This window comes from Mucilaginibacter sp. P2_A4, assembly GCF_056405015.1.
Genome location: NZ_JBFUCX010000002.1, coordinates 1 through 115343 on the forward strand (window position 1 = coordinate 1; position 115343 = coordinate 115343).

Here is a 115343-nt window from a genome sequence, read left to right on the forward strand (position 1 = left end):
TGGAGATTCCAGTGCAACTGACCATGGAGATTCCAGTGCAACTGACCACCCAATTCCGGTACAAGCTGACCATCGGTTCCGGCGCAAATTGACCAGGGCATTCCGGGGTAAACTGACCACCTGTAGCGCGTAGCAAATGCTGTAGAAGCAACCATCTTTTGGAGGTACATATATACCTTCTAAAGCATGGCCAACTCGATAATCAGCATGAGTAAGATAAGAAAGATACTAAGAATGTACAGCCAGGAGCGCAGCATAATGTCTATCGCTGCCCAGACCGATGCATCCAGGAATACAGTAAAAAGGTATCTCAATACCTTTAAAGCAAGCGGACTCACTTATGAAGAGGTAAACGCTTTGAACGATAAGGAGCTGGAAGATTTCTTTGGCAAGAGCAAGGAACACGCCCCTTCAGACCGCATGCAATCCATGTTACGGTGTTTCCCTCACGTAGATAAGGAACTTAAGAAAACAGGCATGAACCGGCACATGCTATGGGAAGCTTACCGTAAAGAGTTCACGGACGGCTATCAGTACAGCCAGTTTTGCTTTTACTATAACCAATGGAAAGCCAGGGTCAACCCGACCATGCACATGGATCATAAGGTTGGTGATAAGCTTTACGTTGACTTTGCAGGTGAAAAGCTGCACATTACCGATAAGGAGACCGGGGAGATCATTCCGGTAGAAGTGTTTGTAGCCATACTTGGTGCCAGTCAGCTTACTTATGTAGAGGCTGTTATGAGCCAACAGAAGGAAGACTTTATTGCTGCCTGTGAAAACACTTTACACTTTATCGGTGGCGTACCTGATGCCATTGTGCCCGATAACCTGAAGGCGGCAGTAACTAAAAGCAGCCGTTATGAGCCCACCCTGAATGAGACATTTGAGGACTTTGCAGACCACTACGGGACTACTATTCTGCCCGCAAGGGCTTACCGGCCCCGTGATAAAGCGTTGGTTGAAGGGGCTGTAAAGATCATGTACACCAAGATCTATGCGCCTCTAAACAAGCATATCTATCATTCCTTAACCGAACTCAATACCGTTATATGGGAAGCCCTGGAGGTTCACAATAACCAGTTGCTCAAAGGCCGTAACTATAGCAGGAGATTACAATTTGAGGAAATGGAGCGTCATATCCTTACGCCTTTACCTGTCTTGCGTTACCAGTTTAAAAAGCACTTCTATGCTAAAGTAATGAAGAACGGGCATGTTAACCTTGGCGCGGATAAGCATTATTACAGTGTGCCCTACAGGTATATCGGTAAGCGGGTGAAGCTTTTATACTCCCGTTCCATTGTCGAGATCTTTTCTAACTATGAGCGTATCGCTTTGCATAAGCGGGCTAAAAACCCTTATGGCTATACGACAGAGAACGACCACATGGCTACCACTCACCGCTTTGTAGCTGACTGGACACCGGATAAGTTTCTGGATTGGGCAGCTACCATTCATGAAGATGTAAGGCTGTATATACACCGGATACTGGACAGGAAACAGCATCCCGAACAGGCTTATAAGTCCTGCCTCGGGGTACTCAACTTTGCCAAGAAAGCAGGGAACGAAAGGTTAACCGTGGCCTGTCAACGTGCGCTTAGTTATGGCATTCATAACTATAAAACCATACAGCAGATACTTGAAAACAAGATGGATAACTACGAGGAAAGCTTATTTGCTGATGAGCTGCCAATGCCCAAGCACGATAATATCAGAGGGAAAGATTACTATAAATAACAACTTAAAACAACAATACAATGAACACGAACACATTAGACAAATTACGGAAGCTGAAGTTCTTCGGCATGTTTCATGCTTTTAAAAGTAGCTTGGAAACGGGCAAAACGAATGATTATACAGCGGATGAACTGTTAGGTTACCTGGTGGATGCTGAATGGGACGACCGACAAAACAGACGTATAGAACGGCAAATCCTGTATGCCAAGTTTCGCTATAAAGCCTCTGTAGAGGACGTTCATTACCATGCCGACCGGAGTATAGACCGCAACCAGATCATGCGCCTTGCAGACTGTGCATTCATTGACCGCAATGAAAACATCTTGGTTACCGGCAGTACCGGTATCGGCAAAAGCTATGTGGCTTCTGCTATCGGCCACCAGGCCTGTATGCTGGGCTACAGAGTATTCTATGCTAGTACGCCTAAGTTATTCGCTAAACTGAAGATGGCTAAAGCAGACGGCTCGTATATCAAAGAACTTGCTAAACTCGAAAGAACACAACTGCTCATACTGGATGACTTCGGTATTCAGCCTTTTGATGCACAGAGCAGGGCTGCATTAATGGAGGTCATCGAGGATCGGCATGGTAAAACATCGCTGATTATAACCTCTCAGTTGCCGGTCAGTAAATGGTATGAGGTTATTGGTGAAAAAACAATAGCTGATGCTATCCTGGACAGAATCGTGCATGATGCGCACCGGATCGAATTGAAGGGAGAATCTATGAGGAAGAAACGGAATACCGGAGCAGAAACAACCTCTCAGGAATATTAACTACTTTTGTTAACGCTTTTATAGCATTTGCTGCATACTCCACGTCAGCGAAACCCCTGGTCAGTTTGGCCCGGAATTACATGGTCATCATCCCCGGAACGCACAGCCAATAACCGGTATCTCTATAAATTGTACAGTAATGTGGCCGAACTTAACTTTTCAGCCAAATGGATTTCCGGGGTTACCCTGGGACAGGAATTGGATGCCTTATCGCTAAAGCTGAAACAATACGGACATGACTACCGGTATGAAGGTGATACGACGCTCGAACCGGCGTTTAAAATAACCGGTGACCGGGAAAAACCGTTCTCCGCCCTTAAATCATTTTACATTAAGGATACGCTGGTATTTCATGGCGAAAAGCTGGGCACCATCGGCCAGCCTAAAAATGGACAGGCTAAGTTTACCGAACTTGATCAGCGGGCTGACCTTGAATTTTACCGTGCCTATATTCCGCTCCGGGACACTTACCTCGATCTTTCAGGTTCTGAAAATGAACATTTGGCGCGGTTCCCCGAATTGCGGGAATCCCTAAACAAGCTATACGACGAGTTTGTCGCCAAACACGGGCAGTTAAACAAAAACATCAACCGTAACCGGGTTTTTAACGACATCGCCTACGGCTTTAAAATTATCTCTTCACTGGAACTGCGCGAAGGCGAATCCTATGTCAAATCCGACATATTCCATGGGCCGCTTTTTGCACAAAAGTCCGCGATAAAAACAGACGACCCTACGGAAGCGCTGGCCATCAGCCTGAATGACCTCGGCAGGGTTGACCTGCCGCTGATCAGCCAAATAACAGGCCTTACTGAAGAGGAAGTGATAATCGGGCTCGACGGTCAGATACTTTTAAATCCGGGAACAATGAACTGGGAAACCACGGATAATTATTTGTCGGGAAATGTTGTAGCCAAGCTGAAGAAAACCGATGAACAGGCGCGCAAAGAGCCCGGCAACCTTCAGTTTGCCCGGAGCCTTGCCGCTATCAGTCGCGTGCAGCCTGCACACATCCCTTTTGAACAGCTGGATTTCAATTTGGGGGAACGCTGGGTACCAGTGGAGTATTACTCCAGGTTTGCCAGCGACCTGTTTAATTTGAATACCACGGTTAGCTACTATAGCTCACTGGATACTTATAAGGTAAGCTATGGAAAAAAAGGCAATACGATAACGGACTCCGAATTTGCAGTTAATCCGAAGGATAGCCATCGGGTGACTGGAAGAGGACTTTTGGAATACGCTTTGCTCAACACCACCCCACAGTTTACTTACGCGGTTGAGAAGGACGGTAAAACAGTCAAAGTGCCGGATACGGAAGCCATCCAAACCGCCTATCGTAAGATCGACACGATCCGAAGTCGATATCTCCTTTGGCTGTTGGAATTACCCAATGAGGATAAGCAGTTACTCGAAAAGCTGTACAATGACACTTACAATTGTTATGTGCTCCGGGAATATGACGGCAGCCACCTTAAATTCCCCGGACTTGACCGAAAGGCGCTAAAGATCACCGATCTGTACCCATCACAACGGAACGCCGCCTGGCGGGTGATACAGAACCGCGGCGCACTCATCGACCATGAAGTTGGCCTGGGCAAAACCCTGACCATGATTATCGCTGCGATGGAAATGAAACGCCTGGGTATCGTCCATAAACCCATGATCATCGCTTTAAAAGCCAATATTCAGCAAATCACCGATACTTTCCGGTTGGCCTACCCAAATGCAAGATTGCTGGCACCCGGCCAAAATGATTTTGAGCCTGCTAAACGCAAACGCATCTTTCATGAGATCAAAAACAATAATTGGGATGCCATTATCCTTACGCATGACCAGTTCGGAAAAATCCCGCAATCCCCGGAAATTCAACGGCAGATTTTTGAAATAGAATTGGATAACACGGAACTCGACTTGCTGGCCGTGAAGAAATCCGGTGATGACATCACCCGTGAAATGCTAAAAGGGCTTGAAATACGCAAAGAGAACCTGCAAGCCAAACTCCATGGCGTGATACAGGCCATCGAAAACCGCAAGGATACCGGCGTCAACTTTCAGGAAATGAATGTTGACCACTTATTTATTGATGAGTCCCACAAGTTTAAGAACCTGACTTTTACCACCAGGCATAACCGGGTTGCCGGCTTAGGCAACATCAACGGTAGCCAAAAAGCGCTGAACATGCTTTTTGCTATCCGCTCCCTGCAGGACAGGTTCGGCAGCGACCTGAATGCCACCTTTCTTTCCGGTACGCCCATCAGCAACAGCCTGACGGAAATGTACCTCATCTTTAAATACCTCCGGCCAAACGAACTGGAAAGGCAGCGCATTTCCAACTTTGATTCCTGGGCAGCAGTTTATGCCCGGAAGTCGGTGGACTTTGAGTTTTCGGTCACCAACGAGATCCGTGCCAAAGAACGCTTCCGGCACTTTATCAAAGTACCCGAACTGGCCCTTTTCTATAACCAGATCACGGATTATAAAACCGCCAAGCACATCAACCTGGACAAGCCCCAAATTGATGAGGTATTGGTTAACATCAAACCTACGCCTGATCAGCAGGATTTTACCAAACGGCTGATGCAATTTGCCAAATCCGGCAATGCCACCCTGATCGGCAGAAGGCCCCTAAGTGCCGATGAGGACAAAGGCCGGATGCTGATCGCAACCAACTACGCCAAAAAAATGGCGGTGGATATGCGTATGATCAATCCGGTTAAATATGGCGACCATCCGGGCAATAAGGTCAGCGTAGCCGCCAGGAACATTGCCGCGATCTACGAGGAAAGCAAAGAGCATAAAGGCACCCAGATCGTTTTCAGCGATATCGGCACCCCAAAGCCCGATGAGTTTAACGTGTACGATGCCCTCCGGGATAAGTTGGTTGACGACTTTAACATTCCGGCTGCCCAGATCACCTACATACACCAGTGGGCCACCGATAAACAGCGCAAGGAACTATTCCGGAAAATGAATGCCGGGGAGATCCGCATTTTGATCGGCAGTACGGAAAAGGCCGGTACCGGCCTGAATGTGCAGGAACGCATAGTGGCTATGCACCACCTGGATATTCCGTGGAAACCCTCCGAACTGGAACAGCGAAACGGCCGTGGCGCACGCCAGGGCAACTGGCTGGCTAAAATGCACTTTGGCAACAAGGTCCGCAATTTTATTTATGCTGTGGAACAATCATTGGATAACTACAAGTTCAATTTGCTTAAAAACAAACAGGTATTCATCAGCCAGATGAAAACCAACGAACTGGCTAAACGCACGCTTGATGAAGGGGCTATCGATGAAGAAAGCGGTATGAACTTTTCTGAGTATATCGCTATCCTTTCCGGCGATACTTCCTTGCTGGAAAAAACCCGCCTCGAAAAAAAAGTGGCTGAACTGGAAAGCTACCGCTCGGCCCACTTTAAGGAAGTCGCCCGCAGCCGTTACCTGCTGGAAGACTTGCATAAAAAACGCACAGACACCAACCACACATTGCACCTGGTCAAAGAGGACGAAGCCAATTACCGGAAAGTGCTGAAACACGATACCGATGGAAGTAAATTAAATCCCATCAGGTTATCTAACTTACAGGAAGCAGATGCGGCGATCGTCGGTAAAAAGCTGATCGACCTGTATACCAACTGGTCGCCCTCGGATTTCAACAAACCGGAACTTCATCTCGGGGAACTTTATGGATTTGACCTGTATATCAGGCGGAAGGTATCAGCTTCGGAAGCGGTTTTTAGTAACCGTGTGGAGTTTGTTACCTCCCTTTATGCCGAAAGTCGCAAAACAGGGATCAAATACCTGCAAAACGGCGGCGCGCCCAACGTCGACAATCCCAAGATCGCAGCCCGCTATTTTTTAGATGCCATTCACCGGGTGGTAGGAATGGCCGAGCGTTATGAGAAAGACCTCGTGGATCTGGAGAAACAGATTCCTGAAATTCTGGAACTCACCCAGCGCCCGTTTGACCAGGAGCAGGACCTGCTCCGGATGAAAGCCCAGCTGGAAAAGCTGGAAGCCGAGATCAGCCAGCGCATCGCCCAAAAAGAAAGGGAATCGGCCGGTGCGGAAATTTTTGCCGAGGACCAGGAAAAAACAGCGGATATTTCCGTCTCTACGGAACTTACCCGCTGATTATCAAGCTTTAGAAGTATCTCTCAGGAAAACTTAAGCGCAAAAATTCAGACACAACAATTCAATTACTTAATGATCCTTTTTGAACATCTCAGGTGCCCGTTACACCGTTATACTTTTTCGGTAAAACCGGCAAGGGATTGGGTAGAGCAACGGTGCGAAGGGCGGGTCCTTAATCTTTTTGCAGGCCCAACCTTACTTGCGGTCAATGAAGTCCGAAATGACCTTGACCCATTGATGCCGGCCGATTACCACCTCGATGCGGTTACCTTCCTTAGAAAATGGGATGGCCCGCCTTTTCAAACGATTATACTCGATCCGCCCTACGCTCTCCGGAACAGCATGGAATTATACAACGGGATGATTTGCAGTCCTTTTCGGCAACTGAAAGATGAAATCCCCCGGTGCCTTTCGCCTGGTGGAAGTGTAATTACTTTTGGTTATCACTCTATTGTTATGGGGACAAGCCGACGATTCAACTTGGAACGGCTTGCCCTATTTAGTCACGGTGGCGCTATTCATGACACCATTGCCACCGTCGAACGCTACCAGCCCTGATTCCACTTGGCCGGGGCGGCACTCTTGCCGCAATCATATTTAAAAAACTCAGTTTATGGAAGAAACACGGGAGCAGCAAAAACTCCATGGGTTTTTGCAATGCGCGATCTATGTATCTGTTTTATTAGAAGCCTCCATATTTGTTTACTTGAATGCCCCTTTCTGGGGCATTTTCATTAACCCGCTCGCCAGGCTCGCGGGTATTTTTATTTATCAGAAACTGGTCTACTCCAAACTCACCACGTTTGGCCTGATTTGCCTCGTCTCCATCGGTACGCTGGCAAAAAAGGAAACGGAACTTGACCCCAAAAAGCATATTGTTTATCCGCTTTGCGCAGGGTTGCTGCTGTTCTTTGGCAGTATCATTTTTCAGGGCCGCGCCTCACCGCCAGCCTTTGCTTACACCTCCTGGTATAACCTTGCCTATTTATCCTGCTCCCTGATCGGTGCACTCATGGTCAGCCTTTCGATGGACAATATCTCCAAGATCATCAAGTCCGGCCTTGGCAAGGATAAATGGAATACAGAAGCGGAGAGTTTCATGCAGCCGGTAAAACGGATTGATACGCGTTACTCGGTTAACATCCCCATGCTGTTTTACCACCGCAAAAAAGTGCATAGCGGCTGGATCAATATCTGCAATGTTTTCAGAGGGACGATGGTTATCGGTACCCCTGGCAGTGGAAAAAGCTTTAGCATTGTCAACCCCTTTATCCGGCAGCTGATCGCCAAAGAGTTTGCGGTCTGCCTCTATGATTTCAAGTTTCCAGACCTCGGCCAGATCGCTTATTACCATTACCTGCTGGCGAAACAACAGGGCAAATTAAAAGGATTCGCTTTTCATGTCATTAACCTGAATGACATCGAAAAAAGCCAGCGAATTAATCCCTGGCGGGCGGATTATATTCGTTCGCTGGCCGATGCGGCTGAAACTGCCGAGGGGTTGGTAGAGGCACTGAAGAAAGGTGACCGCTCAGGTGGCAGCGATCAATTTTTTACACAATCAGCCATCAACTTCCTCGCATCCTGTATCTATTTCATGAGCAAATACCAGGGTGGTAAATTTTCCAGTTTTCCGCACGTGCTTGCTTTGCTCAACAGGTCTTACGAAGAGATTTTTGATACGCTAACGTCCGAGCCGGAGCTCAAAGCCCTCTTGTCGCCATTCATGACCGCCTACCATGCGAAGGCTTTTTCTCAACTGGAGGGGCAGGTCGGTACGCTCAAAATCTATATCAGCAGGCTGGCAACAAAGGAAACCTTTTGGGTTTTCAGCGGAGATGACTTCAACCTCAAAATTTCCGATAAAAGCCAGCCAGGAGTCCTTGTACTGGCGAACGATCCGAATACGCAAAATATCAATTCGGCCTGTTACTCCATCGTTATCAACCGCCTGACCAAACTCATCAATACCAAGGGTAATTTTCCTTCGGCCCTGATCGTCGATGAGGTGCCAACCTTATTCGTTCACCGGGTGGAAAACCTGATCGCCACCGCACGAAGTAATAAAGTGGCGGTGCTGATGGGGCTGCAGGAACTGCCCCAGTTCAATCAGCAATATGGTAAAGATACGGCAGCCACCATCACCGCCGTAGTGGGTAATGTGCTCTCCGGCTCGGTTCGCAACAAGGAAACACTGGACTGGCTGGAACGGCTTTTCGGCAAATCCAAACAGCTTGGGGAAGGCCTGTCTATTGATCGCAACAAAACATCCACCTCGCTCAACGAAAAACTGGAAGCGCTTATCCCCGCAGGGAAAATAGCCTCCCTCAATTCCGGGGAAATGGTCGGCGTGATCGCAGCGGAAGCACAGGAAAAGTACTCCGGGCAGTTTGAAACCTCTGCCGTGAATTGCCGCATTAATCTCGATATGGACCAGATTGCTAAAGAGGAAAAAGCATTTAAACCGCTGCCTGCTTACTATGATTTTGGCGGTAAGCGGGATGAACAGCTCTCTCAAAACTATTTCAGAATCAGCCAGGAGATCGAGCAAATGGTAATGCAGTTCAAACCACCCGAGCCACCGGCAGCTAAAACTAAATGATAACCAATAACAATTGCTAACAAATGACTTAAAAACATGAAAAATGAAACGATAACCGGCTCGCTCGTGCTCGTGCATCCGGAGGTGAAAAACGACCCGATAGGCAAGCAGGGACAGGTTGGTGTGCTAACCTACCCAAGGGATGCCAGCGAAAACTATGTCAGCTTCCCCAAAGGTGGTGAATCTGTTTACCAGGCCAAAGACTTGATGTTGCTTAAGCCTAAAGAGGAGATCCTGAAAGAACTGATGCAAAATGGTTCAAAACTGCCTTTAAATGATTTCAAGGCATTGTACAAGATCATGATAAGGCAGGACATGGGTACAAATTCAGACCTGACTAATGCGCTTGAAATAGCAAGGGATCATCCCGGCATCTGGGATAAAACTCTTGAAGCGGTTAATCGGTCCGAAAAAATAGAACTGGAAAATACCCTTTCCAGATGAAATGGCTGGTCGGCCTCTGCCTGATCTGCCTCCCCCTACAACACTTTAAAATCAATTCTTACTACGGTTACCGCATGCACCCGATCTCGGGGAAATATGCCATGCACTATGGTATCGACCTGAAAGCCCGTGACGATACCGTTTACGCCATTATGGATGGCCGCGTATCAGTGGAAAGCTTCGACAAGGTACTGGGCATCAACCTGCACATAAGCCATGGCCAGTTGGAATCCATCTACGGCCACCTAAGCCAACTATTAGTTGGCGAACAGGATTCCGTCTTTGCTGGCCAGCCCATAGCGATTACCGGTGCCACAGGCCGGGTGACCGGGGAGCATCTGCATTTCAGCCTGCGCTACGAGAAGCGATTTATCAACCCACTTAATTTTTTTTATGAACTACTAAATAATCAACAACATGAACGAAAATTTCAAACGACTGCCGGTACAGCTATCAGAAAAGCTGGCCGCTGAACTTAAAGCCGGAACTTCCCTGTTTCAAAAGCCGGTAAAAGACAATGGCATGCCCGCCTTTGTAACACCAATCAACCCCATCACCGGTAAGGGTTACAGTGCCATGAACCAGATCATCCTGGCCATGAAGGGGCATGACGACCCGCGCTGGATGTCGGCAGATGCCGCCAGCTTTAACGGTTACCTCGTTAAAAAGGGCTCAACCGGAACGCTAATCGAGTTCCCGAAAACCAACGATATCCAGGCGATCCGTACGCCGGATGGCGAAAAGGTAAAAGTGGATGGCGTAACCCAAACCAAAACTGTTGAGTTTGAAAAGCCGCAGCAAGGCAAGGCCTTCCTGTTTAACGGCTCTCAGATCAATGACCTGCCGCCATTGGAAGAATTTCTGAAAAAACAAGAGCAGGGCCAAACGCTGACACCGATTCAAAAAGCTGAAAAAATAATAGAAGACAGCAAGGCCGTGATCATCCACGGCGGTAACGAAGCTTATTACGATAAGCAGCGTGATGCCATCTTTTTGCCGGAAAAAGAGGCGTTTGAAAGTGAGGTAAAATACTACCAGGCGGCCATTCACCAGCTTGCACATTGGACGGGGCACGAAAGCCGTCAGAACCGCACGATGGAAGGTAAATTTGGTTCTTTGGAATACTCCCGCGAAGAAATGCGGGCGGCGGTAGCTTCCATGCTTATCGGAGGTGAAATTAAACTTGGTCACCAGTTCGGCCCTCATGCTGCCTACTCCAGCAACTTTCAGAAAATACTTCGCGATGAACCGTTTGAGATCACCAAGGTTGCCCGGGATGCCCAAAAGATCGCATCCAAATTATTGGGTACTGAACAAAAAAGGGAGCAAAAAGTGGGACCTGAGAAAAGCCTTACTTTCCAAATGGGCGACCAGATCGCCTACATGGATACCAGTTACAAGGTGCTTGAGGTTTACAAAAACAAGAGCATCAAGGTAGAAGACCTTGCCGGCGCGAGAAAAACCGTCAAAACATCGGATAACTTATATAACAACCTGCTTGAGGCACGCAATCATCCAAAGATCGGCGAAGAACAAGGCCAGGGCCGCGAAAAGGATGTAGTGGCCGAGGAACAGAATGCTTATCAAATGGAAAGGTAATATGAACTTGATCAGCTATAACGAAAACAAACTTCCGATTGAAGATCTGGAAACCATAGGACTGGCCGCGGGAGGCCAGCTCCTGCTGAATGTCGATGACCTGAAAGCGCTGCTTTCAGGTCGCCGCACCGGCTTTTTGCAGTTGCATAACCTGCAGGCCGAGAATGTGCATATCAAAACCCTTGATGCCAAAATTTCTCTTGCACCTGATGAGAACGGTAAATTGGATTTGCTCATTCACCCGGTTTACCGCAAAGCAGTAACACCGTCATTCCTCGAAGACAACGAGGCAGAGCTGCTGCAAAAAGGGGAGGTAGAAAACTTTCAGAAAATTACCATTGATGACAAGGGTAATAAAAAAGAATTACTGGTGGAATATGATGCAGACACCCGTGAGTTCATCGTTTCAGATACGGAAAAGATCCTGGCACCGGATATGGTTAACGGCGAATTTCTGACACCTGCCCAGAAAGAAAATTATCGCAAAGGCAAGCAGGTAGAGCTACCCGACCATACCGTATTTAATTACTCGGGAAAAGATACCCTCGGTATCCGATCTAATAAAATTGCCTTAATAGCATCTATCCTGATCGATGGCGGTTTATCTTATGTTCTTTACAAAGGATTGAATGCCTTATTTAATAAAAAACGTGATGCTAAAGAAGCCGGGAAATTAAGCCCCGGTTATCATAACGCGGTGAAGGATATGCAAAATCAGCAAAGGCAGGGAATTCCGCAGGTTGAACGAACCGACCGTGCGGAAGAACAATCGCGCTAATGTGCGAAACGCTAAATGCTCTCGGCGTTCCCTTAGAAGTGCAGCATCTTTTTAACCTGCATGATGCCGTGTTTGATTATGGGGATAGCGTAGAAACTTATACGCCTGCCTCATTTTTTATCCCTGCCAGCCGTAATCTCTGGATCGCAGGTAACGAATCTGCCACAGAAGTTTTAATCAGTCGTTCGGCCATGGACTGCATCGCCTTTCTTTCCCTTAACCTGGTCAAATACCGGCAACCGGAAAAACTTTGTTTTATCGCCCTTGGCAACAGGCCGGCAAATGGACAGTTTAACTGGATCAGGGACAACTTCAAAAAACGAAAATATACATTGCTTTTTGAGGGTGACCTGACCGGCAGGGCCACAGACATTGTGGTTGCTGCCGGTTTAAAATCCCACCCGGTCAAGCTGCAATGGTCGGGTGAAACAGTAGTGGTATTCTGCAAAAACAGGAGCGTTAAATTTTCCGCAGATCAGCTTTCACTGAATACCTTTGAACTGGCCTTCTCCATCCGCACCGGCATCCGTACCCGTAAACCAATTCATTATTCCACTTTTTTAGATCAATTAAGATATGACACCAGCTAACGATATCGAGTTAAAGCCCGCCTATATCTGGGCTTTCCTTAAATGTTTGCCATTAATCTTGCTGGCGGTCACCTTCCTGCTATTGGCATGGTGGCTGTCGCATTTTTTTATCCTTTTCAGTCTTGCCGTCACTGGTGCCGCCTGGTACCGCATGCTTTACCTGCGCAGCTACACTTTCCATGTAACCCCTGAACTCATCCGCTTGCAGCATGGTATATTCAGCAAACGTTCCGATCAGGTAGAAATGTTCCGCATCAAGGATTACGTTGTTACGCAGTCTTTCTTTCAGCAGCTTTTTAAATTGATGGATGTCACACTGAAAACGACCGACCCGGAAAACCATTCCGTTTACATGTTCGGCATCCCCGAATCGGACATCATTGATACCATTCGCGAGCGGGTACAACGGGCCAGGCAGGACAATCATATCTATGAAATAAATTAAATTTTGCTTGGAATATACTAACGTAATTAGTAAATTTAACTATTGAAACGATATGAAAAATTTCATCCACCTCATCTTTACCTGCATGGTTTCTTTCTTTGCTTTTTGCGGCGCATTAAGTATGAAAGACAACCCTTGGCCGGGTTTTGCGGTTGCGTTTGGGATCTGGGGCATATTCCTTTGGCGTTACAATGTGCGTGCTAAACGCCATGCCATGAAACGCGAGTACGAAGAATGGATGTTCCGCGAATACATGCGGTCAAGGTCAGACAGCCACCGATAATACAACAATAAAAATTTTAATGTAAATTGGCCACATTATTACAGTGCTCAACACTGTATGTGATAAGGTTTAGGTTGAAGAGTCCCGGCGGCGAGCGTTCGGGACTTTTCTTTTTTAGCCCGATTCTTTTCCTGGATAACATCCAAATCCAACTCACTATTTACTCTCCTTTAAATTTCTCATTATGAACTTACACCAGGTTTGGATAGCGCCTGTCAGGCCTTCTATCCGCTATGTTTTTATATGCACAGCGCCGTGGCTAATCCTATTTTTTCCACTGGCCTTTGCAGGATATTATTTCCATACATTATTCACCATAAGCAGCTGGATATGCCTGCTTGCCTTCTTTTACCATGTTTTTCTATTGAATTCGCATAGCTATCTGATCACTCCTGAATACTTTTTAATAAGTAAAGGCCTGCTGAATAAGAAAGTGGAATGGGTGGAACACCTACAGGTAAAGGACTACGATATTCACCAGAACTTTTACATGCGACTGGTTGATGTCGTTAGTATCACCATTACCGGTAATGAACAATCCGCTGCGCAATTCACATTAAAAGGGGTTAGCAAATCAAAAATGAAAATTGCATTCAGCGGCATCATTGATTTTTTGGAGGTACGCAAAAACTATTATCAAAATATGCTTGATACCGCAGAAGCTCTGGCCGGTAAGGCCAAAGCCGAAGGCTTACTGTAACAATTGCTTTGTTAATTTTGATCATCTCTTACCCTCAAAAAAGCAAATGGATAAACTAAGAACAAGCGTTCTATATTTTGAATATCAGTTCCTTCGCCAAATTCCATGCACAATGTCAGTTCCTACTGATCCTGATATAGGCTAAATATAAAGTCCCTGCATACCACGTGCAGGGACTTTTTTTTGCCGTGCAACCACTTGGATAAATCTTTTAAATAGATTATATTTGCAACCACTTGTTAATTACAACTGCTTGTAAAACAACAGAGCTGGGTTAATTTATTTAAAAGTTATTATTATGGAAAATCATAGGTCATTCTGCCCCCTGAACCTGATCGTTGAGGTCATTGGCGATAAGTGGAGCCTGCTTATACTTCGCGATATGATGTTTGAAAATAAGCGTAATTTCAGGCAGCTCCTGCAAATGGAGGAGCATATAGCTTCCAATATTTTAACGGATCGCATTAACGCGCTGGAACGGGAAGGCTTGTTAACCAAAGCAGCTGACCCCGATCATAAGCAAAAGATCACTTACAGCCTGACCGAAAAGAGTATTGATTTGATGCCCATGCTGATCGAAGCCATGAAGTGGAGCGTAAAGTACGAGGCCGTTGATCGTGAAAAATATAAGCCTGCTGTGGATTTGGTTTCCGCCAGTCCGGAATTTCAGCAGAAAGTTGCGCAAGATCTGTTGGAAAAACATGTTGCTGCGCAGCTCAGCAAATAAAAAAAACATGTAAGAAAAAAATGCCGGTTTCATGAGTAATGTCCCGGCATTTTTTGTAAAGAAGTTACGTGTGTTAAATATTGATCGCTCCCTGCCCTGATGCGATCAGGTAGGCATCTTTCAATGCTTCGGAATATGTTGGATGTGCGTAGCTGATGCGGTACATATCTTCTGCAGTAACTTCGTATTCCATACCCACTACAGATTGTGCGATCACATCTGCGGCTCTTGGCCCGATAATGTGAACACCCAGGACTTCGCCATACTGCGGTGATACCAGCACTTTTACAAAACCATCTGTATCATTTGCCGCCCTTGCACGACCGCTTGCTGAATACGGAAAACTACCCTTATTGTACGCGATGCCCTTTGCCTCCAGTTCCTCTTCAGTCGCACCTACCGCCGCAACTTCAGGCCAAGTGTAAACTACGCCGGGGATAAGGTTGTAATTGATATGCGGCTTTTGTCCGTTGATTACTTCTGCCACAAATACCGCTTCATCTTCTGCTTTGTGCGCCAGCATAGCGCCTGCGATCACATCACCGATTGCATAAATGTTCTCCACGTTAGTCCGCAATTGTCCATCCACTTTGATCTTGCCATTCTTCTCGGTTTCCACGCCGACCGCCTTTAGGTTCAGCCCATCGGTGTAAGCACGTCTGCCAACCGCTACGAGGCAGTATTCGGCCGTAATCTCCTGCTCTTTTCCTTCCCGATCCTCAAACTTTACAATGGTTCTATCCCCGGAATTGGAAGCTGACTTAACCTTGCTGCCCAATAAGGACTTAATACCCAGCTTCGATAGCGTTTTAAAGAGCGCTTTTCCCAGCTCATGATCCATAGTGGGTATAAGTGTATCTGTATACTCGATGATGGTCACTTCTGTACCAATCCTAGCAAAGACCGATGCCATTTCCACGCCAATGACGCCACCGCCGATAATGACCATGGATTTTGGCAGTCCCGGCAATGACAATGCTTCGGTGGATGTGATGATCCTGTTTTTGTCGATCGTTACTCCGGGAATTGAAGAGGGTTTGGATCCGGTAGCGATAATGAAATATCTGCTTTCCAGGAGAACTTCTTTGCCATCACTACTTATCATTATATGGGTGCTGTCGACAAAACTTCCTAATCCTGTATGCACATCGATCTTGTTTTTCTTCATCAGGTAGCTTAGGCCTGAAACATTCGATTTCACCACACCATCCTTACGCTTGATAAATTGCTCAAAATTCAGGTTTAATCCATTATTCAGTTCGATACCGTGTACCTCAAACTCTTCCTTGGCCTTATGAAAATGCTCCGTGCTATCCAATAATGCCTTAGCAGGGATACAGCCAACATTCGTACAGGTGCCGCCCAGGGTACTGTACTTTTCAACGATCGCAACCTTATAACCAAGTTGTGATGCCCGGATAGCCGCGGTATATCCGCCCGGCCCAGATCCTATTACGATGATATCATATCGATTTTCCATAGTTGTTTTAGAAGAGGCAATTCAAAAAATATACCAATCGGTACATTGTGACAAAATTACAGGATATTATTTAATTGCTATGAATGTTTGATTATTACTATGCTGGCTTCTATTCTAGAATAATGCCAGTTTTTAACCGCTTGATAATAAATATATTATAATAAATCACAGATATTTATTAGGCGATATATCGTAAATCAACATTCGGATTACGATAACAGGTTTTCGGCAGTTGGTCTGAATCGAGGGAGTGTCGTACAATTTTGCTTTGCAGTGACAAAGAAAGTGAATTTACATAAAAATATATAATACCAATTGGTATATTTGCACCATGGAAAGTAACCCGTCGAAAGCTGAGCGCACCAGGCAGTTTATCATCGAGACGACAGCGGACATCTTCAATATGAAGGGTTTCGCCGGAACATCTATGTCCGATATTACTGAAGCAACTAAGCTGACTAAAGGCAGCATCTACGGAAATTTTGAAAACAAAGAAGCTGTTGCCCTCGCTGTATTTGATTATAATTCGAGTAAAGTAAGCAAGGCTATACAAGACCGGGTTAACAAGGCGGCAAATTATCACGATAAGCTGATTGCCTATGTCGAAGTTTATGACCGCTTTACCAGAGGCGCGTTTCCAAGAGGCGGATGCCCGCTGCTGAATACTGCCGTAGAGGCCGATGATACCAATAAGTTATTAAAGGAAAGAGCTGCAAAGGCAGTAAATCGGTTGAAAAATGGAATTCAGGAATATATCAAGAAAGGTATTGCCGCTGGTGAATTTAAACCAGATACCGATTATAACAGGATTGCCCTTTCCATCATTGCGCTGATTGAGGGCGGGGTAATGATCTCCAAAGTTACCGATAGCCAGGCTAACCTCGATCAGGTGATGAATACCGCATCAATTATTATCGGGCAAATTAAAATTTAAATTTTTTAAGCAATAATATACCGAACGGTATATTATTAAAAACGCTGTAAGATATAATTAATAACAACCCATTTACTTTAAAATACCGATTGGTATAAAAATGACTCCATTTCAAAGAAAGCTCCTCATCTTTACCGTGATCCTCGCTGCGATCATGGAATTAATTGATACGTCCATTGTTAACGTTGCGCTCTCTTATATGAGCGGTAACCTGGGCGCAACGCTGGAAGATACTTCCTGGGTTATTACTTCCTATGCGATTGCCAATGTGATCATTATACCCATGACCAGTTTCCTGACAGCTAAACTTGGGCGGCGTAACTATTACATCGGTTCTATCATCATGTTCACTTTGTGTTCACTCATGTGCGGGCAGGCGGAGAGCCTTTGGACCCTGGTCTTGTTCCGCTTTTTGCAGGGTTTGGGAGGAGGTGCCTTATTATCAGTATCCCAGGCGGTTGTTTTTGAATTATTCCCTAAAGAGAAACAAGGTATAGCCAGCGCGTTATTTGGAGTAGGTGTATTTCTCGGCCCTACTATAGGTCCAACATTGGGTGGGTTTATTACGGAACATATTTCATGGCCATGGATATTTTACATCAACATCCCAATAGGAATTTTTGCAGCCATATCCTGTTATTTTTTATTAACAGAAGCATCCATTAAAGTTGTCGTCAAGAGAATCGACTGGACCGGAATCGCTTTACTTGCCATTGGGGTAAGTACTTTGCAAACGGTTTTGGAAAGAGGCGAAACCGAAGATTGGTTTGCAACTGGTTACATCGTCTGGTTCACTGTAATTGCCATTATATCATTAGTCGCATTTATTATTTGGGAGCTCAAAATTGATTATCCGGTAGTAAACCTGAGGGTGTTAAAAAGCAAAACGTTGAGCATCGCCGCAATCCTGACTTTTGTAACTGGAATCGGCCTTTTTACATCTGTTTTTTTAACGCCGGTTGTTGCTCAACGTTTATTAGGCTTTACACCATCCCAAACTGGTTTGTTGTTATTGCCCGGAGCCCTTTTAGCTATTGTTGGCCTGATCATGTCAGGAAAGTTACTTCAATCCGGTGTCCCGGCGGTAGCAATTATTGCAGTTGGTTTCTTTTGTTTTATTTACTTTAACTGGCGGATGGCCCAGATAACCCTCGAATCCCCGGCATCGGAAATAACTTTTACCCTCGTATTTCGCGCCCTCGGGCTCGCTTTTTTAACCGTGCCTTTAACGGCTTTGGCCATATCCTCACTGGAACCGAAAGATGTGCCCCAGGGTGCTGCATTAAATAATATGATGCGGCAATTGGGAGGATCATTCGGAATCTCTATCATCAATACCTACTCATTTCAACGTATAGCTTCACACAGGGTAGATTTGATCACAAACATTACCCAAACAAACCCAAGGGTAACCGAAAGGCTCAACGCTTACACTGCTAACTTTCTCAAACATGGAATAGGCTTGCAGGACGCGAAACTTAAAGCTATGAAGTTATTGGATTTGACAATTGTAAGGCAATCTACGCTAATGAGCTACCTGGACAGTTATATGTTGATTGGGTTGCTTTTCCTGCTGGCTTTACCGCTTTTATTGTTTGTACTGAAAGCTAAAAAACCTGTTCCCGGGCAAATAATATCAGATCACTGAGATTGACCGGCATGATTGTGCTTTGCACGAAAATGAAATAGCGTAACATGTCGGTTTAAATATGAAATAAAGTAATATTTCATGACAAATAAACATGTAAATATCTGAATATAAATAAAATACATACCGGCATCATCTTGGAGAAGTGTTGGTCGGAATCGAATTAAAATAATTATTTAATAAACTAAAAAATCATGAAGAACAAAGTTTTAGTAACCGGTGGTACAGGTAACACAGGTGGGCATGTCATAAAAAATCTGCTGGAAAAGGGCATTTCTGTTAGAGCCTTAGTTCGCAAGATTGACGACCGATCTGCTGCTTTGAGCAACCTGGGGGTGGAAATAGTTGAGGGCGATCTTACTGATCTGGATTCGCTCAGTCGCGCAATGAAAGATATAAAAAGTGCATTTTTTGTTTATACTATTCGCGAAGCCGGAATACTAGATGCGACGGCATACTTTGCACAGGCAGCTATCGAAAACGACGTAGAAGCCATCGTTAATCTTTCCCAATTTGGTGCCAACCGTAATGTAAAAAGTCACGGTGCACAAAATCATTGGATCGCCGAGCGTATTTTCGATCGTTCACCGGTGCCGGTTACCCACCTTCGTCCAACACTTTTTGCAGAATGGTTTATGTACCAGGCAATGATCATCAAATCTGAGAGCAAATATTACTTACCTTTTGGCGACGCTAAGTTCGCGCCGATTGCAACCGAGGATATCGGTCGTGTTGCTGCTGCCGTATTGGCAAATCCCGAACCACATGCAGGACAACGTTATGATCTTTTTGGCCCTAAAATAATAGGCATGGCCGAGGCGGCAGAGATTTTCACCAGTGTTTTGGAAAGGAAAATTACTTATGTTCCTATTGACACTGAAACCTTTGTTGGTATACTTAAGAAATTCCTCAATGCCAGCCCTTATTTCATTCAGCACGTCACTTCCCTTGGTCAGGACCTGAAGGATGGCCGAGAAGCGGGAATGAACAACCTTGTTGAAGAATTAACAGGGGAAAAACCACTGCAAATGGTGGATTATATCATTAAAAACAAAGCTGCATTCGCTTAAACATTTGTGGGGAATAAGTTGATGCCGCGCGAGTTACTTCGGAGCGGCGTCATTTTCACCAGGCTAAAAAACTCGTTAATTTCATCATGCTTCAATATCTTAACAAACTGGAAGAGAATAGAAAACTATTGCTGGACCGTACGGAATATTTAACTGAACATCAATACAATTTGGTACCCTCTGGTGATAGCAATAATATCATTTGGAATATGGGGCATTTACTTGTTGTCAGTGAAAATATTTTGTACAAAGATTCCCCATTTCAACGCCCTGCCCCGGAATGGATAAAGCCACGATTTCAAAGAGGAACAAAGCCTGAAGATGTTGTAGACGACGATGAAATCTTTCTTATTCGTCATTCCCTAATGCAAACAGCGCGATTTTATAAGAAAACAATGGGTATCGGGGAGGCAACTGAGGAAACGGGTACCAACTCAAACAGCATCGTTCCAATCATAAGCGAAGAACGTATGCAGTTCTTATTATTTCACGAGCAAATTCATTATTATAAGATAGAGCGACTCATCCAATTAGTAATATAAAATAGTTGATGAGTATCAAATAAAGCTCCCGAAATAGTGGGGCATAACTGAGCTGGCAATTGTCACCAGGCATTGCCGGCCTATTATCAAGAACAATAAAACAGAATTCATGAAAAAAAAAGTTTTAATAACCGGTGCCACTGGTGTTACCGGAAAACATGCAATTGCTAATCTTTTGAAAATGGACATTCCTGTAAGGGCTTTAGTTCATCGCCTGGACGAACGTTCAGAAGCGTTGGAAGCACAGGGAGTTGAAGTAGTTGAAGGCGACTTATCCGACTTTAACAAGTTAGGTGATGTATTAAAGGACATACGGGCAGCTTACTACCTTTTCCCAATTCAGGTTCCCGGTATTATTGAATCAACCGCTTATTTTGCGCAGGCCGCCATTGAGAATGGAGTCGAAGCCATCGTAAACATGTCACAAGTTCCTGCAAGGAGGACCTCGATAAGCCACGGCTCTCAAAACCACTGGGTAGCAGAGAGAGTATTTGACAAATTCGGTATTCCGGTAACACATTTGAAACCTACATTTTTCGCTGAGTGGCTTTTATATTCCATTCGTTCCATCAAAACTCAGGATGCATTGATATATCCTTTCGGCGATATCGCTTACGCTCCTATCACAGGTGAAGATCAGGGTCGTGTTATCGCTTCTATCCTGGCTAATCCGGCACCGCACGCCGGTAAAACCTATCCGCTGTATGGCCTGGAGGAACTGACTCAGTATGAAATAGCCGATATGGTATCAGAAGTGATCGGACGTAAAATCACCTATAAACCTGTGGAAATCCCTGAATTTGAACCGATCTTAAGAACTGCGATGAAAGGGAACGACTATTTTACGCAACATATCTTAGCCGTAGCCCAGGATTGTCGTGACGGTTATTTCTCGGGAACCAATTCTTACGTCGAGGACATTACCGGTCAAAAACCAATGAGCATGATGGATTTCATCGTGAAATATAAAGCGGCCTTGGTGTAACGAAAGGTCCGCAAATGATCTCGGGATCCCGGGCACTTTTTCAGGGGCGAAGCACTACAATGTGCTTCGCCCTTTTCGCTGATATAGCTGTACCAGGAGCAATTTAAAATATCAACCATTGCTTTGCTGTGATTGCCTACGCCATTTAAAAGCGGCCTATCAGATGCTAAACAGCTTCATTTCGATTTTTTTTAGTGGAATTACGATATTACATAAGGTTTTAGCGTTAAAAAGTATATAACTGTTTCATAATCAATATAATACAATTTGGCATTGTTGTGGCTACCGTATTCCCGTCTGAAATGAACACAGGCCACAACAACTAAAGTATGCTTCCATTTGACGTACCAACTTATAACGAAGTCCCATCAGCATTGAAAGATGTCTATCAACAATTTCAAAAAACGCTGGGATTTATTCCGAATCTTTATGCAACCATTGGCTATTCGCCAAATACGTTAAATTCCTACGCCCAATTTACAGCAGAGCAAAGCAGGGGCACTTTCCATGCCAAAGAAAGGGAAGCTATTTACCTCATTGTCTCTCAAATAAACGGCTGTCATTATTGCTTGGCTTCTCATACGCGGTCAGCAATTAAAGTTGGCTGGACTGAGGAAGATACGCTTCAAATTAGAAAGGGCACCTTTTCAGACATTAAATGGCAGGTGCTATACTTGGTCATTAAGTCGGTCATTGATAACAAAGGCGCCGTTTCAGAGGATTTGCTTGAAAGATTTTTCAATCTGGGTTACCAGGAAGCAGCTGTAATTGACCTGATCGCTTTAATCATGGTCATGAGTTTAACTAATTATGTTTACCGCTTAACGCAGATACCTATTGATTATCCGCCGGCGCAGGAAATCTGAAGATTGCCTACTCACTTAATAAATCGAATACTTAAACAACCTTAAAATCATGAAAATTACAGTTAAAGACGGAACTGAAATCTATTACAAAGACTGGGGATCAGGTCAACCCCTGTTTTTTCACCACGGCTGGCCATTGTCAAGCGACGATTGGGACGCGCAAATGATGTTTTTTATTGAAAAAGGTTTCCGTGTTATTGCTCATGACCGCAGGGGACATGGCAGATCCGCGCAAACGGCCTCAGGCAACGACATGGATACCTACGCGGCAGATGTGGCCGAACTGACCTCATTTCTTGATCTTAGAAATGCGATCCACATTGGCCACTCTACAGGAGGTGGAGAAGTGATCCGTTATGTCGCAAAATATGGAAAAGAAAGAGTCGCAAAAGCAGTACTGATCAGCTCGGTTACACCGATAATGCTGCAGACTGAAAGCAACCCTGTTGGTGCGCCACTGGCAATATTTGACGATATCCGCCTGAACACCGCTACACGCAGGCAGGAATATTTCCAGGATTTCTCGATTCCTTTCTTTGGGTACAACCGCGAAGGGGCAAAAATATCGCAGGGAGTTCGGGATAATTGGTGGCGGCAGGCTATGATGGGTGGTATAAAAGCGCAATATGATTGCATTGAAGCCTTTTCAGAGACCGATTTTTCGGACGACCTGAAAAGTGTAAATATTCCTGTACTGGTAATGCATGGTGAGGATGACCAAATCGTCCCTTTCCCGATATCCGGCCAAAAGGCAATTAAATTACTGGAAAATGGATCATTGATCACCTACCCTGGATTTCCTCATGGCATGCCGACCACTGAAGCGGCAACAATTAATGCTGACTTATTGAGCTTTATCAAAGCATAATAGCCACATCAAATCGCCAGAAAGATTGATCTAAAGAAATCTAAAATGCCTTATCCCCACGGATAAGGCATTTTAGCTAAAACAAGCTGTTTGATTTGTTGGATTGTCATTGAAATAACAAATAAATATTCTGATTTTGTTTTGCAACTGGTTTTTATTTAGCTTTGGTTTGTGAAAGCGGTTAAGACATCAACTAAAACAATTGGAGAAATGAAGGAACTTGAAAACGGCGACAATTTCGATCAAAGCAAAAGAATGTCATCAGCATTTACAGCATCGACCGAAAATAGCAGGCAGCGACATATCAGTATCGAAGCAGAAGACTGGCAAACACTGCACGACCAGTATGAGCTGGCCAAACAGCAAGGTCTTTCAGACAAATCGGGCTGGTCACTCAGCATATCAGAAGCAGCAATGCTTGATTTCAGCGCCTAAATTTTTATCGATATGAAAACCGGAAGTGAAATACGAGCAAAGAAATCGGATCTGAGACCAACCAGCAACGATGGTCGTATGCGCAGGAAAATAATTGATTCAGCGATGAATATCTGCTTAACGGATGGTTTGCAAGCGCTTAGCATGCGTAGAATAAGCATGATGATCCATGCGACTGCACCGGTCATTTATCAATATTTTCAAAATAAAAAAGCCATAATAGCGGAACTTTCCACTCTTGGTTTTCGACGTTTGGTTCAAACGATGATCATGGCCCAGTCAGATTTACTTTCCCCTGAGCAAGAACTAAAAAAGGTTTGGCTGGCTTACTGGACCTTCACGCAAAATTACACGTCACTATACCGGCTGATGCTTGGTGTTGGGGCAGAAACAGCTGCGATCAGTTCCCATCTTTCAGAAATCAAACCCGTCCTCGATCTTGTAGGTAAAATAATCGGACGCCTGCAGGTGAATTGTGATTTGGATGAGCAGACCATACACAAAAACGCTTATCTCCTTTGGGCATTTGTCCATGGATTAACTTCCTTGAGGTTAAACCATGCCGCCTTAACTGAGAATGAATATCTGTCGGTTTTAACAGATAACATCGGATTATTCTGCGGAATTGATAAGCCCACTAACACTGAATATTTGCAAATAGCGATTTAATATCATCACAAAAAAATAAAATTAATTCTTATGAAACAAGACGTCACAACATTTAATGGGTCAGTTCCTCAAAATTATGAGGATTACCTGGGACCGTTCCTATTTGAAGGCTATGCAGCAGAACTGGCAGGGAGAATCGGCGGTAATGAGATCCACAGGGTACTCGAATTAGCAAGCGGAACCGGGCGATTGACCCGCCATTTGCTGGATAAATTGCCAGTAACTACGCAGATAATTGCCAGCGACCTGAATCCCGACATGCTGCAGGTTGCCAAATCAAAAATACAAGGTGATAACATCGCCTGGCAAACCGTTGATATGTTGAACATTCCTTATGGGGATGAATCTTTTGATCTGGTCGTTTGCCAGTTTGGCCTTATGTTGGTGCCTGATCACGAGAGGGCTTTGCAGGAAATCAACAGAGTGCTTAAAAAAGGTGGAAAACTGATTTACAGTGTTTGGGGCGACCTTAATGAAAACGGTATCTGGAAAATTGGCGCTGATACACTTAAATCTTTTCTTGGAATTGATCCGATCAGGCAGACCCCTGGCCCTTTTTCCATGCAAGACGAGAAAAATATCTTAGAATTGATGAAAAGCACAGGTTTTGAAAATACCAAAGTTGATGGGGTTCACTTGATCGGAGAGATCGATCAGGCCTCGTTAGCGGCAAAAGGCTTTATCCAGGGATTACCTGTATTTATGATCATCAAACAGCAGGATCCATCTCTTATACCGAAGATAGAAGCTGCTTTAACCGATGAGCTGGTCAAACAATTGGGAGATAGGCCGACGCAATCACCACTTTATACGCTTGTCTTTGAAGCAACTAAGTAATATTTAAAACATAGCCAGACAGGACTTCGATTTTAAGTTCTGCTTGGCGTTTTATTGATAGGTTAGCCCCATTTTTTTAATATTTAATCTTCAATGACAAACCCGGCAAAAAATTGGGTTCAATCCCACTTATTTTTTAGACGGTATTTTGTTGACCTTCCAATCTGCCGGATCAAAACATATAGGTAATAGCAACAGAAAATATCTTCTATCTGCTTCTCAGTAATCTCCACTACGTATTATACTGTGGGGAAGTATAACCTGTTCGAATGAAAAATAGGCATTTAGCCGTTAACTAAAATTAAAGAAATGGAAAATCACAGATCGTTTTCACCGGTAAACCTCCTAGTAGAGGCTATTGGTGACAAGTGGGCATTGCTTATTTTGAGGGATCTTATATTTGAGAATAAACAATATTTCAAAGAACTACTTTTATCAGAAGAAAAGGTCGCGTCAAATATACTTTCAAAACGCCTACAAAAGCTGGAGATAGATGGTCTTATCACTAAACAGGCAGATCCGGCGAATAAACGGAAAACAAGGTACAGATTAACACACAAAAGCATTGATTTATTGCCGCTTATTGTTGAATCAATAGCATGGAGTTTAAAATATGAACCGGTAAACAAAGAACGCTATAAACCGGCGGTAGAGATCGCGCTTGATGATCAGGCGGGCGAAAGACTACGCCATCGGTTGATCAAAGATCATCTTACAGCCTAAAAATCTTACCTCTTCGCAATAAATACGCAGAGCAGTGTAAGGTAGCGAAAAACTACAATCTGAAATTTAACGCAATGTATGGATACCATCCTTCGCTTGAATGGCCAGCCAGGAGCTGCAAAACGGTTAAACCTGCCGGCGCGAAGTAGATACCGCCTCCGGTACCCTGGTGCCATGAATCTGAATGTTCCCCGCTTATCCACACCCGACCAGTATCGTAAAAACCTGTAAGTCCAATTTGCCCAGGAATGATATAACTGGCAATATCCGCAACTTTTACTCTAAGTTGCAGGTTATTATACAAGATACTCTGCCCGGCAAAACGATTTTGCAAGTAACCCAATAAGTTGCCTTGCCCTCCTAAAAATAAGGATTGATAATATGAGGGCTTTCCAACAGTCAGCCCACCACCTATTCGGTTATATAAAATTACTGTGCCTGCTCTATTTATCTTCTGGTAGTAAGTAAATTCAGGTAAAAACTGAAAAAACGATTTTGAATAAGAATTCAGTGCGGTAAATTCTTGAAGTTTTAAAGAGAACTGGTAGCCGCTGGTCGGTAACAGCTTATCATTCCTTTTGTCACCTTCTAATCTTATTGTAATACCAAGATGAGCTTTGTCCTGGTTAACCGAAACGCTGTCATAATTATGTATTAAAGCGGGTTGATTTATAAACCGGCCGACATTAGCATTCGGAGCGGTATGATAAAACTGAAAAGATGGGCCGGCAGTAATCGCTGTGTTTGCGCCGAGGTGCCAGCGCAAAGCAGCATCCAGTTGGTAAAGATCGAACCTGGCACGGTAAAATCTGTGAAAATCGCCCGCTTTATCCAAGGAGGTATTGTTTCCTTTGCCAAAGAAATTCATCGTATTATCAGGCGCCTGTAAATAGGCCTGGAGAAGCAGGTCGGCTTTGCCAGCCGCTTGCAACCATTCACCATTATATTTTAACCTAAATGCTTCCGTACTGAATGAATGAGTGATGAGAAGCGACTGACGTGTAGAATAGGGAACTTTTCGGAAACCGTCGACCCCCGTGTATCTAACACCTACACCCAGCAGAAAACCATCATCTGCATTACCGGCAGCAGTTGCCAGCGGCATCCAGATGTTATAAAGATTTGTCGGTACGAATTTTCCGGCTACGGTATCCTTTTTAGTTAAATTACGGACCCTGCGATCAGAATTTGCAAAGTTCTTATCTTCACGAAATCCATAGACAGGCAGACGTCCCGGTGAATTTCTGATGTCATAAGTCTTTCTGCCAGTACTGTCAACGAAACGCATTTTGACCGGAGAATTTTTGTTGTCAATTACAATATGGTCATTCCCGCCGGCAAGATATATTCGGAGTTCCCGAGTAGTATCAGGATCAAAAACGCGGTCCAGCAACGAACCGGCAATTTGCCCGGCTTCATCTATTTTTTGTATTCTTACCCGCAGTGCTTTAGCAGATACGCTGGTTACAGTTATCTGTTCACTATTGTCTGTAGTCCGGATATCTACGATACGATTGATGAACATGTAGTAGCGCGACATAGCATCGGGAATATTGTCACGGCGTTTTTTAAGCTTGGTAATAAGCATATCATGTCTTAAGCGGTAGTTTTCAACAGGAAGGCGTCTTAATGCTGCCTCTAAAACATCGTCGGTCTCAGCCAGTACGAACTCATTCACCAATCGCATCCATTCTTTATAGGAGAATTGAGGATCTGAAAAATTCTTTAAAAACCGGGTTTTAAATAGGGAATACTTAACACTTGGAATATTCCCATCAAAATTTTCTAAAGATGGGTCCAGCCAAGGAAGTGACGCGATTGATGGGAACAGCCCCTGGGTCACATGAAATACCTGGTCACGATCACGAGGTACTGCAGCGTATTCCTTGCCATTGCCTGTTTTATTCACTTTCCAACGCCATTGATCTTCATGCCTATCCCAATCCCCAATCAATAAGTCCAGCATGCGGGCGCGAAGAAAGAGTTCGGCATCTAAACGGTTGTTGTTGTTTTTGACCAGGTCATGCTCCATTTTTTGTGAATTCTCGGACGGGCCCGCAGGCTCGCGCTGTTCCAGTAAACAAACCATGCCGGTGAATAGCTTATTGTATTTGCCCAGCAGGGTATCTGCGGCAATGACGCCGATTACGGGTTCAGCGTGCGGAACCCTTGCGGCCTGAGCAAGGGGTGGAACAATCAACGCAGAAAAAGGGTGCTGGCCACTAAGCTCATCACTGACCCAATCGACAACAAAAGTTCCCTGCAAATTATCCGGCAGTAGTTTGTCCGGTGTTTTTTCCACGCTACGCAACACCCATTCCTTGCCTGAAGCATCCTCCAACCGCAGTGCTTTAGATTCCATTCCGCCACCTTCCCGTATAGGTTTTAAACCACCATAAAGTTCGGAAAGCCTGATCACAGGAAGTTTTACGGGTGAAGACCAGTCCTTCCGGTAGTTCTCGCCGAATAGCATCCGGTGGAGCTTACCAACATCGTTATACTTGGCGTGCACCCTAACCGTAACGCTATCCGTTATCGTCGTAACTGTCGAACCTGTATGGCCCTGACACAATGCCTCTTGAAAGACGACTGTTAAAAAAATAAAAAGACTAAACTTGTAAAGTTTCATAGATCAAATAACTGAGGAATAATTTGTCAACGCTTTTATGAGTTCAGCAACGCGGAGATAATGGTAGTTATCATGGAACACCAAGAATTCCAATGAACTGGCAACGGTGCCTGTCATCCCCTGACTGGTGGATTTTGCTTTTTCATTATATACATCAACCGAATGAATTAATTCTTGCCTAATCTCCTTTATTTCAAGGTCATCAAAATCGAATGTGGGTTTTGTTCCCCGTGCGAAAAGATCAAGATTGATTTTGTGTCCTGCTGGCGCAAAGCCGTTTTCCCGTTCCAGTCGGCGATTACTGACTGTTACGACATGACCCATGTTCCAGATTACATTATTATTAAATCCCTCGGGAATAAAGTTGTACTGGGCTGTGGTTAGCCTTGATGTCATGTCAAGGAATTCTGACCGCTTGTGTCTTAGAATATTGAAGTACTCGTTCATTAATTTATAGTTGATGGTAAATTGTGCTCTTATCTTAGCCCGCCCATCTTATTTAACTAAAGTGCTTAGATTCACGGCCCCAAAAGATAATTGTTCTCATCAGACCTGTACTTAAGAAGGCTGAATGTAGTTTACAGGCAACGGGTTTCTAATTCCTAATAACATGCCATTATTTATTTATTTAAAAATCAAATACTTATAAAATTGCAGGTGTTTACTTGCTACGGTATTTCGTTTATCTGCAATAAATACTGCGATAAAACATCTTGTTGACAGCAAAGTCTTCCCATAAGGTGGGCAGACGAATCTTGAGTTTTCAATTGTAAAGTTTATTCCGATCCGTTTTTTGAGCTGTGCTTTAACGAAATATCGCATCTTTTTTTATGATGAAATGCTATAAATGATTGATTTACATGGTCATAAGGTATGGCATTAGTTTCGCGAACGGGTTTGGCAACTGCTATTACATTATGATTCACCCTTAACATTCAAGATTATGGAAGAAAATTCTTTAAAGATATCGGTTTGGCCCGCTTTTATTCATGCCAAGTGCCCGCGCTGCCGTCGCGGAGATATGTTCTCAAACAGCATGTATGGTTTTCATGGACAACATATGAATAATACCTGTCCCCATTGCGCCCTGACATTTGAAGTTGAACCTGGTTATTTTTATGTCGCAATGCTGCTAAGCTACGCCTTCAACGTCGCACAGATGGTTACAATAGCCATTATCGTCTCTGTATTTTCAGGAAGTGACAATCCATGGCTATATACAGTTATCATTCTAACGGTTTCTATTTTACTCTCACCATTCAATTTCAGATATTCAAGGGTTGTGCTGCTATTTTGGTTAACGCCGGGCATACACTACGTCGCTGCATTGAGCGCCAGCCGTACAGAAAGCAAAAGGGAAGATGAAAGTATTTCCACTTGAAATAGTCCGTTTCAGCTGCTTTTTCATCCTGCAGTCATTGTAATCCGACAAGTATGGAAGTAGCGGGAGGGGCATGCATTCGATTGTGATTGCTGCCGCTACTAATAATAAACATCATCCATTTACGATTTTATGTGGAAGATTCGTCAGCATGTGCTGCTTATTTCGAGAATCCTAAAGGCAATAGTTACTTTTAATAAAACACCAAAAGCGCCAGTTCTACACATTCTTCTCCAAGTAAAAAGTTCAGACAGGTATTCTTATTTAAGGGGTGGTATCCGCCTGTTAGTCATCTCAAAATCCTAAATTTAAAACCAGTTGCAAAATGCAATCGGAATTGATATTTTTGATCATGATTACTAAACAAAGCAAAGGTTTCTTTTTAGACGGTCTAAAAAACATTTTCAGTTACCAATTGAAAACCGGTTACAAAAAAAGTTCTTTTACGAAATATAGTAACGAAATAACAGCCCTTATCGTGGAAGGCGCTCAATAGTAATGAGTTAGTGCATGGCATTAAGATTGTCTTCCAACGTAAGATAGGGATCAGAATAAAAAGCAAATTATTCTGAATTAAAACGAAATAATTCATTAAAAATCAAAATCAATATCAATATGAACAACGAATCGAACACCACGGAAGCGGTAAAATTACCTGATCTGTCAATTGCCACATCGAAGATCCTTGCGATCGGTACATTCAATGAAAAAGGAATGGACATGCAAGCCCGAATTCCGGTAATGATCAAGGAAGTGCCTGCCACACTCCGCCTTTACCTGACCGGAGCTATTGAGTTCTGGTGGGTAAAACCCGATATCAGCGGCGCTGTGTTTGTCATGAATGTGAAAACCGTTGAAGAAGCGCACGAACTGCTGGAAAAACTTCCACTGGGCGTAGCAGGAATGATGAACTTCCAATTTGTCGAACTGGCGCCGATCAGCCCGCTTCGTTTTCTTTTGACAGACGAAGCTGATGCTTAAAAGCATTATCGGGTCTTTTGACAGAATTTTAGCTGCAGTTCAGGACCAAAGATCAAATAGGCAATTTTGATCATACTGTCCATCTGATTTATATCAGCAAAAGCTTACTTTTTAATTACACACTGGCATTATGGTCAGCAGAAGATGCTAAAATGATGTTCAGATCTAATATAAATATTAATCATGGAAAATAAAGTATTAATTACAGGAGCTACAGGCGCTACAGGAAGCAGTGCAATTAAAAAACTAATTGAACTTAATATTCCGGTACGGGCGTTGGTGCACAAGTTTGACGAACGTTCTGAAGCGCTGGCAGCTCAGGGGGTAGAGGTAATCGCAGGAGACCTTACAGATTTTAACGCGGTGAGTGCAGCTATGAAAGGAATTTCAAAGGCATATTTTGTTTATCCTGTGCAATCAGCCGGTTTATTGGAAGCGAGTGCTTACTTCGCCCAGGCTGCCCAGGAAGAGAAGTTAAGTCTCGTCGTGAATATGTCACAGCGTACCGCAAGGCGGGAAGCGGCAAGTCATGCTGCTCAGGGGCATTGGATCGCGGAACGTTTGTTTGACCGATCGGGAGTTCCGGTAACACATTTGCGTCCAACATTATTTCAGGAATGGTTGATGTATTTTGCCGCAGATATCAAGGCAAACAATAGAATATTATCTGGATTAGGCGATGCCCGATACGGATCGATCGCGGGGGAAGACATTGGCCGCGTCGTTGCTTCCATACTAGCTAATCCTGAAGGGCATGAAGGTCAGACCTATCCACTGTTCGGACCTGTAGAATTGACGCAATCAGATATTGCAGATATACTATCGGAAGTGCTGAAAAGAAAGATCACTTACGTTCCTCTGGAAATAGAGGCTTTCGCTGAAGTTTTAAAAGCGAACGGTTTTATTCCTTATACTGTTCAGCACCTGTCTGCAATCGCACAAGATTTTCGGGACGGATTATTAGAAGGTTTAAATGACAATGTTGAAGTGATCACCGGTCAGAAACCGATGGCGATTATAGATTTTATCCGTAAGAATCGCAGTCATTTCGAATAAGCGAACTTGATGATCAATGGGACAGACAACGACGGCCATTCATTATTCTTATATGCGAATAAAGAATAACAGTTATGATTTGGAATATATAGTCAAGATGTTTTGAGGAAACCTGTCTTGTATACTTAGCTATGAGGTCGTCACAATTTTGGACCCTATGGTATTGAATAAGACCATTTGTAAATTATAGTGAATATTAAATTATGAATCATGGAGAAAAAAGTTTTAATAACCGGTGCCACAGGTGTTACCGGTAAACATGCTATTGCCAATTTGCTTAAACTAGGCATACCGGTACGGGCGCTCGTTCACCAACTAGACGGCCGTTCTAAAGAACTGGAAGCGAAGGGGGTGGAAGTTGTCGAAGGAGATCTGTCAGATTTCAACCGGATTAGCGAGGTGTTACATAACGTTCGGGCAGCTTACTATTTGTACCCCGTTCAGGTACCAGGCATCATTGAATCGACTGCTTATTTTGCACAGGCTGCATTGGAGGAAGGCGTTGAGGCCATTGTCAATATGTCGCAGGCGCCTGCAAGGCGTGCATCCGTTAGTCATGCCGCCCAGAATCACTGGATTGCTGAAAATGTTTTTAACCAGTCGGGCGTTCCTGTAACTCATTTGAAACCAACGCTGTTCGCAGAATGGCTTTTATATTCAAATCGTTCTATAAAAACTCAGAATGCGATTTCATATCCTTTTGGTGATGTTGCTTATGCACCGATTACTGGTGAAGACCAGGGCCGGGTAATCGCGCAGATCTTAGCTAATCCGGCGCCGCACACCGGGAAGAGTTATCAACTGTTCGGCCTGGAAGAATTAACCCAGTATCAAATTGCAGATATGGTTTCGGAGGTAGTTGGAAGAAAAATCACTTATTACCCGGTAGACATTCCAGCATTTGAGCCTACGGTTAGAACAGCCATGATGGGGAACGATTATTTCACTCAACACGTTTTGGCGATTTCACAAGACGTGTTGGACGGCTATTTCTCCGGCACAAACAATAATGTGGAAGAGATTACCGGGAAAAAACCAATTAGTATGATGGATTTTATTATAAAAAATAAGGAAATATTGATGTAATCATAAGCAAAGGCTTAAAAGTTTATAAAGGGTGGTTTCCAGCATAACATTAGCAGGTCGCTTATGATTTAAATATCTAAAAGGCGAAGCATACGTTAAGAGCTTCGCCTTCATATTACAATTGATATCGTGAGAAAAGCAATTGTTAATGTTAAACTAATTGATCCCCTTAGACTAAACACCGCGTTAACTTTTAACGATTTTATGACTTAGGGCGGACAGGAAGAAAACTTCACTGTCATTTTGTTAGGTTAGAACTTCGAGTATTCAGAATTATCTTAGATGGGCCGGCGGTTAGATTGCGTAAGAAGCATTTCGCATTCAGGCGGGAACATATATTGGGATAAGGTAAAAATGTATAATTAGCTATTTAAATGTGTTGTATGAAACTTACTGTTAAAATCTTGGTCATTTTCGTCATTATTGTTCACCTCATGTTTTTTCTGCTTGAGGCGATAATATGGATGAACCCATTAGTCTATCAGACACTCATTACACTTCTTAATAATCCAGTGAGCCTCGATGATGCTACACAAGCAACAACGTTAAAAAATCTTTTTGTCAACCAGGGGTTTTATAATTTATTTCTGGCAATCAGCGGTATCGCTGGACTTTATTTTGTTGGAAAAGGGAAATTTACCGTGGGTTACACACTCATCTTGTTCCTTTGTTTTGCTGGAACGGGCGCGGGAATTGTCTTGGCTTTTAGTACGAAAGCGTATCTATTAGCTTTGATTCAGGGAGTGTCAGCGGCGGTTACCTTCTCTAAAGTACTTCCTTATTTCCGTATAGCTCAAAGTGAATCTTAATAGTGGTCTAGGTAAATGGGATGATTCAAGGTTACCACGCGAAGTTAATATAAGCGCTACAATGAAAAATAGGATTTCAAAAGCAGACCGGACAAAAGCGTTTATCATTGAAAAGGCATCAGACCTATTTAATATTAAAGGATACTCGGCTACTACACTCGCTGATATAATAGCTGTTACCGGCCTTAGCAAGGGTTGTATCTACGGGAATTTTGAGAACAAAGAAGAAATAGCCCTTGCCGCTTTCGATTATAGCTGTAGGCTAATATTTCAGCTATACGAAGATGAGATCAGTGATGCTTATACCTATCACGGACGCCTGATGGGCTACGCTAAGGTCTATGTCAAGATTACACAAGGACTTTTCATGAAAAGTGGCCGTTCTATACGGAACACTGCCTTTGAAACGGACGACACCCATCCGCTGCTAAAGAAAAAGGCAGCCCTTGCTTTTCAGCAGTGGCAACGGAAGCTGGAGCTGCAGATTGAAGGTGGGATAGCAACCGGCGAATTCAAAAAAGATGCTGCCATCGGGCGAATAGCGTTTTCGATCATCTCCATTGTTGAAGGTGGCTTGATGGTCGCTAGGACCACTGACGATCCTATGTCAATTAATTTCGTTCTTGTCACAGTAGAAAATATTATTAGTCAAATAGAGGAATAAACGTGTTCATATAATCCCGATGATATTCTCTGATCGGAACTGTTTTCTTCTTTGTAACGCCGTTTGTATTGTCGGCCGCATAATGAGATGCTAAATAAAAACTTAGTGATGCGTCTGCTAATCATTTAAAGATTTTGCCGGAAAATGCTACTGAATAAAGTAATTAAATCGGTTCAAATGCGAAATACAGTAAAGATTGTATGATTTCAATGTGGTAACTGTCTATACAATAGTATTTTATATAATGGCATTTTTATGGATTAATTTAAAATAATGGAAGATCAAAATTCAAGCATAAACATTAACCAAAATGGAAAAAATTAATTCAATCAAGCATGTAGTGCTTGAACTTATTTCAACATTTGACGAGTTCACAAAAAACCTGGAATCAGCAGCAGGCAAGTTTGATGAACCCGTTCTGCTGGAAATTGATGCAGACCCGGAGGGAGCCACGGCCAAAATGGAAGCCATGTCGGGGCGTGAAGGTTTGATGGTCTTTTCTCGTTTGGATCATGGACAGGTATTAAAACTTAATGGTATTGACGCGAAGTCTTTTGTTTACAGTATTGGTAATCCACTTGTAGCGGGATCAATGACTAAGATCAATATCGCCGCAGGGCTTTATGCACCAATTAGGGTAATTGTGTACCAGGAAAAAGGCCGCCCCTTAACTGTAGAATATGATCAGCCATCTTCGTTCTTCAGCCAATTTGGTGACAAAGTAGGCGCGGTAGGACTGGGGCTGGATAAAAAGCTTTATGATCTGATCATTTATGCGGATTTAGGAAACACAGATTTCTGTTAATTATATCATCATTTATACTACTTTATTTATGGAAAGAACATTTTTAGTCACAAAAGTGACCCAAAAAGTTGACTCAACATTTGAGAACTTTACTAAGAATTTCGAAGCTGCTATCGGACGCTTTTTAGTGCCTAGTGATGAATCGGTAGATACTGATCCCGAAGGCACGATCGAGACCATTAAAGCAAAGGCGGGAATGGAAAATATGTATATGTTTCCGACAGGAGATCCTGGACAAATGCTTCGCCTTCAAGGGGGAACCTATCGCGTGAAGCAATATGCATGGGGAAACCCGCTGATGGCCGGCAACCTCATCAAAATGAGTATCGGTGTAGCTTTATATGCGCCATTCCGTATGATCGTTTATGAGACCGATGCAAAAGAGGTATTTGTAGAGTACGACAAACCATCTACTTATTTTCATTTGTTCGATGAAAAGGTGCAGGCAATTGGTCTGGGGCTGGATGAGAAGCTTCAAAAGCTAATCACTCACTCTTCACAGATTTTATCCTAACAGCAAGGGAAGTACCAATAGCCAGGTATGCCGGAACTGCAAAACAGTGCCCCATACCTGTTTTTTTTACTGAGTTACTAATAATATGCAAGAAAATAAATCAAGATGGATCGCCCTGTTTATCGTTTTATTTGCCCCGCTACTTTCCGTCATTGATGTATTTATTATCAATATAGCGATCCCTGCCATTCGCCAGGGTATTCATGCGACGGAGAGCGAAGTGCAGTTGGTAATCGCCAGTTATTTGCTGGGTTATGCCGCATTCTTAATCACCGGCGGCAGGCTCGGTGACCATTTTGGCAGAAAAAGGATTTATTTACTGGGCATGTTGCTCTTCACAGCGACTTCTTGCTGGTGCGGACTGTCCAATTCGCCTTTAGAATTGAACATCGCCCGGTTTTTCCAGGGCGTCAGCGCGGCGCTTATGGTTCCGCAAACACTGTCTTTCATCCAGGTTTTATTTGTAGATCCGAAAGCCCGGTCAAAAGCAGTGGGCTGGTTCGGGTTTACTTTAGGAGTTGCCAGTATTGCGGGACAGTTTCTCGGAGGTTTTCTTACTTATTTCCATTTTTTCATGCCGGGATGGCGATTGATCTTTTTCATCAATCTTCCCCTTGGAATTATTGCATCACTTGGTGCCATAAAATACCTTAAAGAAACAGATGCCAACGCATCCAATAAATTTGACATTTCCGGCGTCGTCATACTAACGATCTCCTTGTTTTGCCTGATCATACCATTGATTCAGGGCCGCGAATATGGCTGGCCATGGTGGAGTTGGACCATCTTACTAATTTCAGCGGGGCTGTTCTACTTTTTTTTCAAAAACCAAAACAGTAAACGCCGTAAAGGCGAGTCTCCCTTAATAAATACAGACCTCTTAAAATTTAAAGATTTTAATATAGGCTTACTATGTGTTTTTTGCCTTTTTGTTTTTCACAATGCTTATTTACTCATCAGCACCCTGCTGTTTCAAAATGGTTTTCACTACAACCCATTTCAGGCCGGAAAGCTATTCGTCGTTTTCGGCATAGGCAGTACGATCTCATCCCTGTATTCCGGTAAACTAATCAGCCGGTATGGAAAGAAAGTTGTATTAACTGGTGTTCTATTCCTATTTGCATCTATTGGACTGCAACTTTATTTTTTCTCTTTCGGCTTTCATTCTCAAGCCTTTATTGCTTTAGTTTTGTTTATTCACGGCGCCGGTATGGGGGTGACCATTCCGTCAACCCTGAACATCACCTTAAAAAGCGTCCCTTCAGAGTTTGCAGGGGCTGCATCAGGATTATACTCGACCTTTCAACAGACTTCATCCGCGCTTGGAGTTTCACTAATAGGAGGCGTATTCTTCAGTGCAATGGGAAAATACAGTGATGCAGCCCATTACGTGTATGCATTTAAAGCAGCGGGCTTTTGTGAGCTGGCCACTCTGGCTATTATGTCTGCACTATTAATTATTATGCCTGGCAGAGCTGCTTCCGCGGTTCATAATGGCGAATAAACTTTGTAATAATGGGTCTGCTGGACAGGGTAAAACAAACCTGTCACATCTGGAATTGTTGCTATGCGTTGTCGAATATTCATAAGCTTTTCAGCTGTTGGGTGACGTTGAAAGTGAGTTAATTTAAATTATTTCAGCGATCATATTTTATGTAACTTGATATTTGATTATGAAATCCGGTATTCCGTCTTTTAAGCCGCAGTAAATGAAAGAAAATATTTTAATTGTTGAAGATCAATTCATTGAAGCTAACGACCTTCGTTCAATTCTTGAAAATGAGGGTTATTTAGTTTGTGGCATAGCAAGGTCAGTTGCGCGCGCATTAGAATTGATCAATAGCAAAGCACCGGACATCATTATTATAGACATTTTGTTACAAGGCGCCCCGACTGGAATAGACCTTGCCAGGCAAATTATGTCCAGGAACATACCTTTCATATATCTTTCAGCTAATTCCAATAATTCTACATTCATTGAAGCTAAACAAACGCAGCCGGATGGATTTCTTGTCAAGCCTTTTCGAAAGAAAGATATTTTGATTGCGCTTGAAATTGCTACCTACCGTAATCAGTTTAGAAGGGACCTTTTGGAACGTCACGCCAATTGGATAACTAATCTTCTTTCGGAAATCTGTATAAAACAGGTGGCCCCTGAGGAAAAACTTAGGCAGGGCATTAAAGCTTTTCAGCCATTCCTGCCGTTTGAGTTTGTTCTGGTTGATCTTAATTCACTAACTATACCACTATTAGGTTTTAATCGTATAAGTTTCGATCAATACGAAGCCATTGACATCATTGATTCTTTAGGTCAGCCAGCTTCCGTAAGAGATCATATTGAATTTCGGCGTTCCTATCCGCCAGGACAGCAGATTTTTTATCGGGACGACGTTGATTTTGAGAGTAATAGTCGGAATGGGAAAATCATGAAACAACTTGTTTCGACTTTTAACATAAAATCGGAATTAACCGTTCGTCCGAGTGGAACGAAAGAAACCGCGACATACATGTCGTTTTTTAGTTCTTCATTGGCTGCCTTCAATTATGAGCATACTAAATTGATCATCAGCTTGCTCCCGGAACTTAATTTATTCGTCAAGCATATTCAAGAACTTGCTTCCAAAACCAAACATAAATCTAGTTCAGGTCAGGTTTCTGATCTTACATCCTTAAGGCCGCTAACCTCGCAAATCATTGGAAAAAGCCCGAGACTACTTTATGCCCTTGATCAAGCTGTCCAGGTAGCGCAACACGAAACTTCAGTTTTAGTTTTGGGGGAGACCGGTGCTGGAAAGGAAGGGATTGTAAACATCATTCACCAGTTATCTCCACGAAAAAATAAGCCCATCATCAAAATTAATTGCGCCGCTATTCCTGAGACAATGGTTGAATCTGAACTTTTTGGTCATGAGCGTGGCGCTTTTACTGGTGCAGCCGAGCGGAGGATCGGGAAATTTGAGCAAGCTCAAGGGGGAACCGTTTTTCTTGATGAGATCGGAGAACTGCCAATGGATGTGCAATCAAAACTTTTGAGGGTTATCCAGGAAAAAGAAATTGAACGTTTAGGTGGACATCAGACGATCAAGATCGATATCAGAATCATCGCAGCTACTAACCGCAATTTGGAAAAAGAGGTCGCTCTGGGCTTTTTTAGAATTGACCTTTATTACCGGTTGAATGTATTCCCAATACTTGTTCCTTCTCTACGTGAACGAAAGGAGGACATTCCGGTACTTGTTAATTATTTTCTACGCGAACATGCAAAAACCACAGGGGAAACGGAAAAAATGCTGGACTCAGAAATGCTGCAAAAATTTATGGATTACTCCTGGCCGGGAAATGTCAGGGAATTAAAACATCTGATCGAGCGATTTGCAATCATGTCAAAGGGAAGTATTATTTCCGGGCTTCATATTCCGACTGAAAAGCTTGATGCTCCGATTACCCCCTTGCCTCCAGCAATAGGTTTTAAAAGTATTGATGAAGTGGAGAAAACGCACATTATGGCAGTGATTAAGAATTGTAAAGGGAAAATAGCCGGCCACGGGGGCGCAGCGGAAATTCTTCAAATTCCAGTAGCTACTTTACGATATAAAATGAAAAAGCTGGGAATCGGGTGGCATTATTTTCATGATGAGACACATTAATCGGAGGAAATAATATAGGTAAAAGTCACACTAATCTCAACCACGTATGCAAAGGTCTTTCGGCAAAGAAAAATTAAACCGTATTAGAAAATGGAGGTGTAGCTTATTCCTTTTATTTGCTTTATTATGTAAATCGGTCATTGCTTATGGACAGGATGATCAGGTTCAGATTGCGAGAAACTCACTGAGGATGCAACTTTGTTCTGGCTTTATAACTGTTGTTAAGGATGCCAGGGTAGATTTGGATAGTTCCCTCGTGTTCGCCAGTAAATATAGCGGTATAAGCAGGATACCAATTATATTAGAAGATATTGATCCCGGCTATTTTCAGGTAGATCTGAAATGGATGGATCGCGGTAGTCATGTCAATTTTGAAAAGAAAATCCAATTTCAAACAGGCAAGTTTCGTGCTCAAAATTTATTTTTGCTGGGCGCTTATCTTGCATTCAGCCCTGGGCTCAATACACCTAAAAATGATCAGGCCATTAAAATTCTCAATCTGGCCAGGGCTGAATTGTCCTCGCAACACTTAACAAATCTGACCGCTCATTGTCTTATTTTAACCGGGAAATGCTTTTTAAAAAAGGGCGATACCATTTCTGCGCTACAGTACTTCAAATTAGTAACGGAAAATAAAACGCTCAAAGCCGATAAGAGGATTTTAGCTAAAGCGCTGACTTATGAAGGAACATACTATCCTTTTTTACCGACCACGTCGCCGTTGCGCGTTGGTTTTCTCGAGTCTGCACTGAAAATTTACCAGGAATTAAATGATGCGATAAGCCAGGTCAATATTTTGCAAAATATCGGCTATCTAAATTTTGCGTCAGGAAAACTGGATAAAACGTCTGATGCTGTTTTGAAGGCCCTCGAGATTCAACGGGCGATTAAATTTCCATATACGCACTACACAACCGACCTGTTAAGTTTCCTCGCCTCTATAAAAGCAGATTATCCCCAGGAATTGGCCATTGCGTTGGAAACGGTTAAAACGGCTGAGGCGACAAGAGATAGCGTTGGATTGCCATTTTTTTATACACGGGTTGGCAGTGCCAATTCTGTAGCAGGAAACCATATCGCTGAAAGTAATGTCTGGTATAACAAAGCCCTGGCCGAGTTTACAAAATATGGTGGCGATGCAAGTCTTTATAGACTTTTTGGCAATCCAGATTATATCATTTACGGCCTCGGCGGGAGTAAAAAGCTCCTTCAAATGTTGAAAAGTATGTTGAAGAATTACCCACCCAGCAATACTGTTCAGCGAGAGGATCTTTATATTGTATTTGGTACTTGTTATGAAGATCTTGGGCAATATAAGCTTGCGGAAAAATACTACCTGAGTGCCGAAGCACTTACGAAAATTAACGACGTTTCCGAAGGTAACCGGGCGAGGGGATATATATACAGTCTGATTGGAAACTTTTACATTCACAATCATAATTATCAAAAAGCCAAGTTTTATATCTCAAAATATTTATCCAAGCAAAAAGGGCATGGACCGGAATGGATTTACCAGGTTGACGCCTATTGGGCATTATTTAAAATAGATTCAGCACAAGGTAAGTTTGACGCAATGAAGAACTTGTATAAGTACGTTGAACTGCGCGACAGGATGTACACTGAATCCAAAAATTTGCAGCACGAGGAATTGAATGTAAAATATCAAACATTGCAAAAAAAGAAGGATCTGGAAATGTACAAAGCGAGGAATCTGCTTCAACAACAACAGGCTGAAGCTTCGCGCAGGGTAATGTATATCGGCTTTGCCAGCCTTTTTATCATTATACTCTTTATTCTTGCCCGGTATGTAAGTAAACAGAAAAGTAATCGACTATTAAGTCTTCAAAAGGAAGAGATCGATAAGAAAAATCATTTATTGGAAACGGTTGTTATGGAAAAAGACGATCTGCTTATTTCAAAAGAGTGGTTATTAAAAGAGGTTCATCATCGTGTGAAAAATAACCTCCAGTTAGTAATGAGTTTATTAAACTCCCAGACGAATTACCTTAAGGATGAATCCGCCATGAAGGCGGTAATGGAAAGCAAGCACCGGGTCCTGGCCATGTCCCTTATACATCAGACATTGTACAGTTCGGAAAATGTTTCCAGTATTGAGATGAGCGACTACATTAAGACTGTGGTAGATTACCTGCAGGAGAGTTATGAAACGAAGACCAAGATCTATTTTGAGCAACAAATTGAGCCGCTAAGGCTTGATGTTAGTTTTGCTGTTCCAGTCGGGCTCATCCTAAACGAATTGGTCACTAATGCGATCAAGTATGCCTTTCCGATTGCAGCGCAACACCGCATAACCATATCATTTTTCAAATCAGCCGAACGTGAGGTAACACTCATCGTTGCTGATAATGGAAAAGGTTTGCCGGACAATTTCGAACCTTTAAACACCAAATCTTTCGGAATAACACTGGTCCGCGGACTTACCGACGACTTAAATGGCAATCTAACATTGGAGAATCGTTCAGGCACCACAGCGACATTGGTGTTTGCATATTCAGAAATGTTCAAGAAAGTGTCTTAAATAATCACGAAGGATGGGATTTTATCATCCTTCGTGATCATGCGTTAAGAAAATAGATTTAGATTCTTTTTTATATATTCTCTGACAGATATCGGCTTAGTTCCGGTGAGTTTTTCAACGTTGTCATTCATGCCGTTGGTTTCGCCGCTATTGAAATCTTTTGTAATCCCCTCAATATGCTGTATGAAATATGGAGTGAAATGGTTTGCCGCTAAGACTCCAGCAAATTGCTGCACCTCCATAGGCACAAAGTCGATCGGCCGGCCTAACTCTTCTGTAAGAATCTCTGCTACTTCCTGCTGGCTCAGTTCTTCTGGTCCGTAAAGTTCATAGGTTTGTCCCGCATGCCGGTCGGGGTCTGCCATGATTGTTGAAATTACTCTTCCAGTATCTTCTCCGGCGATAGGTGCATAGCTCGAATTAAAAAATGGCGTTAACAGGCGGTTATGGTGCTTTATCTCCGGAGCGAAATACATCAACCATTCCGCGAACAGCGTTGGACGTAAATGGGTAACGGGAATTCCGCTGTGGTCAAATAGCCTTTCCGATATCCAGTGATTTTGAGCGCCATGACTTGGAGATTCTCTTCTTGAGGTGCGTTGAGACATGTTCACGATATGTGCTACGTTAGCTTCCAGTGCCGCCTGGATAAAATATGCCGTTGCGTCTAGTATTCCGGGAACCTGTATAGGATAGACGAAGTAAGCGGCTGAAATGCCTTCCATAGCACGGCTGACTGAATCTAAATCTGTAAGATCACCTTCGACTATTTCTGCGCCAAGGCTCGCCAGTTCTTCGGATCGTTCGTCAGATTTGTGGACCAGTGCCCGTACCGGAATATGTTGTTTCAGCAATTCTGCGGTTGCAATGCTACCGGTGGCACCGGTAGCACCCGTTATCAGTATTTTCTTTTCCATTATTTTATTTTTAACGTCTATTATTGAGCAATTTTTATTAGCAGACTTGCTAATTTATCGGGCATAGACAGAAAAGGCGTATGGCTGCTGTTAAGGGAATATACTTCTTTTACGCCACTCGCGCTTACCATCTGGTGCTGAACTTCTATGCTGATAACGTGATCCTGTAAAGTGTGGACATAAGCTTTGTTCACTTTGCCAAAATTTTCATTTGTCAATGTTACCGGGTTAGTAAATGGAATGGCAGGCTCCACCCTATAGTTTTTCATTACAAGCGCCTGAGTTGCTGGTGATGAGTCAGCACAAAAAATATTAATAATGTTTTCATGCTTCACGTCAAGGGTAAGCTTATCAGCAGAGGGGATAAGGGACGGACCAAGCAACGATTTTGCGTCAGTCGAAGCAATGGCAAGTAATGATTGTCCGTTGGCCGGTAAGTATGCACCTACATAAATCAGTTTCTCGATTTTATCGGGATACGATTCAGCTACTGCAGAAATGATCATGCCGGCAAGGCTGTGACCAACTAATATCACCTTTCCATCGACGCTGTTGATGGCATCTGCGACTTTGCTTTTGTAAGCGTCCAGACTAAGCAATTGTGAAGCAGTCGTATCACTTCCATGACCCGGCAACTCAACTACGACCACTTTCGCGCCGGCTTTCTTTAATGATTTTGTCACATTTTCCCAAGCGTAAGGGGCCATCCATGCGCCATGGACAAGCACGAATGTCCTGCTCGTTTTTTCTGTTGGATTTTTCGGATTTTTGGCTGCCACAGAACCAAAGACTACTGAAATTAAAAGTAGTACGGATAAAGCTGTTGTTTTCATTTTTAATCAATTTAGACGGCTGTAAAATTTAATACCGCATTATTGACTTGTCCACTTTGGTGCCATGTTGTAAAGTGTTAATAATTAGCAAATTGTATATTCCTGCCTTAGGAACTGTTACGATATTTCATATTTAACCGATTTTCAATATGAAATGACGTAGCAAAATATGGAGCAGGAGAAAACCCAGGAAAAATTAGGTTTAACCTCAAATATAATCAGTACCTTAATGACTGATTTTACTATATCGAATTTTATAATTTTGCTGGGCCATATTGGATTTCGGAAGTTATTACCGGATGTCGTCACAGAAATAATGCATAAACGAATGTGTTACCTTATATCGTCATTAGATTGTTTATTTACTAAATAAAGTAATTTACTCAATCTTAAATTGATGTTAGTTATTGCTAATCAGTTAGTTATAAACTGGAATGAAGTTAGCAGTATACTGGTAATTTGAGAACTAATTGCTTTAACAAATTTCGGCTTGAATAAGATTCCGATACGCAGATAGCGTGGGAAAACAAATACCCTTGCATGAAAAATTTTGAAAACATTGAAACAAATCGAGACGCCATGTTGCCGGATGGAGCACATAAGAATTTACTGAACCTGGCAGTTCCTTATATTTTAGAAGTTAAGAGTAAACTAGACTTTAAAGCTTTTTTAGAAGGAATTTTACAAGAACTGATATCGTATAGTGCTTACTTATTGCTACGAAAAAATCATTTAAATAATTCCTTTGACATTTATTTGGCTGATGAAACCCTGCAGGACACGGCGATAAACTTGCCAGTAGGAGATCCGTTTCTAAATTCGTTTACAGCGGAGCAAGGCGCCATATTCCTGTCGAAGGAAGACTTCAAGCAATCCATTGAATTTTCAGCCAAATCACGCGTTTTATTGACTATACCGGCTGCTGATATTGCGATATACCCGTTGTTCGATGAAGGTGAATTGACCGAGGTGCTCGTGTTTTTTGCAGAAATCCCGAATACATTCTTGGAAAAAGGAAATGAAATTAGAGAACTCAGTCCGGCCTTCTTCTCTTGCTTACGAATATTAGCACTTAAAGACGATAACAGGCGTTTGGATTATGAAAAGGAAATATTGCTGACACTTTTGGATGACATCAATGGTATTAAAGATAAACAGACGCTGTTACCAACTATTTATGAGCGTTTAAAATTCTTGCTTCCCTTCGATGATATCTGGATAACATGTATTAGCGCAGATAAGAAATCCTATCGTTTTTTAGACAGTCATTTTGACGAGAAGCGGCGGGACCATCCGATAATTGAACATTTCGTGGCCGCTGAATTTACTCAGGCAAACCGAATGGTTCAGATTTTATCGTCACAGTCTAACCCAATACAGTTTGATTGTCATGCGCTCAGCGATATTGGGGTAGATGGCAACATTTATGATTTGTTCAAGGACACAGGTGTCAAACACCTTTTGGCGGTACCATTAAAAGACGGGAAAGCTAGTTTTGGTGGAATTTACTTAACTACTGAATCCGACATTGCCTTTTCGGGGCATCAGACAAGGATTCTCCGAACCATGGCAGGTCGCCTGTCTCTTGCGATCACGGGAATCCAATTGTCTGAAAATCTTAAGGAGAAAGAATCCGAAAAATCAGCATTACTCTCACTTAGCGGCGAAATAGCCAGCATTCGCGATCAAAAACAATTATTGGAGATATTGAAGGGTACAATCCGGAAGCTTATTCCCTTTAATGACATTTCGGTCACCCTATACGATTTTCAAAAAAAAACGCATCACGGATACTTGGTTTCTGCTGAAAAAAAACGGTCGGAGCATCCAGAATTTAGTGAAGCATCAAAGGTGCATTCGCCCATTAACGATTCCGTAGTCGAACAAACTTTAGCAAATGGCAAACCTGTTATATTCCGCGTGGACGAGTTGCTCAAATTATCCAATCCATCCAGGTATATAGATTTTTACAGTAAAACAGGGATCGTGGAATTCGTTGGCACATCAATGTATAACAAGGATGGAATTTTTGGTGGGCTTTACATTTTCTCCGAACAAAACAATACCTATCACCCTAAACAGTTTGACCTGATCCAGGGAATAGCCAACCAACTCGCAATTACAATATCAAACATTCTTGCATACGAAGAACTATTAAGTAAGGAGGAAGAGAAGGGGATATTGCTGAATATTAGTAACGACCTGGCCTGCATCCGTGTTAAATCAGATCTTCTTAAAGTGTTACATGAGCGATTGAAGTCGATCTTTTATTTTGATCATGCTACTATCTTGCTGGTTGACAATGAAAAAAAGACCTACAACGGCTATATTTTTGACCCTAATTCAAGATGTCTGAACCATCAGGATTATCTAAGTATATCTGAAAGCGAGTACCCAATGGATGATGCAATTATCCAACATGTTCTGGCTTCGGATGCACCCAAAGTGTTCGATCTTGCCAATCTAATTCTTCAAAAGGATTGCCCTGCATATCTGCATATGAACTACGATTGCGGGATGCGGGAAACTGTGTTCGCCCAGCTACATTCAGGAAATAACCTTATTGGATTCTTAATGCTGATGTCTGATTTGAAAAATAGTTTTAATTCGCAACAGCTCGAGTTGATTCGTGGTTTATCCTATCAAATGTCTAATGCAGTCGCAAATATTGTTGCAGATGAAAAGATCGTCCAAAGAGACCATGAGAAATCTGTTTTACTATCGATGAGTAACGACCTTGCCGGTGTACGTACGACAGTTGATTTGTATAAGGTACTTGATCAGCGACTGCGTAGTCTTTTTACTTACAGCCACTTTATGCTTGCAAAAGTCACAGAAGATGGAAATTCATTGGCATCCATGATTTTGGATCCAAAATCAAAGAATAGAATTCATCCCGACTATCAGGATTTTGCATTGTCAAAAATTCCTATAAACGATGGATTCTTTAGCGTTGCATTTAATACAGGGCGGCCGGTTATTTTTAATCTTACTGATATCATAAACAGAAACGATTTACCCGGTCATATTAAAATGAGTTACAGCAGCGGTATTAAAGAAATGGTTCTGATAGGTTTGACCAATGGACAGAGGAGAACAGGAATGCTCGGCATTTTTATCGAAGAACCTAATAAGATTAAGTCTGAGCATTTAAATTTGCTTCATGGTATTTCCTCTCAGTTAGCGACAGCCGTCGCTAATATTCTTTCCAACGAAAAGATTGAACAGCAAGTTCTTGAAATTTCTAACTTTAAGAAACAACTGGAGGTGGAGAATCGTTATCTCCAGGAAGAAATACAAACTACAAATAATTATAGCGAAATTGTCGGTAACAGTACGGCTCTTCGCGACGTTTTTAGATTGGTTACAAGTGTTGCGCCAACGTCTAGCTCAGTATTGATTTTGGGAGAAACGGGTACAGGGAAGGAACTCATTGCGCGCGCAATTCACAATTCTTCGCCAAGAAAAGGGAAATTAATGGTGAAGGTTAATTGTGCCACTTTACCAGCCAACCTTATTGAAAGCGAATTGTTTGGGCATGAAAAAGGGAGTTTTACAGGGGCTACCGATAAAAGGATCGGAAAATTTGAACTGGCTAACAATAGCACCTTGTTCCTTGATGAAATCGGGGAAATGCCGCTAGAGCTACAAGTAAAGTTGCTTCGTGCACTTCAGGAAAAAGAAATAGAACGCGTTGGCGGACGGACGGTGATCAAAACGGATGTCCGGATTATTGCTGCTACAAATCGGGATTTGGAAAAAGAAGTTTCGTTAGGAAATTTTCGAAGTGACCTGTTTTACCGCTTGAACGTATTTCCTGTCTTCATCCCCCCTCTAAGAGAGCGTAGGGAGGATATTCCTCTCTTAGCTGCTCATTTTTTGACCAAGCACTCGAAAAAAGCCGGGAAAAAAGTAGTTGGTTTCTCAGCCAAAGTCATTAAAGCATTGGCTGCCTATAATTGGCCCGGTAATGTCCGGGAACTCGAGCATTTAATTGAGCGAAGTATCTTGTTGACATCACAGCAACTGATAACCCAATTGCAAATTCCGTCACCGGAAAAGGATGGACTGGAGTCTTACTTCTCTACTGGGGATTTTAGAACTATTGACGATGTTGAAAGAGAGCATATCATTTATGTACTGAAAGCTTGTAAAGGTAAGGTAGCCGGCCCAGGCGGTGCTGCAGACGCACTTAAAATCCCGTCAACGACGCTGAATTCAAAAATGAAAAGACTCGGCATTAAAAAAGAATATATCCAGGAGTAGACGATTCGCTATCTCATTTGAAAAGGTGCAACTTTAGATTATCTAAAACTGCACCTTTTGAAGGATATATTATGTTACCGGAAGTCCATTCTTTCCAATTAGTCTTCTTAAAGAAGCTACATGGCCGAACAATACTAAGGGAACAATAAAAGTTGGCAGCCAGACAAATGGAAATATGAGAATTGCCCAATTAGGTTGATCAAAAGCCAGCTTCTGGACAGGAAATGGCGCAGATAACAATGCTTTAGAAACAACATTGGTCAAAAGAAGCAGGCAAATGATGTTCCAGACCAATAATAATCTGGGCTTGAAAGGTGTCTTCGAAAAAACAAAATAGGCTACAACCGGTGCACTTAACCCGGAAAGTATGTCCAAATTACCTCCTTCAAATGTCATTATTTTAGGAACCGCCTTATTAATGAATAGCGCAAATAGCACCAACTCCACAAAAATCCTGACCGTGTTTAAATAAGTGACTTCTTTAAGCGGTAAACTGTCTATAAATTTTTTGCCTCCTTTTGTTATCATCAGGATAATAATGAGAAGAATTGGCGGTAATATCCCAAGAAGAAATAGTTTCGGCGGAAAGCTTTGCAGATTGGTGCTGTAAATATCCTTGCCCGCAAGGACTCCCTGAAAAATTAACCAGATAAACATCAAAAGGTAAACTACCATTTTCCCTTTCGCACTTAAATAGGTGGATTTGTTTATAATTAAAATATACATTAAGTATGTTGCTGCTGTTATTAGGCCAAATACTATGGCTAGGTAACTTGGAATTTGTAGGCTCATGTTATTACAGAATTTGAGTTTAAGCGATGGAATGTTGATATGTACTATTCAATAAGAGGGCCAGTTTGTAATTAATTCATTTACAGGTTGTTATTTAATTCCTTCAACTTGAGGGTTACTTTATATCATAAATAAGCATTTTGCCAATGATATAAAGTAACAAAAAGAAACATTTAAGGCAGTACTAAGCTGTAACGGGATCGGAAGAAAGAAAATCAAGCACCTTTTGAGAATGGGCTTCACCATTTAAAAAGGCTCTGAATTTAAATGCGACTTTCCCGTCTGTTCCTGTCACGAATGTTTCTCGTCCTTTCAGAAACAACCACGGTTTCACGCCGAAGTACTCCCTAACTACATTATGCGGGTCACTTAGCAGTGAAAAAGGTAACCGATTTTTCTCTGCAAATTTTTTGTGGCTTGTAACGCTGCCTTCATTTATCCCAATTACCAGGGCTCCTCTTTCAATAAAGTCAGTAAAACTGTCGCGGAAGGCACATGCTTCTGCGGTGCATACCGCACTTTCATCTTTTGGATAAAAGTAAATGACCAGCTTTTGATATTTTAAATGGTCTTCTATATTAAACAGCATGCCATTTTGGTCAACAAGGGAAAAGTTTGGAACATTGTCCCCAATTTCTAAGGTTTTCATATTTTAATTATTTGATTGTAAGAATGACTATTTAAAAAGCTCAATGTTTTTGTTTATAAAATCGCTAAGAGATAGCGGCTTGGTACCGGTTATCTGCTCTACGAAATTGTTCTGGCCAGCCATTTCTCCTGATCTGAACATGTGTCCAATAGCGGCAATATGCTGAATATTGAATGGCGTGTTATATGGAGAACTACTTGACCGGATAATATCGGAAAATGCATCGGGTTCAATAGATAGGTAATTGATCTCTCTGCCCAACACCCCTGAGAGAATCGATGCCACTTCTTCCTGGGTTAATTCGTCTGGACCATATAGCGGATAAGTTTTACCGGCATGCCCTTCGGGATTGGCCAATATAGCAGCACCAACTCGGCCAATGTCTTCGCTGTTAATTGATGCATATTTAGCTTTGCTTCCATAAGGAGAGATTAATCTGTTATTATCTTTAATTTCCTGACCAAAGTAAGCGAGCCACTCCATAAATAATGTGGGTTGCAGGTGCGTTACCGGAACTCCGGAACGATCAAGGAGACGTTCAGCCACCCAATGGGCCTGTGCCGAATGGCTCGGGGCGTTTCTCAATGCTGTACGCTGTGATACATTGACAATAAGACCAACGCCCTCTTCTTTTGCAGCTTGGGCAAATAATGCGGTTGCATCTAAAAGACCGGGGGCCACAGGATAGACAAAATAGGCGCCGTTAACCCCACGCAGCGCGGCGCTTAATGAGCCCAGATCGTTAAAATCACCTAACACAACTTCTGCGCCAAGTGTATTTAATTTTTCTGATCGTTCATCATGCTGACGAACCATAACCCTCACAGGCACATTTAATTCTAAAAGCCGCCTTGCGGCGAAGTTGCCGGTAACTCCGGTTGCTCCGGTTACCAAAATTCTACTTTTCATGATCTTAATTGTTATTATTTCTAATTATTGACACGTTTTCATTGGTCATTTGCAACCAGCTTATTTGTTGTAATATTCGATTGCGCTTATTCATTCAGCCAAACGCTGTCAGCTGACAGCCATCTTTAAGGTTTGAATTTGGAATATCTGAATAATGAACTACATTTGCAAGCGGTTGCAAAACAATACCAGTACAAATGTAGAGTTATAATTTTAATTTGCAACTGGTTTTAAAATAAAATCGAAAATAATGAAAATTAATCGATTTTTTCCACTTGAAAACATGGTAGTGAGTGACATAGAGGCCCTGTCAATTCTATTGAATATATCTTTAAGAATAAGCGGCACTTTAGGCAATAGCTTACAATGGAAGCGAATTTGCTCAAATACCTGTGCTTCCGTAATTGATTTATCACATGCAATTTAATACAAATGAAATACTTTCAGTTAACAATAAAAGGCTTTCGCAATGTTATGCTCGTGGCAATAATTTTGCTCAATACAAAAGTTTTGTACGCTCAGACATTGCAGGATATGGCCCAGCTAAACTATCAACTAAGTTGGAATGGCAGCTCTACAAAAATAAGTATCGATCTTGCTTACTTTTCTCCTGTAAAGGACAGTACAATCTTTTATTACGGTCATCCTGAACTAGGGGGGCAGAAAAAGATATTTGATATCATCAGTCACGTAACCGTAGGGGGAGGTGATTCAGTCTTGATCGATTCGCAAGCTAGGAAAATCAAAGTTTTGCACTCAGGAAGGGGGGAAAAGTCGATTCACTATGAGATCGATGGCAAACTGTTGATAGATGAAAAACGCGCAAGACCCAACGAATTATTCAGACCGGTGATCCATCAGGGAGCACTTTATAGCCTCGGCTACAACTTGTTTCTTTCCAGCCCTGATACAAGCTATAAAACTGTCTCTCTAGTTTGGAAATTTTGGCCCAAAAACATACCTTATTTCTATTCCCTGGCCCCTGAAGCCAAGCCCTTTGAGACTCAAACATTGAGTTTAAAAGCCTTAGATAACCTGTTATTTGTTGGCGACCCAAAACTTATTGTTAAAAAATATGATGTATATGGGATTCCATATTATGCTGTTACAACGGAAAGAGATAGCCTGAATGATATGCAGCAGAAGATTTCACCCTTTTTCACTAAATTTTTCCCTTCAATCCGTAATTTTTGGGCAGACTATAAGGGAAGTTCTTATTTTATATGCATGCTTCCTTTGTTTAATAATCCGCCTTCTACTGCCACGGGCGTAAATCTGGGGCAAGGCTTTATCATGAAATATAGTGGCTCATATGATGAGATGAAGAAACGAGTTATCGCTCATGAAACATCACATACCTGGATTGGAAAAGTTTTAAGACTCCAATCAAAAGGGTTTGAAACAGCCTGGTTCTCGGAAGGATTTAATGATTATATATCAGTTTTTAATTTGGTGAAAGCTGGAATGATGGATGAAACTTCCTTTTTAAACCACTTAAATGTGGAGAATTTAAAAAGCCACTACACTAATCCGGTAAACCAGATGCCCGCAGATTCAATTGAAAAGCATTTTTGGGAAAGCCATAATTACGAGGTTTTGTCTTATCAAAGGGGGTTTATTTATGCCTTCTACCTGGATAATCAAATTCGAATAAAGACAAACGGAAATAAGAATATCAGGTCGTTCCTGCTTTCCTTTTTTAAACACGTGCAAACTCAAAAAAAACCGATCACTTTGACAGATTATGAAAAAGAATTATCGGCATTTTTTTCGGAAACAAAAGTAATTGAGGAAACAAATGATTATTTGCTGAACGGACAATTATTGGATTTTCATCAGGTTCAGCTGATTAAAGGCTTTAAGGTGAAATTTGAAGGTGATGTTCCTGTGATAACGGTTAGCCCGGGTTACAATATACATGACTTATACAATTTTTAAATCCGGCAATATTTTTTCCATCGGCCATATAAAGGTCTTCTTTGGGTATTTTTTTAGCATTTATGTTCTGAAAGTATTACAGGTCCACCTTTCCTGATTTGTCAATTCATATCATAATCCAACGAATCAATACATTTATTACTATCTCGGTTGCTACCCAATGGGTAGGGGGATAATTTTAGATTAAGGCAGGCTTGGTTCTTTGAAATAATAGCTGAGACGTTTAGTATCCGGGGTAACTCCTGATTTGAAGTTCTTTTGACTTACCTCTGTGGATTGATTGAAAGCGAGATGCCGAAACATGAATTGGTTTTAAAATGAATATGCGGAAAACTGGAATGAAGTTCTCCTCATATCGTTCTTCCCGGCATTTATTTACGATATATCACAATAAAAAATTCACTTTGTAATGAATAAAATACTGACTAACAGTTATTTATTAGATTGGTTAAATAGTTGAATAATTGGTATCCATAATGTTTGGAGTTTGAGTCATGGTAGAAGCTAATTGTTAGTGATTGACCATACTCAAAAAAACACACGATATGGAAAACAACTATTTGAAAAAAAGCATTGTTCTTGCATTGGTATTTGTTGCAGGATGGAGTTCATTCGCTAACGGCCAGGCACCGACAATCATAAGCGGTAACATTATCGATGCTAAGTCAAAAGAAAGCATGCCAGCAGTTACCATCTCATTTATAGGGACGACGGTTGGCACAAGTGCCGATAATACCGGGCATTATTCGATTAAATCAAACGGTAATTTCAGTCAGGTAAAATTCTCTTTTATCGGTTACCGATCTGTTATCAAGAGTGTTTTGTCCGGCCAATCCCAAACGCTCAATGTAAGTCTGGCTGAAGATGAGCATTTACTTAAGGAAGTTGTAGTCAGATCCGGAAAAAAAGTTAAGTACCGAAATAAAGGTAACCCAGCCGTAGAATTGATCAGGCAAGTCATTGCCCATAAAGACCAGAACCGGGTTGAAAACTATAATTACGCTGAATATCATCAATATGAAAAAATGGTATTCGCATTGAGTAATTTGTCCGATAAATTTAAGCAAAAAGGTGTTTTTAAAAATTATCAGTTTTTGTTTCAAAAACAAGACTCCACAGAGATTGGCGGCCAAAATCTGCTTCCGATTTACATGGAGGAAAAGCTTTCGCACAATTTCTTTCGAAAACAGCCTTTTGCAAAAAAGCAATATATAGAGGCCGACAAACAAGTTAAATACGATGAACATTTTGTGGACAATCAAGGCTTAAGCTCATATTTCAACAGAATGTATCAAGACATTAATATTTATGATAATAACATATCAATGCTCGGAAACCAGTTATTGAGCCCGATCGCGGATGCATCTCCAAGCTTCTATAAATTTTTTATTACGGATACGCTGAAAGATGTCGTGCCTAATCTGATAGAATTGAGCTTCACTCCGCGAAATGGTACAGATCTGTTATTTGAAGGTAGATTATACATCACCGCGGACGGAAATTATGCGGTAGAAAAAGCAGTGTTGTCCGTTAACAAAAACATTAACCTGAATTTTGTCAGACAAATGCAGGCCATTCTTGCTTTTGAAATAGCCAGTGACGGTCGGTATCATCTTAACCAAAGTGATCTTAAAATAGAATTCGGTCTAAATAAGAAAAAAGGCGGAGGAATCCTCGGTGAACGTGTGGTAATGCTACGTGATTTTATAATTAATAAACCGCGTCCCTTGTCTAATTATCAGGGTCCGGCCGAAGTTGTGATGGCTGATGCTGAAGGTAAAAGCGACGACTATTGGCAGAAAAACAGGCCGGACAGCCTCAAGCCGACCGAGAGGGATGTCTATAAAAACATTGATAGTCTCCAAAATTTACCATCGTTTAGACGAACAATGGATATTGCCACTTTGATATTAGCTGGGTATAAAAGTTTCGGGCCGTTCGAGGTCGGGCCGCTCAATACATTTTATAGTTTTAATCCGATTGAGGGGTTCCGGCTTAGGGTCGGCGGGCGTACAACAACGGCACTGAGTAAGCGTTACTATTCCGAAGTTTATGGAGCTTATGGTTTTAAGGATCAAAAATGGAAGTACTTTGTAAGCGGTACATATTCCCTGAATAATAAATCCGTTTATTCCTTTCCACAAAGCTTTATCCGAGCCAGTTTTCAACACGACACTAAAATACCCGGACAGGAATTGCAGTTTGTACAGGAAAGTAACTTCTTGCTTTCATTCAAACGCGGCTACAACGATATTCTGACCTATAATGATGTGTTTAAGCTTGACTATGTTCAGGAATTCCTTAACCACATTTCCTATCAAGTTGGGTTTAAAAAATGGACTCAAAATGCCGCGGGACCAGATGTAGGCGGTGCCTTGTACTACCAGAACTCAATGAATGGACAGAAAAATACAGTCGAAAGCGTCAAAGACGTGCAGTTCAACCTTCAGTTTCGCTTTGCGCCTCATGAGAAGTTTTACCAGGGCAAACTATACCGCACCCCCATTCCAGATAAATACCCAATATACACCATCCGCTACCAGCAGGGGCTGAAGGGTGTTTTGGGCGGTCAGTACAGGTATGAAAATTTCACAGCCAACATTACAAAACGGTTTTATTTGTCCCAGCTAGGCTATTCTGACGTGAGCACAGAGGGTGGTTATATAGCAGGTAAAGTTCCGTTTCCACTATTAGATATAGCCCATGCTAATCAAAGTTACGCACTTCAGCTGCAATCATACAACCTGATGAATTTCCAGGAATTTGTTAGTGATCATTATGCCGCTCTTAATATTGATCACAACTTTAATGGCTTTATATTTAATAAAATTCCTTTTCTGGAGAAATTAAAGTTAAGAGAAGTTATCTCCTATAAGATATTATGGGGTGGTATCCGCAACCAGAATAATCCGGCACTTCACCCTGATTTATTAAATTTTCCGTTAAGAAATCGCCTTCCATTCACTTATGCATTAGACAATGGACCTTACCAGGAGGGTAGTATCGGAATAGGGAATATTTTCAAAGTACTACGCCTGGATTATGTTGAACGTTTTAGTTATCTGGATCATCCCGATGTCCCGAAGCATGGTATCAGAGTATTTATACTTTTGCAATTTTAGTAAAGTCGAAGGTTAAATTTCACGGCATTTAACTGTAGCTTTTTGAGTAACTACTTTATATCAACTTTCCAGTTGTTTATTTACGAAATAAAGTAATGCAATCATATTTATTTGATATTAAATAGTTGATTGATAGCGTTTTATACGGTGGCACAACGTTGGCAATTGATTGATACCAATGGTTCGACCAGGCGCGGCATGAACAACAGAAAATATATATATGCTTTGTTAATTTCAGGAATCCTGTTGATCAGTTTCCTGGATGTCAACGCGCAATCTTATCACGAACTGAGCACCGCTGAACTTAAGCAGCTTCTGCAGCGGGCAAATTCTGATTCAGCCAAATTCGACATAATTATATCTTTAAGCCGTTCCTACCTCTTTAAACCTGCAGGTAAATTAAAGGATGCTGATTCCGCAACTTTATTTATCGGTGAAGCTTCACGGTTAAACCTGAAACTTCATGATAAACGCGGAACAGGTCGTATCGCTTTGCTTATGGCCATGATATATAATTATCAGGGATTAAAAGAAAAAGGTATGCGATCTGCTGAAGCAGCATTACGGATTTTCTCAGGGCTTAATTCCAAATCGGATATAGCTGAAGCCCTTATCATTATCGGCCAACATTATAACAATGATGAGCCGGGCATAAGCAAAAAGATAGATTACTATAAAAAGGCCATATCTTTTTTTAGCCAGGCGGGTTCTCAAAATAGGATGGCAACCACTTTAAAAGATCTTGCCGACTTTCAGATAATCGCAAATCAGAATAGCGATGCACTGAAAAATCTTCGCTCGGCTGTATCGATCTACCTTTCTACCGGCTATAAAAACATGCAGGGCGTTTATGATCTCCTTGGATACGACTTAGCTAAAATGGGTGACTATGTAGATGCACTTAAATATAGTTTACTTGCTGTCAAAACTGCTGAATCAGTAAATGATACATCAGCCCAACTCGGTACTATTTATTACCGCGCAGCATTTTCTTATTATATGACCAAGCAGTATTCAGCCGCTGATGACTATATCAATAAAGGGTTGCGTGTAGTTTATAAATACAAAGATACATCGGCCATTATTGCCATGACCCTGAATAAATCATACGCCTTAATGAAGTTAGGAAAGTTCACGGAAGTTATCCCGCTGATGAAACAATTGACAAGGCTCAACTCATCTTCGAGAAGCCCTGGCCTGGAAGTCGAACTTGCTTATCTATTTATGTCCAATTATCTTCATCTGAAGCAACCCGACAGAGCAAAAAAATATTTTGAAAAGTTGAATGTGCTAGCCCGGCAAAAGGATCTGCAGGGAGAGATTCATGAAAAAGCACTACGCGGTATTATAACTTACCATCAATTTACTGGTCAATATAAAAAATCATATCCTTATATAGCTGAACATCAGCATTTCTGCCAGAAAAACAATTATAAGATATTTATGCCGCAGGAGCAACTTTGGCTGTTTAAAGCGGACTCTGCAACCCGTAACTATATATCTGCAATCAAACATTATCAAGAATTTAAAAAGGTAGATGATTCCATATTAGTGGAAAAAAATAGCCGGCAAACAGCGCTACTTAACGTACAGTACGAGTCCGATAAAAAGAACAAAGACATCGTACTTAAAGCAAGGGATATACAATTACTAACAAAGCAATCTCGATTACAGCAGATCAAATTACAACAACAACGTTCGATTCGCAATATTGTGATCTGTACCAGTCTTTTACTGTTGCTTTTTCTGGCGATTGGCTACAACCGATTTCGCCTAAAGCAGCGTAGTAATATGCTTCTGCGCGCTCAGCAAGCAGAGATCAATGAGCAAAATCATACACTGCAGAACTTTAATAATGAACAATCCTCCCTGTTAAAAGAAAAAGAATGGTTGCTCCGTGAGGTTCATCATCGTGTTAAAAATAATCTCCAGGTATCGATGAGCTTGCTGAATATTCAGTGCTCATACCTTGACAATGAGTTAGCACGAGACGCGATCCAGGATAGCCAACGCCGCATACATGCTATGTCTCTGATACATCAGAAATTATATCAATCGGAGACCGCAACACAAATTGATATGTCGACCTACATTCCGGAACTGGTAAACTATTTAAAGGAATGTCTAAGTAAAGGGGACGATATCAATTTTATACTAGACGTTTCGCCTACAGCCCTGGACATTTCGCAGGCGGTCCCATTGGGTCTTATCTTAAACGAAGCTATTACTAATGCAATGAAGTATGCATTTAAAAATAACCAAGTCGGAACAATTGTAATTTTATTGAGAAACGAAAGTGACCAGCATTTACGACTCTCAATTTCTGATGATGGAATCGGTCTGCCATCTGACTTTGATCCGCAATCGTCAAATTCTTTGGGCATGAACTTAATGGCTGGGTTGTCAGCGCAGATTGATGGTGAATTCAGAATTCAAGGGGGGAAAGGGACGAAAGTTGATGTCGTTTTTGCCGAGTTTAAACTATTGCAGGATCGGTCATATCAGGAGAAGGACGAATTAATTCAGGCTTAGGGCAATACAGTAAATCAAATAAAAGACATTAAAAATGAACGGAAAAATACTCATTGTGGAAGACGAGTTCATCATTGCCGAGGATCTCAGAAAGATTCTTGAAAAAGCAGGTTATGAAATCAGCGGAATCGCACCTTCGGTTCCAAAGGCACTTGAAATAATAAAGTTGAAAAGGCCCGCCTGGGTTTTTGTCGATATACAACTGACCGGGAAATTAACCGGACTTGATCTTGCCGCATCTTTAAATGAATTGGAAATTCCTTTCATATACGTTTCGGCAAATTCAAATCAAAGCGTTTTGGAACTTGCAAAAGCGACAAAACCTTATGGTTTTATGGTCAAACCGTTTCGAGAAAAAGACGTACTTGTTGCGCTGGATATCGCTATTTATCGCCATGAGAATAATCTGGAAAATAAATTAATTAAAGAGGTAGCGTTACAGGCTGAGGTTTTGCAAGTCCTGGAAAATTCCCGTGATTGGAAATTAAAAATGGCAGCTATTCTGACCGCTTTTAATAGGCATATTCCCTTCGATTATTTCGCTGTTTGCTGGGAAGATGAAACACTCGGGCACAATGGAATGGCATTTCTAAAGGATGGCGGTGGTGGGTTTGAATTTCTGTCAGTCGAGCACTTAGCGGTCAGGGTGGATAAAACCGAACAACAGCTGCTTGCGGCAAAGTCAAGCGGCGTTTTTCCTAGCGAAGCGGTTTACTACAGCGGGAATGATTTTGAGCACATGATCAATCAAAATCCATTCAGAAAAATAATCAGCCGCGAATTCGAGCTGGGTTCGGTTTTGATGCAACCGGTCATATTGCCAATAAGGAACAAGCTTTTGTGTTCTTTTTACAGTCGGGACAGCAAAGGCTATAAACAGGAACACGTTGCCTGGCTGGAACGATTACAACTTCTGCTGATCCAGATCGGAGACAAACTATTAAGTTATCACAAAAGCCCACCCCGAGCCGAGATTCAACATGAGGCTCGAACGATTTTACTGGAACAGGTTTCAGAAATTGAAATACCGCCAAGAAACGAGGAACTCGGTTTGGTAGGTTCCAGTGATTCATTTGATACCATAAAAGAACAACTCAATGTGGTGGCTCCATTCGATATTTCCGTGCTTATTCTGGGCGAAAGTGGCACAGGGAAAGAGAGAGTAGCTCAGGCTATCCATCGCCTCTCTGATCGCAAAACGAAACCGTTAGTGAAGGTTAATTGTGCCGCGATTCCTGCCGCCCTTATGGAATCGGAGCTTTTCGGGCATGAAAAAGGTGCTTTTACTAGTGCTATAAACCGACGGATAGGAAAGTTTGAAGAAGCTATTGGCGGAACTATTTTTTTGGATGAAATCGGAGAACTGCCACTTGATCTGCAAGTAAAATTACTCTGTGTTTTGCAGGAAAAGGAAATTGTTCGCGTGGGAGGTAGCCAAGTCATTAAAACTGATGTGCGTGTAATCGCTGCTACGAACCGTAATCTTGAAAAAGAAGTGGCAGAAGGTCGATTTAGGCTAGATCTTTATTACCGCTTAAACGTTTTTCCGCTAACTCTTCCTCCCCTGCGAAAAAGAAAAGAGGACATCGCCGAATTATCAGCTTTTTTTCTTAAAAACTTATCAAAAAAAATGGGTAAAAATGTGACGTCTATGTCTGATCAGGTCGGTTACGCTTTAAAAACTTACGACTGGCCCGGCAATATCCGGGAACTGGAAAATATTATTGAACGCGGAATTCTACTTACGAACGGAAACATATTGACACACGTCGATCTTCCTGAAAAAACAATGCAGGAGGCCGCAGCAAACGGAGGAGAGTCGCCCATTAAAACTTTTAAGGAAATGGAAAAAGAGTATATTTTTTCAGTTCTAAAAAAATGCGGGGGACGAATTGGTGGGCCCGGTGGGGCAGCGGAAATGCTTGACCTGGCTCCAACTACCCTTATTTCTAAAATGAACAAATTAGGAATTGTAAAGAAATTCACCACATAGTCTAAAGTGCATAACTAAATCAGGAATTATCTCCGGCCGGCCATTGTTGCGATTTGATGACATGACCTTCATAAACTTATTATTGTGAAAAGAAAAATAAACGTGATCGCACTTCTATTCCTGCTGAGTTACTGTTACCCGGCTTATAGTCAGCGGAACAAACCCGACAATATAACGCTACTGAAAATACAGTTAATCAAAAGGGAAAATGACACTGCGCGGGTCGGTATATATTTGATACTGGGTAAATTATATTTGGATAGGCCGGGAAGGGAAAAGGCAAATCTTGATAGTGCTATATATTTTATTTCACAGGGTGATAAACTAAGCCGAGAAATCGGGTATAAAATCGGTTATGGCCGTTCAATGCTCGCCTCAGCACTCGTGTTTATCAGAAAGAACAACAATGAAAACGCATTGCAATTGATTCGCAAGGCCCTGATTTGTTTTCAGCAAGCAGGGGACTTATTGGACGTCGGAGAAACTTATATTCTCATGGGGCAGCGTTATGACAATCAGGCTACGAACCTTGAAGTGAAATTCGATTATTTTAAAAAGGCAGCGGAGGCATTTGTCAAAGCCGGCGCAGTGAAGCGGGCAGGAGATGCTTACAAGGATATTGGGGAAATCCAATTAATGGTTGGGAAAAACAAGGAGGCTCTCGAAAACCTTCAAACTTCATTGAAGTTTTATCAGTCAGTGCACTACAATGAGATGGCTTCTGTTTATTACCTGACCAGCAGGGCGTTGAGCAGAAAAGGAGATTTTATCAATGAGCTGAAATTTAGCCTTCTCGCGATCAAAAATATTGAAACTTTAGGAGACAGCACCTCCCCGGTACTTAGAAATATCTATTACACCACAGGCATGGCATATCATCGTATTTCGAACTATGAGACAGCTCAATCCTATTTGTTTAAAGCAAGACGACTAGCTTATATGCAAAAAGATACACCAGCCATGACCGAAATAACCTTTAATATGGGAATGTCTCAACTTTTTAATCAGAAATATGATGAAACATTAGTACTGATGAAGAGTATGGAGCAACTTAAAGATACCGCTGCGATCATTGAATTTGGCATGTATACAGCAGGGAAATTACGAGAAAGCAGCGATATTTCCCGGAAAAATAAAGCTCGAACGCTGCTGCTTGCACTTCAGAAATATAAAGCGTTTAAACTGGGACTGAACGACCAGGAAAAGCTGGCATCGATATCCCTGCACACTTACCTCGATTTGAGGGACTTTAAAAGTGCTAAGGTTTACGTACGGCAACTAAACGAAATTGTCCCGCTGAAAGATCTGGCACTAACTAATCAATTCGACGCATTAAATGGAATAATCCGTTATCATAATGTCACAGGGCAGGATAAAGCCGCATTAAAGGCCATAAAAGTTTATCAGGATTTGTGCAGGAAAAATAATCTTAAAACATTTAATAAGGAATATGAGCTGTGGCTTTTTAAAACAGATTCAGTAATTGGCAACTATCTTTCGGCTATAAAGCATTATCAGAATTATAAAAGAGGTGAGGATTCTTTACTTAATGAATCTAATAGCCGGCAGATCTCCTTGCTGAATATCCAGTATGAAACCGAAAAGAAAGACAAAGACATACTTCTAAAAAACAGCAATATCCGAATGCTTGGTCGCCAATCCTCATTGCAGCGAATCACCCTTAAACAAGAAAAAATCAAACGCAACCTTACCATAGCCGCTGCCTTGATGTTATTGATCGTTTTAGGGGTTGGTTATAACCGATATCGGCTCAAACAAAAAAGTAATCTGCTCCTTCAGTCGCAACAACTTGAAATTGATAACCAACATAAAAAGTTGATGACTTCGGCGGGGAGGCTTAGCCAATTACTGAAAGAAAAAGAGTGGCTGCTGAGGGAAATTCATCACCGGGTCAAAAATAATCTCCAGGTAACGATGAGCTTGCTGAATATGCAATCTTTTTACATATCAAACAACCAGGCGCAGGAAGCAATTGGGAATAGTCGCCGCAGAATGTTCGCGATTTCTCTTATTCACCAGCAATTATATCAATCTGAGGGTTTGTGCTATATCAATATAGGCTCTTACGTTTCGGAGTTGGGAGGGTACTTAAATGATAATCTTGGACTGGAAAAGAAGATTCGGTTTAGCCAGGCAATCGCCAATATGGAGATTGATGTTGCGCAGGCTGTACCGCTTGGCTTACTGATTAATGAGGCTATCACAAACTGCTTCAGACATGCCTTTGTCATCAGAAATGATGGGACTATCAGTGTGCGTGGTGGCTATGACGATAAAGGCTATATAGAGTTATCGATATCCGATAACGGAAGTGGCTTACCTCAAGGATTTTCTAAAATCAAAGGAAACACTTTAGGCATGAACTTGATGTATGGACTTTCAAATCAACTTGATGGTGATCTGACTATTACCGGCGACGATGGAACTTTTGTAAAAATTATCTTTAAACCTATAAATTCTTTGGAAGAGGATCTGTCGGATATTAGTTCCCCCCAAAATATTTATTGTTAGTTAGATCCGGCAATCATTTTTTGACATGCAATGTTAAAATTGTAATGGATTGTTGGCAAAATTGCTTGTTTCCGTTCACTTTATATCATTTTTTGAATGTTTAAATATGATATAAAGTAAGCCTATTTTTCCTGTGATTTAGACAATATGCTGTAAATCAATTATTTAATAAGTTGGCATCATATTAGTACTAGATGGGCGCAGCCCTGCCGCCGGCTTGCTTTATAAACCATAATAATCATATATGAATATTTTATTTAATTATATATTTTCCGGTTTTTGACCAGGATTATGTGGTCGACTAACAAGGAGAAATCTGACCATCAAAATGATCTTGGCAATGAATGTTTTTTTAGGGACATATCCTGAAGTTAGTTCCATGATCAGGAAGCGAATATGTTCTGCACATCTTCCAACTAAGCAAATGCGCACTCATTAAAAAGACGAGGAACGATTCCTGGTAACCATAGAAATAAAGAATCATGGACACTAAAGTTTTAATTACAGGCGCAACAGGTGTGACTGGTAGGAATGCGATAACAAGATTGCTGGAAAAAGGCGAACCTGTAAGAGCAATGGTTCATAATATCGATGAGCGCTCTCACAAACTCGCTGACCAGGGCGTTGAAATAGTAGAAGGGGACTTCGCTGATTTTGATTCTTTGAGCGCAGCATTAAAAGGTATAGAATGTGCCTACTTCATGTACCCAATGCAGTCTCCGGGATTGCTGCAGGCCTGTGCCTATTTTGCACAAGCAGCGTTGGAAGAGAATGTGCGTTTGATCGTAAACTTGTCACAGTGTACTTCGCGAAGAATGGCTAAAAGTCGAGCGGCAAAAGACCTTTGGTTTGCAGAGCGGGTCTTCGACCGTTCGGGCACGCCGGTTACGCATCTCAGGCCTACATTATTAGCAGAATGGCTCCTTTTTTTTGCTCATGAAATGAAATTGAACAACAAATTCATTTCTCCATTTGGTGATGCCCGTTACGCTCCAATTGCCGGCGAAGATGTGGGTAGAGTTATTGCATCGATTTTATTAGACCCAGAGCCTCACTCGGGACAGATCTACCCGCTTTTTGGTCCTGTTGAATTGTCACAAGGTGAAATGTCAGAAATAATCAGTACGCTGCTTAACCGAAAGATTTTTCACGAATTTATTGACCGGGCAGAATTTGTCGCTAAAATGAAAAATGCGGACTGTTCTCCGCATTTCATACAACATATGTCTGCAGTAACCCAGGATATTCAGGATGGAATATTGGCAGGAACAGGTGATTGGGTTGAAAGAATTTCCGGCCGAAAACCGCTCTCTTTAAATAATTTTATCAAAAAGCACATAAGTTTTTTTTCTGAACCTGCTTAATGTCGGAATTAACCGTTTTTGCAGAAATTGCAAGTTGATAAGCTTGAATTATAATCCAAGATCCACCAGAAGGCAAATATAAATGCTGCTCCAGCTTAATGCCGTTTTACGGCAATAAAGTTCACTTTAAAGATTATTAATCTCAGATCTTAAATCAGTTTATAAAGCATAATTGATCAATCAGCTCATTGGTATACGCATTTGACAATAAAACTGATACACATTTGATGAGATCCGGTCGTTTCGACTTGTTGATTTATGATATAAAGTATCGTATCAAATACTCCGTTTTATTTAAAAATCTATAAATCAGATAATTGCTATTCGGCATCAGTTTGGCAATATAACCATGTATAACGCAGAAAAATGCTTTTTAAAGGGCTCGCGTAAGCAAATGTTCAATTAATTATTATTAAAAATCACTACAATGAAAAAATCATTAGCCGCTGTATTGTATGCAGCAATTCTATTATTAACCTTTACGGGTTGCTCAAAAGACGACGACGATACTCCGGCCGTTAAAACCAAAACTTTTGTGATCGTTCACGGGGCATGGTCAGCACCCTACGCATGGGAATCTGTAAAAAGCAAATTGGAGGCTCAAGGTCAAAAAGTTGTAGTTGTGCAACTGAATGGACACGGATCAGACAAGACTCCGTTTAATACAATTCACCTTGACACTTACCGGGATAGGGTGATTCATGTAATTGATAGTTTGAAAACCAAGGTAATTCTTTGTGGTCACAGTATGGGAGGTATGGTCATTACAGAGGTTGCGGAAAAAATTCCCACTAAAATCGAAAAATTGGTATATGTTAACGCGTTTCTTCCTGGCAACAATCAAAGCCTTTTAGATCTTGCTAATACTGATGCCGAATCTCTTTTAGGCAAAAGCATCATTAAACTGGAGGGTGGGATCACGCTCGATCTTCCTCATGACAAGATCACGGACATCTTTATTCAGGATGGCTCTGCTGCAACGAAGACACTGGTATTGGACAACTACCGTACGGAACCCGGTATTCCTTTTGGTGACTCCGCTAGGATTACAGCAGCCAACTACGGTGTGGTAGCTAAATACTATATTCATACGCTGCAGGATCACGCCATTACCTACACCCTACAGAAACGAATGGTTGCTGCCGCGGGTATAAAAAACATATATCAGCTTAATACAAGCCATTCTCCTTTCCTGGCGAAACCTGATTCGCTGGCAATTATTCTGCAAAAAATTGCCAACTAAAAAATTAAATCAACTGTAATAGAAAGGTCGCCTTTGATTATGGGCGATCTTTTTATTTTATAAGTCAGTACCGTACCAATTTCGAAAGCACGTATTCCTATTTGCAAGCTCGTAGTCAGGTATCCGTTCTTGCCTGAAAAGCACCATCGTTGACTTTGGTAATTGTAAACCAACGAAAGCAGTCCCTCTTGCACACCATTTTATGAAAAAAAGATGCCTGCCAAACGAACCATTCTAACGCAATAACCTGCTGTCAATGCGTTCGTTTTTAACGCGGCCCGATCAGGTTCCGGTGTATTAAACAGATTTTGCCGTTAGATCAGCGTAAATCCTTCTTCACCGTTTTGAGCTGTCTTCTGATATATTTTGATAACCAGCAAAAACAGGATAAACGACAGCGCAATAACGATAATCATTCCGAAGGTTTCCTTAATTGTCAGTAGCGCTGCCTGTGCCTGCACATTATTGAAAACGGACCTTAGCCCTGAGTTTACAGCCAGATCCGATGCTTGTCCGTTTGTTATGGCACTGTGGTAGGCAGGACTGTAAGCAGCCACAAACAAGGGATCTCCCTGGTCCAACTTCGTGGCGAGCAGGTTTACATTGTGGATCAACCGGTGATAATAGAAATAAGATAAGTAAGCAGACCAAACTGCCGGCCCGAAAAAGACCCTCATACCAAGATAAAAAACCGTAACTGAAAAAAACTCAAGAAACGGTAATCCGTTGGCCACATATATACCAACTGCCATGTAGGATAGTAAAATTGCCGTTCCCCTGAAAAACATTGGTAGGTAAAAGTCCTGTGACGTCGCGTTAAGCGTTGTAATAAAGTATAATTGGATGAAAGAGATTGTGTAGCAAAGTACAATAAAAATGATCATGAACCTGAAACTGGTAAATTTCCGGTAGTACAGATACCCGATTATTGTCGCTGTTACAAAGCCAGGGATCATATATAAATTGATACGCGCTATTTCAACTGCGTTTCCTTTAAATATCAGGTTCATCATATTGTTCTGTGTGGTACTAGCTGCAAAAAACAGGCTCAAAATGAACATTGTTACCAATCCTAGGCGAACATTTTTATAGCGCAAGACGTGCAGATTGAGCATAGGCTGGCGAACAATATAGGTTCGGCTGAGAAGCAATGTGAGCGTCAATAAACAAGCGAGAATGCCAATAACGATATTGCGTGATTTAAGCCAGTCTTCGGTGAGGCCATAGGAAAGCACATAATCTAATAAAAGCATACTGATCGTCATAAGGACCAGTCCGAGCCAGTCAAAGTTATAAAGCGGAATCTTCTCGCCGGGAAATTCAGGATGAACGAAAAGCAGTATTAATATGATTCCTCCCAGCAGTGGGAGCATCAAAAAGAAGTGTCCAAACTGCCAGTTCAAATGATCTGCAACATAGGCCATAAATATGGTGGTCAACTGCCCAGCAATGAGCGTAACGGGGTAATATACTGCGTATAGTCGATAGCGTTGGCCCTTGGGCATGAGTATTGGAATCAGTGTTGCGAAGATTTCCAAAAGTCCCAGTATCTTGAAAAAACCGGCAATAAACGATGCCATTACCAGGATCAACGGCTGATCGGTGTATTGAATAACGAGGTTTAGTATTATTAAACCCGAAAAAACTCCCAGTAAAAGGTTCTTGCTGGTAATGATTTGTTTAAAACTCAAAACAAATGGAACCCCTATAATCAGACCAATCGTATGTGCGTAAGAGGCCATCGTGATATCCGCCGGGATCGCGGTAAGGCTTCCTGTTATGTACCCTGAGACATTGCTGACAATTCCACCGGTAAACCCAAGCGGAATCAATAAAAGAACCAGTAATAATAGATGCAGTTCCTTACGTACCCATTCAAAAAAAATTTTATTTTCTAACATGTCTTTTCATCATTTGATCAGCTCAACCTCCGCGTTCATTCCCGTTTTTAACAGCGCAACTGCATCCTGCGAATTATTTGCAGATAATCGTATTTTGACAGGAAATCTTTGCTGAACCTTGACGAAGTTCCCGGTTGAATTATCTGTAGGAATGGCTGAATAACGGCTACCCGTCGCTTCAGACATTGAGAATATTTCTCCCTGGAAGTGTTTACCTTTAATTGCATCCACTTTTATGTTGACGAGCTGTCCAACTTTTAAGAACACCATTTGTGTTTCCGTGTAGTTAGCCGTGATCCACTTTTCATCCCCGCGTACAATACTTACCAGCGTTTGCCCGGGTTGTACTACCTGTCCCTCTTCTATAATTTTTCGGCCGACAACCCCGTCATAGGGAGCGGTTATTACGGTGTAAGACAAGTTTAGTTTTGTATAAGCTAATGCCGCACTGGCTTTGGCAACTGCAGCGTCGGCTACAGCAATTCGTTTTTGTGTTTCGTTAGTGGTCAAACGTGCAGTTTGCTCAGCGTGTTGTAAGGCTGTGTATTTTGCTCTCAAGGCATCACGTTCCGCTTTGATTTGATCAAATTGAAACTCAGTTACCACATCATCTGCGACCAAACTTGCATAACGCTTATAATTGATTTCTGCGTTTGTCAACCTGGCCCTGACCTCTGAGATGTTGGCAGCTGAAACATCTATTCCGTTACGCGCCACGTCTTCGGAAGAATTGACTACTGAACGCCCTGCTTTGGCATCCATGAGAACCGCATCCGCCTGATCAACGAGGATCTTATATTCCCGATCATCGATAGTAACCAACGTATCGCCTTTTTTGACGCTTTGGTGCTCTGTGAACCTGATGTTTTTGATGTAACCAGTGATCCTGGTATTAATGGGATTAATATATGCTTCCACTTGAGCGTCGTCGGTGTAAACAGAGTTGTCCAGGTGGAAGTAAGTAATCGCGGCCCAGGTGAGCGCAGAGATAACGATCAGAAATGAAATTATGTTGAAGAGAACGATACGACGTTTGCGTCCCCTTTCTTTTGCCATTTCCAGTGCCGATGGCTGTGCTGGCGATTCTTGCTGATTGACAGTAGTTTCCATTAATAATGAAATTAGATGTTAAAAATTTCCAGCGGCTTTTTGAAGCCTGTACCACTGATTTATAATATTTATCCTTGCGTTATTTAAGCGAAGCTCGGCTGAGAGTTTTGCCGTACTCGCATCCAGCATATCCGTTATCTGCACCAACTGGTTGATGTACTTTTTTTGCACCACCCGAAAGTTATCATTTGCAAGTTCCAGACTTTTACTTAGTGTTATAAAGTGTTCCCTTGCTTCCTGATAACGGGTAAAGGCAGTCGTTACTTCTATATCTGCCTGCTGCTGTCTGTAAGCTGTCTGCGTCTTTTGCTGCTCTAGTTCCAGCTTGGCCAATCTAATACGATCTTTGGCATGGTAAATTGAAGATATGTTGTATTTGATTTTAATTCCGGTCTGGTAAGCATTGTAATAAATATTTAAAGGTTCAAGCGTATTTAAAAATGGTCTCTGTAAAGCGTCTCCTGCGTATAGAGACAGCTCCGGAAGGCGCGTAGCTTTTTCTAATTCTACGTTTTTTGTCGCAATCTGTTCACTTAACCGGCTGGCATTGATGGCTGGTTGATTGTTTTGCGCCAAAGCAGTATACTCCACGATCGTGCGGACGGCGACCGGCTGGGCAGCAACGGTCGTGTCAGGTATAATCCGCATTGTGCCTGGTAAGCCTAGCACTACCTGAAGTTCTTTATTCAGTATGGAAATATTATTTTCAGCCTCTTGAAGATCAAGCTTGAAATCTGCAATCAGCAGTTCATTCCGAATAACATCGTTCTGTGTTACCAAACCATGCTGTTTAAGTTTTTTCAGGTCAGTAAGGCGTTTCTGTGCCAGCCGGATATTTTGCTCAAAAATTCGTTGATTATTATATTGCTGGAATAATTCAAGGTATCTGCCCAATAGCAATAATTTGATTTCCTGTCGGTCTTTTTCATAGTTGAGCACTGCCAGTTGTTCAGTCAGTTTTCCTTTTTTGATATTCAACCGGATACTGCCCCCTTTGTATAGGGATTCACTAGCCTCTAGAAAATAATTGTTGGTGAAATGGGGCGTTTTTACATTTGTATACCACGAAAAGTTTGGATTGAGGATCGTAATGGTACTGAGGTAGCCTGCGTCAGCGGAGGTTACTATTTCAGGTAACCTTTGAGATTTAGCGATTTCCGTCCGGGCTTCGTTAATACCGATACTTTGCCTGGAGAACTGCAATTGCTTACTGTTAGCTTCAGTCAACTGGAATAATTCTGTTAGCGGTAATACCCTGGTAACCGTGTCTTGGGCAAAGACATGACTAAAACAAAGTATCAGACCTATCAGTATTAAAGTTTTCATTCTAAGTGTTATAATGAACCTGAAAACTCAGACTCGGATGATTAATATTGGGGTTTTCGAATGTTCAAGGACATATTCCGAGGTGCTGCCCAGCCAGAGTAACTCTATACCGCTATAGCCATGAGAACCCATAACGATCAGATCAGCGCGCACGGTTCCGCTCGCCGCGATGATGTGATCACCGACAGCTCCCATAGTCGCATCTACGATCATTTCGGCCGTTTCAGCATTTTGCCTGACTGCAAAATCCCTAAGCTTTTGCAGCGAAACCTCTATAACTTCATTGTCAATCCCTGTATCAGCAATAGTTCCGGGTAGCTGATAGACATGCAACAAGACCAGCCTGGAGTCAAATTTTTCACGAATTGCCATAGCATGTTTCAGCGCTTCGATAGAATAAACTGAGAAGTCCACGGGACATAAAATGGTTCGATAAGACATGGAGACTTGGTTCTTTTTGTTGCTGTATTTTTTAATGCGGGTAACTTTCAGTGCTTTTGTCCATGAGGTGCTGTGCCATTGGCTTATTTCACTAAAGCCCATTGCACAGTCCGTCATTTTAAAAAAAAACAATTGAATATTTTTACCAGGTTAAATCCCATTATGATGCCATTGATTAAATAATTGACAATCAGTAGTTAATTGGATTTCATGAAATTGGAACATTGCTTTATTTCGTATATCAACCGTGTAGCATACCAAATAGAGTAATCGAACTGTCTATGTGTTCTTAATAAAAAGCGGGATTTTTAAATTCATTCGATAAAATGATTGGAAGTTTATTGATCCCGGAATGGGACTTTGGGAGTATGAACAATTTTTATTTAGGGTTCTTACACCTGAAGCGGCAATTGGCAAAGTTCACAATGCTGCCGGGACGCCCTGATTTTTTTTGACGAAAATATTCATGATAAATTCCTCCACCGTTTGAACTTCATTCTTCTAACTGCATGAAATATCTGTTACCTTAGCCAATATATCTATGCCTTGGCAAGGATAATTTTGCAGTAGGCAGCGTAAAATGGAATGAAGCATCGCTAAATCAGACTCCTATACTTAATAAGTATGGCGCCAGGATATTTTTAGTTTCTTCATTTTAACATTCAATGAAGTGGGAGGCAGATCGAGGATTTCTGCTGCGCCCCCTTTTCCGTTAATTTTACCATTGCAACTTTTCAAAACTTTAAGAATGTGATTTCTTTCCATTTCCTGGTAAGTTACTAAACGTTCCGGTTCTTTTTGATTGTCCGCTGCTGTAGCATTTACCGGAAGCTGGAACTCCTTAATTTCTGTATCTGAATTCGTCAGTACCGTCCGTTCAACAATCGACTGGAGTTCCCTGACGTTGCCTGGCCAGCTGTAATTCAGCAATTGATCTATAGCTTCCGGAATTATAATCTTACGGGGCAGACCTTGTTCCAAAGCGAATTTTTTGATAAAATAATCTAAAAGCAGAGGAATGTCTTCTTTTCTTTCACGCAATGGTGGAATCTCTATCGGAAAGATATTTATCCGAAAGTAGAGGTCCGAACGAAAACGTTTGGCTGCAACTTCTGTGCTTAGATTTTTATTAGTGGCTACAATGATCCGCATATCAACTTTGATGGTAGTAGTTCCACCGAGCCGCTGAATTTCCTTTTCCTGCAGAACCCGTAGAAATTTACTCTGGAGCTGTATAGGAAGTTCACCGATTTCATCAAGGAAAATAGTGCCCCCTTGTGCTTTTTCAAACCAGCCAATTTTTCTTTTATCGGCTCCGGTAAAGGCTCCGCGTTCATAACCAAAAAATTCAGCTTCGATTAACGTCTCTGGAATTGCGCCACAGTTGACCTTGATGAGCGGCTGTTGATTTCGTGAAGAGATCTGATGAATGGCATCAACTAACGATTCCTTTCCGGTTCCTGTTTCACCGGTGATCAATATGGTCGTATCAAAAGGAGCGACTTGCGCAACCTGATCCAGAACCAATAGCAACTTAAAGCTTCTGCCTACGATGTTTTTAAAGATTTCAGGAGAACGAATCTGTTCGATTGAATAAGAAATGTTTTGTGATGCACTGAACGCTGTACCTCTGTCTTTAATCCATTCAATGGCTCTTGTCACAAATGGCCTTGCCATTTTTAGTAGTTCCACCTGATCCGGAGTAAATGGATTGGGTTGCGTACTGTAGAAACCAATGGACGCATAAAGATTATTTTCTTCGATGACTACTGGTATTGTCATTTCGGAATTGATGTGATAAAATTCCCGTAGTTTGCTTGCAAAGGCGAAAATTTCGCAACCCTTATCAAACTGCTCACCATTCACAACAAAGATTCCGTTATGTTCTAAAGCCCTGTTTCTGTATTGCCTCAGTTCTATATCCTGTAATTCAGCTTTTTTAATGTAAGAAATATGGTCCTTCCGACGATAACTATCTAACCCAAGTCTTTCAAACGCATGTACTGAATCCTTGCCACCGTTTTTTAAGTCCAGATTAATGATAATATTATCAAACTGGATAAAGGGTTGGAACGCCTTGATTAGAAATATTAGCCTCTGCTCATTATCACCTGTACAACTCATAATACTGATCAATAATTCGTTGAGCCACTTGCTGAGACTATTCTGAAAGCTTATGTTGTGCTGATGGCGGGAGAGGCCAAAGGATATTGCTGCGACCACATCGCGTTTGCGAAGCGGACGAGACAGGAAACCATAGGGCTGCGTCAAATTGGCGGATTCAAGCGTCTCCCTATCCGAATTCGGTAGTATGAGAATCACCGGTATGGAACGGTTTTTCAGAATGCCCGCTAACTGCAGTCCATTAGGTTCACCGGTTAAAAAAATAGGGAACAATACCAGATCTGGCCTTGCGTCAGCCACCAAGACCAGTGCGGTTGAAGTAGAGTTGGCCTTTGATACATGATAACCCTGATTCTGTAAGATGATTTGCAAATTATCGGCTTCACTGTTTAGGTTATCAACGATCAGGATATTTCTCTTCATATTTCAATTATTAAGATAACAACCCGTACTCTCGAATTCTATGGCAAATATAATGACATATTAGTTAAAATAAACGATCATGATACGTCATCGGTAAAGCCGCTAAAGATAAACCTGTGTTGCAAATATAATGGAGCCTTTAGACGATTCCTGAGAATTATTCATAACGATCGGGCGCGTCTGATACTTGAACGAGATCCGGGCATGGTGACCATCTATGTAAACATTCCCTCCGGCACTCCAATATGTAAATTTCGACGACCCAAATCTGTCAAACTCCTGTAAGCTGAATTCTCCAAACGGCTGAAAACGAACTTTTCCATTGCAAATTGTTTTTGGCAGCAGTAGTCCTAACTGACTAAACCAGGAATAACCACTTCCAATAATAGGGGCTGAGTTGCCAAAACCAGCCTGAGATATCTTTCCGGTATAACCTGGTGCCAGACTCACGTTTTCATTCATAATTGATCCGTACCGGAGGTAATCCGGTCCGAAATCGTAATGATAGTAAACGGAATAACCTGTAAAAGACCAATTTGCACTGCTGCTTCCAAAAGGAAGGTCTGCAAAAGCATCAAGTGCCCATAAAGTGATCGGATGCCTTATCAGCGGCGAAGCTGCTGTGTTATTCTTTTGGGTCACCGTTCCATCCTGTGTATGATAATAACCGGCGCCAACATTAAAAACCCGCATGGTTCCCATATATGTCCCGGTTGTATAAGGGAGTTGGTTATTTTCCTTTTGAAGAAATTGCCACGCAGCATATCCCGTAGTTGCGATCTTACCAGTTGCATTGTCATCAACAGCAAAAGCGCTATCTGGTGCGCCTTTGGAAAAGGCAGTTGGCGTTGACAATACGGAAAAAGGCTTGTTCACTGCCCACCGATAAGATAACCTGTTGATGTTACCCTTCAGATAAATACCCAGTTGCCTAGCGAATTGATCAGAAAGGTCTACCAGCGGCCAGTTATACAAAGGAACATCCAGCGCCAGGTAGTTGGCCGAACCCGCGCTGGTAAGTCGGCTTAAACCATTCCAGTAATGTAAACCTGTACCTAAATACAGTGAAACATTTTCGGGTTTGCCGGTATGCGGATTTTTATCAGGATAGATCGCATACTCGTTCCAAAGGTCATGAACGTAAAGTTCTGATTTCTTGCCAAGGGTTCCGGCAAAAGTCGCCCCGCCGTTTCCAGTGTTCCCCCCGCCGGCGGTACCGCCACTTGAAAAACTTTGATTGTCAATCCCAATATCGGCAAGAATGAGGTATCGAGGCGATAACTGACTGTAAGTTACGAAACGAAACTGCCGAAGACTAAAATCTATATAATTGCTACTGGCCACACCATTGACCGCTGTGCCCGGATTAGCGCTCGTCTTCCTGGCCCAGAACGTGGCCCAGGTAAAGAAACGAATGTATTTGTGACCTGAACTATCAAGTTTTAAGGTCATGCCGTCTTTATATTCCGGAGAACCGCCCTGAGCATAGGCCGGGCTAACTGTATGACCTACTAAATAAAAAAGGATAATAGTGATGGAGCCTATTTTCATTTTTCTTAATATTAAATTTATTAGTGGCCAATCGAGGCGCCTGGTGTTTTTTTGCCATTGCCTGTCTCCCGGATAATCAGGCTGATTACCAACGCCATTAAAGTGATCATGATAATAAATGATCCTGCCGATTGGAAGTGTTTGGCATGATCAGTAGTATGCAAGAGCGACTTTCCATACCAACTCGCAAATACTGGCCCCAATAGCGCAGTCGTGCTAAATGTTAAAAAGTTAATCGCCCCTGTGGCACTTCCCTTTACTTGGTCGGGATTTGCTTCCTTGATGATGGTGTAGGGTATCATTGCTACACCAGATGCAGTTCCGAATATAAACATTGATGCAGCAGGTGGTAACATACCAGGAAGGAAAACAAGCTGGGCAAAAGCCAGTGTCATCGTCAAAATTCCGCTAATTAAGACGATCTTGCGCCGCCCGATCATATCCGATATCCATCCCAACAATGGACAACCGATAACCCATCCCAGCGGCACCATCGAACATACAAATACAGCTGACTGGTAGGACATCAGCCGATCCTGTTGAAAGAATGCTACCCCCCAGGTCATGGCGAAAATCGTGGTCGGCGCGAAAAGTAAGCCTGACAATAGTCCGCTCAGGTAAGATTGAGGGTTAGTGAAGACAACTTTATATGGAGTTACGACACTCCATAAATTACTTTGATGTTCGGCAATTTTATCCTCACTGGGAGTTGTGAAGTAAAGGAGCAGACACACAATGGCGCATATGATACCGATTCCGATCCAAAAGGTTTCCACTGAAAGCCCGTTATGAATCATCGGCCCCACCACGAATTGCCCTGCGGAACCGCCGAGCATGCCCACGCATTGCGTAAAACCTATTGCAGTAGCAATGTAACGAGCGGCAAAACCATGTGAAGCCAGATATACGCAACCAGTAAATGCAAACGCAGAACCGGCTCCCTGTAAAAGCCGACCAGTATCACCCATAAATGTATTGGGTAACGCAAACAAGAAACATCCGATAGCAAGTATTCCAATTCCAATTGAAATAGAGTACTTGGCACCAGCCCGGTCAAGAGCAACACCTGCAATCAGGCTCGTCGTGGAATACGTATAATAATAAGTACCTAAAATCGTGCTTACACCCAACGCGTTTAGCTTATAGGTAGTTGCAAGCTCATTGAGCATTACCGCTGGTGAGGAACGTATTACATATTCAAGAAAGTAAAAGATCAACCCAAAAACCCAAGCGATAACGAACGCTTTTGCCTGTGATTTTTGATCGGACATTTTGTTAGAGTTATTCATAAAGTTGTTATTTTAAGTCGTTCAATTCAGAACTGCCTAGTCAATTAGATCCTGAAGATGTTTGTAGTTTGATTTTACAGTATCAAGGACCTCTTCGAATTTCCCGCCAAGCATAAGCTTGGTCATCGACATTGCCATACCACCGACCATTTTCAACTCAATTTTTGGTGGCATTGCCAGAGAATTTGGATTCGTGAAAACATTGACCAATACAGGTCCGGTATGGTCGAATGCTTCTTTAAGGGATATTTCCAGCATCGATGGATCGTGAATTGACAACCCTTTTATTCCTGTTGCCTGCGCTACCATGGCGAAATCCGGATTGATCATGTCGGTTTGCCAGTCGGGCAACCCATTTACTTCCATCTCCAGCTTGACCATTCCCAGAGAACGGTTATTGAATACAATAATCTTTATAGGAAGTTCATATTGTTTAATCGTTGCCAAATCACCCAGTAACATAGAGATTCCACCATCACCACACATGGCAACGACCTGTCGCAACGGATTGGACAATGCTGCACCAATAGCTTGCGGTAAAGCGTTGGCCATTGACCCGTGGATGAATGAGCCCAACAAATGTCGTTTGCCAGTAGAGCGTATATAACGCGCTCCCCACACGCAGCACATACCAGTGTCAACAGTGAAAATTGCATCATCAGTGGCTAAACGATCTAATGCATGAGCTACGGCTTCCGGATGAATTGCATCCACATGTCCTTTATCATTTACATAGATATTTAAATGCTCCTTGACCTTACCATAGATATGCAGTTGTGCGTCCAGGAAGCTGGAATCTTGGTTGGCACGGAGTAATGGCAACAGCGCCTGCACTGAGCTTTTAATGTCGCCGAACAAGCCCATCGTTAAATTTGCCCTGCGGCCAAGACGCTCTGGTCTTGTATCGATCTGAACTAATATTTTATCTTGAGGTATAAATGGCACATAAGGAAAGTCGGTTCCCAATAAAAGGACCACATCACTTTCATGCATGCTATGATAAGCGGACGGCAAACCAAGTAATCCTGTCATTCCAACCTCGTAGGGGTTATCATGCTGAATGCTCATTTTTCCACGAAACGAGTAGCCCACAGGTGCTTTTAGCAAAGCGGCAAGTTCTATGATCTCCCTATGGGCTTCTGCCGCGCCAATTCCGCAGAAAATGCAGATTTTGGAGTTTTGATTGATAAGGTCAGCCAATTTATGGATTTCTTCAGCAGCTGGCGTAATAACCGCCTTACTGAAGTAATTAGCCTGTGCTGAAGGACTTTCTATGGAGTTCATTGCTGCAACATCACCCGGTAAACCGATCACCGCAACGCCTTTTTTGTGAATGGCATGCTGTATCGCCGCTTGCGTCATTCGTGGCAGCTGAGCGGGTGTCGCAGCTATTTGATTGTAATGACTACAGTCATCGAATAACTTAATCACATTCGTCTCCTGGAAATAATCGCTGCCAAATTCAGTAGTAGCGCAAGTAGACGCTATGGCCAGCACAGATACTCCGGATCGGTGCGCGTCATACAAACCGTTGATGAGATGGACGTGCCCCGGCCCGCTGCTTCCGGCGCAGCACGCCAACCCGTTTAATTCCGCCTCCGCAGCCGCGGCAAATGCTCCGGCTTCTTCATGGCGAACGTGGATCCAGCTGATTTCCGGGGTCAGTCTTACAGCTTCATTAAGTTCATTCAGACTATCGCCTGTTACTGCATAAATGCGTTTGATACCCGCCTGTACGAGCATATCGACCAATTGTTTTGCTACTTTTTTTGACATAGTTTTTGAGTTAAATGTGCGTTAGCCATTGCAATTCACCAGGGTTTTTTTTAGCCTGTCCGATTGTTTAGCCGACAGGTTGCCCCGGCCCATGATTGCTGTTATAGGTTGTCAAGGCAAGTGCCATATTGTAGGGCACTGACTGTCAGCTGTTTTGTAGAATACTCCGTTGGTATTAGTTATTTTATATCGTAAATATTCGAGTTGAAAACGATATCCTACATTGGAGATACAGGATATGATGTCAACAAGAGGGGTGATCTGACACATAGAAACAGCTGCTAACCTTAGGCTTCTACGGTCTCGTCCTTTTTCTTATTTCACGCAACTACGCCATATCATAGATGAAGCAGTTGTTTTACGAAATAAAGTTCCGATTTGCTTTTTTGCTTTTCGTAAACGGCTATTTTATAACTATTTATAGTTGGGCACATCTTTCGCAATGATGGCTTCGCCGGAATGTTCACATGTCAGTTATTATCCGGCCATTTTGGTCCATTCAAATCAATGGTATGAAAAACAGACTTTTTAAATTGAGCTGTCTTGGAATCCTGACAGGACTACCATGCAGCGCTTTCGAAACCGGAAATAAAATTGCCGACAACAGCCCAGATATTTTACCGTCCATCATTATGGGTGCAGGGTTGTTTGCGTTTCTCGTGGGATTACTTTGGCTTTTTACGCTTTTGCGACGGAGCTGGAATCATTCGATCAAATCGGCTAACCGTTAACATTTGATCTGATGGAATTAAAGTATCTCCCTAGTAAATCGGTACTGGATTACCATTTCACAACAAAAGAAATTATTTAGGCAAGGAACGGATGAATGGTTTGCTATCTGGAGACTGCATGGGTGCACTGGGCTTTTGCTAATGGTGTGCAACCACACGGTTAGTACACAAATAATAATGGAATTAAAATTGATGTAAAATGACATAAAATACCAATTGGTATTTTTATTTTTAAGAAAATAAAATCATGGAAAATAAGTTTATTAATCTTGCTTTAGCGTCCTGGGATATTCAAGTATCAAGGTTAAAAAAAATCCTCGAAACCTTAAGCGACGAACAGTTGACTGGATCGATATCACCGGGAAGAAACAGTGGATGGTACATTTTGGGTCATTTGATCGCCGTTAACGATGCAATGTCTGAAATTCTCGGAACCGGAAAAAGGGCCTGTCCGGAATTGCATTCGCCATTTGTTCAAAATCCGGAGTCAGCAGCTTTGGATAGGCCGTCGGTTTCTTTGCTTAGACAACATTTTACTTTGGTGCATGAACGGCTAAGAAGAGAGTTGACGACACTTAACGAAGATTCCTGGCTTTTACGCCATGAAGCTATGACTGACGAGGATTTTGTTAAAAATCCAGGCCGCAACAAGTTTAGTGTATTTTTGAACCGGACAAATCACTTAAGCTATCACTTGGGACAGCTTCGGTTGCTTTATTAAAATACGGGGTGAACGGAATGTCATCAACCCCTGGAGTTGGTATCAATTCGCAATTGACATTGGCGCGGACTCCGGCTCCGAGATCATTAACGCCAATAGTCTTTTCGGCGTTAATCGCATAAATCCCTCTCTTTGTCGACCTTAATATCATTTAATCGAAATATTTATATGAAAACATCAGGAAATACTATTCTCATCAATGGTGGAAGCGCCGGCATCGGATTCGCCATGGCCAAACTATTTTCTCAGGAAAATGCCGTAATTATCACAGGCCGGGATCAGGAAAAATTAGATACAGCAATAGCCATGTTGAAAAATACCACTGGTATCCGCTGCGATGTCACCAATGAAGCGGATATTGTAAGCATGGTTCAGAAATTAAAGGAAGGATCCCCAGCATTAAATGTGATCATCAACAATGCAGGTAAGGGAAATCAATACGATCTGCTTGCGGAAAATATAGATGCCTTTTCGCTTGCTCAGGAAGAAATGTTGACCAATTATTTGTCAGTGATCAGATTGAACGAGAAATTGATGCCATTGTTGAAAAAGCAAAAACGCGCGGCAATCATCAATGTTACATCTATAGCTGTACTCGGAGCGAATGTAAAACGTACCACTTACGGGGCAAGCAAAGCTGCGCTTCATACTTATACACAATCCCTAAGGCTGCTTTTGGAAAATTCACCGATTCGTGTTTTCGAGCTCTTCCCACCGTTGGTAAACACTGATTTTAGCAAAGATGCGGGAGGCAGCAATGGCTTATCTCCGGAAGAAGTTGCGGAAGAAATGTTTAAAGCATTTTCCGACGACCGTTTTGAGGTTTATGTAGGTCTGGCTGCAGAACTTCACTCATTATATTTTTCGAATAACGCCAAGGGATTTCTTTTTCTAAATGGCAAACCAGTTTCTTAAAATTGTTGGCGATATGTTAACCGAAACATAGCGTCAATAAGTGTGAGTTAAACGCCCCTTTTTTTGTATTTATTTTTTCGTTCAATTACGATATATCATAACAGAAAAAAACAACACCTTCCATAAATAACTAATAATCAATTTATTGATTTATGGTATGTGTTTGGCAACTCATAGCCGGAGTGTTCGATGTTGAATCAATTGCAAAGCATCATCAATAAATCGACCGCTCCGGTTAGTTATGTTAAGAACAGGCCTTGTTTTAGTAAATATCGTTTTTTCCTTCATTGATTATGATCAGTGTCGGGCTGAATTAGTTCGGTTTTCTCATCCTGCTATATCGAAATATAAGATCGATACGATGCGGCTGTCAACTCTTGGTATTGAGATGTCCAAGGCTCAGCAACATAACGATGTCGATCACTACTATAGTTATCTCCTCCTGACTACTGACCACTTAATCTTAAGCGAACGTACTAATGTTGCTTATCAGTTATTAAACCAAAGACAAAAACTCTTGCCAGCTTCGACGATGCAAAGCAAACTACTGAAAGCAAAGGCTTTCGGCGATGTTTTCTTTGCTTTGGATCAACCGGAGAAAGCCAGGGGTCAATATGTTTTAATGCTTGAGTTGGCGCGGTTAAAAAAGACCGCCTACCGTCAACTTCTTTCAGACCTGTTAGTTACAAAACACTTGAGTTCCCGAAATTCACCGGATGCCATTCAAAACGATATGGCCAATGATCTGGTCAATAAAATCATCATTGCTGATAGCCCCTATATAAGTCCCGCCAGCCGGGCGATTTTTTACCTGAGTTTGTTTAAACTGGATTCTGCTGCTAACAATTACAAGCGGTCCTTTCGGTTTTACAAACTGTATAAGTCAGTTACAGATTCGGTTTTTAGACAAGAAAAACTTAACCGGCTGAATTATTTACAGCAAAAGTTTAAGCTGTCAGAAAAGCAAGAAAATAATGCTTTAAAAACACCTCGAAAGTTTTCCGAAAACGCTTTATTTATGCTGGAATGTGCCGGGATTGTCATTGCCATTTGGGCGTGTGCTCTGTGCTTTTGGAAATTATCAGGGCGCGTAAGGAAACAAGATGACTTAATGTCGTGGGCCGCTAAAGAATCTTTGTTGACCGAGGATGCTATCAAACAATTGCTCGATGATCAAGTCAAACTGAAGATAGAAACAGAAGAATTACTCAAGGAAGCCCATCATAAAGTAAAGAACAATCTACAAATGGTCATGAGCCTGTTAAATACCCAAGCAATGTATTTGAGCAATGAAGCTGCCATTGATGTGATAGACGAAAGCCAGGATCGTCTGCAGACCATGATGATCATGCATCAAAAACATTACGGAAATGACGGGACAACGGAGATCGATATGGTCGCTTACATTGCAGAACTTGCTGCTTACTTGTCCACCAAGCTTTCTGAAAAAGGCATTGAACCTCAGTTTAGCGTCCAGACAGATCAGGTGTTGATTGGTAATACCCAAGCTGTCCTAATTGGGCTTTTTATTGGCGAAGCGGTTTCCAACACATTAAAAGGCATTAACGAAAAAACACTGGCGTGTGCAATATCAGTTCGTCTGGCGTCGCTAGCAGAAGATATGATCCGCCTTTCTATCACGTCGCGCATATCCTCTGCAATTGTAAAAAGCTGCTCCTATAATTTGAACTTCGCAATCATGATGAAAGCCTTGAGCGATCAACTTAAAGGACTCTTTCAGATCGAACAGGGAGACGGGGTAACGGTAAGTGTTGAATTCCATCAAGAAAAAGAAACTGAAAATTATTAATCCGGTACCATGGTTAAGATTGTACTAACCTTATTACTTATTTTATCCACTTGGTATGTACGTGCACAAAACGATGATGCTACCCGACGTAATAACAAAGCCCTGATACAGCTGAGCTCAGCTTTTGTTACGGTTGCAAAAGAGGCGACCATTGATCTGGACAGCTCGCTGGTAATAACTACAAAATTTCATAACCTTAGCCGCTCTGGTGTAATATCGGATGGTATTGATGATGGATATGCTGAGAAATTTTGCCGGTGGATCGATGACCGTAACACACGGATACCACAAGCAGATATTCTTAAACTCAATGGGAGACCGAAGGCGCGACTCATGCTGTTGCTCGGTGCGTATTATGCTTTTCAGCCGGGCTTAAAGCAAAGTGATATTGACAGTAGTATTTATTGGGTTCGAATGGCTGAAAAGGAAAATCTCCGCTTTAAGGACGCAAGGTGGGTTTATCAGGCATATTGCTTGTTGGGTAAGTGTTATCTGAAATCAGGTAAACTAAAGAAAGCGGCCTTCTTTTTTAATAAGATAACCAGTTCACCGCATTTGTGTGATTCTGACATAGTGGCAAAAGCATGGAATTATCGGGGAATGTATTCCCCTTTTCGTCCTTCCACGACAGATCGGAGAATACAATGCTTAATGAAAGCAGCCACATTATTTTCCCAATTGCGCGACACTGAAAACGTGTTTAATGTTCTCACAAATATCGCTTATCTCAATTTTGCAAGGCAGAACCTTAATGAAGCGGAACGTGCAGCCTTTCTTTCTTATCGGCTTCAACTTAATTCAAAGTTTCCTTATACCCATTATACGAGCGATCTGATAAGTCTCATTCAAGGGGTTAAGGGTGATTATGTCGGACAACTTAAATACGCTTTGCAATCCATTGAAGCTGCAGACAGATCCCGGGACCATCTTGGCCTCGCGATATTTTATGCAAGAGCAGGTGACGCCTATGCGGCTGACGCAGCCAAAAGAGGTGAAGCTGCGAATTGGTATCGGAAAGCTCTGGCTGAGTTTATCAAAAATAACGACGCTGCGCATGCTTATAAATTGCTCTACCATTTCAATAACGAAGATTTGGGTAAACCCGGTAATGATTCATTACTGAATCTGCTGAATACACTCATAATATCGCATCCACCTCAGAATTCAATTGACCAGCAGGATGCTTTTATTGCGTTAGGGGAAGGGTACCGAAAGCTGAAGCAGTTCAAGAAAGCCGAATATTATTACCTTAAGGCGGAACACCTCATGTCTGTCAACCAGAAAATTCGTGGAAATATTCATAATCCTGAGTTGATCTTTTTGCTGGGCCAATTTTATTTCTATGCGGGTATCCACCAAAAAAGCAGGAACTATTTAATTACTTTGATCAAAGATCCGGAAGCTGGAAAACAGTCTGCAGGTAATCTCTCCGAGGCGTACTGGTTGCTTCATCAGATCGATTCAGATCGTGGCCGATATGCTACCTCTATGTATTTCTTAAAGGAACACAATCGGTTAAAAGATTCCCTGCATCGTTTCGTTGAACATACAAGATCTGCAATTGACAGATCCAATGGCAAAATGATAGGTGGTGTAACTGAGATCAGAAATATTTCTGGCCAAAAAAAAGCACGAACTATAGTCATTGTGTCTTCGATTTTAGCATTATTATTGATTGGCATTGGCGGTACATTTATATATCGCTTCCAAACCCGAATTCGAAAGCAGTCAAAAGATGATTACCGAAAACGCTTACTGGAGAAGACAGCCCTGGACACTAAAAAACTTCGGAAGTCAAAGGAAAAACTAATTAAAGAAATACATCACCGGGTACAAAATAATCTAAAGATCGTAATCGATCTTCTGAGCCGTCAATCGGCGTTTATCACCGATCATGATGCACTTGAAGCCATTGAACAAAGCCAAAGCCGGATGATGGCCATGTCACTTATCCATCAGGAGCTCGATACTGCTGAAGGGGCTGCCGATGTTGGCCTGGCGACTTTCATCTCAAAAATGGTTGTTTTTCTGACGGAGCATTACAACAAAAAAGCGAAGTACATAAAATTTAACCTTAAGTTGAGTCAAATAAATATCAGCTTTTCCCAGGCGGTTCCATTGGCCTTGATTATCAATGAAGCGCTTACGAATAGTATCAAACACGCTTTCTTATTTCAGGAACAGGCAGAAATAACCGTGGAACTATTGGGGCTTACAGACGGGCGCGTTAAATTGACGATGAAGGATAATGGTTCGGGCCTGCCTGATAACTTTGACGTGGGTGTGAGTCAAACCCTTGGTTTCAATCTGATTCTTGGATTAGCAAGCCAGATTGATGCAATACCAGTTTTTAGGAATCAGCAGGGGCTGACCGTTGATATCGTATTTGAGCTGAAGCCAGAAAGTGAAAAATTTCTTTGACCACCACGCTATTTTATAGCCGAATGGCAATAATTCGAAATAAAGTGGTTTAATTTTTAGTCTCGCTGCATCAGCGCTATCGGTTTAACTTTCACCTTACGAAAGATTTACTTGTAAGGGCCGATAAATTGAAATTTACGCAATTACTTATCGATTTGATGGCAAACGCGGTGAACTTTTCTCCCAGACATTTTCAGGTCAATATTGCCGTTTTCGTGGGTTGGTCAACAGGTGGAGATAGGTATTACCGACCAGGGTGTGGGTATCCCGGAGGCAGTGAAAATCTACTTTATTGTGAGACCGAAAAAGACCGGTAATCTTTAAGACTGAGCACTAACATTGATTGCAAAAAATTCCTTCCGTGACCAGCAATCCATTCTCACCATTATAAGTTTCAACTGTATGTACATACTTGAAGCAGTGCTGTAGGTGATCATACCCCAGGTCAACTAATTTAATCCGTGCGCTTTCCGCAGGTACAAACTGATTGCTTTGTATACAAAACAGATGGTTCTTGTCCAGCATCAGGTAATCGAAATGATATCCTTTGTCCTGCAGTTCAATAACCCATTTTGTGATTAAAAAGTTAAGTTTCCGAATATGTTTAAGTTTTGTTTCCATGTTCGTATTTGATTAAGGTGCATGTCGTGATACCAAAATATTCGTGCCTTATTTCAAATAACTGATTATTAATAGTTTATATAATTTAATCAAAAGAAACGTTACGTATTGTCGTAAATCGACAGCGCATAAAGTGATTTTTGGTTTCAGAAATATTCAACGCAGCAGTAGTAAGTTGCTTCAAGAGACCATTTGTCCTTTGCGTACTTATTCTTGACTTCTCTATCCGTTAAAAACAAAGACATTTCTGTTAAAAACTTACAGACTATCCTGCTTAGCCTCATTTTAATCGTCAGAAAGGTATAGTTATCTATCATTCTCCTGGACAGGTACGGTATTATGATATGATTTTTGGTGGTTGTTCCTACCGATTTACGATATAAAGAAATATTATTCCCCTAAGTTTTAATGTAATCAATTGCTTATCAAGTATTTAACGTAATGGCACCTTATTGGGACAATGCTGATCAATAGCCGGGCTGGTCGGCAGGTATATCGAAGTACTCAATACATATTGATCAGTTGCTACTACAGACACTGTAAACTGAAGGGTGAAAACAATCATTGGCCATATTGTAGCCGCCTATTGTAATCTCAGTGTCAAGTAAAAATAAATAGTTTTAAAATGCAACTGGTTGTTAATTATATTTGCTTGCGAAATGCAACTGGTTGTATTTTAATATAGATACATTTTAAACTTTAAAAATCAAAACAATGAAAACTCCATATCTTTTAGTACTCGCATTTCTTGCCAGTTGTGCAGGAAAACCCGCTCCGGTAGCCACGTTGCCGCAAGAGCTCCCCGTTATTCAGTTAAATTCGGGTGACGCCTCCACTTATCAGGAATACCCCGCTTCCGTAGAAGGTATTACCAATATAGAGGTTCGCCCGCAAATATCTGGTATTCTAAGTCATATTTTTGTAGATGATGGCGCTTATGTTAAAAAAGGACAGCCGTTGTTCCAGATCGATCAGGCGCCTTTTATCGAAAGGCTTAACAACGCTAAAGCCAGCTATCATTCAACAGAGGGAAGCCTTAGAAACGCACAGCTTGAAGTTGAAAAACTTACCCCGCTTGTTTCAGGAAAAGTGGTATCAGACATCCAGTTGAAAACGGCTCAGTCAGTTCGCGAAACTGCCATGGGAAACATGGAGCAGGCAAAGGCGGACATTGCCACTGCAAAGATCAATCTGGGTTACACGATCGTCAGGGCGCCAATCAGCGGTTATATAGGCCGCGTACTTCGTAAAGAAGGCAGTGTGGTGAGTCCGGCTGATCCTTCTGCGCTTACTGACCTTTCCGATATCCATGAGGTGCATGCCTTTTTTGCCCTTGGTGAATATGATTTCATTCAATTCAAATCGCTATATGCCGGCAAGACGCTCGATCAGAAAATTAAGAGCCTGCCGCCTGTGGAACTTATCCTGGCTGATGACAGCGCTTATGTTAACAAAGGGAGGGTCGATATGATCAACGGTCAGTTCGATAGCAATACAGGTGCCATCACCGTACGCGCCACCTTCAAAAATGAAAACGGGTTGCTGCGTTCTGGTAACACTGGTAAAATCAGGCTTTCACTCAAATTAACTAACCAGATAATCGTTCCGCAATCTGCTACCCTGGAAATGCAGGATAAGACATTTGTTTTTTTGGTGGACAATCACAATAAGGTAATTAAACAGGAGATTACAATATCAGGAAAGAGTGGGAACAATTATCTGGTAAAAGAAGGGCTTAAGCGAGGAGATCGAATCGTGTACCGCGGATATGACCATCTTCACGAGGGCGACCAAATCCAACCTCAGCAAACCAACCTCAGTTCAGCATTAGCTGTAAACAATTAATCTTATCAACCATGTTAAAGAAATTTATCGATAGACCGGTACTGGCTACAGTCATATCGTCTATACTCGTGATCCTAGGTACTTGGGGTATGGTCAGCCTTCCGTTGGAGCGCTTCCCCGATATCGCGCCGCCTTCTGTCCAGGTAACAGCCATTTACCCAGGTGCTAACGCTGAAACCATCCTTCGCTCTGTTGCTCCTTCGCTCGAAGAGGCCATCAACGGCGTCGATAACATGACTTACATCAGTTCTGTAGCCAGTAACGATGGTTCCCTGGTAATATCCGTATTCTTCACAAAAGGTACTGACCCGGATCAAGCCGCTGTGAATGTGCAAAACCGGGTTGCGCAGGCAACCAGTCAGTTGCCTCCCGAGGTTGTTCAGCGGGGTATCGTAACGGCGAAAGCTCAAAATAGCTTAATGATGGTTCAGGCCATAATGAGCGAAAGTCCCAAAAAGTATGATCAGGAATTTATTGCCAACTATGCCAACATCAATATTATACCTGACCTTAAACGTATCCAGGGTGTTGGCAGCGCATTCATCTTGGGCGGTAATAAGGAATATGCCATGCGTATATGGCTGAAACCAAGTCAGCTGGCGAACTATAAAATATCATCATCCGAAGTGCTTGCTGCCATAAATGATCAAAACTTGGAAGCGGCGCCAGGCAAGTTTGGGGAAGGCAGCAATGAATCATTTGAATATGTAGTTAAATATGATGGCAAAATGACTAAACCCGCAGGCTATGAAGATATTGTCATCCGTGCAAATCCGGACGGTTCATTTCTGAAGCTGAAAGATATTGCCCGTATCGAATTGGGTTCATATACTTATAACAGTTCCAATACTGTAAACGGCAAGCCTGCAATAACCGTCGTGATCTTTCAATTACCCGGGACCAATGCTGATGCGATACAAACCCAGGCAAATCAACTTTTTGAGAAAGCCGAGAAAAGTTATCCAAAGGGTATCGTTAACGCTACTTTTTATAATACCAAAGAGGCACTGGACGCGTCGATCGATCAGGTTAAGCATACCTTGTTAGAAGCATTTATCCTGGTGTTCATTGTTGTCTTTATTTTTTTACAGGACTTCAGGTCTACATTGATACCGGCTATCGCAGTTCCAGTGGCAATCATCGGCACCTTTTTCTTCATGTATGTTTTTGGCTTTACCATCAACCTGCTGACGCTGTTTGCGCTCGTCCTGGCCATCGGGATCGTTGTCGACGATGCCATAGTCGTTGTGGAAGCAGTGCATTCAAAAATGGAACATAAGAAGTTAGCGCCTGCACCGGCAACATTGGAAGCCATGCACGAAATAACAGGTGCGATCATTTCAATCACCTTGATCATGGCTGCTGTATTTTTACCGATCGGCCTGATGAAAGGTGCAACCGGCTTATTCTATCGTCAGTTTGCTTTCACGCTTGCCATCGCCATCGTTATCTCCGCTGTTAACGCTTTAACATTAAGTCCTGCACTTTGCGCGCTGATATTGAAAGATGTGCACAGCAGTGAAGAATCAGGAGCCCCCAAAAACTTTAAAGATCGTTTCTTTATCTTTTTTAACGTCACCTTCAAAATGTTGACCGACCGTTATATCCATAGCCTTCGTTTTCTGATCCGTCAGAAATGGTTAACACTCGGTGCCCTGGTATTGATCGCGGTAACAACGGGTTATATGATCAAGAATACCCAAACTGGATTTATTCCAACCGAAGATATCGGCTTTATCGGCATTGCAATCAATATGCAGCCCGGCTCATCACTTGAAAGAATGAAACAGCTGGATGAAGAGGCAGTGAAAGAACTTGAAAGCATGCCCCAAATCAAAAAGGTGAATAACCTGGCGGGTTTCGACTTTTTGACTTTCTCTAATAGCCCGTCTGCCACCCAGATATTCGTGATTTTGAAACCAGTTGCAGAACGTGGTCCTGTAAATTCAATACCTGAAATAAAAAACATTGTTCAGCAGAAACTGGCTAAAATCAAAGGGCTCAACGCCTTTGCATTTGAATTGCCTTCCATACGTGGTTACAGTAATGTTGACGGACTTGATGTTGTGTTACAGGATCGTACCGGCGATGCCAAGTTAGATAAATTCAGCTCTGTATCAGACAACTTCATAGCTGAACTTATGAAGCATAAAGAGGTGGGATTTGCCTTCACTACTTTTAAGGCAAATTATCCTCAATTTAAGTTGGAGATCGATAAATACAAAGCCAAACAGCTAGGCGTAAGCATTAAGGATATCCTTCAGACAATGCAAACTTATTTTGGCAGCGTTCAAGCCTCCGATTTTAACCGCTTTGGGAAATTCTACCGGGTAGTCGCACAGGCTGATGTAAAAGATCGCACTGATCCATCCAAGATCGATGGAATCTATGTCAAAAATAACAAAGGCGAAATGTTACCGATAAATACGCTTGTTCACTTAAAAAGAGTATATGGTCCGGAAACTGCGAAACGCTATAATCTTTACAATTCTATTTCAGTAACTGTGATGCCGCAAAAAGGCTTCAGTTCCGGTGATGCGATCAATGTCGTAAATGAAGTGACCAAAAAACTACCGGACGGTTATACTCAGGAGTTCTCAGGGTTGACTAAAGAACAAATAAGCTCGAACGGCCTTGCCGTTATCGTATTCGGGATGTGTTTGATATTTGTTTACCTTTTGCTGGCAGCACAATATGAAAGTTATATTCTTCCATTAGCAGTCATCCTTTCTATTCCCAACGGCATATTAGGTGTGTTCCTCGCAATTGGAATTACCGGCATCGAGAATAATATCTATGTACAGGTAGCACTGATCATGCTGATTGGACTATTGTCAAAGAATGCGATACTAATCGTAGAATTCGCTGTGCTTCGACGAAGAGCAGGTCACTCGCTCATCCAGTCAGCTTTAGAAGCTGCCGCGCTCCGTATCAGGCCGATTATCATGACCTCCCTTGCTTTTGTTGCAGGGATGATACCCATGATGAGCGCAACCGGGCCATCCGCGAACGGTAACCACTCTATCAGTATTGCAGCAGCTGGTGGGATGCTAGTAGGTGTAACGCTGGGCTTATCCTTTATACCTGTGTTATTTGTTGTATTCCAGGGACTTCAGGAAAGAATAAGCCGCAAAAAGATTGTTGAGATCGCCCCAAATGCTGATGTATTAATTCTAAACTGATCATGGAAAAATTAAATAAGTATAGTGTAGCTGCCATCGTTTTGCTGGCTATACTGACCATAGAAGGTTGCAAGGTATCGCGTGATATCGTTGCTCCGGATACAAACCTTCCCGTTGCTTATCGCGACAACGCCCAAGATTCTGTTTCAGTAGGCGCATTACCCTGGAGGACCTATTTTGAAGATCCTGAATTGAAATCACTGATCGCCGATGCGCTCGAACATAATTTCGATCTTCAGGTCGCAGTGAAAAATATTCAATCTGCCGGGATGGTTTTAAAGCAAGCTAAGCTTGGCGATATCCCATCTGTGGGTGTCGGGGTTACTGCCAGTTCAAGCCGTCCTTCTGACAACAGCCTGAGTGGAATGCAATTAGGACAATTTCTGGGACAACAACACCTTGAGGATTACACCTTGGCGGCTTCACTTTCATGGGAGGCGGATATCTGGGGTAAAATACGCGGCAGGAAAGAAGCGGCTTTGGCTAACTACTTATCTACTCAGGAAGCCCGTAAGGCTGTTCAGACACGGATCGTAAGCGACATTTCAAAAGGTTATTATAATCTGCTTATGCTAGATGCTCAGCTTCGGATCGCTAAAAATAATGTATTGCTTAATGATAGTACCTTAACGCTGATACGGTTACAATTTACTTCCGGCCGGGTGAGCAGTTTAGCAATCCAGCAGGTTGAGGCTCAAAAGTTGACGGCTGAAGCACTGGTTCCCCGTTTTGAACAACAAATCGCTGTTCAGGAAAATGCAATCAGCGTATTGTCAGGTAGACTTCCAAGTCCTGTCGGCAGAAATATCAGCCTGGATTCGCTTGCCATTGCAGAAAAACTAACCACCGGCATGCCGGCCGAACTTCTCCGAAGAAGACCGGATGTCCGGCAGGCAGAACTGGCCCTTGCAAAAGCCAATGCCGATGTCGGCGTAGCAAAAGCAAGCCTCTATCCGTCACTGACCATCAATGCTCAGGGTGGGTTGGATGCTATCAAAGCCAGTAACTGGTTCAATATACCAGCCTCTTTGTTCGGAACGGTTGTCGGCGGAATAACCCAGCCATTATTCGACAAAAAAAGACTGAGTACCAACTATAATGTTGCAAAGGTCGACCGCGAGGTGACTGTAATCCGTTTTCGTCAGTCCGTTCTAACTGCTTATGGTGAAGTTTCGGATGCTCTTGTAAAACTTGCTACGCTTAAACAACAACAGGTTCTGGCTGCTCAACGCACCGGGACACTGCAGGATGCGACCCGGAATTCACAGCTGCTGTTTAAGAACGGCATGGCGACCTACCTGGAGGTGATCATCGCTGAAAGCAATGTTTTACAAAGTCAACTGGAACTCGCCACCATAAAAAAAGCAAGGCTGGATGCTACCGTAGACCTCTACCGCTCACTTGGCGGAGGATGGAATTAAAAATTTGTGTTTGAGTGATGTTGTTTTGATTGATGCCTGTGGACCGTTGTACGGGACGCAGGTTTTTTTATTTTCCCGTGCCCGCTTATAATAATACTAAGAAAAGTATAGATGTTAATTATCAATCTTCAAAGAGGTCCTAGCGTGTGAATAGAAATTCAGGCGAGGAATAAATAGAATGTGAACGAATTAAAAAAGTTTAAGCGGTGTGATATTTATGAAGTTGGCTCACCGCAATTGACTCTTCAATCTGATAGGTTATGACCAGACACATGCCAGGTGTGTTACTGATCTCCAATTCGCCGTTGAGTTGATTACTTAGTCCCCTGATCAGGTTAAATCCAAGCGTGTTAGTATTATATATGTCGATGTTATCTGATAGACCGACCCCATTATCTTCTATACTCAGGCGGAATGTGTTATTGCATAGCTTATAAAATTTGACCCTGATCTTTCCTTGTCTGCCTCCTGGAAACGCATATTTGATGGAATTGGTGATAGCTTCATTTATGATCAGGCCTAAAGGTATCACCTGTGCAACATCAAGTTCGCCGGGTTCAGTTTCCGATTCAAATCTGACCTTGTTTACTACCTCGTGACTATCAGCCAGATAACTGATCAAATCCTGAACGTAAACGCTCATGTTTATCTTCGTAAGGTCATCCGACTGATACAGTTTTTGATGGATGAGCGACATCGTATGCATTCTGCGCTGACTATTTTCTATTGCCATCAGGGCATTTTCATTAGATATATAGTTAGACTGCATTTTTAATAGACTGATCGTTGTTTGCAGGTTATTCTTAACCCGGTGATGAATTTCGCGCATCAACCATTCTTTCTCGATCAATAACAACTCCTGGTTGGCGTTTAGTTCCTTCAACACGTTATTCTGAAGGTTAATTTCGCACTGCTTTTCCTGAAGTTTCCGGTTGCTTTTCTTGTTGATCCGAATCACGTTTATAGCAAAGCCTATTACCGTAAGCAGGAAAAATATGCCGCCCAGTGTTTGATTTCGCTGCAGATTCGCTTCTTTAAGTGCGGCCTGATCCAAGCGCTTCTCGGTTTCCAAAGCCATAATAAATCTTTCTCTCCGTTCCGTCTCGTACTTGATGTCCAGCTCAGAAATCTGCCTGATCTTATTAATGGAAAAGAACGAATCCCTCAAACCCTGATGCGTAAACTTGTGGGCCAGTTCAAGATCTCCTTTTGTGTATTTTAACGGATAGGGAAAGGTCCGCTCTATGTTTAATTTGATCTGGTCAGTGTTCCTGTTCGGTTTTTGCGACCCTTGCATCTTTGTCGTTAAAGTATCCAAATGCTGCCCAAAATGATTTTTTGACCGCAGGGCTCGAGAATAGGAGAAAATAGGCATCAACAGCCAGGCAATGAGTGTATATAATATTTTAAGTTCTAGAAAGCACAATCCTTTCTTGTAATTCATCGATAGTAACAGCAATTAATATGTTCGATTTTTGATGTTTTGAATCCCGCCAAGCTAAATAGATTGGTCTTGTTTTCTCTTTTAAGGCAAATTTCTGACCAAAATATTATTACGTGATAGTCAATATTTTATAGATAGCAACTTTTTTTAACTATACCTTATATCGTAAAAAATCATAGTATTAATGTTATATCGTAAGCTTTGGGTATTTATACCTTTAACAATAAAACCTTAGGAATACTGAATCATATCTTTACTCATAGTGACCTAACCAAAGATTTAATTTCGAAGTTCGAAGCTTACCTTTCCATGGAGTATTTTAAACACGCGCTCTCTAAATTAGCCATTATGCTTATTCGTTAGGAATGCAATAGCTCATACTGATCGCTAAAGGACAAATATTAGCTTTTTTTGGAGGGTTCATTTATAGAAGGATATGATATCAGTTTCAGTGACTTTTTTTGGGAAAGATCACCAGCAAGCGCAAGTAATTGTAAAGCAGTCTTGTTTAACAATGCAGAAGCGAACTTATTACTTAATCCAAAAGTCTGATAGTGAATAGATAAACGAAGTTATCTGAACGGCTTTCTGATTTACAAACGGCAACACGTTTGGTAAAAATAAAGCCCTGTCTAATCGACAGGGCTTCCCCAAAACGTAAGCTTGAATTATTTCTTTGCTGCGTTCTTCTTATCTGTAACGTCTTTACGCAAGTCTGTCGAAATTACTTTGATCTGCTGCAATGTGTTACGCAGTCTTGTGCCTGCCGCATTGTTGTTTTTCTCGTAAAATAGTTGTCCGTCCTTTTCGGCTGTCTCTAACAGCGCTTTTAATTCTGCTAATTTTTCCATGATCAATTCTTGATTTAAATATCCGTATCTTTTTGATGCGGCCGGCAAAAATAAAAAATAGCCTGGAAAATGCTGTAACCCAATTTACTGCTGCCGGATACTGTCTGGTATTATAGTGGGGGCCCGAAAGCTTAGGGTTGAATTTTCGGTAAATGCTAACTCAGGTAACTAAGTTGTAAAGCATATCATCTTTAAAAATTGCTTTTAGTGATCTGCAACGACACACCCCAACTATTGTTTGCGTTTAAATAGCATTCCGCGTAAGCAAAACGTTAGTTTGAAAGAATAAATCCCGCCACTACGAAATCCCGCACTCCAAAGAGTTGTATTGCGAAATACAGTAAGAAATATCTCTTGTGTTTAAACACAAGTATCAGATTGTTAAAGAACTAACCCGTGGCCTGAATTTAGCAATTGCTCATGGCAGAAACGTCAGGATCAAATCTTTTAAATTTATGAAAACACAAAAAGTACTGTTCATCACCGGAGCCTCGAGTGGCTTCGGATTCGAAATCGCTAAAGCGGCATTGGAAAACGGGGATAAAGTGATCGCAACAGTCAGGAGTAAACCTGAAGAACTCGCTGCATCGCTAAATAAGAATGCCAACTTGTTGATTACTATCATGGATGTGAGTAATGAAGAACAAGTTCGGGAGGCAGTTGCCGAAGGATTATTGGCATTTGGCAAGATTGACGTCTTGATCAACAATGCAGGGTTTGGAATTATTACAGCCATCGAGGAGGCAACGGATGCAGAGGTAAAGCAACAATACGAAACCAATGTATTTGGATTGCTGAATGTTACCCGCGCTGTGCTGCCGCATATGCGTGGTAACCGCTCTGGTCATATCATTAACTTTTCATCACTTTTTGGTTTTGACGCAATTCCCGGCTGGGCGCTTTACGGGTCTACTAAGTTTGCAGTAGAAGGCCTGTCAAAAGGGCTTGCTGTAGAGCTGGAGCCGCTGGGTATAAAAGTTACTGCTGTTGAACCTGGACTTTTCCGTACCGCTTTTCTCAGCGCCGGTTCCTTCGGTGTCTCCAAGAATGTAATTGATGATTATCAGAATACAGTCGGCCCCATGCGTAGCGCTGGCGACACCCTGCACGGCAAGCAGCCGGGCGATCCCGTAAAACTAGCCCGCGTAGTGGTTGATCTGGCACATTCCGAAAACCCTCCTGTTCAGTTGCCGATAGGTAAGGACTCCATCAGCATGTTTCGCAATAGTGCTGAAAAAACGACAGCTATCATATCGGCCTGGGAAAGTATTTCTAGCAATACTGACTTTTTAGATGCTCGTAGTGTTTTGTAATTCTTCGTCAGGTCAATACAAAAATTAATCGATCATTCAGTTTCTTTTAAATTCCCGATTTGCGGGTTTAATAATCTAAAAATTAACATTTACACTAAAACTATGAATCAATTTCAAGAATTATTCGACAAACAAAAAGCCTATTTCGATACGGACATTACCAAAAGCTACGAATGGCGTATTGAACAGTTAGACCGCCTGGAACGACTCCTAATTGAAAAACAGGATGAAATCAAGGAAGCCCTGGGAAAAGATTTTAAGACTGCCTCAAATGAGCAGGCTTTTGAAATCATGGCACCTTTAGGAACGATCGCCTTTACCAAATCACAATTAAAAGAATGGATGAAACCAGTTCCTGCGCCAATGCCTAAAGCGCTGGCGAAAACTGGGCATACAGCCATTACTTATAGAGAACCCTACGGTGTCTCACTTGTAATTGGACCATTTAATGGCCCGGTTATTTTACTATTATTACCTGCTATCGCAGCCCTTTCGGCGGGCAACACAGTTATTTTAAAAACAAGCGAGGCGGTACCAGCCTCCGCTGACGTTTTTGCCAGATTCGTTGCAGAATATTTTGAGCCCGAAGCCGTAGCCATGGTAAGGGGTGATAGGGAGGTTGTGACGCAATTGCTCGCGCTGCCTTTCGATTTTATGTTTTTTACCGGCAGCGTAAAGGTTGGTAAAATAGTGATGCGCGCCGCCGCCGAAAATCTTACTCCGGTATTGCTGGAGCTTGGGGGACAAAATCCCGGCATTGTTGATGAAACGGCCAACATTAAAGACGCGGCAAAAAAGCTCGCCTGGGGTGCTACGGCCTGGGGCGGTCAGTGGTGCACGTCACCTGGATACGCCTATGTTCATGAATCTGTGGTCGAGGAATTTGTTGAAGAAGCGAGGAAAGCACTTCTGGAAATGTTCGGACCTGACCCTAAAAACAATCCTGACTATGACCAGATCATCTCGGCTAAAGAGGTTAGAAGGCTTGCAGCGCTGATTGATCAGGATAAGGTTATTGCGGGTGGTGATTTTGATGAAGAAGCAAAGTATTTAGCACCTACTTTGTTGTATCCGATAGCGTGGACTGATCCAATTATGGACGATGAAATTTTTGGCCCTATTTTGCCGGTGATAAGCTATTCTGATATCAAACAAGTAGTAAGAAACATCAAGAGTAAAGCAAAGCCGTTGGCCGCTTTTATTTTTAGCCGTGACCAGAAAAATATTGACTTTATATTAAATTCAGTGTCTTTTGGCGGAGGAGCGATCAACCAAAGCAATGTAAATTTATATGTTGAATCTATGCCTTATGGCGGAGTAGGTGATTCCGGCGTAGGAAGTTATTACGGCAAACATGGCTACGAAGCGTTGACGCATCCGAAGTCGATCCTGATCTCTCCTCCGGATGTGGCGATTGACCATTTGTTTCCGCCATTCACTAAAGAAACAGCCGAAGCTCAACAAATGTGGTTTGATTATTAAGCTAAGTTTTTGGGAGCAAATCACACCCTAGCGTTATAAAGCCCCACCCTGCAGCGGGTGGGGCTTTTGCATAGCATTTTGATTCTTATTAATGTTCTGTCTTCTTTCAAACGGTCGCGGCCTTGCGCAGCTCAAATAAAACAAGGCTGCGCATTTCGCAGCCTTGTTTTATTTATCAGATCAGTTATAGTTATTTTAGATAGTGATGATTATTCAAATAGTCCACGGTTTTCCTCGATATATTCGCGCATCGACATAGCAGGTTTACCAGTTATATCCTGTACCAGGTCATTGGTTCCAGCGAATATGCCGTCCCTGCAATCCTGCGCAACAGAAATAACGTGCTGGACAAACCAGGGATCGTGCCCCAGGTCATTTTCCATGTGTTCACCGTAATTCGCGATCTCGACCGGGTGGTAAGTGATCTTTCTACCCAAAACTTCTGAAAGAATCTCGGCAATCTCGAACTGGTTCATTTCTTTTGGGCCGTAAAGAGGGTAGATTTTGCCGGCATGAGCCGCAGGGTCAGCAAGTATGGCTGCGATTACCCGGCCCTGGTCGGCCGCGGCGATAGGTGCATACCTGCCTTCGCCGAACGGCAGCGTCAGCGAATTTTTAGCTTTAACTTCTTTGGCCCGATACATCAGCCATTCTGCAAAAAAAGTCGGGCGCAAATGGGTAACTGGTACACCGGACCGATCAAAAACACGTTCTCCCACCCAGTGGTTTCTTGCTGCAATGCTTTTGGCCGCTCTGCGCGCGGAGATCTGCGACATATTTACGACCAGCTCCAGATCGTTTTCAATTGCAGCCTGAGCAAATATTGCGGTTGCTTCAAGAATTCCGGGTATAATTACCGGGTAAACAAAATAGGCGCCGGTTACTCCCTCCATCGCCGCGCTGATACTGTTCAGGTCCAGCAGATCGCCTACAACTATTTCTGCTCCGATTTTCTCCAACTCATAAGATCTATCATCGATCTTTCGAACCATAGCCCTTACCGGTATGTCTTTTTTCAGTAGCTGAGAAACAGTCTCCTTGCCGGTTTTGCCTGTTGCTCCGGTAATCAAAATTTTCTTTTCCATGATTCTTCTTTTTTATGCCAGTTAAGCCAGGCTTCCACCATCTATATTAAACACCGCACCAGTAATAAAACCTGCCTCTGGTCCGGCTAGAAAGTTGACCAAAGCAGCTACTTCTTCCGGTTTGCCAAAACGCTTAAGCGCGTTTTTGTTGCGCAAGTGTTCGGCTAAATCGGTATCCTCGGGATTCATATCAGTAGCTATCGGCCCCGGTTGAATACTATTTACCGTAATTCCTTTGCTACCCAAATCCCAGGCAAAACCTCTCGTATAGGCAGCCGCGGCCGCCTTCGTAGCACCGTACTCTGTTAACGTCTGGATTCCTACAGCAGTGCCGGCAACAGATCCTATGTTGATGATCCGACCACCAGCTTGCATGTAAGCTGATGCTTTCCGGATAAGCGTAGCCACCGCTCGCATATTGATATCAATCTGTTTATCATACTGCTCAGTCAATTTTTCAGAATCTTCTATTGCACCTATGACAATTATCCCTGCACTATTTACGACAATATCCAGGCGGCCGAAATTCTCAACTGTTTTTTCTACAGCTGCTTCAAGATCAGCCTTAAGGCTGCTATCTGCACGGATCGCCAAAGCCTTGTATCCTTTACCAGTTAGTTCATTAATAATTTCATCTGCCTTCTCTTTCGAACTTACATAAGTAAAGGCAACTTGTGCGCCTTCAGCTGCTAAACGCCTCACAATGGCTGCGCCAATTCCCCGGCTGCCTCCTGTAACCAGCGCTACCTTTCCTTTTAATACTGACATATTTTAAAATTTAAGTGAATTAAGAATGGCCATATAACTTAGTAACCTAGGTAATCATATTTAATGCCAGTAAGTAAATATTTGAATTTCAAATGGTTAAGTGATGGTGGTCTGAAATTCTTTACGTTATTTCGAATTTGAACGGATTTAATACGATAAAATATAAAAAGTGTCAGGCCAGTATCAGCGTCGCTCCTCTAAATGCAAGCAACACATTTCGAACAGTTTTTCAATGATATTACAAAACTGACCGGATCTTGACTCTTTTTAATGTACTCCTGGTGACCGTGGAAAAACTACATATCATAAAGTTTATGTTTAAACACGAAATAAAACATTTGTTATCCTTCGTGTAATCGGTAATTGCCTTACTGTGAATACTTTTTATTGTGGCATCACTTTCGTAAAGGGCAATTAAAAATTACCTATGAGAAAATACTTAATGCTATCATTAATTTTACTGGCGGGATGTTCAAAGAAGGAGCTGCCGAATAGTAGGAACGACCAAGCTGTTGTACGGAAAACACTTGTTGGCAGGATCTCGGTTCCCGGAGATATTGTCGGCAAAGTAGTGGTCGGTTACCAGGGCTGGTTTAGTATCCCCGGCGATGGTGCAAATGAGGCCATTTGGTGGCACTGGACTGGGGATAACACACCTCCAAGTGCAGGCAATATGGTTAAATCCTGGCCTGATGTAAGGGAATATACCACCTTATTCGCTACAAATCTACCCAAACAGGGAGATGGACAGCCGACAAAACTGTTTTCTTCCTACACTGCCCAAACGGTGGACACCCATTTCCGATGGATGCAGGAGAACGGGATCGAAGTAGCCGCATTGCAACGTTTTCAGGATTATCGGGACATGCGAAATGCAATCACTGAAAAGGTAAAAACTGCAGCAGAGGCACATAATGTAAAATTCTATATCATGTATGATATAAGCGGATGGGGAACCTTTCAAAATGAGATCAAGGCTGACTGGACAGAAAAGATGGCCAAACACACCGCTTCCAAGGCCTACGCGATGCAAAATGGTAAACCTGTAGTTTGTATTTGGGGCCTCGGATTTGCAAATCGTGACCAAACGCCAGCCGCAGAGCTGGATGTTGTTAACTGGTTTAAGAGTAAAGGCTGTTATGTTATTGGCGGTGTTCCCCATGAATGGCGTGACTACATAAAACCCGGTACAAAAAACTTTGATCCGGTTTTTAAGGCGCTTGACATGATCTCGCCCTGGATGGTCGGAGCGATCGGTGATAGCCAGACATCTGACTTCTATTATACGAATTATAATCTGCCCGATATGACCTATTGTAAAGCAAACAATATTGATTACCAGGCTTGCGTTCTTCCTGGCGATTTGTCTGCAAAACACCGTGTTCACGGCGATTTTATGTGGCACCAATTTTATAACATGACGCGTTTGGGTGCCCAAGGGCTATATATCTCCATGTTTGATGAGTATAACGAAGCCAATCAGATTGCGAAGACCGCAGAAAATGAATCTATGCAACCAGCGGGCGTAGGCCTGCTCGCACTTGATGAAGATGGCGTGAAATGTTCGTCAGACTATTATTTGAGACTGACAAATGACGGCAGCAAAATGTTCAAAGGCCTGATTCCATTAACCTTGCTCAGACCAACCGAACCCGTAAAAGGAGGAGGGGAAATGCATTTGCCGCCATATAACAAACCGATCAAATTGATTGGCTGGAATAATTTTTGGGTAGGTGGTGAAAACGGCAATGGACCGATGTATTGTAACGTGCCCCATGGAGATGCATGGGAGACTTTTACAGTAATTGATGCCGGCAACGGGAAGGTAGCGCTGCAAAGCATGGGGAAATATGTCTCATCCGAAAATGGAAACGGACCGATTACTTGCAACAGGACAGCGATCGGAGAGTGGGAGCAATTCGATTACATCATTAATTCGGATGGATCTATCGCTCTTCGCGGAAACAATGGCAAATATGTTACTGCTGAAGATGGAACTAATCCTATGATCTGTGACCGCACAACCGTGGGGCAGTGGGAGAAATTTATGGTTAATTAACCCGCATTTATAGTTATAAGTATATATGCGCTAAACGATTTATAGTGGGCGGCGTTTTAATTGCCGTCCACTTACTTTGTGAATCCCATTAACGCTCTGACGTGATCGGCGTTTTCGACGGAAGTAACTTGTTCGAGTAATTGAAATGCTACTTCTATTGCTGTTGAAGGATTCCAGGAAGTAATGATCCTGTAATCTGTGACGATGGGTTCGTGCTGAATTTTTACGCCCAATGCCCGCAACTCTTCCTGCATTTCAGGGGCCAGGCTGTAAGTAGTTCCCATTCGTCCGGTCAGTATACCGGATTTTGCAACTGGAAAAGCACCCGTGCAGATTGAAGCAATCCACTTATCGGAACTATGAAACTTGCGTATCAGTCCAGTGATGTCTTCGTGATAGGCATGATCATAGTAATGATATTCTTCAAATCCTCCGGGCACTGCCAGTGCAGTATATTCAGTTGTATCTATTTCCCCGATCAAATAATCAACTACCGCCTTTTGGCTAAACGAGCTGTTTACTTCTTTAGTCAGTCCGCACGTAAAAAGCCGGGTATTTCGGTCACCCTCAAGCATGTTCCAGCCCATTACGTCTATGAACGCGCTCGCCTCGAAGAATTCAAAGCCTTCAATAAGTACGAGTAATATTTTTTTCATCAGTATATCGAACTATATAATTATCCTTATGACTTCATCAGTATGGCCAAACCATAATACCTGGAATTGACATCGGGTTCTACTCAGAGCTTCCTGCTCTTATCTTTTCTGATACTTTTTATAATGTAATAGTTTGCAATACCCCGTTTCTTCTATTGCCTCGAATGAGGATGTTTTTTATAAATTATTTGTTCAGACTAATCTATTAAAAAGAATACGAATCCACTATAAGAGCCTGCTCTAATATTGACCTCGATTAGTGCGTTGACAAATCAACGGTGACGCATTGGGGCTTGAAATTTTAATTCTGTTTCACGCAGTAAATGCTTAATTTTAATAAAGACGAGACTCGAATCAAGGCATTCTTACCGAACATTTTTCATCGTAATAGCTGAATATTGTTCTCAGGTTTGATCTAAATAAAGGTTTAAGGTTTTTGGTCCGTTAAATAATTTGGGTTCGATGAAAAGGTTTTGGTCCGTATTCTGCGTTTTAATCATTTGGTCAAGTCTGGCTTTTTCGCAAGATAATACGATTAATGACCCGGTACTTTTGCAGAAATCGATCAAACAAAGCCGGCTAGATACTAGCCGGATCAAGTTGCTGCTAAAAGCCGGAGATTATTACCTCAATAAGAAAGGCTGGTTTAATGTTGACAAAGATACCGCCCTTGTATTTTTGAATCAGGCGCTGGCACTGAGTAGAGCGTTACACTCCGTTAAATGGGAGAATGAGACTTTACAATGTATTGGCTCCGGTTATCTCCATGTTGACAGTATTGAAAATGGCAGCCAATTTTTCATGCAGGTGATCCAGTATTATCGTAATCGACATAACAAAGATATGGAGGCACAGACATGGGAAAGGTTCGGTGATGCCGTTAACCGAGGTCCGAAGACGCTTGAAAAAAAAATTGAGTGCTATCAACAGGCCCGCACAGTTTATGGGCAGGACAATGAGCAGTTGAAGTCCATACTCACCTATAAGAAGATAGCGGATATGCATATGATCCAGGGTAAGTACGATGTGGCAGAAAATGAGTTGAAAAATGTTGTAAAAGGACTTAAATCGATCGGCTATAAAAATCTGCATTATACTTTCGACCTTCTTGCATCCCTTAGTAAACTCAAAGGCAATTTTCATCAGGAGCTTTTTTACAAGAAAGAAGTTGTCAATAGTATGGAGGCGACGGGTGACTACTCGTATGCTTCATACTTCTATTTTAATCTGGCAACTACCTATTACGACTTAGGTCTCTTTTCCAAGAGCCTGACTTACTTCAATAAAGCTTTGCCTTTCAGCATTAATGAAAAGAATTTTAATAGATACTATGAGCTTTTGACAGGTATCGTTAAAGCGCAGATCCAGGAAGGAAATATTCAAAAAGCCCTCGAATTTTTGACCGAAAATACAAAAAGGATACCGCCTATAAATGATACGCAACGCCAGTGGATGGATGCGGCATTTGGAATTTGCTATGAAAAAATGGGGCAAATAAAAAAGGCAGAAGTATATTATAAGGATTTGGCCAGGCTTTCGGACATCGACCTGAAAAATCAGGACCTAGAGGACTACTTACGAAATTATAATACGATCAGCAATTTTTATGTGGCAACACGCCGGTATAAACAAGCAGAATATTATCTTGGTAAATTGCTCAACGTATCACCCAAGCTGGTCAGGCCGTCGGTCATGAGCCAGGTCGAACTTTTACAATTCAAGGTTGACTCCGCGTCCGGGAGATTAGCCTCGGCAATCAGACACTATCAGCACCATAAAAAATTAAATGATTCGCTTTACAACGCCACTAACAAAAAGTTATTTGAAGAAGTCGAGATTAGAAATGAGTCGGAAAGAAAAGACCGGAATTTGGAGTTGCAATCTAAAAACATTCAACTTTTACAAAAGCAAAGCCAGCTTGAACAGAACCAGATAGACAAGACGAAGTCCATCAGAAATGTTTTTTTCGGCGGATTTTTTATGGTATCTGTGCTTTTAGCACTGGGGTTCAACCGATACAGGCTCAAGCAGCGAAGTAATGTACAACTTCAGGAAAAACAGCGTATCATTTCTGAAAAAAATGAGGCTTTGGTAAAATTACTTCGCGATAACGAATGGCTTACGAGAGAAGCGCATCACCGTGTTAAGAATAATATGCAAACTATCGTCAGTTTGCTTTCTTCCCAATCATTGTATTTGAAGGATGAGGCTGCGTATGAGGCAGTGGCCGATAGCCGGCATCGTATTCAAACGATGTCGCTGATACATCAAAAGTTATATCGCTCTGATAATATGTCCTCTATTGCCATGCGGGGATATATTACGGAACTTGTTGATTATTTAAGCGAGTCTTTTAAAACCAAAAAAGTCGTCCATTTTAAAATGATTATCGATCCTATTGATCTCGATGTAGTTCAGGCGGTACCTGTAGGCCTGATCTTAAATGAGGCTATCACCAATTCTTTTAAACATGCATTCCCACATACTGACAATGATTGGCTCACGATCAGCCTGACTCAGGGATGGGCTGATGATCTATTATTAACTATCAGTGATAATGGAAAAGGGCTGCCTGAACAATTCGACAGCGACGGGGTGGAGTCTTTTGGGTTGAAACTTATGAAAGGACTGGCAGAGGAATTGAACGGCACGTTCTCAATTGTAAATCATCCGGGTACCACGGTGACTATAGTTTTCAAAAAAATACACCTACATCGAATAACTGTTGAAGAAATAGACTTCCTTAACAAGCAAATAAAAATTGATAGCTAATAGCTTTGGGATATAAACTTTGGAACGTCAAAAAAACTTTTGGGCTATTTACCGACCATTCGTTTCCTTATTCTACTTAGTGATGGGGCCTGGATGCCCAAATAAGAGGCGATGTGATAAAGAGGCACGGAATTAAAAATATCCGGATGTAACTCAAGCATTTCCAGGTACCGCTCTTCCGCGCTTTTGAACAAAAATCCTTCAGTATTACTGATCACCTGGTGATAGGCCTGTTCCGCTATCATTCTGCCAAAGCGCTCCCAGCTATGCGATTGTTGGTATAGCTTTTTTAAATTATCAATATGAATGTAAAGTATAACTGAGTCATTCATGGATGACGTATAATAATCACACGCAGTTTGGTTGATAAAGCTTTTATAGGAAGCTACGAACTGACCGTTGGAATAGAACAGCATGTTTTTTTCTTCACCGGTTTTCTCATCCGCCCGGTAAATTCTAAAAACGCCGTTCACGATGAAGCCGAGATGTTTACAAACATTTTGGTATTCGTTATAGAATTCTCCCTTTTTATATGTTTTTAATTTCCAGTAGGAGCGGGAAAGTTCGAAAGCTTCACGGTCAAGTCCTGCGGTAGTAAATAAGGCTTGCTGTAATTGATCGAACTCTGTCATATGATTTAGATTCACGAAGTAAATTTAAAAAAAAGAACTCACCGGAAAAATCCGGCGAGTTATATAATGACAGCGATTCGCTAATCGTTATTTTGCTTCGCTAATGATAATTGCTGCTAATTTATCAGGCATAGAAAGGAACGGCGTGTGGCTGCTGGGTAGAGAATATTCTTTCTTTACATTAGACTTACCGACCATAGCTTGTTGTAATTTATAACTAACGGTGTGGTCATTTAATGTGTGGATATAAGTTTTTGATACAGAGCCGAAGCCAGTCTCAGTTAAATTAACTTTGCCTGCCAGAGGAGCCAAAGGATCTGCTTTAAAGCCTGCGACAACCTGATCCTGCACCGGTTTGGGCGAATCTGCTACGAATGCATCAACGATTCCTTCTTTAGCAATATTGGCCGAACCCGTTGCTTCGCTGATCTGTAAATATTTACCAACATGGGCATCAGCATCGGTCTGAGCTAATGATAACAAGCTTTCTCCATTCTGGGGAAGGTAAGCCGCTACATAAACCAACTTTTTGATTTGAGCCGGAGTGTTTTCAGCTACCTGGCTGATTACGATACCGGCCATGCTGTGACCTACGAGAATAACGTCAGTCTTGTTGCCGATGGCTTTTTCAACGGCATCAACATAAGATTGTAGTGTGATATGGGCAAAGGAAGTAGTGTCCTGACCATGGCCAGGCAGTGTAACAGCGATGACATTAAAGCCTTTGGCTTTAAGCGTAGGTATTACATATGCCCATGCTGATGGATCAGTCCATGCGCCCGGTACAATTACGATAGTTTGTTGTGATTTGATTTTAGTTTTGTTTTGTGCAAAGGCGGTGATGCCCATCAGGGCTATGGCCAATGTTAAAATAATAGTTTTCATTTTTTTAATTTTTAGTGCCAAGTAATTTTGACACTGCAAACGTACTATGCCTTTCCCTGGATAATATTAACCCAGGTTAATATCGCATCTTCATATATTAATTAAATGGTACTTAATACGAATGGGTATCATCAAATATTTCTTACAAAAAACGGAACTACTTACTGATCAGATGGCTGTTAAATCCCTCCCTGAGGTTTTTTACCATTTTATGCATAAGAGCAGTACTGCTTGCTGTGCGACAGAAAGCACTTTCTCCCTCGATTAAGCAAAAAACTTTATTTACAAAGACTTTAACGGGTTAGCAGGCCAGTTACTGGCTAATGGGTGTTCACGGAAGTTTTTATCGCCATTATTTTCGATGATTTACGATATATCAAAGAAAAAAAGCACGCATTTTTAATCAATATGCATATTATCAATGCATTACCAAAAGGCACTTTTATTGTGAAATAATGAATAATCAAATAGAAGATTATCATTAAATGAATATTTCACATTTACGGGAGACGGTCGCTGCACATGTTACCACTTTGTTCAAAATACAGCAAGTTGATAAATTCCTCTATCACGATATAAAATGGGTTAATCGCGCCATTGAAGCTGCAAGAATGCTGGCAAACCATGGCCAGTTGAATGAACTTGGGATGTTTATTGTAGAAACTGCAATTTGGTTTTATGGTACCGGTTTTCTTTTAGAAATCAACAATGATCGATCGACAGCGCTAGTCCTGGCCGAAGATTTCCTTACGAGCCAATTTGTTACGCAGGATGTAAAGCAAGAAGTTGGTGACCTGATATTGGTGTTAGACAACAAGAAGAAGCGTGGATTTTTGGAAGAAATAGCTTATGACGCCTTGTCTTCCGATTATGGTGACCCAGCTTTTTCAGCAGGGTATAAGCTACTGATTATGGAAAGAGAGGCTTTGACCAAAATTTTAATAAGCGAAAAGGATGCTATAGCAAAGATACTCCAGCAGTTGAAAACGCATCGTTATTTTACGGTTCAGGCTGCTGAAGCCTGGGAAAGCACTAAAATATCCAATATGGAATCGTTGCAGCTACAACTTGATCAATTTCAGTAAATTAAATATCTCAAGTCCCAAATCATGGTACTTGCCGACCGGATCAGCGAGAAGAGAGTTAATTGCGTTATTACGATGAAAACTATCTTATTACTGAACTAAATTCGTTGACCAACGCACTGCTATTCCGCAAAATTATCTACCATTTGAAAACCGAATTTTGATAATTTAATCATCTTCTTCTTTAGTGTATTTGGCAAGGAAGTCATTCTTCTTTACAATCTGAATGTACAATAGAGGTGTTCCTATCTGTTTCCTTTTTTTGATCCAGTACCGAAAATCATCCCCGAAATCGAAAAACACTGGAGCGATACTATTCAGCCATGAGCGGTGTTTGTATTTCTAGCTGAATAGCCAGTATAGTTTCTGGGCTTTATCGTAGTCATTGGAAACTTCCTTTAGCTCATCATCCTGCAGGCTGTATATCCTCACCGCCGGTCCGTGAGCGCTTAGTTCTTCCTTTAAGTAAAAAAGGGCGTGCTTCGCCAAGCCGTCAGGAAAAACGCCAAAGTTATAGCCAGCCAATAATGGGGAGGCCGGATTGGGTATTGATTTTTCAAACGTAAACTGCTCTTTCAACCGCTGTGCATTTACTACCCAGATGATTTTTTTGTAAAATGAATTCCTGCTCTCCAGTTCTTCTTTTGACAAAGGTGAATATTGAAACTCAATGGTCAGTCCCTGGGGTGTATAAATATCGGCGCGGTGAAACTCGCCCGATTCCTCATCGCGGAAAATCACTTCGCGCCACGCCGCTGGAAACTTATTTTGCCAGTCGATATGCCACTGGGTCATAGGCTCCCACCAGGGGTCGCAGTCGATACGGCGCTGATGTGCCCAGTGATGAATTCTTAAACTGCCGCATTTAGCGGTGAGTTTAGTGCCACAGCCTGGGCAAACGCCTTTCAGGCCGGAAGTCGGCTCCCGTATTTCTCCATCAACTAATGCATAGCGTATCATGTTTTTAAAGATAAGACTCCGTTATCAAAAGGCGAAGGGCCTTATTCGCCTGACTTTTCATTATCTCCAGCGCTTCTAAAACTACATAATTGCGCATAAGCTCTAAAAAACAATTGTATTGACCTCTCTTCCCCAATATTCGTCCCTCGCGCATAAACCTGAACTTAAACAGTAAAGGAGGTCATTTGCATTTTCATTGCATATACTAACGACTTCTAAAATAGAATAATCTTAAATTTTGGCCCATTTTTAGTTCGGTCCTGTCAAGGCTACCTAATCGGACAATATGCTGAACAAAGAAGTATATTGGGTCCGGGTGTCCCGGCAAGCCGTTTTGACCCGGTCAAAACATGGCTTGCTTTACTTTTATTGAGAAGATTTATGAAGGCTTCTAAACCTCAATATTTTTTTTAATGAAATTCATAATGGCCTTTACAAGCAATGAAATTTATATGATTTTTTTCCAAAGTATAACTTAGACGATCTTCTTGGGTAACGCGTTTTGAAGCTTCTTTACCTCTGTATGTTAAATTCTCTGTTTGTCCGATACCACCGCTAAAAGGGTGTTCATGAGTATCGCGCATTAACAACAGAAGATACTTAAATTGTTCAAAATCCGTATTTTTCCATTCCAAAAATTGCTCCATAAACGATTTTCCAAACGATACTGAATATTTGCTATATCGAAGGTAAAGGGTAAGCTTTTCTTGATCATCTATAATTCGAGAATAACTTAAATTTGACCACTCATGGAGTTCGTCAGAATCCCAATCACCTTCCAGGCAAAAATTATAAGCAGTCATAAACTCCGATGACACACTATCGTCGACAACCTTATAGACTAATATTTTAGTTTTTTTCCAAAAGGAATCTGTGTCAATACTAATTGCCGGCAAGTCTTTTATTGATGCAACAACTAACCCTATAGGATTTACTTGGGTAGGAACATCGGAGTCGATTATTTTGTAATTGCTGCTAAAGTAAATCTTAGTTTCAACTTCATTGAGGTCATCCATAAATGGCTTTCTAAAGAAAGTTAAGATAGCCTGCTTAGTTTTACCATTGCTTAAGCCTGTTGCCCATTCATAGAAATTAAGATCTTTGGTGGCTTGCATTAAATGATAGCCATTAGGAAAACTGATATGATTGAATTTATATAACTTTTTGGCCCTGTTGAAAGTTTTAAAAAATTCGATAAAGCGTTCCTCTAATATTTCACTGTTTTCAGACAATGGATAAAAAGATAGTTCATTTAAAATAAGCTCCATTTTAAAAAAGCTTTAGTAACTGGTTTCCCCATTCATCAATTAGGTTTTCAGGATAATCGCTTAACTCACCAGCGTTATCAATACTTATCGGAGTGATTTTAGAATACTGCTCACTTTCGGCGATAACTCGTTCAAAATAAAAAATAGAAATTCGTTTAGTCAAAGCGTTGTTTTCTTTGGTTGCAATTCTAATTCCGTTGAGGATATGATCACTGTGTGTTTCTAAAATAATTTGAATTTCATTTAATGCAGCAAGAGAAATTAACTTGCCTAATTCCGCCTGCCCTCTTGGATGTATATGAGATTCGGGGTTTTCGATAATAATTAGTTCGTTAGGTTTGGCAGATAAAATAGCCGTAACTACTGGCAAGACATAAGAAATTCCAAAACCAACGTTATTGGGTTTAAATCTGTTAGTGTTTCCGAAATTTGGTTGTTTATATACGTATTCTAATAATACATAGTCAGAGTTAGGAATGGATGTCGTTCTGATATTAATGCCTGGTGAAATTTCACCCATCCAAAGATTGATTTGATTTATAAGAGTTTTATTTATTAACTCTTTATTTGTTACAGGGTCAATGGATATCGAATCTCTATGAAGCAAATTTGAAAAAACAATCTCGTCGTTTCCGTGGACTTCAATAAAGTGTGTTGCAAACTCCCCAGCATTCCCAACATTATTATTAGTAACTACATTGGAATATGATTTATTGTGAACTGATGTAGGTGGTAAACGATTTGCATTTAAATATTGGAAATTGTTGGTAAAAAGAGTTTGCGTCAAAAACTCGTCGGTAAAAGCAGGATCTGGAATTGTAAAAAGGTCTGCCTCAACAAGATAATTCGTTTGAATATCTTGTTTGATACCATTTTCAAACTCCAAATTTATAGATAGACTTTCTTTCTTACTATACTGATATAGGGCATCCTTGGTATTACCAATATTTACATAATTTCCGTTTAATTGGATCTCGCCAAATTGTAGCCTCTCAGATTGTTTAAGTAATAATAACGATTGAATAAACGTTGATTTACCCATTCCATTAATGCCCATCAGTACGTTTAAGTTTTTTAATTTAAACGTATAATCTTTTATTGATTTGAAGTTTTTAATGTTTATATTTTTTATCATTTCAATTAATTAAAACCAAATCAATCAATTCGGAAATTTTCTCAAATCTATAATTAACACGATTACGGTCACTTGTCGAACTTGATATTGATGATTGAAAATTTGGGTCAGCTTCAAGAAGATTTATAAAACCATGAATAAATTGTTTTCGATTTTCATTCAGTTTAATAAAAGAAGTTGAGTCAAGGCGAGCAAACAATACAGAGAAAACATCAAACAAGGCCTTATTCAAAGGCTTTTTTCGAGTACTGTTTCGATCTATCCGTCTAAATGCGTTTGATTCAAAAATAAGGCTATTTAATTCCATAGACCGAATAAAGGCCTCTTTACATTCTTTTAATACGATATCAGGCACTACATTAATCTGAGCCATAGCACGACTCATATAGGTGTCTAAATCGGGTACATAGTTATTTTCCCCTATAAGAAAAAAGGCCAAAAAACGATTTACAAAATCTCTATCTAACATTCGTTGAGGTCTTATAGAATAATTAGTAGCAATTTTAAACTGCTCAAGATTCGCAAGATCTGCAATAAATTTAGATGGCTTACCTTGGTAAAGTGCATGACGTATTTCTTGAGCTGTCAGAACTAACCCTCCAGTATTTATTCTTTTAAAAATGTTAAATTTAACATCATCTGGAGTGCCAGGATTAATAACATATGCAATTATTTGAGTTTCTTCGATTTGACGTTGGAGACTTCTATCTAAATCATCATATCCCAATCCGTTGAGCTGGTATAGAAATTCCAGATTTGTTAATTTGAGTGATTTTGTAAGCATAAAGTTCCTAATCGAACTTAAGCGCTGAAGACCGTCGACGACCAGCCAATTATTCCTGTCTGATCCATCAAAATAAAATGCTGGTAATGGAAACCGAATCAGAATGGATTCTATTAGCCTGCTTTGTTTTGTTATATCCCATAAATCGTCATTGCGCTGAAAATCTGGGTATAAATCTATTTCTGGCGGTTGTTGACGCAAACGCTTTACAATGAGGTCTATATTTACGAGCCGATTATCAATATTTATAAGTGACGGATCGAATATTTTACTTATAATTGAAGTTTCGGGTTCACTATCAATCAGTTCTTCTTCTATATCTTCGAAAGAATAATTTGAATTTTCATCATCTAGAGGTGGGTTGAATATTGTAAAATTACCTAACTCAGGATAATAAGCATCCATGTATCGATAAAAATTATTGTCGACAGCATTAATGCAATAGAATAATGCCGAAATATCTTGCCGTGGCTCATTTGGCTTTATTGCTTGGATCGTTTGGTTACTACTTGTATTTAATCCTATTACCGGGATGTTTGCAATCAAAGTATAACTTTTGGAATTATTTGATAAAATTTCCAGTTTTTTTATCGACTTTGTTAATACAAAGCCGATTTCTAACTCCACGTTCCAAGTGTCGTTATATGCCGGACCACCAGACTTCCTAAGTATTTTGCCAAAAGCCCTAATACCTTGTTCCCAACTTGTAGGAATTCCCTTATTGTTATCAGATCCAAGCCATAACAGGCAATAAGTGCCACTATTGGCTTCAAAGGGAACTTGCTTGCATAAAACAGTTATGCTAAAAGCTGAAAAATCATGTGAGTTTGTCGCATCTATTCGTTGGATGTCACCAATGCTATCCTTTCCGAGTCTGATTATGCAGAAGTTCATATTGCCTGTACTAAATCAGCTTCAGATAATCTTTCAAGGGATTCCCTGAAAGGAGTAAATAATTTTCTATTTTGACTGTCCGCTCGGCGCAATATTCCTCGTGCAGCCCCGGGGCTAATGAAATATTTTTCAGCGGGGTATATGGGAGAAATAAAATCGATAAGATTACTTTTTATAGTTTCATTACAAGCCTCAAAAACTTTACAATCGAAAGCTTCTCCCTCAACGGCGATTCCTCCAGTATTCCATTTTATTTTACAATGATCTTCCGATTTAACACTTTGATATCTGGGCTTGCCTTTTTTAAAATCACCATAGTTCATTAAAATATCCTCCGTCTTAAAAGATTTAGACTTGGCACTAAGCATTTTTTTAACCCTTTTAGAAATCCATTCAATTACGGGGACAGATACAGCATTACCGATAGCATGATATCTTAAACTATCAAAATCGTATAGCAAATTTTGATCAGGGTCATTTGGTAAGGTCCAATTAAGAGGAAAGCCTTGTAATGTTTCTGATTCTGTTGGTATAAGTCTTCGCACCCTGTCATGATAAGAAACATAAGTTCTACTCCAATCAGTCCCTGTGTGCCGACCTGATGTCGCGGCGAGGCAATAAGCAAGCTCTGGTACAGTAAAACCAAGTTCCTTATTAATTTGAGGATTTATAAATTGCAATCTTGCTTTTTCGTTTTTTTGCGATTCCAATAACTCGTGTAATACATATGTCGCTTTGTTGATATCATTTTTCCACGCACAAATGTAAACTCGAGGTCTTGATTGTGGTACACCGAAAAATTTACTATTAAAAACCCTCCAAGAAACTCCATAACCTGCATTGTTTAAGGACTGAAGAATGATTTTAAAATCATTGCCTTCATGTGAACTCAGCAAGCCTACTACATTTTCTAAAAGAATAACCTCCGGTTGTCTTTGTTCAATCAAATTAAAAAAATCATAAAACAAACCAGAATTCTTACCCTTTAGCCCTTGCCTACCATTTGATCCACGAGCAACAGACACATCCTGACATGGAAATCCTGCACACCAAACGTTGGTTAAAGGTAAATCCATTGAAGAAACTTTAGTTATATCAGCCTCGCAAACTACTCCTGGCCAATGTCGGTTTAGTATCATTCTGCAAAATTTATTTATTTCACATTGATATTTTACCTCGAAACCCTGTCTTTCGAAAGCCAAATCAAACCCTCCAATCCCTGAGAAAAACGAATTTACTGAAAATTTACCCATAATATGTTTCCTCACAAAATAACAAAAAACCTGTTAATTAACCCTAATTTATTTCTTAGGCATTTTGCTTGTCCAATCACTAGTAGGATGCTAAATTACTCTCAATAAACATCAAAGTTGGAAACCTAATAAATTAGAAAATCATAGATAAAGTCTCAAGTGATTCTGCTCTTAAATTAAAAATTCACCTGTAAAGCTTGTTTACTTCTTAAAATTACTAATTTTAAAAGTTGCATACTTTTGCAGAGTAGCTAAAATTTAAACCTTATCCAATGTCAGAAACAGAAGAAAGTAGTAATGTCGCTTTTATAGAATCAGAGCAGAACGACAACTATGCCAATGATGATCTCTTTAATATTACCTCTTGGGGAGCAGATTTATCTTTTCGCGAATTAATAACGATGTACGATGAAGGGGAATTAACTAAGCCTGAATTACAACGAAAATATGTTTGGGATAAATCAGAGGCTAGCAGATTCATAGATTCAATATTATTAGGCTTACCTGTACCTTCAATTTTTCTGGCAAAAGAGGCCAACGATAATAAATTGATTATCGATGGCTACCAGCGAATTATGACAGTTTATGATTTTGTTAAAGGAATTTTTTCAAGTGATGGAAAAGTCTTCAAACTGTCTAACTCTGACAAAGTAAACTCAAGGTGGAAAGGAAAGGCATTTGTTGAACTAATTGATACTGATCAAAAGAAAATCCGGAGTACAACGATCCATGCAATAATTTTTCAACAAAAAGCCCCTAAAGATGATGACACGAGTTTATATCAAATTTTTGAACGGATCAATACGAGTGGTAGGACCCTAAAACCTCAAGAAATTAGAAATTGTGTTTATCAAGGCGGATTTAACACCTTACTATTTGAACTTAATCGAAATGCGAGATGGCGCGCGTTGTTTGGATTAGAAATAGAAGAGCCGCGAATGCTCGATCTTGAATTTATTCTGAGGTTTTTTGCATTATCATCCGACGCGATTAAAAAGAAGAAAACAGGGCAAATTTCTCTTAAAAAATTTCTTAACGAGTATATGGGATCAAAAGAATCACAAAACCCGAGTGTTCTTAAAAAACGAAAAAAGGAATTTATTGATACAATTGTTTTAGCGGAAACTATTTGGGGCAACTCGGCCTTTCATAATCTATCGCAAAAAGCCCCAGAAAAATTAATTAACAAATTCCATCCTACAATATTTGATTCAATATGTATTGCATTAAATTATGCTGTTAAAAAAGGAGTTGATGTAACTAATGTTCCACAGCTAAAAAAGAAAAGGACCACATTACTTAAAGATGAAAGCTTTAAAAAGTTTACCACAATTAGAACTACTAACATTGAAAGTATTAATGGTCGCATAGGTAAAGCTTTAGAGATTTTATTTGGCCTGAAATATGAATAATACAGCGGCTCAGCAATACATTAATGATTGTAATAGTGAATTGGCACAAATTGATTTGTTGATTCAAGCCTTGGGCCAATTTAATAATACGGTTCCATATTTGACAAAATACGCAATCATCAAAGCTTGTGGAACGGTTGAACAATGTTTTAAAACTATAGTTGCAGATCATAATTCTCAGCATCATAGTCCGCAAATTCGAAATTACGTCGACGAAACGATTCGAAAGAGCTCGATGAATCCCAGTTATGATAACATTTGCAATACTCTAAAAAAGTTTGATTTAACCTGGCTCGCATCATTTAAAACTGCGGTAAATAATCATCCTGACAAAGCCCAAATAAATACCTCTTTATCTTCATTAAACGAGGAAAGAAATAAATTTGCCCATGGAGGACAGCCAACGTCATCCTTTACTGATGTTAAAGGCTATTTTTTAAATGCATTAACATTAATTACTATTTTAGATTCCGCTGTCGTTTAAATACTTCCGCAAAATTTAGCATACGATTAAACAGCAGCTAAAATTTAAGTTATTGAAAAAATGGTTCAGAAAAAAATCCAATTGATTCCCTTAAACTATGAATACTCATTTATTCGAACTGATAGCTTGCGCCGGAATAGGTGGTCTGGTTAATCAGAATCTCCACTAATATGTCGATTGTTTGAATAGTTCTTTGGCTTCTTTTCTTGCAAGATAAGAAGTTCAGACGAAATCTTCTCTGGTAAGACTTATTGACAATGTAAGTAATTCGCCATTACCGATTTCTATCGCTTTGATAAAAAAAATTACTTCGTCGCCAATAATTATTGATTGCATGAACTAATTTCATGGCAGTATATTATGATATTTTACTGTCCTTATCTCATCCTTAAACTAATTCAACAAATGGGAGCCTGAATCAGTTTCTAAGTGAGGTGCATTAGCTCAATATATCTTGTGCCATTACAGCTGAAGCAAATCCCAGCTTGAATATGTTTATATTCTGGAAAATAACCCGCTCCATGACATTTATAACATGGCGTTAACATTCCAAGGTCATTACCTCGTTCATCTAAATACGGAACCATAATATTTCTGTGCAAATTTTCGTGACATTGCCAACACATTGTTTGCAGTGCCTCGTCGGGGTATTCCCAAGGTAATTTTCCTTTTTGGTAATATTTATGATGTATATGTAATCCGGGTACGTAAACCCATTGTAGTGATTGAATAGGTAATTGTAATTCAAGTTTTAGAAGTTCGTTTAGGAAATTTCCTTCTCCATAAGTAGGTCTGATAGTCAATTGACTTTTCCTCACAGCAAGTACTTTCCCCAGCTTACTATAATCATCTTCTTTGTTCACATAAGCTATATAACCTTTTTCATTTATACCAGTATCCGTTTTCAATAAAATAGTTTGACGAACTTCACCATTGAGACTTCGTAAAGTATACTTCAAACCTGAATGGTACGGACCATTATAGAACATAGTTCCAATATGGGTATTTTTAAGAATTTCTTCATTGCCACAGTTTGTACACTTATGTCTATCACGCAATAAAATGTCGATACGTCGTTCTCTCCACTTTGATTGAGATAGCAGTTCTTGATAAGTCATTTAGTATTTAGGATTAGGAACAATTTTTAAAGCTAACAAATACTTTTCAGTTTGCCGTGCCTAATGCAAATTGCAATTTCCTTAAATCTTCTAAAAAACACTTCGAAATTTGCCCGATACGAGCTGCTTCAATTTGAGGCTGAAAAAATGGCTCGAATTAATCAAATTTGCAAACAATCTCAAATTTTCCACCAAGCGGTTTTACATTGGGCCTGCTAAGGTTACCGATAATGACAGATTAATCAGGTCTCGAATCCAATTATTTAAGGACTCAAAAACCTCATAGCTAATCACTCTTCTACTCCCATTTGCAGAACCT

Annotated in this window: 89 protein-coding genes; 58 read left to right on the top strand and 31 right to left on the bottom strand. The window is 41.5% G+C overall.

Annotated elements, in window-relative coordinates; translation table 11 throughout:
* The first annotated feature begins 207 nt into the window (after positions 1-207).
* From istA to AC1DYB_RS04075, 14 genes are all read left to right on the top strand, one after another.
* Positions 208-1737 carry an IS21 family transposase gene (istA, locus tag AC1DYB_RS04010; RefSeq protein ID WP_477432643.1) on the top strand — a complete coding sequence of 510 codons (1530 nt, stop codon included), beginning with the start codon at positions 208-210 and terminating at the stop codon, positions 1735-1737.
* A 20-nt stretch (positions 1738-1757) separates the two neighbouring features.
* Entirely contained in the window at positions 1758-2513 is a 756-nt protein-coding gene (gene istB / locus AC1DYB_RS04015) for an IS21-like element helper ATPase IstB (protein WP_477432645.1), read from the top strand.
* 27 nt (positions 2514-2540) lie between these two features.
* The gene (locus tag AC1DYB_RS04020) at positions 2541-6650 is read left to right on the top strand and encodes a helicase-related protein (protein WP_477432647.1); all 4110 of its coding nucleotides are present in this window, start codon (positions 2541-2543) and stop codon (positions 6648-6650) included.
* A gap of 72 nt (positions 6651-6722) precedes the next feature.
* On the top strand, positions 6723-7208 hold the full coding sequence (locus AC1DYB_RS04025) for a hypothetical protein (protein WP_477432649.1): 486 nt from the start codon (positions 6723-6725) through the stop codon (positions 7206-7208).
* A gap of 55 nt (positions 7209-7263) precedes the next feature.
* Entirely contained in the window at positions 7264-9252 is a 1989-nt protein-coding gene (locus tag AC1DYB_RS04030; RefSeq protein ID WP_477432651.1) for a type IV secretion system DNA-binding domain-containing protein, read from the top strand.
* 36 nt (positions 9253-9288) lie between these two features.
* On the top strand, positions 9289-9696 hold the full coding sequence (locus AC1DYB_RS04035; protein WP_477432653.1) for a hypothetical protein: 408 nt from the start codon (positions 9289-9291) through the stop codon (positions 9694-9696).
* Complete coding sequence (locus AC1DYB_RS04040; RefSeq protein WP_477432655.1) at positions 9693-10169, top strand: M23 family metallopeptidase; 477 nt, start codon at positions 9693-9695, stop codon at positions 10167-10169. Before AC1DYB_RS04035 ends, AC1DYB_RS04040 begins: the two co-directional genes overlap by 4 nt.
* Positions 10114-11295, top strand: coding sequence for a zincin-like metallopeptidase domain-containing protein (locus AC1DYB_RS04045; RefSeq protein ID WP_477432657.1), 1182 nt, complete (start codon positions 10114-10116; stop codon positions 11293-11295). Before AC1DYB_RS04040 ends, AC1DYB_RS04045 begins: the two co-directional genes overlap by 56 nt.
* Before the next feature lies 1 nt (position 11296).
* Complete coding sequence (locus tag AC1DYB_RS04050; RefSeq protein ID WP_477432659.1) at positions 11297-12073, top strand: DUF4099 domain-containing protein; 777 nt, start codon at positions 11297-11299, stop codon at positions 12071-12073.
* Positions 12073-12663: a hypothetical protein gene (locus AC1DYB_RS04055; protein WP_477432661.1), complete on the top strand. Its 591-nt coding sequence runs from the start codon at positions 12073-12075 to the stop codon at positions 12661-12663. Before AC1DYB_RS04050 ends, AC1DYB_RS04055 begins: the two co-directional genes overlap by 1 nt.
* Complete coding sequence (locus tag AC1DYB_RS04060; protein ID WP_477432663.1) at positions 12650-13108, top strand: PH domain-containing protein; 459 nt, start codon at positions 12650-12652, stop codon at positions 13106-13108. Before AC1DYB_RS04055 ends, AC1DYB_RS04060 begins: the two co-directional genes overlap by 14 nt.
* Before the next feature lie 52 nt (positions 13109-13160).
* Positions 13161-13391: a hypothetical protein gene (locus tag AC1DYB_RS04065; RefSeq protein WP_477432665.1), complete on the top strand. Its 231-nt coding sequence runs from the start codon at positions 13161-13163 to the stop codon at positions 13389-13391.
* 184 nt (positions 13392-13575) lie between these two features.
* Complete coding sequence (locus AC1DYB_RS04070; RefSeq protein WP_477432667.1) at positions 13576-14091, top strand: PH domain-containing protein; 516 nt, start codon at positions 13576-13578, stop codon at positions 14089-14091.
* Between the two features lie 298 nt (positions 14092-14389).
* A complete protein-coding gene (locus tag AC1DYB_RS04075) occupies positions 14390-14818 on the top strand; it encodes a winged helix-turn-helix transcriptional regulator (protein WP_477432669.1) in 429 nt (142 codons plus the stop codon).
* Between the two features lie 73 nt (positions 14819-14891).
* Here the strand turns inward: AC1DYB_RS04075 and lpdA are convergent, their stop codons facing one another.
* The gene (lpdA, locus tag AC1DYB_RS04080; protein WP_477432671.1) at positions 14892-16298 is read right to left on the bottom strand and encodes a dihydrolipoyl dehydrogenase; all 1407 of its coding nucleotides are present in this window, start codon (positions 16296-16298) and stop codon (positions 14892-14894) included.
* Between the two features lie 331 nt (positions 16299-16629).
* Between lpdA and AC1DYB_RS04085 the strand changes: the two genes are divergently transcribed.
* The 11 genes from AC1DYB_RS04085 (at position 16630) to AC1DYB_RS04135 (ending at position 25875) form a co-directional block, all read left to right on the top strand.
* Positions 16630-17232 (top strand): TetR/AcrR family transcriptional regulator, encoded by a 603-nt coding sequence (locus AC1DYB_RS04085; protein ID WP_477432673.1) that lies wholly within the window; start codon positions 16630-16632, stop codon positions 17230-17232.
* Positions 17233-17332: 100 nt separating this feature from the next.
* The gene (locus AC1DYB_RS04090; RefSeq protein ID WP_477432675.1) at positions 17333-18880 is read left to right on the top strand and encodes a DHA2 family efflux MFS transporter permease subunit; all 1548 of its coding nucleotides are present in this window, start codon (positions 17333-17335) and stop codon (positions 18878-18880) included.
* 194 nt (positions 18881-19074) lie between these two features.
* Entirely contained in the window at positions 19075-19950 is an 876-nt protein-coding gene (locus tag AC1DYB_RS04095; protein ID WP_477432677.1) for an NmrA family NAD(P)-binding protein, read from the top strand.
* Between the two features lie 86 nt (positions 19951-20036).
* Entirely contained in the window at positions 20037-20492 is a 456-nt protein-coding gene (locus tag AC1DYB_RS04100; RefSeq protein WP_477432679.1) for a DinB family protein, read from the top strand.
* A 109-nt stretch (positions 20493-20601) separates the two neighbouring features.
* Positions 20602-21477, top strand: a complete 876-nt coding sequence (locus tag AC1DYB_RS04105) for an NmrA family NAD(P)-binding protein (protein WP_477432681.1) — start codon at positions 20602-20604, stop codon at positions 21475-21477.
* 329 nt (positions 21478-21806) lie between these two features.
* Positions 21807-22343, top strand: a complete 537-nt coding sequence (locus AC1DYB_RS04110; RefSeq protein ID WP_477432683.1) for a carboxymuconolactone decarboxylase family protein — start codon at positions 21807-21809, stop codon at positions 22341-22343.
* A gap of 49 nt (positions 22344-22392) precedes the next feature.
* Positions 22393-23211, top strand: a complete 819-nt coding sequence (locus AC1DYB_RS04115) for an alpha/beta fold hydrolase (protein ID WP_477432685.1) — start codon at positions 22393-22395, stop codon at positions 23209-23211.
* 210 nt (positions 23212-23421) lie between these two features.
* Positions 23422-23646 (top strand): hypothetical protein, encoded by a 225-nt coding sequence (locus tag AC1DYB_RS04120; protein WP_477432687.1) that lies wholly within the window; start codon positions 23422-23424, stop codon positions 23644-23646.
* A 12-nt stretch (positions 23647-23658) separates the two neighbouring features.
* A complete protein-coding gene (locus AC1DYB_RS04125) occupies positions 23659-24315 on the top strand; it encodes a TetR/AcrR family transcriptional regulator (RefSeq protein ID WP_477432689.1) in 657 nt (218 codons plus the stop codon).
* 30 nt (positions 24316-24345) lie between these two features.
* Positions 24346-25152, top strand: coding sequence for a class I SAM-dependent methyltransferase (locus tag AC1DYB_RS04130; RefSeq protein WP_477432691.1), 807 nt, complete (start codon positions 24346-24348; stop codon positions 25150-25152).
* Between the two features lie 309 nt (positions 25153-25461).
* A complete protein-coding gene (locus AC1DYB_RS04135) occupies positions 25462-25875 on the top strand; it encodes a winged helix-turn-helix transcriptional regulator (RefSeq protein WP_477432693.1) in 414 nt (137 codons plus the stop codon).
* 52 nt (positions 25876-25927) lie between these two features.
* Here the strand turns inward: AC1DYB_RS04135 and AC1DYB_RS04140 are convergent, their stop codons facing one another.
* Together AC1DYB_RS04140 and AC1DYB_RS04145 are read right to left on the bottom strand one after the other, a co-directional pair.
* On the bottom strand, positions 25928-28504 hold the full coding sequence (locus tag AC1DYB_RS04140; RefSeq protein WP_477432695.1) for a BamA/TamA family outer membrane protein: 2577 nt from the start codon (positions 28502-28504) through the stop codon (positions 25928-25930).
* 3 nt (positions 28505-28507) lie between these two features.
* Entirely contained in the window at positions 28508-28951 is a 444-nt protein-coding gene (locus tag AC1DYB_RS04145; protein ID WP_477432697.1) for a DinB family protein, read from the bottom strand.
* 496 nt (positions 28952-29447) lie between these two features.
* Between AC1DYB_RS04145 and AC1DYB_RS04150 the strand changes: the two genes are divergently transcribed.
* The 11 genes from AC1DYB_RS04150 (at position 29448) to AC1DYB_RS04200 (ending at position 41986) form a co-directional block, all read left to right on the top strand.
* Complete coding sequence (locus tag AC1DYB_RS04150) at positions 29448-29885, top strand: DUF983 domain-containing protein (RefSeq protein WP_477432699.1); 438 nt, start codon at positions 29448-29450, stop codon at positions 29883-29885.
* Between the two features lie 615 nt (positions 29886-30500).
* Positions 30501-30866: a hypothetical protein gene (locus AC1DYB_RS04155; protein WP_477432701.1), complete on the top strand. Its 366-nt coding sequence runs from the start codon at positions 30501-30503 to the stop codon at positions 30864-30866.
* Between the two features lie 183 nt (positions 30867-31049).
* The gene (locus AC1DYB_RS04160) at positions 31050-31922 is read left to right on the top strand and encodes an NmrA family NAD(P)-binding protein (protein ID WP_477432703.1); all 873 of its coding nucleotides are present in this window, start codon (positions 31050-31052) and stop codon (positions 31920-31922) included.
* A 210-nt stretch (positions 31923-32132) separates the two neighbouring features.
* The gene (locus AC1DYB_RS04165) at positions 32133-33008 is read left to right on the top strand and encodes an NmrA family NAD(P)-binding protein (protein WP_477432706.1); all 876 of its coding nucleotides are present in this window, start codon (positions 32133-32135) and stop codon (positions 33006-33008) included.
* Between the two features lie 383 nt (positions 33009-33391).
* Complete coding sequence (locus AC1DYB_RS04170; RefSeq protein ID WP_477432708.1) at positions 33392-33817, top strand: DUF1304 family protein; 426 nt, start codon at positions 33392-33394, stop codon at positions 33815-33817.
* Positions 33818-33878: 61 nt separating this feature from the next.
* Positions 33879-34481, top strand: coding sequence for a TetR/AcrR family transcriptional regulator (locus AC1DYB_RS04175; RefSeq protein ID WP_477432710.1), 603 nt, complete (start codon positions 33879-33881; stop codon positions 34479-34481).
* Between the two features lie 310 nt (positions 34482-34791).
* The gene (locus tag AC1DYB_RS04180; RefSeq protein ID WP_477432712.1) at positions 34792-35286 is read left to right on the top strand and encodes a DUF302 domain-containing protein; all 495 of its coding nucleotides are present in this window, start codon (positions 34792-34794) and stop codon (positions 35284-35286) included.
* Positions 35287-35314: 28 nt separating this feature from the next.
* On the top strand, positions 35315-35800 hold the full coding sequence (locus tag AC1DYB_RS04185; RefSeq protein WP_477432714.1) for a DUF302 domain-containing protein: 486 nt from the start codon (positions 35315-35317) through the stop codon (positions 35798-35800).
* A gap of 85 nt (positions 35801-35885) precedes the next feature.
* Positions 35886-37304 carry an MFS transporter gene (locus AC1DYB_RS04190; RefSeq protein WP_477432716.1) on the top strand — a complete coding sequence of 473 codons (1419 nt, stop codon included), beginning with the start codon at positions 35886-35888 and terminating at the stop codon, positions 37302-37304.
* A gap of 205 nt (positions 37305-37509) precedes the next feature.
* Positions 37510-39447: a sigma-54 dependent transcriptional regulator gene (locus AC1DYB_RS04195; protein ID WP_477432718.1), complete on the top strand. Its 1938-nt coding sequence runs from the start codon at positions 37510-37512 to the stop codon at positions 39445-39447.
* A 46-nt stretch (positions 39448-39493) separates the two neighbouring features.
* Positions 39494-41986, top strand: coding sequence for a histidine kinase dimerization/phosphoacceptor domain -containing protein (locus AC1DYB_RS04200; RefSeq protein ID WP_477432720.1), 2493 nt, complete (start codon positions 39494-39496; stop codon positions 41984-41986).
* A gap of 44 nt (positions 41987-42030) precedes the next feature.
* Here AC1DYB_RS04200 and AC1DYB_RS04205 read toward each other — a convergent pair whose 3' ends face one another.
* A complete protein-coding gene (locus AC1DYB_RS04205; protein WP_477432722.1) occupies positions 42031-42903 on the bottom strand; it encodes an NmrA family NAD(P)-binding protein in 873 nt (290 codons plus the stop codon).
* Between the two features lie 20 nt (positions 42904-42923).
* Positions 42924-43736, bottom strand: a complete 813-nt coding sequence (locus tag AC1DYB_RS04210) for an alpha/beta fold hydrolase (protein WP_477432724.1) — start codon at positions 43734-43736, stop codon at positions 42924-42926.
* 540 nt (positions 43737-44276) lie between these two features.
* Here AC1DYB_RS04210 and AC1DYB_RS04215 point away from each other — a divergent pair.
* Entirely contained in the window at positions 44277-48002 is a 3726-nt protein-coding gene (locus tag AC1DYB_RS04215; RefSeq protein WP_477432726.1) for a sigma-54-dependent Fis family transcriptional regulator, read from the top strand.
* A gap of 69 nt (positions 48003-48071) precedes the next feature.
* Here AC1DYB_RS04215 and AC1DYB_RS04220 read toward each other — a convergent pair whose 3' ends face one another.
* From AC1DYB_RS04220 to AC1DYB_RS04230, 3 genes are all read right to left on the bottom strand, one after another.
* Complete coding sequence (locus tag AC1DYB_RS04220) at positions 48072-48794, bottom strand: hypothetical protein (RefSeq protein ID WP_477432728.1); 723 nt, start codon at positions 48792-48794, stop codon at positions 48072-48074.
* A 184-nt stretch (positions 48795-48978) separates the two neighbouring features.
* Entirely contained in the window at positions 48979-49443 is a 465-nt protein-coding gene (locus tag AC1DYB_RS04225; RefSeq protein ID WP_477432730.1) for a peroxiredoxin, read from the bottom strand.
* Between the two features lie 27 nt (positions 49444-49470).
* The gene (locus AC1DYB_RS04230; RefSeq protein WP_477432733.1) at positions 49471-50352 is read right to left on the bottom strand and encodes an NmrA family NAD(P)-binding protein; all 882 of its coding nucleotides are present in this window, start codon (positions 50350-50352) and stop codon (positions 49471-49473) included.
* A 432-nt stretch (positions 50353-50784) separates the two neighbouring features.
* Here AC1DYB_RS04230 and AC1DYB_RS04235 point away from each other — a divergent pair, with 432 nt between their 5' ends.
* The 7 genes from AC1DYB_RS04235 (at position 50785) to AC1DYB_RS04265 (ending at position 65076) form a co-directional block, all read left to right on the top strand.
* Positions 50785-52290: a M1 family aminopeptidase gene (locus AC1DYB_RS04235; RefSeq protein ID WP_477432735.1), complete on the top strand. Its 1506-nt coding sequence runs from the start codon at positions 50785-50787 to the stop codon at positions 52288-52290.
* A 545-nt stretch (positions 52291-52835) separates the two neighbouring features.
* Positions 52836-55412, top strand: a complete 2577-nt coding sequence (locus tag AC1DYB_RS04240) for a DUF5686 and carboxypeptidase-like regulatory domain-containing protein (RefSeq protein ID WP_477432737.1) — start codon at positions 52836-52838, stop codon at positions 55410-55412.
* A gap of 147 nt (positions 55413-55559) precedes the next feature.
* Complete coding sequence (locus AC1DYB_RS04245; RefSeq protein ID WP_477432739.1) at positions 55560-57944, top strand: tetratricopeptide repeat-containing sensor histidine kinase; 2385 nt, start codon at positions 55560-55562, stop codon at positions 57942-57944.
* A 34-nt stretch (positions 57945-57978) separates the two neighbouring features.
* Entirely contained in the window at positions 57979-59937 is a 1959-nt protein-coding gene (locus AC1DYB_RS04250) for a sigma 54-interacting transcriptional regulator (protein ID WP_477432741.1), read from the top strand.
* An 84-nt stretch (positions 59938-60021) separates the two neighbouring features.
* The gene (locus tag AC1DYB_RS04255) at positions 60022-62469 is read left to right on the top strand and encodes a sensor histidine kinase (protein ID WP_477432743.1); all 2448 of its coding nucleotides are present in this window, start codon (positions 60022-60024) and stop codon (positions 62467-62469) included.
* 482 nt (positions 62470-62951) lie between these two features.
* The gene (locus tag AC1DYB_RS04260) at positions 62952-63833 is read left to right on the top strand and encodes an NmrA family NAD(P)-binding protein (protein WP_477432745.1); all 882 of its coding nucleotides are present in this window, start codon (positions 62952-62954) and stop codon (positions 63831-63833) included.
* A gap of 427 nt (positions 63834-64260) precedes the next feature.
* Entirely contained in the window at positions 64261-65076 is an 816-nt protein-coding gene (locus tag AC1DYB_RS04265; RefSeq protein ID WP_477432747.1) for an alpha/beta fold hydrolase, read from the top strand.
* 314 nt (positions 65077-65390) lie between these two features.
* Here the strand turns inward: AC1DYB_RS04265 and AC1DYB_RS04270 are convergent, their stop codons facing one another.
* From AC1DYB_RS04270 to AC1DYB_RS04305, 8 genes are all read right to left on the bottom strand, one after another.
* Positions 65391-66977: an efflux MFS transporter permease gene (locus AC1DYB_RS04270; protein ID WP_477432749.1), complete on the bottom strand. Its 1587-nt coding sequence runs from the start codon at positions 66975-66977 to the stop codon at positions 65391-65393.
* 9 nt (positions 66978-66986) lie between these two features.
* On the bottom strand, positions 66987-68087 hold the full coding sequence (locus AC1DYB_RS04275) for an HlyD family secretion protein (RefSeq protein ID WP_477432751.1): 1101 nt from the start codon (positions 68085-68087) through the stop codon (positions 66987-66989).
* Positions 68088-68105: 18 nt separating this feature from the next.
* Positions 68106-69413: a TolC family protein gene (locus AC1DYB_RS04280; protein WP_477432753.1), complete on the bottom strand. Its 1308-nt coding sequence runs from the start codon at positions 69411-69413 to the stop codon at positions 68106-68108.
* Positions 69414-69440: 27 nt separating this feature from the next.
* Positions 69441-69971, bottom strand: a complete 531-nt coding sequence (locus AC1DYB_RS04285) for a universal stress protein (protein WP_477432755.1) — start codon at positions 69969-69971, stop codon at positions 69441-69443.
* Between the two features lie 498 nt (positions 69972-70469).
* Entirely contained in the window at positions 70470-72401 is a 1932-nt protein-coding gene (locus AC1DYB_RS04290; RefSeq protein WP_477432757.1) for a sigma-54 dependent transcriptional regulator, read from the bottom strand.
* Positions 72402-72503: 102 nt separating this feature from the next.
* Positions 72504-73952: a hypothetical protein gene (locus AC1DYB_RS04295; RefSeq protein WP_477432759.1), complete on the bottom strand. Its 1449-nt coding sequence runs from the start codon at positions 73950-73952 to the stop codon at positions 72504-72506.
* A 20-nt stretch (positions 73953-73972) separates the two neighbouring features.
* Entirely contained in the window at positions 73973-75241 is a 1269-nt protein-coding gene (locus AC1DYB_RS04300; RefSeq protein WP_477432761.1) for an MFS transporter, read from the bottom strand.
* A gap of 36 nt (positions 75242-75277) precedes the next feature.
* The gene (locus AC1DYB_RS04305) at positions 75278-77017 is read right to left on the bottom strand and encodes a thiamine pyrophosphate-dependent enzyme (protein ID WP_477432763.1); all 1740 of its coding nucleotides are present in this window, start codon (positions 77015-77017) and stop codon (positions 75278-75280) included.
* 978 nt (positions 77018-77995) lie between these two features.
* Here AC1DYB_RS04305 and AC1DYB_RS04310 point away from each other — a divergent pair.
* The 4 genes from AC1DYB_RS04310 (at position 77996) to AC1DYB_RS04325 (ending at position 83615) form a co-directional block, all read left to right on the top strand.
* A complete protein-coding gene (locus AC1DYB_RS04310; protein ID WP_477432765.1) occupies positions 77996-78469 on the top strand; it encodes a DinB family protein in 474 nt (157 codons plus the stop codon).
* A 168-nt stretch (positions 78470-78637) separates the two neighbouring features.
* A complete protein-coding gene (locus AC1DYB_RS04315; RefSeq protein WP_477432767.1) occupies positions 78638-79384 on the top strand; it encodes an SDR family oxidoreductase in 747 nt (248 codons plus the stop codon).
* Positions 79385-79625: 241 nt separating this feature from the next.
* Positions 79626-81194 carry a sensor histidine kinase gene (locus tag AC1DYB_RS04320; RefSeq protein ID WP_477432769.1) on the top strand — a complete coding sequence of 523 codons (1569 nt, stop codon included), beginning with the start codon at positions 79626-79628 and terminating at the stop codon, positions 81192-81194.
* A 9-nt stretch (positions 81195-81203) separates the two neighbouring features.
* Positions 81204-83615: a histidine kinase dimerization/phosphoacceptor domain -containing protein gene (locus AC1DYB_RS04325; RefSeq protein ID WP_477432771.1), complete on the top strand. Its 2412-nt coding sequence runs from the start codon at positions 81204-81206 to the stop codon at positions 83613-83615.
* 333 nt (positions 83616-83948) lie between these two features.
* Here the strand turns inward: AC1DYB_RS04325 and AC1DYB_RS04330 are convergent, their stop codons facing one another.
* Positions 83949-84236 (bottom strand): hypothetical protein, encoded by a 288-nt coding sequence (locus AC1DYB_RS04330; RefSeq protein WP_477432773.1) that lies wholly within the window; start codon positions 84234-84236, stop codon positions 83949-83951.
* Positions 84237-84669: 433 nt separating this feature from the next.
* Positions 84670-84801 (bottom strand): hypothetical protein, encoded by a 132-nt coding sequence (locus tag AC1DYB_RS04335; RefSeq protein ID WP_477432775.1) that lies wholly within the window; start codon positions 84799-84801, stop codon positions 84670-84672.
* 149 nt (positions 84802-84950) lie between these two features.
* On the opposite strand from AC1DYB_RS04335, the gene AC1DYB_RS04340 reads away from it, so the two are divergent.
* The 3 genes from AC1DYB_RS04340 to AC1DYB_RS04350 are packed head-to-tail and all read left to right on the top strand — an operon-like array spanning position 84951 to position 90684.
* A complete protein-coding gene (locus AC1DYB_RS04340; RefSeq protein ID WP_477432777.1) occupies positions 84951-86081 on the top strand; it encodes an efflux RND transporter periplasmic adaptor subunit in 1131 nt (376 codons plus the stop codon).
* 11 nt (positions 86082-86092) lie between these two features.
* A complete protein-coding gene (locus AC1DYB_RS04345) occupies positions 86093-89263 on the top strand; it encodes an efflux RND transporter permease subunit (RefSeq protein ID WP_477432779.1) in 3171 nt (1056 codons plus the stop codon).
* A 2-nt stretch (positions 89264-89265) separates the two neighbouring features.
* A complete protein-coding gene (locus AC1DYB_RS04350; RefSeq protein WP_477432781.1) occupies positions 89266-90684 on the top strand; it encodes an efflux transporter outer membrane subunit in 1419 nt (472 codons plus the stop codon).
* A gap of 199 nt (positions 90685-90883) precedes the next feature.
* Here AC1DYB_RS04350 and AC1DYB_RS04355 read toward each other — a convergent pair whose 3' ends face one another.
* Both AC1DYB_RS04355 and AC1DYB_RS04360 read right to left on the bottom strand, forming a co-directional pair.
* The gene (locus tag AC1DYB_RS04355) at positions 90884-91981 is read right to left on the bottom strand and encodes a sensor histidine kinase (RefSeq protein ID WP_477432783.1); all 1098 of its coding nucleotides are present in this window, start codon (positions 91979-91981) and stop codon (positions 90884-90886) included.
* A gap of 815 nt (positions 91982-92796) precedes the next feature.
* Positions 92797-92979, bottom strand: coding sequence for a histone H1 (locus tag AC1DYB_RS04360; protein WP_477432785.1), 183 nt, complete (start codon positions 92977-92979; stop codon positions 92797-92799).
* A gap of 455 nt (positions 92980-93434) precedes the next feature.
* Here AC1DYB_RS04360 and AC1DYB_RS04365 point away from each other — a divergent pair, with 455 nt between their 5' ends.
* Together AC1DYB_RS04365 and AC1DYB_RS04370 are read left to right on the top strand one after the other, a co-directional pair.
* Positions 93435-94292, top strand: coding sequence for an oxidoreductase (locus AC1DYB_RS04365; RefSeq protein WP_477432787.1), 858 nt, complete (start codon positions 93435-93437; stop codon positions 94290-94292).
* Between the two features lie 102 nt (positions 94293-94394).
* The gene (locus tag AC1DYB_RS04370) at positions 94395-95774 is read left to right on the top strand and encodes an aldehyde dehydrogenase family protein (protein ID WP_477432789.1); all 1380 of its coding nucleotides are present in this window, start codon (positions 94395-94397) and stop codon (positions 95772-95774) included.
* A gap of 209 nt (positions 95775-95983) precedes the next feature.
* On the opposite strand, the gene AC1DYB_RS04375 is transcribed toward AC1DYB_RS04370, so the two are convergent.
* Both AC1DYB_RS04375 and AC1DYB_RS04380 read right to left on the bottom strand, forming a co-directional pair.
* Complete coding sequence (locus AC1DYB_RS04375) at positions 95984-96859, bottom strand: NmrA family NAD(P)-binding protein (RefSeq protein ID WP_477432791.1); 876 nt, start codon at positions 96857-96859, stop codon at positions 95984-95986.
* Between the two features lie 21 nt (positions 96860-96880).
* Positions 96881-97627, bottom strand: coding sequence for an SDR family NAD(P)-dependent oxidoreductase (locus tag AC1DYB_RS04380; protein WP_477432793.1), 747 nt, complete (start codon positions 97625-97627; stop codon positions 96881-96883).
* 427 nt (positions 97628-98054) lie between these two features.
* On the opposite strand from AC1DYB_RS04380, the gene AC1DYB_RS04385 reads away from it, so the two are divergent.
* On the top strand, positions 98055-99686 hold the full coding sequence (locus AC1DYB_RS04385; RefSeq protein ID WP_477432795.1) for a hypothetical protein: 1632 nt from the start codon (positions 98055-98057) through the stop codon (positions 99684-99686).
* 71 nt (positions 99687-99757) lie between these two features.
* Here the strand turns inward: AC1DYB_RS04385 and AC1DYB_RS04390 are convergent, their stop codons facing one another.
* The gene (locus AC1DYB_RS04390; RefSeq protein WP_477432797.1) at positions 99758-100342 is read right to left on the bottom strand and encodes a DJ-1/PfpI family protein; all 585 of its coding nucleotides are present in this window, start codon (positions 100340-100342) and stop codon (positions 99758-99760) included.
* A gap of 462 nt (positions 100343-100804) precedes the next feature.
* On the opposite strand from AC1DYB_RS04390, the gene AC1DYB_RS04395 reads away from it, so the two are divergent.
* Positions 100805-103114 (top strand): tetratricopeptide repeat-containing sensor histidine kinase, encoded by a 2310-nt coding sequence (locus AC1DYB_RS04395; RefSeq protein ID WP_477432799.1) that lies wholly within the window; start codon positions 100805-100807, stop codon positions 103112-103114.
* Between the two features lie 44 nt (positions 103115-103158).
* Here the strand turns inward: AC1DYB_RS04395 and AC1DYB_RS04400 are convergent, their stop codons facing one another.
* Together AC1DYB_RS04400 and AC1DYB_RS04405 are read right to left on the bottom strand one after the other, a co-directional pair.
* Complete coding sequence (locus tag AC1DYB_RS04400; protein ID WP_477432801.1) at positions 103159-103746, bottom strand: Crp/Fnr family transcriptional regulator; 588 nt, start codon at positions 103744-103746, stop codon at positions 103159-103161.
* A gap of 87 nt (positions 103747-103833) precedes the next feature.
* Entirely contained in the window at positions 103834-104631 is a 798-nt protein-coding gene (locus tag AC1DYB_RS04405; protein WP_477432803.1) for an alpha/beta fold hydrolase, read from the bottom strand.
* A 485-nt stretch (positions 104632-105116) separates the two neighbouring features.
* Between AC1DYB_RS04405 and AC1DYB_RS04410 the strand changes: the two genes are divergently transcribed.
* A complete protein-coding gene (locus AC1DYB_RS04410) occupies positions 105117-105716 on the top strand; it encodes a hypothetical protein (RefSeq protein WP_477432805.1) in 600 nt (199 codons plus the stop codon).
* 342 nt (positions 105717-106058) lie between these two features.
* Here AC1DYB_RS04410 and AC1DYB_RS04415 read toward each other — a convergent pair whose 3' ends face one another.
* The 5 genes from AC1DYB_RS04415 to AC1DYB_RS04435 all read right to left on the bottom strand — a co-directional run bounded on the left by AC1DYB_RS04415 (position 106059) and on the right by AC1DYB_RS04435 (position 112010).
* Positions 106059-106676, bottom strand: coding sequence for a competence protein CoiA (locus tag AC1DYB_RS04415; RefSeq protein WP_477432807.1), 618 nt, complete (start codon positions 106674-106676; stop codon positions 106059-106061).
* A 410-nt stretch (positions 106677-107086) separates the two neighbouring features.
* A complete protein-coding gene (locus AC1DYB_RS04420) occupies positions 107087-107944 on the bottom strand; it encodes a type II toxin-antitoxin system YoeB family toxin (RefSeq protein ID WP_477432809.1) in 858 nt (285 codons plus the stop codon).
* Position 107945: 1 nt separating this feature from the next.
* Entirely contained in the window at positions 107946-109079 is a 1134-nt protein-coding gene (locus AC1DYB_RS04425) for an AAA family ATPase (RefSeq protein ID WP_477432811.1), read from the bottom strand.
* Position 109080: 1 nt separating this feature from the next.
* Positions 109081-110757, bottom strand: a complete 1677-nt coding sequence (locus AC1DYB_RS04430) for a GmrSD restriction endonuclease domain-containing protein (RefSeq protein WP_477432813.1) — start codon at positions 110755-110757, stop codon at positions 109081-109083.
* A complete protein-coding gene (locus tag AC1DYB_RS04435) occupies positions 110754-112010 on the bottom strand; it encodes a DNA cytosine methyltransferase (protein ID WP_477432815.1) in 1257 nt (418 codons plus the stop codon). The genes AC1DYB_RS04430 and AC1DYB_RS04435 overlap by 4 nt, the downstream gene beginning before the upstream one ends.
* Before the next feature lie 272 nt (positions 112011-112282).
* Here AC1DYB_RS04435 and AC1DYB_RS04440 point away from each other — a divergent pair, with 272 nt between their 5' ends.
* Positions 112283-113422, top strand: coding sequence for a GmrSD restriction endonuclease domain-containing protein (locus AC1DYB_RS04440; protein WP_477432817.1), 1140 nt, complete (start codon positions 112283-112285; stop codon positions 113420-113422).
* A complete protein-coding gene (locus tag AC1DYB_RS04445; RefSeq protein WP_477432819.1) occupies positions 113415-113906 on the top strand; it encodes a HEPN domain-containing protein in 492 nt (163 codons plus the stop codon). The genes AC1DYB_RS04440 and AC1DYB_RS04445 overlap by 8 nt, the downstream gene beginning before the upstream one ends.
* Before the next feature lie 425 nt (positions 113907-114331).
* Here the strand turns inward: AC1DYB_RS04445 and AC1DYB_RS04450 are convergent, their stop codons facing one another.
* Positions 114332-115024, bottom strand: a complete 693-nt coding sequence (locus AC1DYB_RS04450; RefSeq protein ID WP_477432821.1) for a hypothetical protein — start codon at positions 115022-115024, stop codon at positions 114332-114334.
* Between the last annotated feature and the right edge of the window lie 319 nt (positions 115025-115343).

Excerpts from the sequence above, each read along its gene's own strand:
- istA (WP_477432643.1), top strand. The coding sequence starts at position 208 with ATGAGTAAGATAAGAAAGATACTAAGAATGTACAGCCAGGAGCGCAGC.
- istB (WP_477432645.1), top strand. The coding sequence starts at position 1,758 with ATGAACACGAACACATTAGACAAATTACGGAAGCTGAAGTTCTTCGGC.
- AC1DYB_RS04025 (WP_477432649.1), top strand. The coding sequence starts at position 6,723 with ATGATCCTTTTTGAACATCTCAGGTGCCCGTTACACCGTTATACTTTT.
- AC1DYB_RS04030 (WP_477432651.1), top strand. The coding sequence starts at position 7,264 with ATGGAAGAAACACGGGAGCAGCAAAAACTCCATGGGTTTTTGCAATGC.
- AC1DYB_RS04035 (WP_477432653.1), top strand. The coding sequence starts at position 9,289 with ATGAAAAATGAAACGATAACCGGCTCGCTCGTGCTCGTGCATCCGGAG.
- AC1DYB_RS04040 (WP_477432655.1), top strand. The coding sequence starts at position 9,693 with ATGAAATGGCTGGTCGGCCTCTGCCTGATCTGCCTCCCCCTACAACAC.
- AC1DYB_RS04045 (WP_477432657.1), top strand. The coding sequence starts at position 10,114 with ATGAACGAAAATTTCAAACGACTGCCGGTACAGCTATCAGAAAAGCTG.
- AC1DYB_RS04050 (WP_477432659.1), top strand. The coding sequence starts at position 11,297 with ATGAACTTGATCAGCTATAACGAAAACAAACTTCCGATTGAAGATCTG.
- AC1DYB_RS04055 (WP_477432661.1), top strand. The coding sequence starts at position 12,073 with ATGTGCGAAACGCTAAATGCTCTCGGCGTTCCCTTAGAAGTGCAGCAT.
- AC1DYB_RS04060 (WP_477432663.1), top strand. The coding sequence starts at position 12,650 with ATGACACCAGCTAACGATATCGAGTTAAAGCCCGCCTATATCTGGGCT.
- AC1DYB_RS04065 (WP_477432665.1), top strand. The coding sequence starts at position 13,161 with ATGAAAAATTTCATCCACCTCATCTTTACCTGCATGGTTTCTTTCTTT.
- AC1DYB_RS04070 (WP_477432667.1), top strand. The coding sequence starts at position 13,576 with ATGAACTTACACCAGGTTTGGATAGCGCCTGTCAGGCCTTCTATCCGC.
- AC1DYB_RS04075 (WP_477432669.1), top strand. The coding sequence starts at position 14,390 with ATGGAAAATCATAGGTCATTCTGCCCCCTGAACCTGATCGTTGAGGTC.
- lpdA (WP_477432671.1), bottom strand. The coding sequence starts at position 16,298 with ATGGAAAATCGATATGATATCATCGTAATAGGATCTGGGCCGGGCGGA.
- AC1DYB_RS04085 (WP_477432673.1), top strand. The coding sequence starts at position 16,630 with ATGGAAAGTAACCCGTCGAAAGCTGAGCGCACCAGGCAGTTTATCATC.
- AC1DYB_RS04090 (WP_477432675.1), top strand. The coding sequence starts at position 17,333 with ATGACTCCATTTCAAAGAAAGCTCCTCATCTTTACCGTGATCCTCGCT.
- AC1DYB_RS04095 (WP_477432677.1), top strand. The coding sequence starts at position 19,075 with ATGAAGAACAAAGTTTTAGTAACCGGTGGTACAGGTAACACAGGTGGG.
- AC1DYB_RS04100 (WP_477432679.1), top strand. The coding sequence starts at position 20,037 with ATGCTTCAATATCTTAACAAACTGGAAGAGAATAGAAAACTATTGCTG.
- AC1DYB_RS04105 (WP_477432681.1), top strand. The coding sequence starts at position 20,602 with ATGAAAAAAAAAGTTTTAATAACCGGTGCCACTGGTGTTACCGGAAAA.
- AC1DYB_RS04110 (WP_477432683.1), top strand. The coding sequence starts at position 21,807 with ATGCTTCCATTTGACGTACCAACTTATAACGAAGTCCCATCAGCATTG.
- AC1DYB_RS04115 (WP_477432685.1), top strand. The coding sequence starts at position 22,393 with ATGAAAATTACAGTTAAAGACGGAACTGAAATCTATTACAAAGACTGG.
- AC1DYB_RS04120 (WP_477432687.1), top strand. The coding sequence starts at position 23,422 with ATGAAGGAACTTGAAAACGGCGACAATTTCGATCAAAGCAAAAGAATG.
- AC1DYB_RS04125 (WP_477432689.1), top strand. The coding sequence starts at position 23,659 with ATGAAAACCGGAAGTGAAATACGAGCAAAGAAATCGGATCTGAGACCA.
- AC1DYB_RS04130 (WP_477432691.1), top strand. The coding sequence starts at position 24,346 with ATGAAACAAGACGTCACAACATTTAATGGGTCAGTTCCTCAAAATTAT.
- AC1DYB_RS04135 (WP_477432693.1), top strand. The coding sequence starts at position 25,462 with ATGGAAAATCACAGATCGTTTTCACCGGTAAACCTCCTAGTAGAGGCT.
- AC1DYB_RS04140 (WP_477432695.1), bottom strand. The coding sequence starts at position 28,504 with ATGAAACTTTACAAGTTTAGTCTTTTTATTTTTTTAACAGTCGTCTTT.
- AC1DYB_RS04145 (WP_477432697.1), bottom strand. The coding sequence starts at position 28,951 with ATGAACGAGTACTTCAATATTCTAAGACACAAGCGGTCAGAATTCCTT.
- AC1DYB_RS04150 (WP_477432699.1), top strand. The coding sequence starts at position 29,448 with ATGGAAGAAAATTCTTTAAAGATATCGGTTTGGCCCGCTTTTATTCAT.
- AC1DYB_RS04155 (WP_477432701.1), top strand. The coding sequence starts at position 30,501 with ATGAACAACGAATCGAACACCACGGAAGCGGTAAAATTACCTGATCTG.
- AC1DYB_RS04160 (WP_477432703.1), top strand. The coding sequence starts at position 31,050 with ATGGAAAATAAAGTATTAATTACAGGAGCTACAGGCGCTACAGGAAGC.
- AC1DYB_RS04165 (WP_477432706.1), top strand. The coding sequence starts at position 32,133 with ATGGAGAAAAAAGTTTTAATAACCGGTGCCACAGGTGTTACCGGTAAA.
- AC1DYB_RS04170 (WP_477432708.1), top strand. The coding sequence starts at position 33,392 with ATGAAACTTACTGTTAAAATCTTGGTCATTTTCGTCATTATTGTTCAC.
- AC1DYB_RS04175 (WP_477432710.1), top strand. The coding sequence starts at position 33,879 with ATGAAAAATAGGATTTCAAAAGCAGACCGGACAAAAGCGTTTATCATT.
- AC1DYB_RS04180 (WP_477432712.1), top strand. The coding sequence starts at position 34,792 with ATGGAAAAAATTAATTCAATCAAGCATGTAGTGCTTGAACTTATTTCA.
- AC1DYB_RS04185 (WP_477432714.1), top strand. The coding sequence starts at position 35,315 with ATGGAAAGAACATTTTTAGTCACAAAAGTGACCCAAAAAGTTGACTCA.
- AC1DYB_RS04190 (WP_477432716.1), top strand. The coding sequence starts at position 35,886 with ATGCAAGAAAATAAATCAAGATGGATCGCCCTGTTTATCGTTTTATTT.
- AC1DYB_RS04195 (WP_477432718.1), top strand. The coding sequence starts at position 37,510 with ATGAAAGAAAATATTTTAATTGTTGAAGATCAATTCATTGAAGCTAAC.
- AC1DYB_RS04200 (WP_477432720.1), top strand. The coding sequence starts at position 39,494 with ATGCAAAGGTCTTTCGGCAAAGAAAAATTAAACCGTATTAGAAAATGG.
- AC1DYB_RS04205 (WP_477432722.1), bottom strand. The coding sequence starts at position 42,903 with ATGGAAAAGAAAATACTGATAACGGGTGCTACCGGTGCCACCGGTAGC.
- AC1DYB_RS04210 (WP_477432724.1), bottom strand. The coding sequence starts at position 43,736 with ATGAAAACAACAGCTTTATCCGTACTACTTTTAATTTCAGTAGTCTTT.
- AC1DYB_RS04215 (WP_477432726.1), top strand. The coding sequence starts at position 44,277 with ATGAAAAATTTTGAAAACATTGAAACAAATCGAGACGCCATGTTGCCG.
- AC1DYB_RS04220 (WP_477432728.1), bottom strand. The coding sequence starts at position 48,794 with ATGAGCCTACAAATTCCAAGTTACCTAGCCATAGTATTTGGCCTAATA.
- AC1DYB_RS04225 (WP_477432730.1), bottom strand. The coding sequence starts at position 49,443 with ATGAAAACCTTAGAAATTGGGGACAATGTTCCAAACTTTTCCCTTGTT.
- AC1DYB_RS04230 (WP_477432733.1), bottom strand. The coding sequence starts at position 50,352 with ATGAAAAGTAGAATTTTGGTAACCGGAGCAACCGGAGTTACCGGCAAC.
- AC1DYB_RS04235 (WP_477432735.1), top strand. The coding sequence starts at position 50,785 with ATGAAATACTTTCAGTTAACAATAAAAGGCTTTCGCAATGTTATGCTC.
- AC1DYB_RS04240 (WP_477432737.1), top strand. The coding sequence starts at position 52,836 with ATGGAAAACAACTATTTGAAAAAAAGCATTGTTCTTGCATTGGTATTT.
- AC1DYB_RS04250 (WP_477432741.1), top strand. The coding sequence starts at position 57,979 with ATGAACGGAAAAATACTCATTGTGGAAGACGAGTTCATCATTGCCGAG.
- AC1DYB_RS04260 (WP_477432745.1), top strand. The coding sequence starts at position 62,952 with ATGGACACTAAAGTTTTAATTACAGGCGCAACAGGTGTGACTGGTAGG.
- AC1DYB_RS04265 (WP_477432747.1), top strand. The coding sequence starts at position 64,261 with ATGAAAAAATCATTAGCCGCTGTATTGTATGCAGCAATTCTATTATTA.
- AC1DYB_RS04270 (WP_477432749.1), bottom strand. The coding sequence starts at position 66,977 with ATGTTAGAAAATAAAATTTTTTTTGAATGGGTACGTAAGGAACTGCAT.
- AC1DYB_RS04275 (WP_477432751.1), bottom strand. The coding sequence starts at position 68,087 with ATGGAAACTACTGTCAATCAGCAAGAATCGCCAGCACAGCCATCGGCA.
- AC1DYB_RS04280 (WP_477432753.1), bottom strand. The coding sequence starts at position 69,413 with ATGAAAACTTTAATACTGATAGGTCTGATACTTTGTTTTAGTCATGTC.
- AC1DYB_RS04285 (WP_477432755.1), bottom strand. The coding sequence starts at position 69,971 with ATGACGGACTGTGCAATGGGCTTTAGTGAAATAAGCCAATGGCACAGC.
- AC1DYB_RS04290 (WP_477432757.1), bottom strand. The coding sequence starts at position 72,401 with ATGAAGAGAAATATCCTGATCGTTGATAACCTAAACAGTGAAGCCGAT.
- AC1DYB_RS04295 (WP_477432759.1), bottom strand. The coding sequence starts at position 73,952 with ATGAAAATAGGCTCCATCACTATTATCCTTTTTTATTTAGTAGGTCAT.
- AC1DYB_RS04300 (WP_477432761.1), bottom strand. The coding sequence starts at position 75,241 with ATGAATAACTCTAACAAAATGTCCGATCAAAAATCACAGGCAAAAGCG.
- AC1DYB_RS04305 (WP_477432763.1), bottom strand. The coding sequence starts at position 77,017 with ATGTCAAAAAAAGTAGCAAAACAATTGGTCGATATGCTCGTACAGGCG.
- AC1DYB_RS04310 (WP_477432765.1), top strand. The coding sequence starts at position 77,996 with ATGGAAAATAAGTTTATTAATCTTGCTTTAGCGTCCTGGGATATTCAA.
- AC1DYB_RS04315 (WP_477432767.1), top strand. The coding sequence starts at position 78,638 with ATGAAAACATCAGGAAATACTATTCTCATCAATGGTGGAAGCGCCGGC.
- AC1DYB_RS04320 (WP_477432769.1), top strand. The coding sequence starts at position 79,626 with ATGTTAAGAACAGGCCTTGTTTTAGTAAATATCGTTTTTTCCTTCATT.
- AC1DYB_RS04325 (WP_477432771.1), top strand. The coding sequence starts at position 81,204 with ATGGTTAAGATTGTACTAACCTTATTACTTATTTTATCCACTTGGTAT.
- AC1DYB_RS04330 (WP_477432773.1), bottom strand. The coding sequence starts at position 84,236 with ATGGAAACAAAACTTAAACATATTCGGAAACTTAACTTTTTAATCACA.
- AC1DYB_RS04335 (WP_477432775.1), bottom strand. The coding sequence starts at position 84,801 with ATGATTGTTTTCACCCTTCAGTTTACAGTGTCTGTAGTAGCAACTGAT.
- AC1DYB_RS04340 (WP_477432777.1), top strand. The coding sequence starts at position 84,951 with ATGAAAACTCCATATCTTTTAGTACTCGCATTTCTTGCCAGTTGTGCA.
- AC1DYB_RS04345 (WP_477432779.1), top strand. The coding sequence starts at position 86,093 with ATGTTAAAGAAATTTATCGATAGACCGGTACTGGCTACAGTCATATCG.
- AC1DYB_RS04350 (WP_477432781.1), top strand. The coding sequence starts at position 89,266 with ATGGAAAAATTAAATAAGTATAGTGTAGCTGCCATCGTTTTGCTGGCT.
- AC1DYB_RS04355 (WP_477432783.1), bottom strand. The coding sequence starts at position 91,981 with ATGCAAGGGTCGCAAAAACCGAACAGGAACACTGACCAGATCAAATTA.
- AC1DYB_RS04360 (WP_477432785.1), bottom strand. The coding sequence starts at position 92,979 with ATGGAAAAATTAGCAGAATTAAAAGCGCTGTTAGAGACAGCCGAAAAG.
- AC1DYB_RS04365 (WP_477432787.1), top strand. The coding sequence starts at position 93,435 with ATGAAAACACAAAAAGTACTGTTCATCACCGGAGCCTCGAGTGGCTTC.
- AC1DYB_RS04370 (WP_477432789.1), top strand. The coding sequence starts at position 94,395 with ATGAATCAATTTCAAGAATTATTCGACAAACAAAAAGCCTATTTCGAT.
- AC1DYB_RS04375 (WP_477432791.1), bottom strand. The coding sequence starts at position 96,859 with ATGGAAAAGAAAATTTTGATTACCGGAGCAACAGGCAAAACCGGCAAG.
- AC1DYB_RS04380 (WP_477432793.1), bottom strand. The coding sequence starts at position 97,627 with ATGTCAGTATTAAAAGGAAAGGTAGCGCTGGTTACAGGAGGCAGCCGG.
- AC1DYB_RS04385 (WP_477432795.1), top strand. The coding sequence starts at position 98,055 with ATGAGAAAATACTTAATGCTATCATTAATTTTACTGGCGGGATGTTCA.
- AC1DYB_RS04390 (WP_477432797.1), bottom strand. The coding sequence starts at position 100,342 with ATGAAAAAAATATTACTCGTACTTATTGAAGGCTTTGAATTCTTCGAG.
- AC1DYB_RS04395 (WP_477432799.1), top strand. The coding sequence starts at position 100,805 with ATGAAAAGGTTTTGGTCCGTATTCTGCGTTTTAATCATTTGGTCAAGT.
- AC1DYB_RS04400 (WP_477432801.1), bottom strand. The coding sequence starts at position 103,746 with ATGACAGAGTTCGATCAATTACAGCAAGCCTTATTTACTACCGCAGGA.
- AC1DYB_RS04405 (WP_477432803.1), bottom strand. The coding sequence starts at position 104,631 with ATGAAAACTATTATTTTAACATTGGCCATAGCCCTGATGGGCATCACC.
- AC1DYB_RS04410 (WP_477432805.1), top strand. The coding sequence starts at position 105,117 with ATGAATATTTCACATTTACGGGAGACGGTCGCTGCACATGTTACCACT.
- AC1DYB_RS04415 (WP_477432807.1), bottom strand. The coding sequence starts at position 106,676 with ATGATACGCTATGCATTAGTTGATGGAGAAATACGGGAGCCGACTTCC.
- AC1DYB_RS04420 (WP_477432809.1), bottom strand. The coding sequence starts at position 107,944 with ATGGAGCTTATTTTAAATGAACTATCTTTTTATCCATTGTCTGAAAAC.
- AC1DYB_RS04425 (WP_477432811.1), bottom strand. The coding sequence starts at position 109,079 with ATGATAAAAAATATAAACATTAAAAACTTCAAATCAATAAAAGATTAT.
- AC1DYB_RS04430 (WP_477432813.1), bottom strand. The coding sequence starts at position 110,757 with ATGAACTTCTGCATAATCAGACTCGGAAAGGATAGCATTGGTGACATC.
- AC1DYB_RS04435 (WP_477432815.1), bottom strand. The coding sequence starts at position 112,010 with ATGGGTAAATTTTCAGTAAATTCGTTTTTCTCAGGGATTGGAGGGTTT.
- AC1DYB_RS04440 (WP_477432817.1), top strand. The coding sequence starts at position 112,283 with ATGTCAGAAACAGAAGAAAGTAGTAATGTCGCTTTTATAGAATCAGAG.
- AC1DYB_RS04445 (WP_477432819.1), top strand. The coding sequence starts at position 113,415 with ATGAATAATACAGCGGCTCAGCAATACATTAATGATTGTAATAGTGAA.
- AC1DYB_RS04450 (WP_477432821.1), bottom strand. The coding sequence starts at position 115,024 with ATGACTTATCAAGAACTGCTATCTCAATCAAAGTGGAGAGAACGACGT.